The 115343-nt window shown below is 43.4% G+C and carries 87 protein-coding genes, 1 tRNA gene, 1 pseudogene and 1 riboswitch (2 of these 90 only partly in view); of the genes and pseudogenes, 42 read left to right on the top strand and 47 right to left on the bottom strand.

The features are described from left to right. The 3 genes from VYM24_RS25150 to VYM24_RS25140 all read right to left on the bottom strand — a co-directional run. Positions 1 to 1156 carry the 5' portion of a RagB/SusD family nutrient uptake outer membrane protein gene (locus VYM24_RS25150; protein WP_291553017.1) on the bottom strand. Its footprint begins 368 nt before the window's first position, so 1156 of the gene's 1524 nt are visible here — the first part of the coding sequence; it begins with the start codon at positions 1154 to 1156; its stop codon lies off the left edge, out of view. A 12-nt stretch (positions 1157 to 1168) separates the two neighbouring features. After that, entirely contained in the window at positions 1169 to 4375 is a 3207-nt protein-coding gene (locus VYM24_RS25145) for a SusC/RagA family TonB-linked outer membrane protein (protein WP_330941142.1), read from the bottom strand. 160 nt (positions 4376 to 4535) lie between these two features. Then, the gene (locus tag VYM24_RS25140) at positions 4536 to 6440 is read right to left on the bottom strand and encodes a hypothetical protein (RefSeq protein ID WP_330941141.1); all 1905 of its coding nucleotides are present in this window, start codon (positions 6438 to 6440) and stop codon (positions 4536 to 4538) included. 153 nt (positions 6441 to 6593) lie between these two features. Here VYM24_RS25140 and VYM24_RS25135 point away from each other — a divergent pair, with 153 nt between their 5' ends. Further along, on the top strand, positions 6594 to 7946 hold the full coding sequence (locus VYM24_RS25135; protein ID WP_330941140.1) for an MATE family efflux transporter: 1353 nt from the start codon (positions 6594 to 6596) through the stop codon (positions 7944 to 7946). 83 nt (positions 7947 to 8029) lie between these two features. Continuing rightward, positions 8030 to 8656 carry a cytidylate kinase-like family protein gene (locus VYM24_RS25130; RefSeq protein ID WP_007218950.1) on the top strand — a complete coding sequence of 209 codons (627 nt, stop codon included), beginning with the start codon at positions 8030 to 8032 and terminating at the stop codon, positions 8654 to 8656. A gap of 84 nt (positions 8657 to 8740) precedes the next feature. Here the strand turns inward: VYM24_RS25130 and VYM24_RS25125 are convergent, their stop codons facing one another. Next, positions 8741 to 10402 (bottom strand): putative transporter, encoded by a 1662-nt coding sequence (locus VYM24_RS25125; protein WP_291553030.1) that lies wholly within the window; start codon positions 10400 to 10402, stop codon positions 8741 to 8743. A 413-nt stretch (positions 10403 to 10815) separates the two neighbouring features. Here VYM24_RS25125 and mutA point away from each other — a divergent pair, with 413 nt between their 5' ends. The 3 genes from mutA (at position 10816) to VYM24_RS25110 (ending at position 18501) form a co-directional block, all read left to right on the top strand. Then, positions 10816 to 12678 (top strand): methylmalonyl-CoA mutase small subunit, encoded by a 1863-nt coding sequence (gene mutA / locus VYM24_RS25120; RefSeq protein WP_291553032.1) that lies wholly within the window; start codon positions 10816 to 10818, stop codon positions 12676 to 12678. An 86-nt stretch (positions 12679 to 12764) separates the two neighbouring features. Further along, positions 12765 to 14918 (top strand): methylmalonyl-CoA mutase, encoded by a 2154-nt coding sequence (scpA, locus tag VYM24_RS25115; RefSeq protein ID WP_330941139.1) that lies wholly within the window; start codon positions 12765 to 12767, stop codon positions 14916 to 14918. Positions 14919 to 15135: 217 nt separating this feature from the next. Continuing rightward, positions 15136 to 18501 (top strand): glycosyl hydrolase family 28-related protein, encoded by a 3366-nt coding sequence (locus VYM24_RS25110; protein ID WP_330941138.1) that lies wholly within the window; start codon positions 15136 to 15138, stop codon positions 18499 to 18501. Between the two features lie 328 nt (positions 18502 to 18829). On the opposite strand, the gene VYM24_RS25105 is transcribed toward VYM24_RS25110, so the two are convergent. Then, positions 18830 to 19267, bottom strand: coding sequence for a DUF6078 family protein (locus VYM24_RS25105; protein ID WP_291553038.1), 438 nt, complete (start codon positions 19265 to 19267; stop codon positions 18830 to 18832). A 127-nt stretch (positions 19268 to 19394) separates the two neighbouring features. Here VYM24_RS25105 and VYM24_RS25100 point away from each other — a divergent pair, with 127 nt between their 5' ends. Together VYM24_RS25100 and porE are read left to right on the top strand one after the other, a co-directional pair. Next, positions 19395 to 21608, top strand: a complete 2214-nt coding sequence (locus tag VYM24_RS25100; protein WP_291553051.1) for a DNA topoisomerase 3 — start codon at positions 19395 to 19397, stop codon at positions 21606 to 21608. Between the two features lie 136 nt (positions 21609 to 21744). Further along, positions 21745 to 23748, top strand: a complete 2004-nt coding sequence (porE, locus tag VYM24_RS25095) for a PorE family type IX secretion system protein (protein WP_291553053.1) — start codon at positions 21745 to 21747, stop codon at positions 23746 to 23748. A 4-nt stretch (positions 23749 to 23752) separates the two neighbouring features. Here the strand turns inward: porE and VYM24_RS25090 are convergent, their stop codons facing one another. Together VYM24_RS25090 and aroC are read right to left on the bottom strand one after the other, a co-directional pair. Continuing rightward, positions 23753 to 25114 (bottom strand): dipeptidase, encoded by a 1362-nt coding sequence (locus VYM24_RS25090; RefSeq protein WP_330941137.1) that lies wholly within the window; start codon positions 25112 to 25114, stop codon positions 23753 to 23755. A gap of 94 nt (positions 25115 to 25208) precedes the next feature. Next, positions 25209 to 26285, bottom strand: a complete 1077-nt coding sequence (gene aroC / locus VYM24_RS25085) for a chorismate synthase (RefSeq protein ID WP_291553057.1) — start codon at positions 26283 to 26285, stop codon at positions 25209 to 25211. Positions 26286 to 27048: 763 nt separating this feature from the next. Here aroC and VYM24_RS25080 point away from each other — a divergent pair. Continuing rightward, the gene (locus tag VYM24_RS25080) at positions 27049 to 28935 is read left to right on the top strand and encodes a PCMD domain-containing protein (RefSeq protein ID WP_299088751.1); all 1887 of its coding nucleotides are present in this window, start codon (positions 27049 to 27051) and stop codon (positions 28933 to 28935) included. Positions 28936 to 29214: 279 nt separating this feature from the next. Here the strand turns inward: VYM24_RS25080 and VYM24_RS25075 are convergent, their stop codons facing one another. After that, positions 29215 to 30000 carry a porin family protein gene (locus VYM24_RS25075; RefSeq protein ID WP_291553062.1) on the bottom strand — a complete coding sequence of 262 codons (786 nt, stop codon included), beginning with the start codon at positions 29998 to 30000 and terminating at the stop codon, positions 29215 to 29217. A gap of 11 nt (positions 30001 to 30011) precedes the next feature. Further along, the gene (locus tag VYM24_RS25070; protein WP_330941136.1) at positions 30012 to 31115 is read right to left on the bottom strand and encodes a PCMD domain-containing protein; all 1104 of its coding nucleotides are present in this window, start codon (positions 31113 to 31115) and stop codon (positions 30012 to 30014) included. Positions 31116 to 31247: 132 nt separating this feature from the next. Here VYM24_RS25070 and VYM24_RS25065 point away from each other — a divergent pair, with 132 nt between their 5' ends. Next, positions 31248 to 32534: an L-cysteine desulfidase family protein gene (locus tag VYM24_RS25065; RefSeq protein ID WP_291553066.1), complete on the top strand. Its 1287-nt coding sequence runs from the start codon at positions 31248 to 31250 to the stop codon at positions 32532 to 32534. Positions 32535 to 32609: 75 nt separating this feature from the next. On the opposite strand, the gene VYM24_RS25060 is transcribed toward VYM24_RS25065, so the two are convergent. After that, positions 32610 to 33203, bottom strand: coding sequence for an FKBP-type peptidyl-prolyl cis-trans isomerase (locus tag VYM24_RS25060; protein WP_330941135.1), 594 nt, complete (start codon positions 33201 to 33203; stop codon positions 32610 to 32612). Positions 33204 to 33697: 494 nt separating this feature from the next. On the opposite strand from VYM24_RS25060, the gene ilvD reads away from it, so the two are divergent. The 5 genes from ilvD (at position 33698) to ilvC (ending at position 39785) form a co-directional block, all read left to right on the top strand. Continuing rightward, the gene (gene ilvD / locus VYM24_RS25055; RefSeq protein ID WP_044153287.1) at positions 33698 to 35500 is read left to right on the top strand and encodes a dihydroxy-acid dehydratase; all 1803 of its coding nucleotides are present in this window, start codon (positions 33698 to 33700) and stop codon (positions 35498 to 35500) included. A gap of 45 nt (positions 35501 to 35545) precedes the next feature. After that, the gene (ilvB, locus tag VYM24_RS25050; RefSeq protein WP_291553072.1) at positions 35546 to 37240 is read left to right on the top strand and encodes a biosynthetic-type acetolactate synthase large subunit; all 1695 of its coding nucleotides are present in this window, start codon (positions 35546 to 35548) and stop codon (positions 37238 to 37240) included. 137 nt (positions 37241 to 37377) lie between these two features. Beyond that, a complete protein-coding gene (gene ilvN, locus VYM24_RS25045) occupies positions 37378 to 37947 on the top strand; it encodes an acetolactate synthase small subunit (protein WP_007210376.1) in 570 nt (189 codons plus the stop codon). Further along, complete coding sequence (locus VYM24_RS25040; RefSeq protein ID WP_291553074.1) at positions 37940 to 38689, top strand: acyl-[acyl-carrier-protein] thioesterase; 750 nt, start codon at positions 37940 to 37942, stop codon at positions 38687 to 38689. Before ilvN ends, VYM24_RS25040 begins: the two co-directional genes overlap by 8 nt. A 52-nt stretch (positions 38690 to 38741) precedes the next feature. Next, positions 38742 to 39785 (top strand): ketol-acid reductoisomerase, encoded by a 1044-nt coding sequence (ilvC, locus tag VYM24_RS25035; RefSeq protein WP_330941134.1) that lies wholly within the window; start codon positions 38742 to 38744, stop codon positions 39783 to 39785. A gap of 349 nt (positions 39786 to 40134) precedes the next feature. Here ilvC and VYM24_RS25030 read toward each other — a convergent pair whose 3' ends face one another. After that, on the bottom strand, positions 40135 to 42045 hold the full coding sequence (locus VYM24_RS25030) for an AAA domain-containing protein (protein ID WP_299088734.1): 1911 nt from the start codon (positions 42043 to 42045) through the stop codon (positions 40135 to 40137). A gap of 148 nt (positions 42046 to 42193) precedes the next feature. Here VYM24_RS25030 and VYM24_RS25025 point away from each other — a divergent pair, with 148 nt between their 5' ends. The 6 genes from VYM24_RS25025 (at position 42194) to VYM24_RS25000 (ending at position 50116) form a co-directional block, all read left to right on the top strand. Then, a complete protein-coding gene (locus VYM24_RS25025; protein ID WP_299088732.1) occupies positions 42194 to 44437 on the top strand; it encodes an aconitate hydratase in 2244 nt (747 codons plus the stop codon). 4 nt (positions 44438 to 44441) lie between these two features. Continuing rightward, positions 44442 to 45590, top strand: a complete 1149-nt coding sequence (gene icd / locus VYM24_RS25020) for an NADP-dependent isocitrate dehydrogenase (RefSeq protein ID WP_299088730.1) — start codon at positions 44442 to 44444, stop codon at positions 45588 to 45590. A gap of 25 nt (positions 45591 to 45615) precedes the next feature. Then, positions 45616 to 46959, top strand: coding sequence for a citrate/2-methylcitrate synthase (locus VYM24_RS25015; RefSeq protein ID WP_044271693.1), 1344 nt, complete (start codon positions 45616 to 45618; stop codon positions 46957 to 46959). Positions 46960 to 47249: 290 nt separating this feature from the next. Further along, positions 47250 to 48011 carry a methyltransferase gene (locus VYM24_RS25010; protein ID WP_291553081.1) on the top strand — a complete coding sequence of 254 codons (762 nt, stop codon included), beginning with the start codon at positions 47250 to 47252 and terminating at the stop codon, positions 48009 to 48011. Positions 48012 to 48050: 39 nt separating this feature from the next. Continuing rightward, positions 48051 to 49271 (top strand): NADH:flavin oxidoreductase, encoded by a 1221-nt coding sequence (locus VYM24_RS25005; protein WP_330941133.1) that lies wholly within the window; start codon positions 48051 to 48053, stop codon positions 49269 to 49271. Continuing rightward, complete coding sequence (locus VYM24_RS25000; RefSeq protein ID WP_291553085.1) at positions 49271 to 50116, top strand: SDR family oxidoreductase; 846 nt, start codon at positions 49271 to 49273, stop codon at positions 50114 to 50116. Before VYM24_RS25005 ends, VYM24_RS25000 begins: the two co-directional genes overlap by 1 nt. Before the next feature lie 55 nt (positions 50117 to 50171). Here VYM24_RS25000 and pfkA read toward each other — a convergent pair whose 3' ends face one another. The 4 genes from pfkA to porQ form a co-directional block, all read right to left on the bottom strand. Beyond that, entirely contained in the window at positions 50172 to 51152 is a 981-nt protein-coding gene (pfkA, locus tag VYM24_RS24995; protein WP_007210387.1) for a 6-phosphofructokinase, read from the bottom strand. A 174-nt stretch (positions 51153 to 51326) separates the two neighbouring features. Next, entirely contained in the window at positions 51327 to 52199 is an 873-nt protein-coding gene (locus VYM24_RS24990; RefSeq protein ID WP_044271710.1) for a 4-hydroxy-3-methylbut-2-enyl diphosphate reductase, read from the bottom strand. A 128-nt stretch (positions 52200 to 52327) separates the two neighbouring features. Then, positions 52328 to 53017 carry a (d)CMP kinase gene (gene cmk / locus VYM24_RS24985; protein ID WP_291553088.1) on the bottom strand — a complete coding sequence of 230 codons (690 nt, stop codon included), beginning with the start codon at positions 53015 to 53017 and terminating at the stop codon, positions 52328 to 52330. Positions 53018 to 53042: 25 nt separating this feature from the next. After that, positions 53043 to 54008, bottom strand: coding sequence for a type IX secretion system protein PorQ (gene porQ, locus VYM24_RS24980; protein WP_299088720.1), 966 nt, complete (start codon positions 54006 to 54008; stop codon positions 53043 to 53045). A gap of 206 nt (positions 54009 to 54214) precedes the next feature. Between porQ and VYM24_RS24975 the strand changes: the two genes are divergently transcribed. From VYM24_RS24975 to VYM24_RS24935, 9 genes are all read left to right on the top strand, one after another. Then, positions 54215 to 54901: an energy transducer TonB gene (locus tag VYM24_RS24975; RefSeq protein WP_291553092.1), complete on the top strand. Its 687-nt coding sequence runs from the start codon at positions 54215 to 54217 to the stop codon at positions 54899 to 54901. An 80-nt stretch (positions 54902 to 54981) separates the two neighbouring features. Then, positions 54982 to 55956 carry a polyprenyl synthetase family protein gene (locus VYM24_RS24970; protein WP_299088718.1) on the top strand — a complete coding sequence of 325 codons (975 nt, stop codon included), beginning with the start codon at positions 54982 to 54984 and terminating at the stop codon, positions 55954 to 55956. Positions 55957 to 55974: 18 nt separating this feature from the next. After that, on the top strand, positions 55975 to 56688 hold the full coding sequence (locus tag VYM24_RS24965) for a hypothetical protein (RefSeq protein ID WP_330941132.1): 714 nt from the start codon (positions 55975 to 55977) through the stop codon (positions 56686 to 56688). After that, positions 56685 to 57464 (top strand): TatD family hydrolase, encoded by a 780-nt coding sequence (locus VYM24_RS24960; RefSeq protein ID WP_330941131.1) that lies wholly within the window; start codon positions 56685 to 56687, stop codon positions 57462 to 57464. The genes VYM24_RS24965 and VYM24_RS24960 overlap by 4 nt, the downstream gene beginning before the upstream one ends. A gap of 162 nt (positions 57465 to 57626) precedes the next feature. Beyond that, positions 57627 to 57714, top strand: a tRNA-Ser gene (locus tag VYM24_RS24955). 79 nt (positions 57715 to 57793) lie between these two features. Beyond that, complete coding sequence (locus VYM24_RS24950; RefSeq protein WP_330941130.1) at positions 57794 to 58597, top strand: MotA/TolQ/ExbB proton channel family protein; 804 nt, start codon at positions 57794 to 57796, stop codon at positions 58595 to 58597. 5 nt (positions 58598 to 58602) lie between these two features. Then, positions 58603 to 59088, top strand: a complete 486-nt coding sequence (locus tag VYM24_RS24945; RefSeq protein WP_330941129.1) for a hypothetical protein — start codon at positions 58603 to 58605, stop codon at positions 59086 to 59088. 36 nt (positions 59089 to 59124) lie between these two features. Beyond that, positions 59125 to 59718 carry an ExbD/TolR family protein gene (locus VYM24_RS24940; protein WP_330941128.1) on the top strand — a complete coding sequence of 198 codons (594 nt, stop codon included), beginning with the start codon at positions 59125 to 59127 and terminating at the stop codon, positions 59716 to 59718. Next, positions 59718 to 60182: an ExbD/TolR family protein gene (locus VYM24_RS24935; RefSeq protein WP_007210400.1), complete on the top strand. Its 465-nt coding sequence runs from the start codon at positions 59718 to 59720 to the stop codon at positions 60180 to 60182. Before VYM24_RS24940 ends, VYM24_RS24935 begins: the two co-directional genes overlap by 1 nt. A 61-nt stretch (positions 60183 to 60243) precedes the next feature. Here the strand turns inward: VYM24_RS24935 and VYM24_RS24930 are convergent, their stop codons facing one another. Both VYM24_RS24930 and VYM24_RS24925 read right to left on the bottom strand, forming a co-directional pair. Continuing rightward, entirely contained in the window at positions 60244 to 60780 is a 537-nt protein-coding gene (locus tag VYM24_RS24930; protein WP_330941127.1) for a GNAT family N-acetyltransferase, read from the bottom strand. 31 nt (positions 60781 to 60811) lie between these two features. Then, positions 60812 to 62089 carry an IgA Peptidase M64 gene (locus tag VYM24_RS24925; protein WP_330941126.1) on the bottom strand — a complete coding sequence of 426 codons (1278 nt, stop codon included), beginning with the start codon at positions 62087 to 62089 and terminating at the stop codon, positions 60812 to 60814. A 253-nt stretch (positions 62090 to 62342) separates the two neighbouring features. Here VYM24_RS24925 and VYM24_RS24920 point away from each other — a divergent pair, with 253 nt between their 5' ends. Beyond that, positions 62343 to 62819, top strand: a complete 477-nt coding sequence (locus VYM24_RS24920; RefSeq protein ID WP_044271724.1) for an Lrp/AsnC family transcriptional regulator — start codon at positions 62343 to 62345, stop codon at positions 62817 to 62819. Positions 62820 to 62822: 3 nt separating this feature from the next. On the opposite strand, the gene VYM24_RS24915 is transcribed toward VYM24_RS24920, so the two are convergent. From VYM24_RS24915 to VYM24_RS24890, 6 genes are all read right to left on the bottom strand, one after another. After that, complete coding sequence (locus tag VYM24_RS24915; RefSeq protein ID WP_330941125.1) at positions 62823 to 63311, bottom strand: dihydrofolate reductase; 489 nt, start codon at positions 63309 to 63311, stop codon at positions 62823 to 62825. Positions 63312 to 63329: 18 nt separating this feature from the next. After that, entirely contained in the window at positions 63330 to 64124 is a 795-nt protein-coding gene (locus VYM24_RS24910) for a thymidylate synthase (RefSeq protein WP_291554624.1), read from the bottom strand. Positions 64125 to 64252: 128 nt separating this feature from the next. Next, positions 64253 to 65437, bottom strand: a complete 1185-nt coding sequence (cls, locus tag VYM24_RS24905; RefSeq protein WP_330942294.1) for a cardiolipin synthase — start codon at positions 65435 to 65437, stop codon at positions 64253 to 64255. 223 nt (positions 65438 to 65660) lie between these two features. Continuing rightward, complete coding sequence (locus VYM24_RS24900) at positions 65661 to 65990, bottom strand: DUF5056 domain-containing protein (RefSeq protein ID WP_291554626.1); 330 nt, start codon at positions 65988 to 65990, stop codon at positions 65661 to 65663. After that, positions 65974 to 66522 carry an RNA polymerase sigma factor gene (locus tag VYM24_RS24895; RefSeq protein ID WP_299088701.1) on the bottom strand — a complete coding sequence of 183 codons (549 nt, stop codon included), beginning with the start codon at positions 66520 to 66522 and terminating at the stop codon, positions 65974 to 65976. The genes VYM24_RS24900 and VYM24_RS24895 overlap by 17 nt, the downstream gene beginning before the upstream one ends. Beyond that, complete coding sequence (locus tag VYM24_RS24890) at positions 66519 to 67154, bottom strand: DUF6249 domain-containing protein (protein ID WP_330941124.1); 636 nt, start codon at positions 67152 to 67154, stop codon at positions 66519 to 66521. Before VYM24_RS24890 ends, VYM24_RS24895 begins: the two co-directional genes overlap by 4 nt. A 481-nt stretch (positions 67155 to 67635) precedes the next feature. Between VYM24_RS24890 and VYM24_RS24885 the strand changes: the two genes are divergently transcribed. The 3 genes from VYM24_RS24885 to VYM24_RS24875 all read left to right on the top strand — a co-directional run bounded on the left by VYM24_RS24885 (position 67636) and on the right by VYM24_RS24875 (position 72027). Next, complete coding sequence (locus VYM24_RS24885; RefSeq protein ID WP_044271733.1) at positions 67636 to 67971, top strand: hypothetical protein; 336 nt, start codon at positions 67636 to 67638, stop codon at positions 67969 to 67971. A gap of 50 nt (positions 67972 to 68021) precedes the next feature. Beyond that, positions 68022 to 70445, top strand: coding sequence for a TonB-dependent receptor (locus VYM24_RS24880; protein WP_330941123.1), 2424 nt, complete (start codon positions 68022 to 68024; stop codon positions 70443 to 70445). Between the two features lie 142 nt (positions 70446 to 70587). After that, the gene (locus tag VYM24_RS24875; protein WP_299088691.1) at positions 70588 to 72027 is read left to right on the top strand and encodes a methyltransferase RsmF C-terminal domain-like protein; all 1440 of its coding nucleotides are present in this window, start codon (positions 70588 to 70590) and stop codon (positions 72025 to 72027) included. 39 nt (positions 72028 to 72066) lie between these two features. On the opposite strand, the gene VYM24_RS24870 is transcribed toward VYM24_RS24875, so the two are convergent. Genes VYM24_RS24870 through VYM24_RS24830 form a run of 9 tightly spaced genes read right to left on the bottom strand, consistent with a single transcriptional unit; the run spans position 72067 to position 82067 of the window. Next, positions 72067 to 73203, bottom strand: coding sequence for a transglutaminase domain-containing protein (locus tag VYM24_RS24870; RefSeq protein ID WP_299088689.1), 1137 nt, complete (start codon positions 73201 to 73203; stop codon positions 72067 to 72069). 13 nt (positions 73204 to 73216) lie between these two features. Further along, a complete protein-coding gene (locus VYM24_RS24865; RefSeq protein WP_330941122.1) occupies positions 73217 to 74239 on the bottom strand; it encodes a hypothetical protein in 1023 nt (340 codons plus the stop codon). 12 nt (positions 74240 to 74251) lie between these two features. Then, positions 74252 to 75892: a fimbrillin family protein gene (locus VYM24_RS24860; protein ID WP_299088685.1), complete on the bottom strand. Its 1641-nt coding sequence runs from the start codon at positions 75890 to 75892 to the stop codon at positions 74252 to 74254. A gap of 21 nt (positions 75893 to 75913) precedes the next feature. Beyond that, positions 75914 to 77542 carry a fimbrillin family protein gene (locus VYM24_RS24855; RefSeq protein ID WP_299088683.1) on the bottom strand — a complete coding sequence of 543 codons (1629 nt, stop codon included), beginning with the start codon at positions 77540 to 77542 and terminating at the stop codon, positions 75914 to 75916. Between the two features lie 20 nt (positions 77543 to 77562). Further along, the gene (locus VYM24_RS24850; RefSeq protein ID WP_330941121.1) at positions 77563 to 78966 is read right to left on the bottom strand and encodes a hypothetical protein; all 1404 of its coding nucleotides are present in this window, start codon (positions 78964 to 78966) and stop codon (positions 77563 to 77565) included. A gap of 30 nt (positions 78967 to 78996) precedes the next feature. Further along, the gene (locus VYM24_RS24845; RefSeq protein ID WP_330941120.1) at positions 78997 to 79854 is read right to left on the bottom strand and encodes a hypothetical protein; all 858 of its coding nucleotides are present in this window, start codon (positions 79852 to 79854) and stop codon (positions 78997 to 78999) included. Between the two features lie 25 nt (positions 79855 to 79879). Further along, a complete protein-coding gene (locus tag VYM24_RS24840; protein ID WP_299088676.1) occupies positions 79880 to 80308 on the bottom strand; it encodes a L,D-transpeptidase Cds6 family protein in 429 nt (142 codons plus the stop codon). A 32-nt stretch (positions 80309 to 80340) separates the two neighbouring features. Then, positions 80341 to 80868 (bottom strand): hypothetical protein, encoded by a 528-nt coding sequence (locus tag VYM24_RS24835; RefSeq protein ID WP_299088674.1) that lies wholly within the window; start codon positions 80866 to 80868, stop codon positions 80341 to 80343. Between the two features lie 11 nt (positions 80869 to 80879). Then, positions 80880 to 82067, bottom strand: coding sequence for a hypothetical protein (locus tag VYM24_RS24830; protein WP_299088672.1), 1188 nt, complete (start codon positions 82065 to 82067; stop codon positions 80880 to 80882). A gap of 1326 nt (positions 82068 to 83393) precedes the next feature. On the opposite strand from VYM24_RS24830, the gene VYM24_RS24825 reads away from it, so the two are divergent. Next, positions 83394 to 83708, top strand: a complete 315-nt coding sequence (locus VYM24_RS24825) for a nucleotidyltransferase domain-containing protein (protein ID WP_025832117.1) — start codon at positions 83394 to 83396, stop codon at positions 83706 to 83708. Then, the gene (locus VYM24_RS24820) at positions 83705 to 84112 is read left to right on the top strand and encodes a HEPN domain-containing protein (protein ID WP_299088668.1); all 408 of its coding nucleotides are present in this window, start codon (positions 83705 to 83707) and stop codon (positions 84110 to 84112) included. The genes VYM24_RS24825 and VYM24_RS24820 overlap by 4 nt, the downstream gene beginning before the upstream one ends. A gap of 53 nt (positions 84113 to 84165) precedes the next feature. On the opposite strand, the gene VYM24_RS24815 is transcribed toward VYM24_RS24820, so the two are convergent. From VYM24_RS24815 to VYM24_RS24795, 5 genes are read right to left on the bottom strand one after another with little or no spacing between them, the layout of a single operon-like run. Further along, on the bottom strand, positions 84166 to 85167 hold the full coding sequence (locus tag VYM24_RS24815; protein WP_330941119.1) for an ABC transporter ATP-binding protein: 1002 nt from the start codon (positions 85165 to 85167) through the stop codon (positions 84166 to 84168). Beyond that, a complete protein-coding gene (locus VYM24_RS24810; protein ID WP_299088663.1) occupies positions 85167 to 86198 on the bottom strand; it encodes an iron ABC transporter permease in 1032 nt (343 codons plus the stop codon). Before VYM24_RS24810 ends, VYM24_RS24815 begins: the two co-directional genes overlap by 1 nt. Positions 86199 to 86209: 11 nt before the next feature. After that, entirely contained in the window at positions 86210 to 87346 is a 1137-nt protein-coding gene (locus VYM24_RS24805) for an ABC transporter substrate-binding protein (protein ID WP_291554640.1), read from the bottom strand. Between the two features lie 4 nt (positions 87347 to 87350). Continuing rightward, on the bottom strand, positions 87351 to 88424 hold the full coding sequence (locus VYM24_RS24800) for a YncE family protein (RefSeq protein ID WP_330941118.1): 1074 nt from the start codon (positions 88422 to 88424) through the stop codon (positions 87351 to 87353). A 23-nt stretch (positions 88425 to 88447) separates the two neighbouring features. Then, on the bottom strand, positions 88448 to 90460 hold the full coding sequence (locus VYM24_RS24795; protein ID WP_330941117.1) for a TonB-dependent receptor plug domain-containing protein: 2013 nt from the start codon (positions 90458 to 90460) through the stop codon (positions 88448 to 88450). Positions 90461 to 90510: 50 nt separating this feature from the next. Continuing rightward, positions 90511 to 90713, bottom strand: a riboswitch (cobalamin riboswitch). A 101-nt stretch (positions 90714 to 90814) separates the two neighbouring features. Here VYM24_RS24795 and VYM24_RS24790 point away from each other — a divergent pair. Then, positions 90815 to 92056, top strand: a complete 1242-nt coding sequence (locus VYM24_RS24790; RefSeq protein WP_299088658.1) for a serpin family protein — start codon at positions 90815 to 90817, stop codon at positions 92054 to 92056. 57 nt (positions 92057 to 92113) lie between these two features. Here the strand turns inward: VYM24_RS24790 and VYM24_RS24785 are convergent, their stop codons facing one another. The 6 genes from VYM24_RS24785 to VYM24_RS24760 form a co-directional block, all read right to left on the bottom strand. Continuing rightward, entirely contained in the window at positions 92114 to 93301 is a 1188-nt protein-coding gene (locus tag VYM24_RS24785) for a TolC family protein (RefSeq protein ID WP_425286619.1), read from the bottom strand. 30 nt (positions 93302 to 93331) lie between these two features. Continuing rightward, complete coding sequence (locus VYM24_RS24780; protein WP_330941116.1) at positions 93332 to 96436, bottom strand: efflux RND transporter permease subunit; 3105 nt, start codon at positions 96434 to 96436, stop codon at positions 93332 to 93334. Positions 96437 to 96580: 144 nt separating this feature from the next. After that, positions 96581 to 97819: an efflux RND transporter periplasmic adaptor subunit gene (locus VYM24_RS24775; RefSeq protein WP_299088881.1), complete on the bottom strand. Its 1239-nt coding sequence runs from the start codon at positions 97817 to 97819 to the stop codon at positions 96581 to 96583. A gap of 74 nt (positions 97820 to 97893) precedes the next feature. Beyond that, positions 97894 to 98307 (bottom strand): DUF6769 family protein, encoded by a 414-nt coding sequence (locus VYM24_RS24770; protein ID WP_074435160.1) that lies wholly within the window; start codon positions 98305 to 98307, stop codon positions 97894 to 97896. A gap of 61 nt (positions 98308 to 98368) precedes the next feature. Then, positions 98369 to 99754 (bottom strand): FAD-dependent oxidoreductase, encoded by a 1386-nt coding sequence (locus VYM24_RS24765; protein ID WP_291554653.1) that lies wholly within the window; start codon positions 99752 to 99754, stop codon positions 98369 to 98371. Positions 99755 to 99831: 77 nt separating this feature from the next. Continuing rightward, positions 99832 to 101466 carry an ABC-F family ATP-binding cassette domain-containing protein gene (locus VYM24_RS24760; protein WP_330941115.1) on the bottom strand — a complete coding sequence of 545 codons (1635 nt, stop codon included), beginning with the start codon at positions 101464 to 101466 and terminating at the stop codon, positions 99832 to 99834. Between the two features lie 243 nt (positions 101467 to 101709). On the opposite strand from VYM24_RS24760, the gene VYM24_RS24755 reads away from it, so the two are divergent. Beyond that, positions 101710 to 102111 (top strand): response regulator, encoded by a 402-nt coding sequence (locus VYM24_RS24755; RefSeq protein ID WP_007210435.1) that lies wholly within the window; start codon positions 101710 to 101712, stop codon positions 102109 to 102111. A gap of 85 nt (positions 102112 to 102196) precedes the next feature. Here VYM24_RS24755 and VYM24_RS24750 read toward each other — a convergent pair whose 3' ends face one another. The 3 genes and pseudogenes from VYM24_RS24750 to VYM24_RS24740 all read right to left on the bottom strand — a co-directional run bounded on the left by VYM24_RS24750 (position 102197) and on the right by VYM24_RS24740 (position 104438). Beyond that, a complete protein-coding gene (locus VYM24_RS24750) occupies positions 102197 to 103336 on the bottom strand; it encodes an AAA family ATPase (RefSeq protein ID WP_299088872.1) in 1140 nt (379 codons plus the stop codon). 287 nt (positions 103337 to 103623) lie between these two features. Then, positions 103624 to 103842: pseudogene (locus VYM24_RS24745) on the bottom strand (carboxypeptidase-like regulatory domain-containing protein); the annotation flags it as partial. A gap of 458 nt (positions 103843 to 104300) precedes the next feature. Next, on the bottom strand, positions 104301 to 104438 hold the full coding sequence (locus VYM24_RS24740; protein WP_483073348.1) for a DUF3874 domain-containing protein: 138 nt from the start codon (positions 104436 to 104438) through the stop codon (positions 104301 to 104303). Between the two features lie 674 nt (positions 104439 to 105112). On the opposite strand from VYM24_RS24740, the gene VYM24_RS24735 reads away from it, so the two are divergent. From VYM24_RS24735 to VYM24_RS24725, 3 genes are read left to right on the top strand one after another with little or no spacing between them, the layout of a single operon-like run. Beyond that, positions 105113 to 108166, top strand: coding sequence for a SusC/RagA family TonB-linked outer membrane protein (locus VYM24_RS24735; RefSeq protein WP_299088870.1), 3054 nt, complete (start codon positions 105113 to 105115; stop codon positions 108164 to 108166). Between the two features lie 22 nt (positions 108167 to 108188). After that, complete coding sequence (locus VYM24_RS24730) at positions 108189 to 109835, top strand: RagB/SusD family nutrient uptake outer membrane protein (protein WP_291554663.1); 1647 nt, start codon at positions 108189 to 108191, stop codon at positions 109833 to 109835. Positions 109836 to 109863: 28 nt separating this feature from the next. Continuing rightward, a complete protein-coding gene (locus VYM24_RS24725) occupies positions 109864 to 110643 on the top strand; it encodes a hypothetical protein (protein ID WP_291554665.1) in 780 nt (259 codons plus the stop codon). 164 nt (positions 110644 to 110807) lie between these two features. On the opposite strand, the gene VYM24_RS24720 is transcribed toward VYM24_RS24725, so the two are convergent. Continuing rightward, on the bottom strand, positions 110808 to 111647 hold the full coding sequence (locus tag VYM24_RS24720; RefSeq protein ID WP_291554667.1) for an outer membrane protein assembly factor BamD: 840 nt from the start codon (positions 111645 to 111647) through the stop codon (positions 110808 to 110810). 301 nt (positions 111648 to 111948) lie between these two features. Here VYM24_RS24720 and VYM24_RS24715 point away from each other — a divergent pair, with 301 nt between their 5' ends. Next, positions 111949 to 113379 (top strand): CCA tRNA nucleotidyltransferase, encoded by a 1431-nt coding sequence (locus tag VYM24_RS24715; RefSeq protein WP_291554668.1) that lies wholly within the window; start codon positions 111949 to 111951, stop codon positions 113377 to 113379. Positions 113380 to 113578: 199 nt separating this feature from the next. Continuing rightward, a protein-coding gene (locus tag VYM24_RS24710) for a WD40 repeat domain-containing protein (RefSeq protein ID WP_299088862.1) crosses the window boundary here: on the top strand, positions 113579 to 115343 show its 5' portion. 419 nt of this gene lie beyond the right edge of the window; only the first 1765 of its 2184 coding nucleotides appear in the window; the start codon lies at positions 113579 to 113581; the stop codon falls past the right edge of the window.

Here is a 115343-nt window from a genome sequence, read left to right as displayed (position 1 = left end):
TCAGAGCTTCGGCATACATCAGTTTGACATCCGTGTAACGCAGAATAGAGATGTTATTACCCCATTCGTCATAAGAACCGGGTTTCGTCTGCGTTGCTTTCAGGAACTTACGGGCTGTGTAAGTGTCAGCATGCTGGTAATCTTTATCGTAATAAAGGTTGTTCACCATGGTAGCGGCCCGGCGGATATCGCCTTCTTCATAAACACCTTCACCCCAGATGGACTCGGAAACCTGAGCGGTACCGGAAGGACCTTTGAACGTTACATTATGAAGGAACGGAGCATCCTTTTCAAGATTGATACTGGAAGCGAGCAACATACTGTTGAACGTTTGGCTGATACCCAAAGCTTTACCGGTGGAACCGCCCATGTATTGCACTTCCCAGACACGTTCGGATGTGTTGTCGAATTTATCATCGAAACAATCTTCATAGTTGTCGGCCATTTTATATAAAGCGGGTTCTTTGGCAATTATCAGCTCCAACCATTCTACTGCCTTTGCAGGATTATGCATATACAGGTAAGTACGTCCCAGCATACCGGCCATTGCATATTTGGTGATACGTCCCACTTCTGTGCCGCTTCTTTTTTCGGGAAGCAGGTCATAAGCCAGTTCGAAGTCCTTGATTGCTTGCTGGTAAGTCTCTTCCTGTGAAGAACGTTTCACTTTACGCAATTCAGCTAATGAAAGATCCGTAGTGATAAGTGGAGAACCTCCCCAACACCAGGCGAATTGCAGATAGGCTAGTCCGCGCATGGCATAAGCCTCGCCTTTGATATGATTTTTCTGATCTTCATCAGAGAAGACTACCCGGTCGATGTTGTCCAATATCTTATTGCTGCGTGATACCAGTACCCAGAGCGATTTCCATGCGGTTTCCCAGGTCTTTTCGGTAGAAGTATCTGTGAAGCGGGTAATGTTATTGTTCATGTTTTTAATAGCGTCTTCCCTCAATACGATTGCTTCCAGATAGTTACGATTATAGACAGTCTGTAGTTGTGAGTAAACTCCGGCAATGGAGGCTTCACAATCAGCAGGAGTCTTGTATAAGCTCTGGTCTGTGTAAATAGACGGTTGGTTGACGTCCAGATAGCTGTCGCAGGAGGATAGCCCCCACAAACAACATACGGCTACTATTTTAGTTATTATTTTCATGATCGTTACTGATTAAAAGGTTACGTTTACACCAAATATATATTTTCTTGACAGCGGATAAGTATTGTAATCTGCACCTCTGAGCATCGGATTGGTACTATAGCTATTGGTATCCGGGTTGCCGACATAATCGGTAAAGGTATGCAGGTTTTCTACTGTTCCGTAAATCTTGGCTGCTTTGATTCCCAGGGCATTTAGCCATTTCTTGGGCATATTGTAGGCCAGGCTGACATTCTGAATACGTAAGAAGGTTGCGTCAAAGATTTCCAAATCTGTTCTGTGTAATTGTCCGTCCTGCTCGGAGTTGTCACCCAAACCGTAAGGAGTCGGTGTTTTCCCATCCCATGACATATCTACACCCAGTTCAGTAGGAATGGGGTTGCCGTTCGGATAATCTTCTTTGTAGCAGTGCAACCATCTTCTCAGTGTGTTGTTGGCACCATATTTACCGCCGGTATCCAGGTTACGGGCACCAATCCAAAGTACATTACCGCCAATCTGTCCGCGCAGGAATATGCTCAACTCGAAGTCCTTATAAGTAAATCTGTTGGTGAAACCGAACATCACGTCAGGTTCATTTGAACCGTAAGCTACTCTGTCGTCATTGTCGATAGAACCACTTTCGTCAACGTCTACGTATTTCACGTTACCGGGTCTCTGCTTTTTACCTTTTACGGTAGGAACCAATGGTTTGTTGGGATTATAACGCCCGTCAGCGCCTACTTCGAAGTCAGCTTCCGTTAGCAGACCGTCTGTGAGGTAGGTATAGAATTGAGAAATAGGACCTCCTACTTTTGTGATGAACTGTGCGTTCCATGCATCGGTGATGATTTCATCGTTTCCACCTAAATCCAGTACCTTGTTCTTGTTTCCGGAAAGGTTTAGTGTGCTCGACCATTTGAATGATCTTGTATTGATATTGGTTGTTGTCAGGTCAATTTCCCAACCACGGTTCTCAATGGAAGCCAGATTTGTGCGCATACTGTTGAAGCCGGTAGCGGCGGGGAGCTGCAAATTATACAGCAAGTCGTCCGTGCGGTTAATGTAATAGTCTACGTTCAACTGTATGCGGTTTTTGAATAGGGAGAGGTCGAAACCGAAGTCAAATGCTTTGGTCGTTTCCCATTTCAAATCTGAGTTGGCATAGTTAGTCGGGTAGATGGCTATTTGTGAAGTATTTCCGTAAGCGACATTTCCGGTAGTGAAAGTAGAAACATAGTCACTGTAGCCGATACGGTCGTTACCGGACATACCCCAGGAAGCACGGAGCTTTAATAGAGAGATGAACTCTACATCTTTCATAAATTCTTCACTGTTGATTTTCCATCCGGCAGATACGGAGGGGAAAGTAGCCCAGCGATTGGAAGGACCGAAACGGGAAGAACCGTCACGACGCATGGATGCAGATACTAAGTATTTATCATCATAATTGTAGCTTAAACGACCGAAAAGAGAAGCTGTGCGAACGATGTTCTTCAGGGTACTGGCCTGACTTGGAGTGGCGCCTTGGTTCAAGGTCGGAACGTTATCCAACGGGAAGTCGGTAGCTTTCATATCGGCAGTATAGATGCTGCGGTTTTCTATACTCTGTCCTAACAATACATTCATCTGATGTTTTTTCCAGAGAGTAAAGTCATAGCTCAATGTATTCTGCCATCCGGTACGACTGCCGGAGATCACTTTACTTGAAGCAGTAGCGCTCTTGACAGACATTTTCTGCACGTCGAGCGGGAGGAAATATTCATCGATGCGGTTTTCAGAACTATAGTTGAACATAGACTTGAACGTCAGTCCTTTGATGATATTCGCCTCCACCCATGATGCAACATCGAAGTTCTTGATATTTCTGCTGTCGGTAACTTGTCTGAGGCGTTCGTATGGGTTAACGTCATCCTTTCTGAATTTGCTGAAGCCTAACGAGCGGGTACCTTCGTTGATACCGATAGTAGGAATCATGGTCAGGGCAGTCATGATGACTTTATCCTTACCTTCAGACTCACCTCTGTCTTGTGAGGAAATGGTAGGAGCAAAATTCACACCGGCTTTGATGTGCTTGTTAATGTTCATGGAAGCGTTGATACGGAAGTTGAAACGTTCGTATCCGGTATGTTTTACGATACCTTCCTGGTTCAGGTATCCGGCAGAGGCATAGATAGAATATTTGTCGCCTTTGCTGGAAACCGATACCTGGTGACTGTGGGTGAAAGCGGTCTGGAGAATGGCGTCAATCCAATCTGTCTGAGGAAGGTCGGAACGCAATGTCCAGTCGGCTGTGTCGGAATTAGGGTTCAACAACCAGTCCGGGTTTACGCGGTCACCGCTCGGACGGTCTTTATTGGGGGTATCCAGTGTATTGTTGCCGTCTTTTTGCAGCCACATCGCATTTTTCAGATACAGGTTGTATGCCATCCATTCTTTAGGAGACATCATTTCGGGCAGGCCCACGGCGTTCTGGAAACCTAAGTATGATTCCCATTTAACGACGGGAGCACCTTTCTGAGCCTGTTTGGTCTCAATCAGGATTACACCGGCAGAACCGCGTGCACCATAGATAGAAGTGGCTGCCGCATCTTTCAATACTTGGATAGATGCTACGTCGGAAGGGTTCACATTGCTCATATTTTCGGTGATGACTCCATCCACTACAATGAGGGGATTGGAAGAACCGTTGATAGAGCTGACACCACGTACGGTAATCTGCATTTCTTCACTCGGAATACCACTGCTGGTCTGAGTTTGCACACCGGCCAACTGACCGGAGAGGGCGTCACTCAGATTTGTGACCGGACGTCCTTCAATGGCTTCGGAGGTCATCTTGGATACGGAAGTCGTCAGATTACTTTTCTTTACGGAGCCGTATCCCACTACCACTACCTCGTCCAATGACTGAGAGTCTTCTTCTAATGTTACTTTCAAATTTGTACTCCCGTTGAGGGCTACTGTTTTGTCTTTGTAGCCAATGAAAGAGATGGTTACTGTGGCCTTGTTGCTTTTTACATTTAAGGTAAAGTTTCCGTCAATGTCGCTGATTGTACCGTTTCCTGGTACACCTTTTTCTACGATGTTGGCACCGATAATGGCTTCACCCGACGGGTCTGTTACAACACCGGTAACTTTTACTTGTGCCCAAGTAAAACTACAGAAGCATAGAAGGAGTAAAGTCACCCAAAGTCGGGATTTTCCTTCCACACGTTTTGAGAGTGTGATTCTGTTTTCCATAAATTAAATTTTTTAGATACTATTAATTTCTTTAAATATGCATAAAGCAAGTTTGTTTTTCATTCGCAAAAGTAGCCGATGGGCTAGGAAGGGATATGGAAAATTGTTTCAAAACCTATAAAAAAGGTCTCAAACGACCGTTTTTCCCAGCTTTGGTACGTTATTCCAATTCCCAGCTTTTTGTACCTTCCGGGGTGTGGAACAGGAGTACGTTACTATTGGCTTTTTGCTCCATATACTTGCTTTGAGATATGTATTCGGTATTCAGTTTTACAGGATTTCCATTCAGTTTATACTGTCCGTTATAGGCTGTTTCAGGGGAAAAGAATGTCAGTTCCAGTGTATGTCCCTGTAGGTTGGTATATGAAATTCCCGGAGTTTCACTCGTTTCATAGTCGCCGGAACAGTTAAACTTTACCTTTTCGCGGATATCATTGGCTAAATTTTCCAGTTCAGCTTTCATATCTCCCCGGGCATCTTTGTATTGTTCGGTGATTTCAGTCGTTTCCAGTACCCAGGAGCCTCTGCGACGCTTCTTGTCTTTAAGAATGAGAACATCGTGTGCTTTTATATCATACTTGCCGCCGGAAATTTCAAAAGCCCATTCTTCCGGAGTAGCGAAAGCGAACATCATGGAACCTGTGTGACACAATATCCATTGCAATCCGTTGATCTTCTTCACCATTCTCTTTTTTATGCCTTTGCGGCTGAATGGTACGTACATCTGATAGAAATGGGGGATATTCATATAGTTTTCTGCAACATTATATACGCCAATGGCACTTTTTTCGTATCCGAAGACACGGTGATAAGGATTCTCCCCATACCCCAGCTTGTTGGAATGTGTCTGATAAATCTGAGGGCGTTCGGGGTTATCGTGGCACACACTGAATACGGATGCTTCCGAATTATCCGATTGCCAGACAAGATGTATGTTCTTAGTCTCTTTAAATGCGTAGGTGTATTGGAAATCTTTCAGTTTATCAGGAAAAGCTTCCACTGTCTGGGTGGATAAACCGTAATTCGGACTTTGATAAGTGTAGCGGCAATAGTAATGCTTGCTGTCTATCCGTAAAGCTTTGAAATCGTAAGGATAGCTTTTCGAGTTATTCAGAGCTTGTAGGAAAGGGAGTGGTTTTACAGTACGTTCGTAGGCCAGCCAGAAGTTGAAACAGCCGAAATTGTCTCTGTTTGCAGCTTCACGGAGGATGATACGCTCATCAGGGCTACCGTAGAATAACCAGGTTAGCTGAACGATCTGTACGCCGGTGCTCAAATTACCCGTATATAAGTTCTTCCAACCTTTACAACGGGGAGGGTTGGCACAATACAGGCCTTGATTCCAGGGTAACAGCAATTGTGCCACAATATGGTGGTAAGCGGCTAAAGCACTTTTACGTATCTCCTCATTTTTAGAGAACTCGGCAAGCATCCTGATATATTGAAGATTGGTTCCTAGATAGGTAAAAGCATCTGCTTCAGGACAGTTATGAGTGATGAATTGCTTTAATGTATGTACGATTCTGTCATGCAGAAATTCTTTTAGCTGGACAGAGGTTTTGCCGTCGGCATCTGTAAAGTCAGGCCATTCTTCGGCGCAGAGCAATCCGCTGGTCTGATGCATGAGTTTCATATTCAGCGTACCGTTATCTCTGGTATATTTACCTATTTCCATAAAGGCTTTAATTTTTTCTCGCAGCGAATCCGGCATTTTTTCTTTGGTGAGCATGTAGCCGTGCATGGTGGCATGGGCAAAGAAATCCATATCGGAACCGGAGTTATAGAACGCTTTCACATGTTCCAACTGGTATTGATACATTTCGGTTAGTTTTTCTATGGCTTTTTCCTTTTCATAGTCACGCCATAAGCGGGCGAAGTAGAAAGGCGACACATATTTTATATTACCGTTGGCCACCGGTTGGGTCTGTAACATCTGGTCGATGAGTGAATGACCGCGTTCTTCATAAGTAGAACCGTGCATATAGGCTATCTGGGCATTTACGGCACTTGCAAAAAGAAGTCCAGCCAACAGAAAAATAAAGTGGTGATAAGATAGAGTTTTCATGTATTTCCGTATTTAGAGGACAAATGTAAATGCGAATTCTTTTTAGAGGTATGAAAATCGTCTTCTATTTTAGTAAAATCATCTCTTTCTCGTCTTCTTTTGTTTGCTTGCAGGAAAATCAGTACCTTTGCGCCCTGAAAAAAGGAAATAGGTATGACAGGACAAAAGGCACCCACAGCGTTGGGAACAGAAAAGATTGGAAAACTACTGATGCAATATGCAGTGCCGGCAATTATCGCTATGACGGCATCTTCCTTATATAATATGGTGGATAGCATTTTTATCGGTCACGGAGTGGGCACAATGGCTATTTCGGGATTGGCACTAACTTTCCCTCTAATGAATCTTGCGGCAGCATTCGGTTCGTTGGTGGGAGTGGGGGCCTCTACGTTGGTTTCCGTAAAGTTAGGGCAGAAAGACTACGATACGGCTCAACGGATATTAGGTAATGTGCTTGTCCTGAATATAGTTCTGGGATTAACATTTACGGTAGTGACGATGATATTTCTCGATCCTATCCTTTATTTCTTTGGTGGTAGTGATGAGACCGTGAAGTATGCCCGCGAATATATGCAGATCATTTTGCTTGGTAATGTGGTCACTCACCTTTATCTGGGTTTGAATGCCGTGCTCCGATCTTCCGGACATCCGCAAAAGGCGATGTATGCCACAATTGCTACGGTAATCATTAATACGATACTCGACCCTGTATTCATCTATGGTTTTGGCTGGGGTATCCGTGGAGCTGCTATTGCCACTATCATTGCACAAATCATTTCACTGATGTGGCAATTTAAGATATTCAGTAACAAAGATGAACTCTTGCACTTCCATCGCGGCATTTTCCGCTTGCGTCGTAAGATTGTAATGGATTCGCTTGCTATCGGTATGTCCCCTTTCCTGATGAACCTGGCGGCATGTTTTATTGTGATTGTTATCAATCAAGGGCTGAAGCGCTATGGAGGAGATTTATCCATTGGCGCATTCGGTATTGTCAATCGACTGGTATTTATATTTGTGATGATTGTGATGGGACTGAATCAGGGCATGCAGCCCATTGCTGGATATAACTTTGGTGCCCAGCAATACGCTCGTGTCTCCCGGGTGTTGAAACTGACAATTATCTTTGCTACAGTTGTTACAACTTCCGGTTTTCTGATGGGAATGCTTGTGCCTGATCTGGTGGTTTCTATATTTACTTCCGATGAAGAACTGATAGCAATTTCGGCACGTGGTTTGCGGATTGTAGTGATGTTTTTCCCCATTATAGGTTTCCAGATGGTGACATCCAACTTTTTCCAGAGTATCGGAATGGCGAGTAAGGCTATTTTCCTTTCTCTTACGCGCCAGATGCTTTTTCTGCTTCCGGCATTGATAATCCTACCCCATTTCTTTGGTGCGGCAGGTGTGTGGTATAGTATGCCATTCTCCGATTTACTTGCCAGCTTGGTAGCACTGGTAATGTTGGTAAGGCAGTTCCGTAAATTCAAGAGAGCGGAAGGATAAGGTGAAAAACGTGTGACTTTTTTTGTTTCTTTCCTATAAATCCTTACTTTTGCTATCAGTAAACCAATATTTAGATTGAAGCTATGAATAAGAAATTCGTTGTGAACATCGGTCGCCAATTGGGAAGCGGCGGAAAGGAGATAGGGGAGAAGTTGGCAGCCCGCTTGGGCATTGATTTCTATGATAAGGAGTTGATAACTCTGGCTTCCAAGGAGAGTGGCCTCTGTCGTGAATTTTTTGAGAAAGCTGATGAGCGTGCTTCGCAGGGAATCATCGGCGGACTTTTCGGTATGCGTTTCCCTTTTGTGGGAGATGGTGCCTTACCTACCCAGAATTGTCTTAGTAATGACGCGCTTTTCAAAGTGCAGAGTGATGTGATCCGTCAGCTGGCCTCTGAGAAGTCTTGTCTTTTTGTAGGTCGTTGTGCCGATTATATTCTTCGGGAGCATCCCCGTTGCGCCAATATCTTTATTTCTGCCTCGCATGAGGCGCGTGTTGCCCGTCTTTGCGCTATGCATCACATTTCGGAAGAAGAGGCGGAAAATATGATGAGTAAGGCAGATAAAAAACGTTCGGAGTATTACAATTATTATAGTTACAAGACATGGGGAGCTGCGGCAACTTATCATCTCTGCATTGATTCTTCGGTGCTGGGAATTGAGAAGACAATAGATTTTGTGGAGGAGTTTGTGAGACTCAAAATCAAGTGAAGCGGAATTATTATTTATAATCGATGAAATAAAAAAGAGAGGTCATGTTCGCATGACCTCTCTTTTGCTTAAATACAGCTTGCATTACATCATTGTCAACAATATCATTTGTCCCGCTAGAATACGCAGGAACATTGTCAGCGGATAAACCGTAGAATAGCCTACTGCCGGAGCGTCATTACCGGATGCCTGGTTGGCATACGCCAATGCTGGAGGGTCTGTATTACTACCTGCAATCAATCCCATTAAAGTGAAGTAGTTCACTTTACAATAGAAGCGGGCAATCATACCGATAATCAGTAAAGGAATTACGGTAATCAGGAAGCCATAACCTACGTATGATAATCCGGAGCCTTCTACTACGGTTTGTACAAAGTGCTCACCGGCCTCAATACCTACACTGGCAAGGAAAAGCACAATACCGATCTCGCGCAGCATCAGGTTGGCACTCATGGTTGTATAAGTCACTAGTTTCAACTTATGTCCGAATCGTCCGATAAGAATAGCAACCACCAACGGACCACCTGCCAAACCGAGTTTTACCGGAGTAGGTATACCCGGGAAAGCGATAGGAAGACTACCCAGCAGAATACCCAGGAAGATACCCACGAAGATAGTCACAATGTTCGGTGTATCCAGGCGTTTCAACTGGTTACCCAATACACCGGCAACCCGTTCTACAGCATCTTGCTGACCCACGACCATAACACGGTCACCTACTTGCAATATTAGGTTCGGATCGGCAAACAGGTCCATACCGGAACGGTTGATACGGGTTACATTCACTCCATACATACTACGGAAATGCAGGCTACCCAATTTCTTACCGTTGATTTCGGATTTAGTCACTAATATACGGCGTGAAACCATTGGCATATCTTGTTTTTCCCAGTCCACTTGAATTTCTTTACCGATGAAAGCGATTACCGCTTCGGCATCTTCCTCGGAACATACGATGAATACCTGGTCTCCGATATGAAATTCTGTATCTTGGTTGGGGATGCTGACATGTCCCTCGTGGCGTATGCGTGAACATACAAAAGGACGTCCCATAAACTCTTTGATCTGGAGGAGCTTCTTTCCGTCGATAGATTCATTACGAACTTCCAGATGCAACATGTGTGGCATGTGTTTCATATCAGAAGTCTGTGTAGAGAGTTCGTCTTCTTCCTTTTTCAGGTTCACCCGGCAGATGTAGCGGATAGCAATAATAGAACCGATGATACCGACAACACCGAGCGGATAAGCGCAGGCATATCCCAATGCGATGGGGTCACCTGTGTAGTTCAGTTGGTTCAATGCTTCCTGTGCGGCACCCAAACCCGGAGTATTGGTGACTGCACCGTAAAGGATACCTACCATCATGGGGAGGTCGATTCCTCCGTCGATGAAGTAAATGCCTAAAGCTACTGCAATATTCAGTACTACAATACCTACTGCAAGCATATTCAGTGTCATGCCTCCTTTCTTAAATGAAGAGAAGAACGACGGTCCTACTTGCAGACCGATGCAGAATACAAATAGAATTAATCCGAATTCGCGGATGAAATGCAGAATATGTGTCTCACCCGTAAAGCCGAAATGTCCCATCAGGATACCTGTAAAAAGCACAAATGTGACTCCAAGTGATATCCCGAAAATTTTGATCTTGCCCAAAAGCACGCCGACAGATATTACGAATGCATATAAGCATACGATATGGGCGACGGAGGCAGGGTCCCATAACAAACTCTCTAACCAATCCATAGTTACTTTTGTTTACCTTTTTTATTTACTCATTGAAATTTCGCGCAAAGGTAGGCATTAAAAGGGAGCTGGCAAAGGGTTTCCGGGAGTTTTTATTTTAGTTGCTTTGAGAGGGCTGACTATCTGTCTGCACCGTATCTGGAATGCGCTTGCCCCGTACCTGCTCCGTAGCTTCTTCGGTTAGAGTCACCTTTGACCGAAGAAGCTACGGAGCAGGTACGGCCCGGATACGTTTCGGGTACAGTCCGATTTCGGAGGAATTGAACACTATCCTTTCAGAATGTCAAACTCCATGCGAATTTTACTTAAAAATCCTTGTTATTATAACTTATTGAGTATATTTGCAAGTCCTATTTTTCGACAAATAGGTAAGTGAAGAGATTACTTAATTATCTTTTTAATTAAAATAAACTATGGCAGACAGTAAAGAAAAACTCTTCTCAGACTTTGCACCCGCCACTACCGAACAGTGGATGGACAAAGTTACAGCTGACCTGAAAGGCGCTGATTTTGAGAAGAAACTCGTTTGGAAAACAAACGAAGGATTCAAGGTGAAACCTTTCTACCGCATGGAAGACCTCGAAGGACTGAAAACGACGGATGCACTTCCCGGTGAATTTCCTTACCTCAGAGGCACCAAGAAAGACAACAACGAATGGCTGGTACGCCAGGAAATCAAGGTGGAATGCCCGAAGGAAGCTAACGCGAAAGCGCTGGATATTCTGAATAAAGGTGTAGATTCACTGGCGTTCCGTGTGAAGGCGAAAGAACTCGATGCCGAATACATCGAAACATTGCTCGAAGGTATCTGTGCCGAGTGTGTGGAACTGAACTTCTACACGTGCCAGGGACATGTGGTGGAACTTGCGGAAATCCTGGTGGCATATTTCCAAAAGAAAGGATATGACCTGACGAAATTGCAAGGTTCTATCGGCTACGACTTCTTCGACAAGATGCTGGCCAAAGGTAAAGAAAAGGGCGATATGCTGGCAACAGCCAAAGCCTTGATTGAAGCAACCGATGCTCTGCCGGAATACCGTGTACTGAATGTAACGGCTCTGACGCTGAATAATGCCGGTTCTTATATCTATCAGGAATTGGGTTATGCTCTTGCCTGGGGTAATGAATATCTGAATCAACTGACTGAAGCCGGAGTTCCTGCTGCTGTAGTTGCCAGGAAGATTAAATTTAATTTCGGTATCAGTTCCAACTATTTCCTTGAAATAGCTAAGTTCCGTGCCGCCCGTATGTTGTGGGCAAACATTGTGGCTTCATACGATGCGGAGGCTAAATGTGCTGCCAAGATGCGTGTTCACGCTGAGACTTCTACATTCAACCTTACTTTGTTCGATGCTCATGTGAACTTGCTGCGTACGCAGACAGAAGCCATGAGCGCTGCTTTGGGCGGTGTAGACTCAATGACTGTGAGCCCGTTCAACAAAACGTATGCAATTCCTGATGAATTCTCTGAACGTATGGCACGCAATCAGCAGCTGTTGCTGAAAGAAGAGTCTCACTTTGATAAGGTGATTGATCCTGCTGCCGGTTCTTATTATATTGAAAACCTGACTGTATCCATCGCTAAACAAGCATGGGAACTCTTCCTCGCGGTAGAAGAAGAAGGTGGTTTCTATGCAGCAATAAAAGCAGGTAAGGTACAGGCTGCCGTGAACGAAAGCAACAAGACCCGTCATAAAGCAGTTGCTCAGCGTCGCGAAGTATTGTTGGGTACCAATCAGTTCCCGAACTTCAATGAAAAGGCAGGTGAGAAGAAACCACTTGAAGCTGCTTGCTGCTGCGGTGGTCACGCCACTTGCGAAAAAGATGTTCCGGCATTGAATTTCGACCGTGCTGCCAGTGAATTTGAAGCTTTGCGTCTCGAAACGGAAGCTTCCGGCAAGCGTCCGAAAGCATTTATGTTGACTATCGGTAATCTGGCTATGCGTCAGGCACGTGCTCAGTTCTCTTGCAATTTCCTGGCTTGTGCCGGATATGAGGTGATTGACAACCTTGGTTTCCCCACCGTGGAAGCCGGTATAGAGGCCGCCATGGCTGCCAAGGCTGACATCGTGGTATTGTGTTCGAGTGATGATGAATATGCAGAGTATGCTGTTCCTGCCTTCAAGGCTTTGGATGGCCGTGCCATATTTATCGTAGCCGGCGCTCCTGCCAACATGGAAGAACTGAAGGCTGCCGGTATCGAGAACTTTATCCATGTTCGCGTTAACGTGTTGGAAACGCTGAGAGAATACAATAAGATATTAATGAAGAATTAAGAATTAAGAATGAAGAATTTGGCTGCGCTATAACGCCGCATGGTAATTCTTCATTCTTCATTCTTCATTCTTAATTTCATATAACGATGAGAAAAGATTTTAAGAACTTAGATATATATGCCGCATTTCAGCCTGCAAACGGTGCTGAATGGCAAAAGGCTAACGGCATCCATGCTGATTGGAAAACGCCGGAACACATTGAAGTGAAGCCTGTTTATACAAAGGAAGACCTGGAAGGCATGGAACATCTGGGCTATGCTGCCGGTTTGCCTCCTTACCTGCGTGGTCCGTACTCTGTGATGTACACGCTGCGGCCCTGGACGATCCGCCAGTATGCCGGATTCTCTACTGCTGAAGAGTCAAATGCATTCTATCGCCGTAACTTGGCTTCCGGGCAGAAAGGTTTGTCCGTTGCCTTCGATTTGGCTACACACCGCGGTTACGACCCTGACCACGAACGTGTGGTAGGTGACGTAGGTAAAGCCGGTGTATCTATTTGCTCACTGGAAAACATGAAGGTTCTTTTTGATGGTATTCCTTTGAACAAGATGTCTGTATCCATGACAATGAATGGTGCTGTTCTTCCGATTCTTGCGTTTTATATTAACGCCGGTCTGGAACAAGGGGCTAAGTTGGAAGAAATGGCCGGTACTATCCAGAATGATATTCTGAAAGAGTTCATGGTGCGTAATACCTATATTTACCCGCCTGCATTCTCCATGAAGATTATTTCCGATATATTCGAGTATACTTCTCAGAAGATGCCGAAGTTCAACTCTATCTCTATCTCCGGTTACCACATGCAGGAAGCGGGAGCTACGGCGGACATCGAGTTGGCTTATACATTGGCCGACGGTCTTGAATACCTCCGTGCAGGTGTTGCCGCTGGTATCGACATTGACGCTTTTGCTCCGCGCCTGTCTTTCTTCTGGGCTATCGGTACAAACCACTTCATGGAAATTGCCAAGATGCGTGCTGCACGTATGCTTTGGGCGAAGATTGTGAAACAGTTCAATCCGAAGAACCCGAAATCTCTGGCTCTGCGTACACACTCTCAGACTTCGGGCTGGTCACTGACCGAGCAAGATCCGTTTAACAATGTGGGTCGTACCTGTATCGAGGCTATGGCTGCCGCGCTGGGACATACTCAGTCTTTGCACACCAATGCGCTTGACGAGGCTATTGCGTTGCCGACGGACTTCTCTGCACGTATTGCGCGTAACACTCAGATTTATATTCAGGAAGAAACTTACATTTGCAAGAATGTTGACCCATGGGGTGGTTCTTACTATGTAGAGTCTCTGACAAACGAACTGGCCCATAAGGCTTGGGAACTTATCCAGGAAGTTGAAAAACTGGGTGGTATGGCGAAAGCTATCGAGACCGGTATTCCTAAGATGCGTATCGAAGAAGCTGCCGCACGTACGCAGGCCCGTATCGACTCCGGTTCTCAGACTATCGTGGGTGTGAACAAGTATCGCTTGGAGAAAGAAGCTCCGATTGATATCCTTGAGATCGACAATACGGCAGTTCGTCTGGAACAGATTGAGAACCTGAAGCGTCTGAAAGAAGGACGTAATGAAACTGAAGTGCAGAAAGCATTGGAGGCTATCACCAAATGCGTGGAAACCAAGGAAGGTAACTTGCTGGAATTGGCAGTGGAAGCTGCCCGTGTTCGCGCTACATTGGGAGAGATCTCTTATGCTTGCGAAAAGATTGTAGGACGTTATAAAGCAATAATCAGAACTATATCAGGCGTGTATTCATCAGAAAGTAAGAATGACAGTGACTTCAAGCGTGCTTGCGAGTTGACTGAAAAGTTTGCGAAGAAGGAGGGACGTCAGCCCCGTATTATGGTTGCCAAGATGGGTCAGGACGGTCACGACCGTGGTGCTAAGGTTGTAGCTACCGGATATGCCGACTGTGGTTTCGATGTGGATATGGGACCATTGTTCCAGACTCCTGCCGAAGCTGCCCGCGAGGCTGTTGAAAATGACGTTCACGTAGTGGGCGTGTCTTCTCTGGCTGCCGGGCATAAGACATTGGTTCCGCAGATCATCGAAGAGTTGAAGAAACTGGGCCGTGAGGATATCATCGTAATTGCCGGTGGTGTAATTCCTGCACAGGATTATGATTTCCTCTATAAGGCCGGTGTAGCTGCTATCTTTGGTCCCGGTACTCCGGTTGCCAAGGCTGCTTGCCAGATTCTGGAAATCCTGATGGATGAGGAAGAAGTTTAAGAAGTGAATAAGGCGCTGAGGCGCTAAAGTAATAGGCGGACTGCAGGTATTTTTATGCTTGCAGTCCGTTTTCTTTTGCTTTTATCTCTGATTTTAAGTATATGCGCGAATTTTAGTTCGTTTTTAATTCCATATTAATTCTTCCATTAACGATTCTCCCACATCTTTGTGCTGTTACAGTTCTATCTAAGAACCATAATCTAATAATTTATATGGCATGAAGAAATTACTACTTTTTTGTGTTTTGGCTTTGTTAGCCTCATGTGTACAGGCACAGTCTGACGACAAACCTGCTAACTGGCAATTGATTGCGTCGGATGATTATCCGGCGGAAGATGTGGGAGTGGCGACTTATACCGTGACTACCGATTTCGGTGCTGACCCTACCGGTGCGAAAGATTCGCAGAGTGCTTTTCAAACAGCTTTGAGTAAGCTGGGTGAAAACCGTCGGGGTGGTACGCTCTTTGTTCCGGCAGGACGTTACCGTATCTCCGGGAAATTATTCATTCCTACCGGAGTGACCATGCGTGGTGAGTGGAAACGTCCGGTGAAGGGAAAACCGGTTGAGGGAACGATACTGATGGTAGATATGAAAGGAGGTTCTGAAACAGAATCAAATGCGTTTATTACGATGGAACCCTCCACGGCATTAACCCATCTGAACATTTGGTATCCGCATCAGGACCCGGACAAGATAACCCCTTATCCACCCACAATACTGTACGGACGTGATGGTGTATGGGGAAATGATTATTGCAATGTACGGCATGTCACGCTGGTGAACTCTTATAGCGGTATCGTGCTGTCGAGGAAGAATGGAGGTGGCTGTCCCAATATTTATGATGTGTACGGTACCCCGTTATTCCGTGGTATCGAGATTGACAATATAGCTGACGTCGGTCGTTTCGAGTGGATACACTTCTCGCCCGACTATTGGGCCGGCTCCGGTCTGGAAGGAGCGCCGGGAGTGGGAGGCGCTTATGCTGACTGGATATACAGGAACGGAACAGGTATTGTGATGCGTCGTAATGACTGGTCGTATACCTGCTATGTAGATATCGAGGGGTACAATAAAGGGTTCCGTACCGGAGTTTCCTTAGCGGGAGACGGTGCGCCGAACGGACATAATTATGGATTTACTTTGCGGAACTGCAAGACGGGTATTTATGCGGACGGTACTTCGTCGGCAGGTATCATGTTCACTCGTGTTCATATTGAAGATTGCGAGAGAGGAGTAGTAGTCACTTCCTCCAGCACCGGACCTGTGCAGCTTTACGGATGTGAGATTTCAGCTTCTGATGAAGCTGTATTGATGGAGGAAGGAGTTTCCGCCAAGCTGATGATGCAACAATGCACAGTAAATAAAGGTGCTGTGAATAGTTTAGGTGGTGATTTAATGGCTTCGGATACGGACTTCAATAATGATGCTCCGCAGATTTACATCGGTTCCGATGCTCGTACAATACTGACGGGCAATCGTTTTGCAAAGACGGCAGAAGTGAAGAATCAGTCTTTATTTGAATGCCGCATTGACCACACGCCTGTCGAGACAAAACCTTTGCCGGATTTTCCTGAAATGAAAGTACCCGAAACCAAACCCGATCGTCTGGCTTTATATAATGTACTTGATTTTGGTGCCGAGCCGTTTGTTGTCACGTTTAATGCCAATTCAAGCAGTTCGTGGCTCCAGATAGATATCAGTTGGGGACTGCAAGAAGGCAAGGATAATACGGAGGCTATCCAGAAAGCGATGGACAAGGCGGCCAGTGAAGGAGGAGGTATTGTTTACTTGCCGGGCGGACGTTATAAGGTACTGGGTAACTTGACGGTTCCTACAGGTGTAGAATTACGGGGAGCCTCTGATTTTGCGACTGTTCCGCAAGGGCAAGGAAGCATCCTTGAAGCCTATGCAGGACGTGGGCAGGAACAAGGGCAGCCTTTCCTGAAACTTTCGGAAGGCAGTGGTTTGCGCGGCTTGACAGTTGACTATCCGGAACAGGTAACTTCCAGTTTGCCCACAGTGACTAAATATCCCTATTGCATTCAGGTGACGGGAAAAGATGCATATATCGTGAATGTAGGGTTGAGAGCCGCATACAACGGTGTGGACTTGTTTACTTATCAATGTGACAATCACTATGTGGATTATCTTGCCGGACACGTTTTCATGAATGCTGTCCGTATTGGTGGTGGCTCGGAAGGTGGTCGGGTTTGCAACCTGCAGTTCAATTCTATAGTATATGCTTGTGGTTCGGAAACTAAGTTCGGTTCATGGCCCAATAGTCTTGCTGCGGATCAAAGTAAGGCTTATCGGCAGAACCAGACAGAACTGCGTTTCATCATAGTGGGAGACTGCCGCAATCAGATTTTATACAACGACTTCCATTACGGAGGTTTCGAAGGCATTGTCTTTCAGGCTGATGAGGGAAAGGCTGCATCCGGCCGTTCTTTGGGATTGGGTGTAGACGGTTCTTGGAATTCTGTTGTCTATGAAGCTCTGGATCCGGCAGGCTTCGATATGATAAACACCCAGTTAGTAGCCCTTGAAGGAGACAAATCCGTTTATTCGGAAACTCGTTTCCTGGCTACCAAGGCGGATTTCACCGGTGAAGTTACGCTGTTTGGTGCTGATTTTTGGGGAAGCGCTAAACATGGTATAGTGGTTGAAAACGGAAAACTTAATCTGAATCTGGCTAACTTCAGCTCATCCGGGCAGACGTCTTTCATAAATTTGCCGGAGTCGACCGGCGCTGTCACGTTGCATAATGCAGTGGTCAATACGAGAGATGATCTTATTTTTGCCAGTAGCGGACACGAGAAACAGGCGGCTGTGACATCTACCGTAACTGATGTGGCTGCTGCGGTAGCTGATAAGTTGGGTGTATGGGAGAACAATTTGCCAATAGCTCCCGTTTTCACGGCAACGGATGTATTGCTTTCCCGTACGAAGTGGACCATCACTGCCAGTACAAATAATTCCAATGCTCCTAAAGCCATCGACGACGATGCGGCTACACGCTGGGATACGAACGCTCCGCAGGAATCGGGACAATGGGTGATAGTGGATATGCAGTCGGCACATAAACTGAACCGCATTATTTTGGATACATCAAAGAGTCCGGGTGATGGTCCTGCGGGTTGTGAGGTGTATTTGAATACTGGTATAGACGGTGCTTGGAAACGGGTTGCCTCAGGAAAGAATGCGGGAGCAGTACAAATTATCTCTTTTCCGGCAGAGGAAGCCTCGAAATTCCGGATCGTGCAGACGGGAAGCAAAGGGAATTACTGGTCGATTCATGAACTTTACGCAGCTTGCGTAGATGAAATCGAGACAGGAATCTCACCGGAAGTTGCTTCACCCGTCGGAGAATTATATTATTACAATCAACAGTTATCATGGAGCGGTTTGGACAGTAATGAGAATACGAAGATTGAAATTATTGATTTATCGGGACGGCGGGTGCTATTACAGCAAACAAACGATAATTATCTGAGATTACCCAGTATGCAGAATGGCTTTTATATTGTCATAGCTACCAATGGAGCGGATGTGCTGAGGAAGAAAATATTCTTCAAGGATTAAGGTTGCTGGTTTTATTGGTGAAAGGGCTTTTTGCTTAGTGTGCTAATTATTAGTGTGTTGCATTTACATCCTATTTGCATCCTGATGTAAAAGCCTTTACCGCTGGATGTAACGACCTTTACCACTTATTGTAACGCTCTTTACCTCGGTATGTAACGACCTTTACCTCGGTATGTAAATGGAGTTACCATTTGGGGTAAACCAAGTTACCATGAAAAGAAACAGCCGTGTCCTCGTAAGGTGAAATTCATTCACCTGCCGGGGCACGGCTGTTAGTTTGTAAGATGCTGCTTGCCTGTCCGTTGTATGCCGGACGACAGTCGCCTTGCTACCAGTTATATTCTTCTACATAGCTATCAAAATACTCTTCCTGTTGCAAGCCCAATTTCCTGGCCAGCGTCGTCACTCTTTGTTGTTCGGCAGGCGACAGTAAAGTTTCTCCTTTCCGTTTTTGATAATATCGTCTGATTCCCCAACTGCCTATCAGCCCGTAGCGGAACGTTCCTGATGCGCTGACAGCCAGTGCTTCCGTGGTGCGGACAAAACCTTTGGCATAGCGCACTTTTTGGTTGGAACGGTAATATTCGCACTTTCCTGCCATGGCTTCAATTGTTTTCGGGTTCAGTGTAGGTGGAAAAGTAACACTTGCCGGAGTATGGTTATACGCAATCCGGCGTAGGCAAGTGTCGGCATGAGGGCAATCTGCTGTCGCGCACAGACCAAAGTTATGGGGAACTCTTGAATAATCGAATGATTCTTTTTCCATTGTGTTTTCAATTTAATGATTGTGCGCAAAGGTACGATATATATATGAGGAATTTTTGACATCTTGCAAATAAATTTGTTTCTGTTTTCAGTTTGCATTACCTTTGCCAAACTAAAAAAAGAGATGAATGATAGTTTGTATTGCCGAAAAGCCCTCTGTGGCGCGTGACATAGCTGATGTATTAGGAGCGAAAGATAGGAGAGACGGATACATTGAAGGGAACGGATACCAGGTGACTTGGACATTCGGTCATCTCTGTACGCTTAAAGAGCCGCACGAATATACTCCGAACTGGAAATCATGGAGTCTGGGAAGCCTTCCCATGATACCGCCCCGCTTTGGAATTAAGCTCATCAGCAATCCCACTTACGAAAAACAATTCCATACGATAGAAGCCCTCATGCAGAAAGCCGATATGATCATCAACTGTGGTGATGCCGGGCAGGAGGGAGAATTGATTCAGCGTTGGGTGATGCAAAAAGCCGGGGCACGCTGTCCGGTGAAGCGGCTGTGGATTTCGTCATTGACGGAAGAGGCCATCCGTGAAGGTTTTGCCAAACTGAAAGATGCTTCTGACTTTCAGCCTTTGTATGAGGCCGGATTATCCCGTGCTATCGGTGACTGGTTGCTGGGAATGAATGCTACGCGACTTTATACCATGAAGTATGGGCAGAACAAACAAGTTCTCTCCATCGGACGTGTGCAGACCCCTACACTGGCACTCATCGTAAACCGCCAGTTGGAGATACAGAATTTCGTCCCCAAGCAATATTGGGAATTGAAGACGGTATATCGGGATACTACCTTCGCCGCCATAATCAGGAAGAGTGAAGAAGAACTGATTCTGGAAGCAGAGAAAAATAAGGAAGCTATTGCTGCCGGAAAGAAACCCAAGAAGGAAGAGGAAAACCGGGGAATAGACCCCATTGCCAGTCAGGAACAAGGTATGGCTCTGCTGGAACAAATCAGAAACTCTCCTTTTACAATTACGGATGTCTCCAAGAAAGAAGGGAAAGAAGCTCCACCCCGTCTTTTTGATTTGACTTCCCTACAAGTGGAATGTAATAAGAAGTTTGCTTATTCTGCTGATGAAACTCTGAAAATCATTCAGTCATTATATGAGAAGAAGGTGGCTACCTATCCGCGTGTAGATACCACTTACCTGAGTGATGATATTTACCCGAAATGTCCGGGCATTCTGAAAGGATTGCGTGACTACGCTGCATTTACGACACCTCTGGATGGTAATACTTTGCTGAAATCAAAAAAAGTTTTTGATAATTCAAAGGTAACGGATCACCATGCTATTATCCCTACAGGGCAATATCCGCAGAACCTGACGGATATGGAACGTCGCGTATTCGATCTGATAGCGCGTCGTTTTATTGCAGTGTTCTATCCGGATTGTAAGTTTGCCACTACTACGGTATTGGGTGCGGTTGAGGAGATTGAATTCAAGACTACCGGTAAGCAGATTCTGGAACCGGGATGGAGAGTTATATTCGGAACTCCGGGGACACAGTCGCAAGAAGAAAAAGACCCGGGAGAAGAAGAGAATGTATTACCTGCTTTTGTGAAAGGTGAAAGCGGACCCCATGTACCTGATTTATATGAGAAGTGGACGCAACCGCCTCGTCCTTATACAGAGGCTACCTTGTTGCGTGCCATGGAAACCGCAGGTAAACTGGTGGATAACGATGAATTGCGGGATGCCTTGAAAGAGAATGGCATCGGCAGGCCGTCTACGCGTGCGGCAATTATTGAGACTTTGTTCAAGCGCAATTATATCCGCAAGGAAAAGAAAAACCTGATTGCCACACCCACAGGTGTCGAACTTATTCAGATTATCCATGAAGAACTGTTGAAGTCTGCCGAACTGACAGGTATCTGGGAGAAGAAGCTCCGGGAGATTGAAAAGAAAACATATAATGCTGCACAATTTCTTGAGGAGCTGAAGCAGATGGTTTCCGAAGTTGTGATGAGTGTGCTTTCAGATAACAGTAACCGACATATTACGATTGTGCAGGCTGTGCAGGAAGCGACTGTCGGTGATAAGAACGGGAAAGCTGCTAAAGAAAAAGCTGCTTCCAAGCCTAAGCGTCAGAGTAAGCCGCGGAAAAAGGCTGCTGAAGCTAAACCGGTCACACCGGTTGCTGGTGCTTCGCAGACAGGGAATATTCAGGCAGATGTAGCTCAAACAAGTTCTGCTCAAACAGATTCTGTTGAGGGACAAGTTTGTCCGTTGTGCGGCAAAGGAACCATTATTAAAGGTAAAACCGCTTACGGTTGCTCCGAATGGAAGAACGGATGTACGTTTCGTCAGGCGTTTGATTCGGAATAAGGATACAGATAGTCTGAAAGGCTCTTAGAGCATCAGGCTATCTGAGCTTTCTGCAAATGTAACGAGAAGGGATGAAAGATACAATAATCTGCCGATTTTTCAGTTTATTAGAATGAGCAATGAAAAGTAATGGAGCATGAGATTATATAGGCGTTTTCTTTTCTTTTTCCTTTCTGTCGGTTTACTTCTCACTTCTTGTGGAGTGGGGCGGAGTTTGCGCCAGGCAGAGCAAAGCTATGCTCGTGGTGAATACTTTGATGCTGCCCGCCATTATAAAACCGCCTATACCCGTACTTCTCCGAAAGATCGTTCGCAACGGGGCGTATTGGCCTATAAACAAGGCGATTGTTACCGTCGCATCAATTATACATTGAAGGCTAAAGGCGCTTATATGAATGCTGTCCGTTATCGTTATCCGGATACTCTCTCTCATTTTTATCTGGCGGAAATGCTCCGTAAGAATGGTGAGTATGCGGCGGCTATACCTTATTATGAGAATTACCTTGCTTACGCACAGACCTTGCCTGCCGGGAAAGAACGTAAAGACTCTCTGACACAAATCGGACTCACTTCTTGTCGTCTGGCGCAGGAATGGAAAAAGAAGCCTACCCGGTATATTGTAAAACGGGTGCCTATTCTTGTTTCCCGCCGGAGCGATTATTCTCCTATGTATGCGGGAGATGATCCCGATATCTTGTATTTCACCTCTACCCGTAATGAAACGAAAGGTACTGACCTGAACGGTATTACCGGGATGAAAAGTGCTGATATATTTTATTCTAAACGGAATGAAAAGAAACAATGGCAGAAGCCTGAACCGCTTGCTTCGGAAGTGAATAGTGAGTTTGAAGAGGGGGCCTGCTCTTTTTCGTCGGATGGTAAAACAATGTATTTTACCCGCTGCCGGACCTTGCCCAATGCGCCTGCTTATGCCGAGATTTATGTTTCTCAGCGTGCCGGGGCAGAGTGGGGAGCTCCCCAGAAATGTGTAATTCTGAATGATACGCTTTCTTCTGTCGCTCATCCGGCGTTGTCTCCTGCGGGTGATTATCTTTATTTTGTATCTGATATGCCCGGTGGGCAGGGAGGGTTGGATTTGTGGCGTATTAACATAACCCGCGACGGTTTCGGCTATGTCGACAATCTGGGACCTGAAATAAACACCTCTGCTGATGAGATGTTTCCTGGCTTTTCACCGGATGGTACTTTGTATTTCTCTTCTACCGGACATCCCGGTATGGGGGGGCTGGATATCTTCCGTGCTATAACAGATAGCTTGACGGGGCGATGGCGTATTGAGAATATGCAGCCTCCGGTGAATTCACAGGGTGACGATTTCGGTATGACTTTTGAGCCCGGTGCTCCCAATCGGGGTTTCTTTTCTTCTAACCGTGGAGATGCCCGTGGCTGGGATCATATTTATAGTTTTGAGTTTCCTGAGGTACATCATGTCTTGAAAGGATTGGTATACGATAAGGAGGGAGATGCGCTCTCTGATGCGCTTGTCACTTTGGTGGGGGATGACGGTACTTATTTAAAGATAGACGTGAAGAAAGACGGTACTTTCACTCAAGAGCTCGAGCCGGGATGCCGTTATGCCCTGCTGGCCTCCTGCCGTGGCTATTTGAATGACAAAGAAGAAATGGCAACGGAAAATATTAATGAGGATCGTCTCTATGAACTTGAGTTTCCGTTATCTTCCATTACCCGCCCTGTACTGATAGAGAATATTTTTTATGAGTTTGATAAGGCTGATCTGACGTCAGAATCTACAGTGGCTCTGGATGAACTGATAGAGTTGCTGAATGACAATCCGAATGTTACTATCGAACTGTCTGCGCATTGCGATTATAAAGGAAATGATGATTATAATCTTCGTCTTTCGCAACGCCGTGCAGAGTCTGTTGTACGCTATCTTATTAAGGGAGGGATTGATCCGGAACGTCTTACACCGAAAGGATATGGTGAACAGCAACCTAAAACAGTGACCAAGTTTACGCTGAAATCAGCACCTTTCCTGAAAGAGGGGGATGTGTTGACAGAAGAGTTTATAAAAAATCTCCCGCCGGAACAGCAGGAGATTTGTAATGCGATTAACCGTCGTACAGAGTTCAAGGTGTTGAGGACAACTTTTAAATGAAGAATTAAGAATTAAGAATTAAATAAAACTCTACCACCGCTTCAATTCCTTTTCTGAAAATATCGAGCGGGAAGTTTTCGTTGGGTGAGTGAATGGCATTTGATTCTAATCCAAAGCCCATGAGCACTGTCTTAATGCCAAGTACCTGTTCGAACGTTGAAATGATAGGGATACTTCCTCCGCGCCGCACAGCCAGTGGCTTTTTCCCGAATGCTTTTTCAAAACCTTTCTCGGCGGCCTGATAGGCAGGCAGGCTGATAGGACATACATAACCTTGTCCTCCGTGCATCGGTGTCACCTTCACTTGTACCGTATCCGGAGCAATACTCCGAATATAATCGGCAAACATTTGCGAGATCTTGTGGTGGTCCTGATGCGGAACCAGACGGCAGGATACTTTTGCCGTAGCTTTGGATGGAAGTACCGTTTTAGAACCTTCACCGGTATATCCGCCCCAGATGCCGCAAACGTCGAATGAAGGACGACAACTGTTACGCTCCAGCGTACTGTAACCTTTTTCTCCGAACAGTTCTTTTACGCCAATAGCGGTTTTGTACTTTTCTTCATTAAACGGAATGTGTGCAATCATATCACGTTCTGCCTGCGGCACTTCTTCTACGTCATCGTAGAAACCGGGCACCGTGATGCGTCCATCCGCATCTACCACTTTGGCAATCATGCCGCATAGTACGTTGATGGGATTGGCAACAGCACCTCCAAAATGTCCTGAATGCAGGTCGCGATTAGGTCCGGTTACTTCTATTTCCCAATATGCCAGTCCGCGGAGTCCTGTAGTGAGTGAGGGTAAGTCCGCTCCTAGCATGCTGGTGTCGGATACCAGAATGACATCGGCTTTTAATAGTTCTTTATGATCTTCACAGAAAGATTCCAGACTGGGTGAGCCAATTTCTTCTTCACCCTCGAAAATGAACTTGACATTGTTCTTCAACATACCGTGCTTCACAAGGTATTCGAAAGCTTTCACTTGGATGAATGCTTGCCCTTTGTCATCATCCACACCGCGTGCCCAGATGTGTCCGTCACGTATTTCCGGTTCGAAAGGTTCACTTTTCCATAGTTCTAACGGCTCTGCGGGCATCACGTCGTAATGCGCATATATCAAAACTGTTTTTGCTGTAGGATCTACTGTCTTCTGTCCGAAAACAATCGGATTACCTTTGGAGGGCATCACCAATGCTTCGTCTGCACCGGCTTCAATCAGAAGTTGCGCCCAACGCTCTGCACAGGCCAGCATATCATCATGGTGTTCCGGTTTTGCACTGATACTTGGTATACGGATGAGGCTGAACAGGTCTTCCAGCATCTTGGGTTCATTCTCTGAAATGTATTTCTGTATTTCGTTCATAAATATATATAATAAAGTGATAGGAGGTGATAAGGTGGTAGAGTGATAGGGTGATGTCACTTTATCACCCTATTACTTTACCACTTTATCATTCTTATAATTGTGTAGTACGGTCAATAAGATAAAAGTCCAGTATGGTCATGGCGGCCATTGCCTCTACGATGGGTACTGCGCGTGGCAATACGCACGGATCATGGCGACCGCGGGCTTTCAGTGTGGTGTCTATTCCATCTATGTTGACCGTATGTTGCTCCATAAGTACGGTGGCTACAGGTTTGAATGCAACACGGAAGAAGATGTCCTGTCCGTTGCTGATGCCACCTTGAATACCACCGGAGTGATTGGTTTTCGTTTCAATACGTCCGCAGTTATTGAAGAATACATCGTTCTGTTCCGAACCTTTTTGCTTCAGGCCTTTAAATCCGTCACCGTATTCGAATGCTTTGGCAGCATTGATACTGAGCATGGCCGAGGCAAGCGAAGCGTGTAATTTGCCGAATACCGGTTGTCCCAGTCCGATAGGGCATCCTTTGATGACACACGTCACTACACCTCCGATGGTGTCACCTTCTCCCTTGATCTTGAAAATCAGCTCTTCCATTTCCTTCGCCTTTACAGGATCCGGACAACGTACGGGATTGGTATCTATAAGATCAAGGTCATAAGCGGTATAGTTTTCTTCCAGACGAATGGGGCCTACCTGCGAGGTATATGCCGTAATGTGTACCCCCAGCTGACGGAGTGCTTGTTTGGCAAGCGCACCTGCCACTACGCGTGAAATGGTTTCGCGTGCCGATGAACGTCCGCCACCGCGATAGTCGCGAATGCCGTATTTCACTTTATATGTATAATCCGCGTGCGAGGGGCGGTACACTTCCTTCATATTATCATAATCACTGGAATGTTGATTTTCGTTCCATACTATGAATCCGATGGGACATCCTGTCGATTTACCTTCGAAGATACCTGAAAGGAATTCTACTTTATCACCTTCCTTCCGTGCCGTTGTGATGAGGGATTGCCCGGGACGGCGACGATTCAGTTCCGCTTGCACGAAATCCATGTCAATGCGGATACCAGCGGGAAATCCATCAATGACGCCTCCGATGCCTTTACCATGTGACTCCCCAAAGCTGGTAAGGCGGAGAATGTTGCCGAATGAGTTGAACATAATCTTTTGCTTTAATGGTTTATGTATAAGGTTTATTCATGCCAAATCCTTTGAATAAAAGCTTTTGGATGCCTAAAGATAACAAATAGTTATGGATTTTTTCTCATGAGAAGGAAGAAATATTGTTTTTTTATGGAATGAGGTGTTTTTTATCCTGTGTTGAATTGTGCCAGGATCGTACCCGAACTGTATCTGAACCGTACTTGCTCCGTACATTTTTCGGTCAGAAGTACCTTTAGACGGAGAAACTACGGACTTGGTACGGAGCAAGTGCGTTCTGGGTGGGGTGAAAGTGGGGAAGAACTGGTATGAGAGGTTTATAATCCTATTCTCTATAAAATAAAGTATAGAAATGCCTATATAAATGGGGGATATTACAGAAAATATTAAAAAAAGGACAAAAATATTAATGTATTGACCTTGTTTGGTGTGGCAAAAAGCGGTTATTTTGCACCCCGAAAGTGATATGAAGAAAAGGCACGGCTATCCAGTGTTGGGAAGCTATTATTAACTGAACAACAAGGATTATAAAGAACAATTTGCTCTATTTATTTGTATATTGTTCTGGGTAAACGTTCTAATATACTTATATATCTATTGAAGATAAGTAAAGAGAAAATTAAAAATGGAACATTAAAATGTAGAACAGACCTTTTTTATGTGCATTATAAGCTGTTTCTTTGTGCCCGCGTAAACTTGTTTAATAAAAATAGAACATTGTTGCCTTCGTTGAGAAGGATTGTATTAACTAAACAACAGAATTATGAAGAAGAATTTATTTTATTTGTTTGCATTGATCTGCTCAATGAGTGTATTCACTGCTTGTAAAGATGACGAAGAGCCGGAAGTTCCTCCTACAGTAGAGGATGTAGTAGCTGAATATTCTGGAGAGAACCTCAAATTAGCAGTTGAAGGTGCGGGGGCTGTTGCACAAGATGCTAAAATTGAACTTGCTAAATCGGATGCTAGTGATAAAGTAACTATCGTTTTATTTAACGTGGTTCCTGGAGTTACTGAATTCAAAATACCTAATGCTGAATTTTCTGTAATAACGAAGAGCATCTATGCCAGTACCTTGAAAGGAGAGGTTTCAGATGATGTATCTGGGTACAATGTAAAAGTAGAAGGTACGGTTGATGAGAAGGTGTTGACAGCTAATGTGACATTGACGGAAATAGAAGGTGATACGGTAAACGTAACTTCTTTCTATAAAAAGGTATATAAAGGTGATATGGATATTAATGTATCTAATATTCCTAATCCGGTAACAATGGAACAGCGTGTTTACATCAGCAAACCTTATTCTTATAAAATGGAGCAAAGAGATACAGCTATGATAAAATTAGCTATTAAGAACTTTGCTTTTGAGGGAATTGAGCTGGGTGATATCACAGTAGATACTATTCCTGTAGTAAAAAGAGGTGAGGTCTATGCTTTTGGAGCAGAAGCCAGAATATTGAAGTTACAAGATCCTATCGGTGAAGTGACCGCTGATCTGAATGGTACGATTATCGGTGAAGATATGACTTTAAAACTTAATATTGATGCACTGGGATTGAAAGTAAAAGTTGATTTCCAAGGTGGAAGTGTAGTTGAGAGTCAGACTATAAATATGGAAGAAATGATCATCGAAAGTGATGCAGTTCTGGAACAGAAAAAGACGGGTACTACAGCTCTGACACTGAAGATTTGGGATAATACTCCGGATAAAGATTTGCTGATAACCCCTAGCTATAAAGTGACAGATAAAGGTTCGGTTGAGTACATTTTGGTACATGTAGCCGGTCAAGACGATGTGCGTCTGTCTCAGGACCAGATAGATGGTAAGCAGCCAATTGACTTTTCCGTATTGAAGGGCAGCGATGATTATATTAAATATCATATGGTAGCAGAAGATCCTAATACAACTAAAGATTTTCTTATTAAGATAGAGCGTTTTGTTACAACTATGGTGTTTGATATGAAAGAATGGGGAGAAAAGGATCCGGTAGGTCTGACTTCTTCTAATGATGCGGCTACTTTATTGCCCTTAATGGGAATTATTATGCCTGATGATCCGAAACTTCCTGTAGTGAAAGCTGCTGATGGTGCTGCCCGGGTAACTACTTTCAAAACATTAACAAAAGAAGGAAATAATCCTACTTTGGTACCTGCAATAACTGCCGGAACTTTATTCTCTGGTGTTTTTAGCATTAATATTACGAATACGTTGAAGAGTACTAAATTTGGTTTGCCTTATAACAAGAAGCCTAGTAAGTTTACTTTTACTTATAAATATACTCCGGGTTCACCTGTGTATCAAAGTGTAACAAAGGATGGTAGGAATCATGCTGTGCTTGTTGATGATAAGGAAGTAGATCAATGCTCTATAGCAGCTTATTTATTTGAGGTGAGCAGCTATGATGAAGCTTTGGATGGTACGAATGTCAATACGTCTGATAAGGTTATTCTGAAAGCTGAATTAACAGACGGAACAGCAAAGAGTGATTATCAAACATTAACTGTTGATTTCAAAGAAACTGGTAATGGTTCATATGATGCAACTAAGAAATATAAGTTGGCTATTGTATGTACTTCCAGTAAATGGGGCGACCAGTTTATGGGAGCTGATTTGAGTAGCTTGTACGTGAAATATTTAGCTGTGGAATAATTTCTTGTAACAATAGAAAATCTCATAAATAGAAATCTCCTGCCTTAAACTAGGCAGGAGATTTTTTATTAGGGGGTAATCTCAATGTGTACTATTGTAAAGTAAGTAGTAGTTCTATTTATGGAGATTGGTTTTGCTATATTAGTATTATCAAGAATATCATTTCTTGGAAGTATCTGCGATAGAGTGTAAAGGGAGAGGTGGAGAATATTCTAAAAATATAAGGCAATTAATTCATTAGGAACTAATTGCCTTATATTTTTCTATTACTGAATATCCTTAGAAAGCATATCCGAATCCAACGTTCAGATAAATAGGATACATATTGAAAGTGATTGTCTGGAAGTCTTTATTGAAGATATTATTTAATCCCCAAGTGATATCTCCATGTACCGTAAGACGTTTGAAAGCCCTCCAACTTGCGCCGGCTTGTACGCCCCATTGGAAAGAACGCAAATCATCAGAAAAGTCATAAGGAGCTGTGTTGTCTCCGGTAAATTCCACTTTAGTACCTGTAGGATCTTCTTTCCTTAAATATCCTTCAGAAACATATCCGTTAAAGTCTCCATTGGTTTTGAATGAGATATACGGACCAGCACTTAGTCTGACGCGATTACTAAGCTGATAAGTAGCTAGTACGGGAATAGAGAAGTATGCAGCTCGGAATTTAGTTTTTACATCACCAGTCCAGTTACCCGACAGACGTTCGCCTCCTCCTCCAATGATTTCCATACTATAATTTTTTACACGAGCATCAGCTTCCATACCTTTGTTCTCAATCTTTATACCTAATGTCATTCCCCAATTTTTCTTTTTGGTGAACCATTTTGTGATATTTCCTTCTATAGAAAGGTAGATATTAGGACTGTATCCTGTCAATGCTCTAATTTCTTGAGGCAGAGGGAGGGGAGTAGCTCCACCGATATTTATACCGGCTTTTATTTCATATTCTAATCCATGCAGTGAAGACCAGATAATACCGTGATTTCTTTCTTCTTGTGCATGAGCGATATTCACAGTGCTTACTAGTGTCAACAGGCAAATAAATACTATAATCTTTTTCATTTGTTCTGACTTTAATGCATATAACTTAATTCTACCTCATCAATATATAGAGTACTTCCTACTGCTCCTTCAAATAAATCACCTTTGATACTTGAAGCAAATACGATAGCAAGGTTGTAACCGTCATTTTGTAGTTTTTCCAAATCAACTTCTTTACCCGGTTTATTAACGAAGGTAAGATTGAATAAGGTCCAATCGTCTGTTTCTTTTGCATCGGAGATACGTGCAACAGATATAATGTGCGGATCGGTGAAGATATTTGTACCGTCTAGTGAATTCAGGTTTGCATCTGTTTCATAGAATACGCCGTAGATATCGCACATATCTTTTCTTCCACTGACCGGTTTCCCTGCTACAGTAAAGGTTTCTCCTGCTTTGTATTTATAATAACCTTTCAGAGATACAGGTACGTGGTTAAAGGGGACTCCAAATTTGGTTGCTTTCACCACTTCAGGAATTACAATTTTGAAGCTTCCCGTGAATAAATTCCCGGAAGCAATATACATTTCTAATTTGGCACCTAAGTCACCGGTGCTTTTAGTCGTTAGTTTTACACAACTTCCTACTTTTCCATTAGGAGAAGGACTGGTGGGGTAATCATCGGCAGCAGCTTGTACTCCAGTATAATTGAAACCTTCATTGGCATTTGCCCATTTCAACAAATTACCTATAGCATCAGTTTCCTGGAAATTGTAAAAGATAGGTTGCCCATTCTTATCATTTACGGGTATTGCTTCTTCAAAATGAAAACTAGTAGGAATACCAGAATACATGGCACTTACCTTGTACTGTTTTGTCCACTGTCTATCTTCTGATGTGACCGTATAGAATAGTGGCTTTTTATCTGTTCCTGTAAAGTCTCGCATAGTTCCACTGGCCGGTTCAATAGTTGCTCCCGGCGTAAGAGTGAATTCAGGAGCTAATTTTGTAATATCTGCTCCTTTTTTCAGTGGTAGGGTGATTTCGTCGTTACCAATGATCGGTTCTCGGTTTAATACACCTCCCGGAACAGAACATGTTTCGATATCTGCTTCTGCATTAAGCGCTTCGTCTTGTATACAAGAAGATATGGCAAATGCCAAAAAGAAACACGAGGTTAGCGTTTTAATCTTCATTTAATTCAGTTTTTGGTTATTAATAATGTAAAACTCGGGCGCAAAGTTAAGTTTCTTTTTTGAAATAGAAGACTTTGCGCACGTATTAAAAACATTTTTTCTAAATTTGTGTCCATTAAAATCAGTGAAATAATGATAACGGAAACGGAGAGAAAACGGATAATAGACCTGATACATCAGGAAGTGGTGCCGGCTATTGGGTGTACAGAGCCCATTGCTGTAGCATTGTGCGTAGCTAAAGCAACAGAAACACTGGGGACAAAGCCGGAAAAAATTAATGTGTTGCTAAGTGCTAATATTCTGAAAAACGCTATGGGAGTAGGCATTCCGGGTACCGGAATGATTGGCTTACCCATTGCTATTGCCTTGGGTGCGCTGATAGGAAAATCAGAATATCAGTTGGAAGTGTTAAAAGACAGCACGCCTGATGTAGTGGAAGAGGGGAAACGTTTCATTGAGGAAAAGCGTATTCATATTTCGTTGAAAGAGAATATTGAAGAGAAATTGTATATTGAAGTATGCTGTGAGGCCGGAGATGATAAAGCAACAGCTGTGATTGCCGGAGGACATACCACCTTTATATATATAGAACGTAACGGAGAAGTCCAATTTCAGAAACAACATACTGCAAGCTGTGAAAAAGAAGAGGAATGCCTGGAACTGACTTTACGTAAAGTTTATGATTTTGCGCTGAACACTCCACTGGATGAGATCAGTTTTATTCTTGAAACAGCCCGCTTGAATAAGGCGGCTGCCGAACGTTCTTTTGAAGGCAACTATGGTCATGGTCTGGGTAAGATGTTGCGTGGTACTTATGAACATAAAGTGATGGGAGATAGTGTCTTCTCACATATTTTGTCTTATACATCAGGTGCCTGTGATGCTCGTATGGCAGGGGCTATGATTCCGGTAATGAGCAATTCCGGTAGTGGAAATCAAGGTATCTCTGCCACTTTGCCTGTACTGGTTTACGCTGAAGAGAATGATAAATCCGAAGAAGAACTGATACGTGCTCTGATGTTGAGTCATCTGACGGTGATCTACATTAAACAAAGCTTGGGGCGTTTGTCCGCTTTATGTGGCTGTGTGGTTGCTGCTACAGGTTCCAGTTGCGGTATTACTTGGTTGATGGGAGGAACTTACGACCAGGTGGCTTATGCCGTTCAGAATATGATAGCCAACCTTACGGGTATGATTTGTGACGGTGCGAAGCCCAGCTGTGCGTTGAAAGTAACCACTGGTGTATCTACCGCTGTTCTTTCTGCCATCATGGCTATGGAAAACCGTTGTGTAACTTCTGTAGAAGGTATTATTGATGAAGATGTGGATCAGAGTATCCGTAATCTGACCAAGATAGGATCGAAAGGAATGAATGAGACGGATAAATTGGTGCTGGAGATAATGACAGGGAAGAATTGACAATTGACAGTTGACAATTGACAGTTACTGCGCTGTATGCTGCATAGTAATTGTCAATTGTCAACTGTCAATTGTTTAATGATTGCATCCGCATCCACATCCCTGGTGATCGTGATCGCCGCATCCGTCGCCGCAACCGTCACCACAGCTATCGCAACCGCAACTGCATCCACCGCCACTCATCATACGAGCGATTTCAGCTAATTCTTCATTGGTTGCCGGGCGGCTTTCTATTACTTCACCTACAAAGTTCAGGTCGCAACCTGCCAAGGGGTGATTTATATCCATTACCACTACGTCTGCTTTAATTTCTTGTACGGTTCCGTTGATACGTTGACCTTCAGAGGTCATCAAAGGCACTACGTTACCGGCTACAATACGTTCGCTATCGAACTTACCATCTACTTCAAAGATTTGCTTCGGAAGGTCGATTACATGTTCTTCGTCAAAGTCACCGTAAGCATCTGCACAAGCGATTGTGAAATCAAACTTGTCACCTGCTTTCAGGTCTTTCACCTGATCTTCGAAAGACTCTAAAGTCAGACCCAGACCGGAAATGAACTGGAACGGATGTTCTGCAGTGGCTTCTTCGGTGAAATCTTTTTCACCATCTTCTATAGCGTATAATTTATAAGCTACGGTAATGTACTTGTTTTCTACTGTTTCCATTAATATATTCCTACTGTTTTAAGTTAGTAATTCCTGTTTTTTCTTTTTGGAAGGGACAAAGATACGAATAATTTAGTTGGCGAATGAGTAAGCTCTTGTAATTTTCAGATTATTAAATGCTTCAAGCCCTCTTGAATAATTCCTGTTCATGGTAGCGAATTACTCAGATTTGCCTTGAATAAGTGATAAAATAAGATTTTAATGCGGGGTTTTCTTACGATTAATCATAATAATCTCATTTTTTTCTTCAAATTGTTTGGAGTTTATAAAAAAGCCCTTACCTTTGCAGCACGATTAACGAAAACAGTAAAGTAAATAAAGTTATGAACTTACATACATCTATTAACCTGGCAGTCCTGCATATTATTCGCGTCGTGGTCCTGGAATCAAGAGCGTGAGAAAGGTTGTGTATGTATTCGTACGTTAAGATATCAATTTAGGAGCCTTTCTCACCATATGTGAGGAAGGCTTTTTAATTAAAAGGAGATTTGAAGATGAAACACCAATTACGCAGTTCGTTCAGCACGCAAGGCCGCCGTATGGCAGGGGCTCGTGCGTTGTGGATGGCAAATGGCATGAAGAAGGAGCAATTAGGAAAACCTATTATCGCAATTGTCAACTCATTTACACAGTTTGTTCCGGGACATGTGCATCTGCACGAAATCGGACAACAGGTGAAAGCTGAGATTGAGAAGCTGGGATGCTTTGCTGCCGAATTCAACACGATTGCCATTGACGATGGTATTGCGATGGGACACGATGGAATGCTTTATTCGCTTCCTTCACGCGACATCATTGCCGACAGCGTAGAGTATATGGTGAACGCGCATAAAGCGGATGCGATGGTTTGCATCAGTAACTGTGACAAGATTACTCCGGGTATGTTGATGGCGGCGATGCGCCTTAATATCCCTACTGTATTCGTTTCAGGCGGACCGATGGAAGCCGGTGAATGGAACGGTCAGCATCTGGATTTGATCGATGCTATGATTAAGTCGGCTGATGAAAGTGTAAGTGATGCCGATGTGGCTCAGATAGAACAACATGCTTGTCCTTCTTGTGGTTGTTGTTCCGGTATGTTTACCGCTAACTCGATGAACTGTCTGAATGAAGCTATCGGACTGGCATTGCCGGGCAATGGTACGATTGTGGCTACTCATGCCAATCGTACACAACTGTTCAAGGATGCTGCCAAACTGATTGTTGAAAATGCTTATAAATATTATGAAGATGGGGATGACAGTGTGCTCCCCCGTAGCATCGCTACCCGTCAGGCTTTTCTGAATGCCATGACGCTGGATATTGCGATGGGGGGGTCTACCAACACAGTGCTTCACCTCCTGGCTGTAGCACACGAGGCAGAGGCAGATTTCAGTATGGATGACATCGATATGCTGTCACGTAAGACTCCCTGTCTGTGTAAGGTTGCTCCGAATACTCAGAAGTATCACATTCAAGATGTAAATCGTGCCGGAGGCATCATCGCTATCATGAGCGAGCTTGCCAAAGGCGGATTAGTCGATACGAACGTAAAGCGTGTAGACGGTATGACGCTGGCGGATGTAATCGACAAATACGGTATTACCAGCCCGAATGTTTGCGAAGAAGCTGTGAAGAAATATAAGAGCGCAGCTGCCGGAAAGTTCAATCTGGTACTGGGTTCGCAAGATGTCTATTATAAAGAATTGGATACTGACCGTGCCGGAGGTTGCATTCGCGATCTGGAACATGCTTATAGCAAAGACGGTGGTCTGGCAGTACTGAAAGGTAATATCGCTCAGGATGGCTGTGTAGTGAAAACGGCAGGTGTGGATGAAAGCATTTGGAAATTTACGGGTCCTGCTAAAGTGTTCGATTCACAGGACGCTGCTTGCGATGGTATCCTTGCTGGAAAAGTGGTCAGCGGTGATGTTGTGGTCATCACACACGAAGGTCCGAAAGGCGGTCCCGGTATGCAGGAAATGCTCTATCCGACTTCTTATATCAAATCGCGCCATCTGGGCAAGGAATGTGCACTGATTACGGACGGTCGTTTCAGTGGCGGTACGTCAGGATTGAGTATCGGACATATTTCTCCCGAAGCGGCTGCCGGAGGTAATATCGGTAAGATTCAGGATGGTGACATCATCGAGATTGATATTCCCGGACGTGCTATCAACGTCAAACTGACGGATGAGGAACTAGCTGCCCGCCCGATGACTCCCGTCACCCGTCAACGCGAAGTTTCAAAGAGCTTGAAGGCATATGCCAGTATGGTAAGTTCTGCCGATAAGGGTGCAGTGAGACTGATTGATTAACCGAGAATTGACAAATGAAATAGAATTCCATTATCCATTAATAGAATGAAAGATATAATAACAGGCGCTGAAGCATTGATGCGTTCCTTGGAATATCAGGGAGCAAAGACCATTTTCGGATATCCGGGTGGCTCCATCATGCCGGTATTTGACGCTTTATACGACCACCGGAAGACATTGAACCACATCTTGGTTCGACACGAACAGGGTGCTACTCATGCCGCGCAAGGTTTTGCCCGCGTATCAGGCGAAGTAGGTGTTTGTCTGGTGACGAGTGGTCCCGGAGCGACAAATACGATAACAGGTATCGCAGATGCTATGATAGACAGTACCCCTTTGGTAGTAATTGCCGGTCAGGTAGGTACAGGATTCCTTGGGACGGATGCTTTTCAGGAAGTTGACCTGGTAGGTATTACGCAGCCTATCACGAAGTGGAGCTATCAGATACGTAGTGCCGAAGATGTGCCTTGGGCTGTAGCCCGCGCTTTCTATGTTGCAAAAAGCGGTCGTCCCGGTCCTGTTGTATTGGACTTTGCCAAGAATGCACAAGTAGAGAAAAGTGAATATACTCCTGCCAAGTTGGATTACATCCGTAGTTACCAGCCTGTTCCCGAAATGGATGAAGAGGCTGTGTGCCAGGCTGCTGAATTGATCAATAGCGCTGAACGTCCGTTGGTATTGGTGGGACAGGGGGTTGAGTTAGGCGATGCACAACAGGAGCTACGCGCTTTCATTGAAAAAGCTGGAATGCCTGCCGGTTGTACGCTGTTGGGACTTTCTGCTTTGCCTACCGCACATCCTTTAAATAAAGGTATGCTGGGTATGCATGGCAACCTGGGACCGAACATCAATACGAATAAGTGCGATGTACTTATCGCCGTAGGTATGCGCTTTGACGACCGTGTAACCGGAAAGCTGGATACGTATGCCAAACAGGCGAAAATCATTCATTTCGATATAGACCCTGCTGAGATAGATAAGAATGTGAAGACAGATATTGCCGTGTTGGGTGACTGTAAGGAGACTCTTGCTGCCGTTACGGCACTTCTGAAACCTGCTACTCACCAGGAATGGTTGGATAGCTTCTTACCTTACGAGAAAGTGGAGGAAGAAAAGGTGATCCGTCCTGAATTGCATCCGGCAAGCAAATCTTTGAGTATGGGAGAAGTGATCCGTGCCGTAAGTGAGGCAACGAATCATGAAGCTGTATTGGTTACTGATGTTGGTCAGAATCAGATGATGTCTGCCCGTTACTTTAAGTATAGTAAGGAACGTAGCATTGTAACTTCCGGTGGATTGGGTACGATGGGCTTCGGACTTCCTGCAGCGATCGGTGCAACTTTCGGACGTCCCGACCGCACTGTATGTGTATTTATGGGTGATGGTGGTTTGCAAATGAACATTCAGGAGATGGGAACCATTATGGAACAGAAGGCTCCCGTTAAGATGATCTTGCTGAATAATAACTTCCTGGGGAATGTACGCCAGTGGCAAGCGATGTTCTTCAATCGTCGCTATTCGTTCACTCCGATGCTGAATCCGGATTATATGAAGATAGCTTCTGCCTACGACATCCCTTCACACCGTGTAATGACGCGTGAAGAACTGAAAGGTGCAATAGAGGAAATGCTTGCTACGGATGGGCCGTTCCTATTGGAAGCCTGCGTTATGGAAGAAGGCAATGTATTGCCGATGACACCTCCGGGTGGTTCGGTAAACCAGATGTTGCTGGAATGCTAACATAATGAAGAATTAAGAATGAAGAATTTCAAGAAAGAACTGAAAAATGAAAGATGCAGTTTCTGCACCGCAATTCTTCATTCATCATTCATCATTCTTAATTTTTCATTCTTAATTCTTAATTCTTAATTTGAAATATGGATAAGACATTATATACGATAATCGTTCATTCGGAGAACTTCGCCGGTTTGCTGAATCAGGTAACCGCAGTGTTTACCCGTCGCCAAATCAATATCGAGAGTCTGAATGTTTCGGCTTCGTCCATCAAGGGCGTACATAAGTACACCATTACCGCATGGACGGATAAAGATACCATTGAGAAAGTGACCAAGCAAATCACCAAGAAGATAGATGTGCTGCAAGCGCACTACTTTACGGATGATGAGATTTATCAGCACGAAATTGCATTGTATAAGATAACAACCCCGATACTGGAAGAAAAACCGGAGGTATCGAAAGTGATCCGTAAGTATAATGCACGTATCGTAGAGGTGAACGCTGTGTTTGCTATCGTAGAGAAGAATGGTATGGGTGAAGAAATCACTAATCTTTATGACGAGCTGCGTGCTCTTGATTGTGTACTTCAGTTTGTCCGTTCAGGACGTGTGGCTATCACCACAAGCTGCTTCGAACGTGTGAACGAATACCTTGCCGACCGTGAAACGAAATATCGCTTGAAAAAAGAGAAGGAGCAAAACAATGAGTGAGAATGATAAGATAGGAAAATACAAGTTCGTAGCGGAACCCTTTCACGTGGACTTCACCGGACGCCTCACCATGGGGGTGCTGGGCAATCACTTGCTGAACTGTGCCGGCTTCCATGCCAGCGACCGTGGATTTGGTATAGCTACGCTGAATGAAGATAACTACACATGGGTACTCTCCCGCCTTGCCATCGAACTGGATGAAATGCCTTTTCAGTATGAAGACTTTACCATCTGGACTTGGGTGGAGAATGTGTACCGCCTTTTCACAGATCGTAACTTTGCCCTGTTGGACAAAGACGGAAGGAAGATTGGTTATGCACGTTCCATATGGGCCATGATTAACCTCAATACCCGCAAGCCTGCCGATTTGCTGGCATTGCATGGAGGTAGCATTGTAGATTATGTGTGCGATGAACCTTGCCCTATTGAGAAACCTTCACGTATCAAAGTGACTTCTACCGAACCGGTAGCTACACTGAAAGCTAAATACAGTGATATCGACATCAACGGACATGTGAACAGCATCCGCTACATCGAACATATCATGGATTTGTTTCCGATAGAGATGTATAAAGAAAATCGTATCCGTCGTTTTGAAATGGCCTATGTAGCTGAGAGCTATTACGGTGACGAGCTTACGCTCTATAAAGATGAGTTGGGAGACGGAATTTTCGATATTGAAGTGAAAAAGAATGGCAGCGAAGTCGTTTGTCGTTCGAAAGTGATATTTACAGAGAAATAATTTTATTAATCATTAGCTGGCGCAAGCCACAAATAAAAAACTAAAAAAGAAAATGGCACAATTGAATTTTGGCGGTGTTACTGAGAATGTAATGACCCGCGAAGAATTTCCTTTGGAAAAAGCACGTGAAGTTTTGAAAGATGAAACAATTGCAGTGATCGGTTATGGTGTACAGGGACCGGGACAGGCATGTAACCTGCGCGATAACGGTTTCAACGTAATCGTTGGACAACGTCCGGGTAAGACTTATGAGAAAGCGATAGCTGACGGATGGGTACCGGGTGAAACACTGTTTGGCATTGAGGAGGTTTGTGAGAAAGGTACTATCATTATGTGCTTGTTGTCTGATGCAGCCGTAATGTCTGTATGGCCTACTATCAAACCTTATCTGACTCCGGGAAAAGCTCTTTACTTCTCTCATGGTTTTGCTATCACTTGGAGCGACCGTACAGGTGTAGTTCCTCAGAAAGATATCGACGTAATCATGGTAGCTCCTAAAGGTTCGGGTACTTCATTGCGTACTATGTTCCTCGAAGGCCGTGGCTTGAACTCTTCTTATGCTATTTATCAGGATGCTACAGGCAAGGCTATGGATCGTACCATCGCATTGGGTATCGGTGTAGGTTCAGGATATTTGTTTGAAACTACTTTCCAACGTGAGGCTACTTCTGACCTGACAGGTGAACGCGGTTCATTGATGGGAGCTATTCAGGGATTGCTGTTGGCTCAGTATGAAGTATTGCGTGAAAACGGTCATACTCCGTCAGAAGCATTCAATGAAACGGTAGAAGAATTGACTCAGTCATTGATGCCCCTATTCGCTAAGAATGGTATGGACTGGATGTATGCTAACTGTTCTACTACTGCACAACGCGGTGCTCTGGACTGGATGACTCCGTTCCACGATGCTATCAAGCCGGTAGTACAGAAATTGTATGCAAGCGTTAAGTCTGGTAATGAGGCTCAGATCTCTATCGACAGCAACTCTCAACCTGATTACCGTGAGAAACTGAACGAAGAACTTCGTCAGTTGCGCGAAAGCGAAATGTGGCAGACTGCTGTTACGGTTCGTCAGTTGCGTCCGGAAAATAACTAATCCTTCTTGGGGATAAGAATAAAAATGCCCGAATCCTTGATTTCGGTGTTTCAATGTAGTATATTTGTAACCGTAATCCTGATTTAAGTTCGGGAAGAAGACAATGGGAGGAGTAACGTAAGTTGCTCCTCTCTTTTTGTATAATAAGGTATGAAATTGTTGAAAACATATCTTCTTTTGAAGTAAAACATACGATGTAATTGCTCAAAACATACCATCTGTTGGGGTAAAACAGATAATGTAATGGAGGTAAACGCATCATCTGTTTCAGCGAAACAAGAACAGATGGTTTAAATTCCTTTTGTTCTGTTAATGCTCCGTAAATCTGCTCTTGACAAGAATGAGGAGATTAGTCCCGGTGAGGTGACTCATCTTGTGGTTTTACAGTTCCCGTATATTCCAGAAATTTGTGATAAAAAGTATGATGGGCTAAAGTGGCGGCTTCTCCTAATATCACCAGCTTCATGCGGGCACGGGTTATGGCGACATTCATTCTTCGCAGGTCGTTGAGGAAGCCTATCTGCCCATCTTCGTTGGCACGGACAAGGCTGATGAAAATGACATCACGTTCCTGTCCCTGAAAACCATCTACGGTGTTGACAGTGAGCAAGCTGCGATACGGTTTAAGTGAACCGCTTGCTTTAATCTTATTGCGAAGATATTGCACCTGGGCTTTGTATGGGGAAATTATACCGAAATCGATCCGCTCTTCTAACACGCGTTTTCCACCTATCCGGTTAATATAAACTTTTAATTCCTGAAGAAGTAAATCTGCTTCTGCTTTATTGATACGCCCGAATGTTTCTCCTATAAACTCTTCTTTAAAATCCATGTCAGAAGTATCTATCCAGCTGATAGGAGTGTCCCAGTCGAGAATACCGCGGTATCGTATCTCAGGAGCCGCTTGTAGTTCTCCATTATAAAACCACTGAGAAGGAAATTTCATGATATCCTCGTGCATACGATATTGTACCTTCAATAGGGAGACGGTGCTAGGTTTATTGGCAACCACTCTTTCCATTAATGTACATTCGAGGCCTCCACGGGCAGCTTCGTAACATTTTATAGTAGGTGGAAGCTGGCAATGATCGCCTGCCAGTACTACACGGTCGGCTTTGCGAATAGCTATCCAACAGGCGGCTTCCAGGGCTTGGGCAGCTTCATCAATAAAAAGTGTACCGAAGTGACGCCCGTTCAGTATACGGTGATTGCTGCTGACAAGGGTGGAGGCTATGACATGGGCATTGTCAAAAAGATCGGCATTGATTTGTATTTCCAATTGTGTGGCACGATCACGCAGGCGACTCATACGATTGCGGGCGCTTTCACGTTCCTCATAACTACCCCGATGTTTGCCGCCCATTTCACGCATAGCTTTACGGATACTCCATAGTTCAGAATAGGCCGGATGCCCTTCGAAGCGGCGCTCATAAGTGAATGAAAGCATTTTGTCGTTTACCCGGGTGGGATTGCCAATGCGCAGGACATTTACGCCACGATCTACGAGTTTTTCACAGATCCAGTCGACAGCAGTATTACTTTGGGCACAAACCAGTACTTGCGGTTCGCGGTGCAATGTTTCATAGATAGCTTCTACGAGAGTAGTTGTTTTTCCTGTTCCCGGAGGTCCGTGTACAATAGAAACATCGCGGGAGTTCAGTACTTTGTTCACTGCATTTTCCTGTGTAGAGTTCAGCCAAGGGAAACGGACGGGGTAGAGTTCACGGAATCCGGGTTTTAAAGTTCCCAACATGATATCTCTCAATTCTGCCAATCGATTGCCCTTAGCGCGAATTACATCGGAGAGTGCTTCGAACATAGTGCGGTAGGACGTTTCATCAAAATAAAGCTGCACTCCGAGGTTTTCGGCAGATTGCACTTCCAGTATAGCACCTGCACCGGGCATCGCAACAACCATACGTGTTTCGTTGGCATAACTGATAGTACCAATGGAATTGAAATATGTGATCTTTTCGTCGTATCCTTTACGGAAAAAACAGACGGGACGCCCGAATTCAAAATTATGTTCTATATCAGTATCTTCCGTATGTGTAATTTCTATTACTAATTGATTCAGTGAATTGTAGTAACTTCGTCCGGGAGTGGCAGGATACCAACAGAGTCCCCGTTTCACCTTGCGGGCGATACCCATGGTTTCAGTCTGTCTTTTGAATTCTTCTTTTTCGAATTCATATTCCATACGCAGGAGCAGTTCTTGTTGCTGAAGATGGTCTGTTGGAGAAAGGAGGTTATTGCTCATATTATTATTAAATCTCTTACAAAGGTAATCATTCTTCGCTTTTGCACGAAGAAAAGCTTTAATTTGTTAAACCTTTAACGATTTTAATTTGTTTATTATATTAATTTGTAATCTTTACAATATTGGAAAACTAAAAATAAATGTGATTATGGTGTATGACGTAACTATGTTAAAGGCCTTTTATGCTTCTTATAAGGGGAAAATGGAACACGTGCGGGCTATACTGCAACGTCCGCTGACATTAGCAGAAAAGATTTTGTATACTCATCTGTTTGATGAGAAGGGGGTAAAAGACTACAATCGGGGAGAAGATTATGTAAACTTCCGCCCTGACCGTGTAGCAATGCAGGATGCAACCGCTCAAATGGCATTGCTGCAATTTATGAATGCAGGTCGTGAACAAGTTGCTGTACCTTCAACGGTGCATTGCGACCATCTGATACAGGCCTATAGAGGAGCCCGGGAAGATATTGCCACTGCTACCAAGACAAACGAAGAAGTATACGATTTTTTGCGTGATGTTTCTTCCCGATACGGCATCGGCTTCTGGCAACCGGGTGCGGGTATTATTCATCAGGTGGTATTGGAAAATTATGCCTTTCCTGGTGGAATGATGGTAGGTACGGATTCGCATACGCCCAATGCAGGTGGTCTGGGTATGGTTGCCATCGGCGTCGGTGGTGCCGATGCAGTGGATGTGATGACCGGTATGGAATGGGAATTGAAAATGCCCCGTTTGATTGGTGTACATCTGAAAGGTGAATTAAATGGTTGGGCGGCTCCAAAAGATGTGATTCTGAAGTTGGCAGGTATCCTGACGGTTAAAGGCGGTACAAATGCAATCATTGAATATTTTGGACCGGGCACGGCTTCTTTGTCTGCTACCGGTAAGGCAACTATTTGTAATATGGGTGCCGAAGTCGGCGCCACTACGTCACTTTTCCCTTATGATGATCGTATGGCTACTTATCTGAAAGCCACAGGAAGGGAAGAAGTGGCAGAGATGGCTGATTCTGTGGCGGGTGATCTTCGTGCAGATGCCGACATCATGATTGCCCCGGAGAAGTATTACGACCGGGTAATTGAGATTGACCTTTCCAGGCTGGAACCTTATATTAATGGTCCTTTTACTCCCGATGCTGCTACGCCTATTTCTGAATTTGCAGAAAAAGTATTGGTTAACGGTTATCCGCGCAAGATGGAAGTCGGATTGATAGGTTCATGCACCAATTCATCCTATCAGGATTTAAGTCGTGCCGTTTCCTTGGCGCGCCAAGTTGAAGAGAAGCACCTGAAAGTAGCCGCTCCCCTGATTGTGAACCCCGGTTCCGAACGGATACGGGCTACAGCAGAGCGGGATGGTATGATAGGAACTTTTGAAAAAGTCGGTGCTACAATTATGGCAAATGCCTGCGGTCCCTGTATTGGTCAGTGGAAACGTGAGACAGATAACCCTACTCGCAAAAATTCTATCGTAACCTCTTTCAACCGTAATTTTGCTAAACGTGCAGACGGTAATCCGAATACGTATGCCTTTGTCGCTTCCCCCGAATTGACGATGGCACTGACGATTGCCGGAGATCTTTGTTTCAATCCGCTGACAGATGTATTGGTGAATCGTGAAGGTGAAAAGGTAAAACTCTCCGAGCCTGTGGGTGAAGAATTGCCACCGAAAGGATTTGCCGAAGGTAGCGAAGGGTATATAGCCCCCAGCAGTGAAAAGGTGGAAATCAATGTGAATCTCCATTCGCAACGGCTTCAATTGCTACAACCATTCCCTGCCTGGGAAGGAACCGATTTACTTAATATGCCGTTGCTGATTAAGGTACAGGGTAAATGTACTACAGACCATATTTCAATGGCGGGGCCGTGGCTTCGTTTCCGTGGGCATCTGGAGAATATCTCAGACAATATGCTGATGGGTGCTGTAAATGCTTTCAATGGAGAAACTAACAGTGTCTGGAATCGTTCGACTAATATGTACGGTCCGGTTTCCGGTACGGCAAAGATGTATAAGTCCGAAGGAATTTCTTCCATTGTAGTAGCCGAAGAGAATTATGGTGAAGGTTCCAGTCGTGAACATGCCGCTATGGAGCCCCGTTTCCTGAAGGTCCGTGTGATTCTGGCAAAGAGTTTTGCCCGTATCCATGAAACGAACCTAAAGAAACAAGGTATGCTGGCATTGACTTTTGTGGATAAAGCCGATTATGATAAGATTCAGGAACATGATTTAATTTCGGTAATCGGATTGATGGACTTTGCTCCCGGCCGTAATCTTAAGATTGTCCTTCACCACGAAGATGGTACGAAGGATAGCTTCGAAGCTCAACATACGTATAATGAACAGCAGATAGGCTGGTTTCGTGCCGGTTCTGCTCTTAATGCAAGATAGAAAGATGGATAAAATTACAGTACCTTTTATTACAGGTGATGGGGTAGGAGTTGAAATAACTCCTTCTATGCAAGCTATTGTGAATGCTGCCGTGCAGAAAGCATATAGTGGACAACGGCAAATTGAATGGATGGAAGTGTGGGCAGGCGAACGGGCTTTTGAAAAATGTGGCCTGTGGTTACCTGATGAAACAATGGAAGCTTTTCGTGATTACAAGGTGGGTATCAAAGGTCCGCTGACGACCCCTGTCGGTGGTGGTATCCGTTCACTGAACGTGGCATTGCGCCAGACATTGGATTTGTATGTATGCCTGCGGCCGGTTCGTTGGTATCAGGGCATTCACTCTCCGGTTCGTCATCCGGAGAAGGTGAACATGTGTGTATTCCGTGAAAATACGGAAGATATTTATGCGGGTATTGAGTGGGAAGCCGGTACACCGGAGGCTGAGAAGTTCTATAAGTTTCTGCATGATGAAATGGGGGTGAAGAAAGTACGGTTCCCCAAGACATCTTCTTTCGGTGTAAAACCTGTTTCAAAAGAAGGAACGGAACGGTTGGTGCGCGCTGCCTGCCGGTATGCACTTGAGAATAATCTGCCTTCCGTGACATTGGTACACAAGGGAAATATAATGAAGTTTACCGAAGGCGGTTTCAAAAAGTGGGGTTACGAACTAGCTGAACGTGAATTTGGAGAAGCATTGGCTGACGGAAAGCTGGTGATAAAAGATTGCATTGCGGATGCTTTCCTGCAAAATACCTTGTTGGTTCCTGAAGAATACTCTGTGATTGCTACCCTTAACCTGAATGGAGATTATGTTTCCGATCAGTTGGCTGCCATGGTGGGCGGTATCGGTATTGCTCCCGGAGCAAATATCAACTACCAGACCGGACATGCCATCTTTGAAGCCACTCATGGCACGGCACCGAATATTGCAGGTAAAAATATTGTGAACCCCTGTTCCATCATTCTGTCTGCTGTAATGATGCTCGAATACTTTGGTTGGAAAGAATCTGCTTCCCTGATAGAACATGCGCTGGAACGAAGTTTCCTTGATGCCCGTGCTACCGCCGACCTGGCGCGCTTCATGCCCGGCGGCGTCTCTTTGTCCACTTCTGCCTTTACCCGGGAGATAGTGGAAAGAATTGAAAAATAATACTAACGATTAAAACGATACGAAAATGAAGAAGGAATATTTAGTTTATAAGCTTTCCGAGGATATGAAGGAAGCGGTTCGGATTGATACCGAATTATTCTCCAAATTTGATGTGAAGCGCGGTTTGCGCAATGAAGACGGCACGGGTGTTTTGGTTGGACTCACCAGAATTGGTAATGTGGTGGGTTATGAACGTGTTCCGGGCGGCGGCTTGAAACCTATCCCGGGTAAGCTGTTCTACCGGGGATATGATGTGGAAGATATTGTCCACGCTTTTGTGAAAGAGAAACGTTTTGGATTCGAGGAAGTGGCTTATCTGTTACTGTCCGGTAATTTGCCTGATAAGGAAGAGTTGGCTTCTTTCCGTGAACTGATTAATGATAATATGCCGTTGGAACAGAAGACTAAGATGAATATTATCGAACTGGAAGGGAATAATATTATGAATATTTTGGCACGCAGTGTACTCGAGATGTATCGTTTTGACCCTGCTGCCGATGATACTTCCCGCGACAACCTGATGCGTCAGAGTATAGACCTCATCTCCAAATTTCCCACTATCATTGCCTATGCATACAATATGCTTCGACATGCCACCTTCGGTCGTTCCTTGCATATCCGTCATCCGCAGGAGAATCTTTCTATTGCCGAAAATTTCCTTTATATGCTGAAACGTAATTATACACAGCTGGATGCCCGCACCCTTGACCTCTTGCTGGTGCTTCAGGCTGAACATGGTGGCGGTAACAACTCAACTTTCACTGTTCGTGTCACTTCTTCTACCGGAACAGATACGTATTCGGCAATTGCTGCAGGTATCGGTTCGTTGAAAGGCCCGCTTCATGGTGGTGCAAATATTCAGGTGGCTGATATGTTCCATCACTTACAGGAGAATATTCAGGACTGGACAAGCGTGGATGAGATCGACACTTACTTTACCCGTATGCTGAATAAGGAAGTTTATAACAAGACCGGATTAATTTATGGTATCGGACATGCTGTTTATACGATTTCCGATCCACGTGCTATCTTACTGAAAGAACTGGCTCGTGATCTTGCCCGCGAAAAGGGTAAAGAGCGCGAGTTTGCTTTTCTTGAGCTCTTGGAGGAACGTGCTATCGAAACTTTCGGTCGCGTGAAGAATAATGGAAAGACGGTATCGAGCAACGTCGATTTCTATTCTGGCTTTGTTTATGAAATGATTGGATTACCGCAGGAAATCTTTACACCGTTGTTTGCTATGGCTCGTATCGTCGGTTGGTGTGCACACCGTAATGAAGAATTGAACTTTGAAGGTAAGCGTATCATTCGTCCCGCATACAAAAATGTGCTTGAAGATACGACCTATGTACCTATCAAGAAACGATAAAGACGAGTAAAACGGTATAGAAATGAGGTAAATGATTTTAGCCTATGTATTCAATCTCTTAGACGCAGATGACACGGATGACACAGATTTAAAGGCTGTGCTGTCACATCAATAAATAAAAAATCTGCGTCATCCGTGTCATCCGCGTCTAAAAAATAAATCATCACTTCATTCAAAACCTTACATTTTTGAAATAATTTGCTAACATATTTGTAAACTAATTAGGGCGAGGAAGTTTTCTTTTTCTCCCCTTTTTATATATCTTTGCCCATACTTAAATCGAAACAAGTATGGAACAAGGGACTTTTCAGCTATTTCTTGGTGCAATGAGCATCATCGCACTGTTTGTTTTTATCGCACTTTATTTTGTCAAAGCGGGATATGGAATGTTCCGAACTGCATCTTGGGGCATTTCTATCAATAATAAGTTGGCGTGGATGCTGATGGAGGCACCTGTGTTTATTGTGATGTTATTACTTTGGTGGAATTCAGCACGATATAATTCAATTGTTCCTTTAATTTTCTTTCTCTTATTTCAATTGCATTATTTCCAGCGCGCCTTTGTGTTTCCTTTCCTGCTGAAGGGGAAAAGCCGTATGCCGCTTGCTATTATGATGATGGGAATGTTGTTCAACCTCCTGAATGGCTTTATGCAAGGAGAGTGGCTCTTTTATCTGGCTCCTGAAACTATTTATATGCCGGACTGGCTGAAGACTCCACAGTTTATTCTTGGAGTATTGCTGTTCTTCACCGGAATGGGAATCAACTGGTATTCGGATTATGTAATCCGCCATCTTCGTAAACCGGGAGATACGCAGCATTATCTGCCATCGCAGGGGATGTATCGTTATGTCACCTCTGCCAATTACTTTGGTGAAATTATAGAATGGGCAGGATGGGCTATATTGACATGGTCGCTTTCCGGACTGGTTTTCCTATGGTGGACAGTGGCTAACCTGGTTCCTCGTGCTAATGCTATCTGGCATCGCTATAAAGAAGAATTTGGAGATGCGGTAGGAAACCGGAAACGTGTTTTTCCGTTCCTATATTGATTTCTCTCACTTATAAATCACAAATCATAAATAATACTCATGAGCAAGTTATTTACTCCTGTAACTTTGGGCCCGCTGACTTTGCGGAATCGTACCATCCGCTCAGCGGCATTTGAAAGTATGTGTCCGGGTAATGCCCCTTCGCAAATGTTGCTTGACTATCATCGTTCAGTTGCGGCTGGTGGTGTTGGAATGACTACTGTGGCTTATGCAGCTGTCACCCAAAGTGGTTTGTCGTTCGACCGCCAATTATGGATGCGGCCTGAAATTATCCCCGGATTAAAAAAACTGACCGATGCTGTACATGCCGAAGGTGCTGCTGCGGCTATCCAGTTGGGACATTGCGGCAATATGTCGCACAAAAGCATCTGTGGTGTTACTCCTGTCGGAGCTTCCAGCGGTTTCAATCTTTACTCACCTACTTTTGTTCGTGGCTTGAAGAAAGAAGAACTGCCTGAGATGGCACGTGCGTATGGTCGTGCTGTGAATCTGGCTCGTGAAGCTGGTTTTGATGCCGTTGAAATACACGCCGGACACGGATATTTGATTTCTCAGTTTCTTTCTCCTTATACCAATCGGCGTAAGGACTGCTTCGGTGGGTCCTTGGAGAATCGAATGCGTTTTATGGATATGGTAATGGAGGAGGTGATGAAAACTGCCGGAACTGACATGGCTGTATTGGTAAAAATGAATATGCGCGATGGTTTCCGTGGTGGGATGGAAATAGATGAGGCAATGCAGGTGGCAAAGCGCCTGGAACAATCAGGAGCTCATGCATTGGTACTGAGTGGAGGTTTTGTAAGTAAGGCTCCTATGTATGTGATGCGTGGTCAGATGCCTATCCGTTCTATGACTCATTATATGAATTGCTGGTGGCTGAAGTATGGAGTACGAATGGTAGGGAAGTGGATGATACCTACCGTTCCTTTCAAAGAGGCTTACTTTCTGGAAGATGCGCTGAAATTTCGAGCAGAAATAAAGATGCCATTGGTATATGTAGGTGGCTTAGTTTCGCGTGAGAAAATAGATGAGGTACTGAATGATGGTTTTGAAGCTGTACAGATGGCACGTGCCCTGCTTAATGAACCGGGCTTTGTCAACCGTATGCGTGAAGAGGAGAAAGCACTCTGTAATTGTAAACATAGTAATTACTGTATTGCACGGATGTATTCCATTGAAATGGCATGCCATCAGCATTTGAATGAAGAACTTCCGGCCGGCTTGAAGCGGGAAATTACAAAAATAGAAGCAAAAGGATAATGAAACAGAAACTTGCAGTTATAACCGGAGCAGATGGTGGCATGGGAATGGAGATTACACGCACTGTTGCTGCCGCCGGATATAAAGTCATTATGGCGTGTCGTGATCCTGAAATCGCAGAAGAGAAACGTCAGTTAATAATGCGGGAAGCAGGAAATGTAGCATTGGAAATAGTACCGGTCAATCTTGCTTCTTTATCTTCTACGGCTTCTTTTGCCAATGAACTTCTTCAGCGTGGAGAAGCTATCACCTTGTTAATGAACAATGCTGGTACTATGGAAACGAAACGTTGTATCACCGAAGATGGATTGGAACGTACAGTGAGTGTCAATTATGTAGCTCCCTATTTGTTGACCCGTAAATTGCTACCATTGATGGGAAAGGGAAGCCGGATTGTAAATATGGTGTCCTGTACTTATGCCATTGGTAAACTGGATTTTCCTGACTTCTTTTTGCGTGGAAAGAAAGGTGCTTTCTGGCGTATTCCAATTTATAGTAATACGAAGTTGGCATTGACTCTGTTTACAATAGCTCTATCGAAGAAGGTGAAAGAAAAAGGAATTATTGTCAATGCAGCTGATCCGGGTATTGTTTCCACCAAAATCATTACGATGCATATGTGGTTTGATCCGTTGACGGATATCTTTTTCCGCCCTTTCATACGTACACCTCGCCAAGGAGCAGCGACAGCCATCAGTTTGTTGCTGGATGAAGATGCGGGAAAACGTACCGGAACATTGAATGTAAGTTGCCATCCTAAACAGCTCTCAGAGAAATTCTTTCATCATGTACAGATGAAGGAATTATGGGATAAGACAGAAGAAATTGTAGCAAAATGGCTATAATGCAAAAGCGCGGATGAAATTCATCCGCGCTTTTGTATATTTCACTATATTCTAATTAAATAGAGAGTTCTCTCAATACATTTACCAAGTCTTTCTTGATTGGCTTATCATTCTTGATAGCTTTGGTGAAAGGAACGTATACCACTTCGTCATGTTCGATACCGACCATTACATTGCGTTGTCCATCCATGATGGCATCGATAGCTGCCGCACCGAGTCGGCTGGCAAGGATACGATCGTGGGCAGTAGGGCTTCCACCGCGTTGCAAGTGTCCAAGGATAGTAACACGTACGTCGTATTGAGGATATTCATTTTTCACACGCTCTGCAAAGTGCATGGCTCCACCTGTCAGTTCGCTTTCCGCAACAATTACAATACTACTGTTTTTGGATTTACGGAAACCGTTTTTGATGAATTCTTCCAGTTGATCGACTTCCGTACTGAACTCCGGAATGATAGCGGCCTCTGCACCTGAGGCAATAGCACCGTTCAAAGCTAGGAAGCCGGCATCACGTCCCATTACTTCCACAAAGAACAAACGTTCGTGAGAGGTTGCCGTATCGCGAATTTTATCCACAGCGTCCAGAATGGTGTTCAAAGCTGTATCATAGCCGATAGTCGTATCTGTTCCGTACAGGTCATTGTCAATAGTACCGGGTAATCCGATACAAGGTACATCAAACTCTTGTGCGAAAATACGTGCACCTGTTAATGAACCGTCACCACCAATGATAACCAAGGCGTCAATGCCTTCCTTTTTCATATTATCATACGCAATCTGGCGTCCTTCGGGAGTCGTGAACTCCTGGCAACGAGCTGTTTTCAGGATAGTACCACCTAATTGTATAATATTACTTACGTTCTGGCTTTTGAATTCTTTGATTTCACCGGTTACCAAACCTCTGTAACCTCTATATATACCTTTGACTTGTAATCCGTTGTAAATAGCAGCACGTGTTACCGCGCGAATAGCAGCGTTCATTCCCGGTGCATCGCCACCGGATGTTAAAATACCTATGCACTTAACTGTTCCCATAACAATCTTTTAGTTTGGTTTAAATAATCGATGCAAAAATAGTGCAAGTTGTGAGCAAAAGCAAAATGTTTTTTGATTTTGCCGAAACGCAGCCTATTTTCGCTTGGCAAAGATAGCAAAAAGCTGAGGGCGTGATTCATATTTAACGTTAATTTGTTGTTTCAAAACGGTGACTTATTGTCCTGTAAGTCGCGATTGAATGGTCTTAGAAATTTCTTCCATCAGCCATTTGGGAGTGGAGGTTGCTCCACATACTCCGATAGAGGAAGCTCCGGTAAGCAGAGAACTGTCTATCTCTTCAGCACTGTCTATCAAGTGGGAATTTGGGTTGACTTTTTTGCACTCGCTGAACAACATTTTTCCATTGGAACTTTTCTTGCCACTCACAAAGAATACCAGGTCGTGTGAAGCGGCAAATTTCCGTATGTTCGGAATTCGATTGGCTACTTGTCGGCAGATGGTATCATAATATTCGAATGTGACATCAGGCGAGATATGTTCTTTGATGTATTCTACGATTTTCTGGAATTCGTCCAATGACTTTGTTGTCTGCGAATATAAACGGATGCTTCTGGTAAAATCCAGTTTTTTAGCTTCTTCCAACTTTTCTATGACAATTGCTTCTCCGGTAGTTTGTCCTACTAAACCAAGGACTTCCGCATGGCCGGTTTTTCCATAGATAACGATTTGTTTGTCCTCGGTATCTTTTTGAGTATATTCTTGCTTGATTTTCTTTTGTAAGCGGAGTACTACCGGGCAAGTGGCATCAATGATTTCAATATTATTGCGACGGGCAATTTCATAAGTTTCGGGCGGTTCTCCATGGGCACGCAGCAAAACTTTGGCATCGTGCAAATGATTAAAGTCATCATGATTGATAGTGATGAGGCCCATCTCTTTCAGGCGCTCCACTTCACGGCTATTGTGTACGATATCTCCCAGGCAATATAAAGTGCCTCCATTGGCTAGCTCTTCTTCAGCTTTATTTATTGCAGTGACTACACCGAAGCAGAAGCCGGAGCCTTCATCTATTTCTACTTTTACCATAATATAATATGTTGATATAGAGATCGTAAACAGACCTTTGGAAGGGCTACACCCTTTACGGTCCAAGGCTACACCCTTTGTCTTGGATGGCTACACCTTTTACAGCATATGGCTACACCCTTTTTCCTTTATCTCTTAACGATCTTATTGAATTGCTCTTGTAACCATTTCTTTTGTTGAGGAATAGTCATGTCAGTATTGTCCAACAGCAATGCGTCATCTGCTTTGCGAAGCGGGCTTACTTCCCTATTCTGATCGATATAATCCCGTTGCTTTACGTTCTCAAGTATTTCATCAAAACTGGCTTCTTGTCCTTTGGCCTTTAATTCATCATAGCGGCGTTGCGCACGGATTTCGGGCGTGGCAGTTACAAATATTTTTAGTTCAGCATCTGGAAAAACCGTAGTTCCGATATCACGTCCATCCATGACAATACCTTTGGAATTGCCCATTGCTTGTTGCTGTGCTACCATTGCTTCGCGTACAAACCCTAAAGTTGCAATGGGACTAACATGGGAAGAAACTTCCATGCTGCGGATTTTATTTTCTACATTTACTCCGTTCAGATAAGTATCCGGACGCCCGGTTTCAGGGTTTAATTGAAAGGAGATATGGATATTATCTATTTCTTTTCGAAGTCTTTCCGTATCGATGTCATTTCCCTGAAAGATGTCGTTTTCTATACTGTATAAGGTGACTGCACGGTACATGGCACCACTATCGATGTAGATGTAGCCTATTTCACGGGCAAGGTCTTTTGCCATAGTACTTTTTCCGCAAGAGGAAAAGCCATCGATTGCAATAGTTATCTTTTTCATATTTGAGTTATACTATATATATATATTATAAGGTATATGATAAATTAAAAATGAGTGAGGATGAACTCACATGATATTTGGCGTATGCCATTCCCAGTTTCAACCGCTTTAATTGAATACCTGTACCACAGGTAAAACCTGCCCAATGACTGGAACCGTTTATTTTCATTTCTTCTCCGCGGCGGAAATTATATCCGGCTGCCAGATAAAAGTTGTTGGTTGGCAGGAAGTCAATACCAAGGACAATATGATTTAACAATTTCTTTCCGAAATTGTTTGCCGCCGTGGCTGAGGCGCTCCAGTGTGTCAGGTCATGTAGGGTAAGGGAAAGCCGGAACGGAGCATGTGACAATCGTTTGCTGAACCCCAATTGTACATCAACAGGTAATTTCTCATGCCGTTCCTCGAAGGCTTTAAGCTGTCCTCCCAGGTTGCGTGCAACGAGCGAGGCGGAAAAATCGGACTCCTGATGATAGTAGTTTAATCCCAGATCGACACCGATGGCAAATGAAGAATATTTATCATAGTGGGAGTAAATGAAATTGGTGCGTACGCCTCCACTCCAATAATCACTTAAATCATAGGTGTAAATACCCGATATAGAGATATCTTTGGCGGAGAAAGTTCCGGTTTCAATATTTTCTTCAGTCGTTTCTTTAAGTTCTCCATAGTCTACATATTGTGCGGTTATCGCCCAGGTGGAACGCTCACCGGCAGTACGTGCAAATGCGGCTCCACCAACGTTGACACCGTTCATGTAAAGCATGTAGTTCAGGTTGAGAGTCTTATCCGCTACGCAGGAAAGAAGGGCCGGATTCTGGACAGCCATAGTCAAATCATCCTCTATAATAGAAGTGTTTTCTCCACCCAATGCTGATGCATGGGCAGAAAAAGGGAGTTTCAGAAATTGAAAGGCGCTGGTTCCGTCTTGTGCACGTAAAACGGAGAAAATCAGGAGTAGTAGCGCCGTTATAAATGACTTTTTCAACATTTCATTTAAAATTATTGCCAAAGATACGGTATTTTTAAAATATCTCGTTACATTTGTGGCACAAAAGCACAGGTGTGCTTTCTGAAGGATAAAAAAAACAAAAATGGGTGCATATTGTCTTAAAAAAGATAGTACGGCTGAACGTTTTGCGGAAAAAGTGCTATATTTGCCCAAAATGAGAAACACGTTAAAATAATATTATAATTATGGAAATTAAGAAAACACCTAAAGCAGATTTGGAGAACAAGAAATCGACTTGGATGCTTATTGGTTATGTTATTGTGCTTGCCTTTATGTTTATTGCATTTGAATGGACAAAGCGCGATATCAAAATTGATACAAGCCAGGCCATTACTGATCTCTATTTTGAAGAAGAAATGGTTCCTATCACTGAACAGGAAGAAAAGGTTGCACCTCCTCCTCCAGAAGTAGCTCCGATTAACGAAACTTTGGAAATCGTAGCTGACGATGCTGATGTAGAAGAAACAGTCATTGCTTCTTCTGAGGAAACTGGTACAGCAGTAGAAGTGAAATACGTGCCTGTAACAGTTGTAGAAGAAGAGCCGGAAGAACAAACCATTTTTGAGGTTGTAGAACAAATGCCTGAATTCCCGAATGGTGGTATGGCTGGTTTGATGCAATTCTTGAGCAAGAATATCAAATATCCGACTATCGCACAGGAAAACGGTACTCAAGGTCGTGTAACAGTACAGTTCGTTGTTAACAAGGACGGTAGTATTGTAGACGCCAAAGTCATAAGAGGTGTTGACCCGTATCTGGATAAAGAAGCACTTCGTGTGATTGGTACCATGCCGAAATGGAAACCTGGTATGCAGCGCGGTAAACCGGTACGCGTTAAATATACGGTGCCTGTAATGTTTAGATTGCAGTAATACGTTATCTATATAAAAGAGGAGGCTGCTTTTGGGCAGCCTCTTTTTATTCCCACTATTCTCCTAAATTTACTATCATTATGTTTACAGCTTCCGAGCTTCTCGAAAAATTTAATTCTCATATTGCTGGCTTACAATTTACGCGTACTCCGAAAGGATTGTATGCTCCGGTAGAATATGTATTATCTATGGGTGGAAAAAGAATTCGCCCGGTGTTAATGTTGCTGGCTTACAATTTGTACGAGGAAGACGTGACCCGTATCTATGCTCTGGCCACAGGTATCGAAGTTTATCATAATTATACCCTTTTGCATGATGATTTGATGGATCGTGCGGATCGCCGTAGAGGAAAAGAAACTGTTCACAAAGTTTGGAATGATAATACTGCTATCCTTTCGGGAGATGCGATGTTGGTGCTTGCCTATCAGTTTATGGCAGAATGCCCTTCGGCTTTTCTGAAAGAGGTTATGGATCTTTTCAGTTTGACGGCACTTGAAATTTGTGAAGGCCAGCAAATGGATATGGAGTTTGAGCAGAGGAATGATGTAACTGCAGAAGAATATTTGGAGATGATTCGTCTGAAAACTGCTGTGTTATTGGCGGCGAGTCTGAAGATTGGAGCTCGTTTGGGGGGCGCTTCGGTAGAAGATGCTGATCGTTTATATGATTTTGGTATGCATATAGGTGTTGCCTTCCAGTTGAAAGATGATTTGCTAGATGTATATGGCAATGCTAAAGTGTTTGGAAAAAATATAGGTGGGGATATTCTCTGCAATAAAAAAACATATATGCTGATTAAAGCATTAGAGCATGCGAATGCGGATCAGTATAACCAGTTGAATAGCTGGATAAACGCAGAGACTTTCCAGCCGGCAGAGAAAATTGCAGCAGTGATGGAACTGTATGACCGGATCGGTGTAAAAGCAGTTTGCGAAAATAAGATATTGGAATATAGCAACCGGGCAATGGAAAGCCTTGCAGCTGTTAGTATTGCAGAAGAAAAAAAAGAAGAACTGAAAAAGATAATAGAAAACTTGATACACAGAGAAGTTTAACTGTGCTTTTTTGTAACTATGCCTTATAGAAGATTACCAAATACAGACCAGGCGAGAATACGGGCACTGAAAGCAGTGGTTGCAAAAACTGATACCCATAACCTCTATGATTTGGCAGTTTCTTTAAAGACGTTGACTGAAGCTCGGAATTTCTTGATGAGATTTGAAGCCGCCCAATCGTATTATGCCCAGTGCTTTGAACGTCAGTCGCAAGCAGGGCGTAAGCATCAGGCCAATGTAAAGATGGCTCGTCTGTATGTCTCTCATTTCATTCAGGTATTGAACTTGGCTGTTATTCGCTCGGAGGTGCGTGCGGTCCATAAATCTTATTATGGTTTACCGGCTGATAGTTCAAACGTACCGGATTTATCAACGGAGGCAGCCTTGGTGGAGTGGGGACGAAAAATTATTGATGGAGAAACCAAGCGGACTTCTCAAGGGGGAATTCCTATTTATAATCCTACTATTGCGAAGGTTAGAGTTCATTATGATATTTTTACAGATAGTTATGATCGACAGAAAAATTTGCAGGCTTTAACTGCCCGTAGTTTAGATTCTCTTTCTGCTATGCGAACTACTGCAGATGAATTGATCTTGGATATATGGAATCAGGTGGAAAAAAAGTTTGAAGATGTTTCTCCCAATGAAAAACGATTGGAATTATGTCGTGATTACGGGCTGATTTATTATTATCGTACTGGTGAGAAACGAATAGAAAAAATAAACGAATGAGATTGATAGATACACATTCCCATCTTTTTTTGGAGGAGTTTTCAGAGGATCTCCCACAGGTTATTGAACGTGCACGTGCTGCTGGAGTTACTCATATATTTATGCCCAATATTGATAGTACGACTATTGAAGCAATGTTGTCAGCCTGTAGCATTTATAAAGGATACTGTTTTCCTATGATCGGTTTGCATCCTACTTCTGTCAATGCCAATTATGAAAAAGAATTGGAAATAGTTGCTCGCGAATTGGAGTTTTCTAAGGAATATGTTGCTATAGGGGAGATAGGCATGGATCTTTATTGGGACAAAACTTACCTGAAAGAGCAGCAAATAGTACTGGACAAGCAAGTCAATTGGGCTTTGGAATATGATCTCCCTGTAGTAATCCATTGCCGGGATGCCTTTGATTATATATATAAGGTGCTGGAACCTTACAAAAAGGCTCCTTTAAGAGGAATATTTCATAGCTTTACAGGAACAGCAGAAGAAGCCACCCGCATATTGGAGTTTTCCGATTTCTTCATTGGAATTAACGGTGTGGTTACTTTTAAGAAGTCCCACCTTCCGGAAATTTTGGCAGGAATACCATTAGAAAAAATTGTTCTTGAAACAGATTCTCCTTATCTGACTCCAGTCCCGAATCGTGGTAGGAGAAATGAAAGCGCCTATGTGAAGGATACTTTGATGAAGGTTTCTGAAATTTACGGAATGTCTCCTGAGGCTGTTGGAGACGTTACTTCGGAAAACGCTTTAAAAGTGTTTGGAATGCTCAAATAACATCGGAAAGATTTTAAAGTTTATTAATTTTGAGATTTTATTAAAGATAAAACGGGGAGAATGAAGGGCAAGAACGAAAAAAAGAATACATTTGTAGCTGAAAACGCTTGTGGTTCGCATTTTTTTTGTAATTTGCAGCCGTTTTTGAAAGAGGCCTCTATTGGAGAGATGCTCGAGTGGTTGAAGAGGCACGCCTGGAAAGCGTGTATACCTCTAAAGGGTATCCGGGGTTCGAATCCCCGTCTCTCCGCAGGATGAAAGAAAAAACAAAAACAATAAATGAATATAATAAACAAATTAATTAATTAATCTTAAAAATTAGACACACAATGAAAAAGTTATTTGCAATTGTTGCTGTGATGGGAGTCTTAACATTTGGCTCAACTCAACTTGCTCAGGCTCAAGATGCTCCTGCAGCGGAACAAACAGAACAAGCTGCTCCTGCAGCTCAGGCGGCTTCTGCCGGTGATGCTACTGTAGAAGCTGAAGAAGGTGGTATTCACAAGGAAATTAAAACTAAGTTTATTGAAGGTACTGCATCTTTCATGAGTTTGGTTGCTATTGCTTTGGTTATCGGTCTTGCATTCTGTATTGAACGTATCATTTATTTGAGCTTGGCTGAAATCAACACAAAGAAATTCTTGGCTGCTATTGAAGCTGCTTTGGAAAAAGGCGACGTAGAAGCTGCTAAAGACATCGCACGTAATACAAGAGGTCCTATCGCTTCTATTTATTACCAAGGCTTATTGAGAATCGATCAAGGTCTTGACGTAGTTGAGAAGTCAGTAGTATCTTACGGTGGTGTACAAGCCGGTTACTTGGAAAAAGGTTGTTCTTGGATTACGCTGTTCATCGCAATGGCTCCGTCTTTAGGATTCTTGGGTACTGTAATCGGTATGGTGCAGGCATTTGATAAGATCCAACAAGTAGGTGATATCTCTCCGACGGTTGTAGCAGGTGGTATGAAAGTTGCCTTGATTACAACTATCTTCGGTTTGATCGTTGCTTTGATTCTGCAGGTATTCTATAACTATATCCTTTCTAAGATTGAGGCTTTGACCAGCGAAATGGAAGATTCTTCTATCACTTTGTTGGACATGGTTATCAAATATAACTTGAAATACAAAAAATAAGAGAAATGGCTAAATTATCATATAGAGTATCATATTATGTACTGTATGTTTTGTTCGCTGCTATTTTAGTAGTATTGGGTATATTCTACTTTGGTGGAGATGCTCAAGGCGATGCAGTACTGATGGGTGTTGACCCCGAAATGTGGCAGCCTGCACAGACAGATAGTATGCTGTATTTAATGTATGGTTTGTTTGTTTTGGCTGTTGTTGCAATGGTAGCTGGATTTATTTTACAGTTTGGTACAGCATTAAAAGATAATCCGGTAAAGGCTTTGAAGTCATTGCTTGGCGTCATCTTGTTGGCTGTTGTTATGATCGTTGCTTGGTCTATGGGTAGTGGGGAACAGATGAATATACCAGGTTATAGTGGAACTGATAATGTTCCGTTCTGGTTGAAGGTTACTGACATGTTCCTGTATACTATTTATTTCTTACTGGGAGCAACTGTTCTTGCAATGCTTTTCAGTAGTATTAAAAAGAAATTATCATAATCGATTGAGGGAACTCAATCTAATGGAGTAATTACAATGGCAAAAGGAAAAAGAAAAGTTCCTGATATAAACTCAAGTTCTACAGCGGATATCGCTTTCCTATTGTTAATCTTCTTCTTGATTACGACTTCTATGGATACGGACCGTGGTTTGGCAAGACGTTTGCCGCCACCACCCGAACAAGACCAAAAGAAGGACGATTCGGATAAGGTTAAGGAGCGTAACGTAATGACAGTCTTCCTGAACATGAACGACCAGTTGATGTGTAGTGGAGAATATGTTAGTATAGATCAGTTGAGAGATAAAGCAAAAGAATTCATTGCCAACCCGTATAATGATGAGTCTAAACCGGAAAAGCATGCGAAAGACATTCCTTTCTTCGGGACTATGCAGATTACGGAAAAGCATGTAGTTTCTTTGCGTTGTGACCGTGGTTCTTCCTATAAAGCATACTTAGCAGTTCAGAACGAATTGGTAGCTGCTTACAATGAGTTGAGAGATGAATTAGCTCAGGAAAAATTTGGAAAGAGCTATGCTGCTTTGGGCGAAGACGAGCAAAAAGCAATTCGTGATGTATATCCTCAGAAGATCTCTGAGGCAGAACCTAAAAAGTACGGAGAAAAGAAGTAATGGGAAAATTTAATAAGACTGGTAAACGCGAAATGCCTGCGTTGAATACTTCTTCTCTGCCTGACCTTATCTTTACTTTGTTGTTCTTCTTTATGATTGTAACAACAATGCGTGAGGTAACATTAAAGGTTGAGTTTAAGGTTCCGCAAGCTACTGAGTTGGAAAAACTGGAAAAGAAATCTTTGGTTACGTTTATCTATGTAGGAAAGCCTACAGCTGAGTTCCGTAAGAAACTGGGTAATGAAAGTCGTATCCAATTGAACGACAGCTATGCTGAAGTTGCTGAAATCCAAGATTATATTATTGGTGAACGTGCCAGTATGAAGGAAGAAGATCAACCACAGATGACTGTTTCTTTGAAAGTAGACCAAGATACGAAAATGGGTATCGTAACAGATATCAAAGAAGCTCTTCGTAAAGCTTATGCATTGAAACTTAACTATTCTGCGCAGCCGCGTCAGTAAGAAGTTAAATCAAACTATATAAATAAAGGGTGCTTATTTCGAATAGGCACCCTTTATTTTTTTATTCTTGTACGTTATATACTTCTCGATATATAGAGTTTTTTACTGTTTCAAAATCCCTTTCACACTCTAAATTTCCGTGTGCCATAAGTAGCATCGGTAAATAATCATCCCCGGGTCTGTATGGAGGCTGAAGATATGGTTTCTCCCAAAGAGCAAATCCTTGGCGCTTGTAGAAATTAATACGCCTTTGGGCCATTTCTTCTTCCGGCATTTCCACTTCCAGAACAATAGGATGTTGAAGTAACTCGCATAAATGATTTAAAACGTTCTTTCCATGTCCACCATTACGCTGGGCCGGATCAATAGCAAAGTGTTCTACGTAATAGAATTTGCCGAAAACCCAATAGGTAATGAATCCTACAGGAGTATCATGGTGGAAAATAATATTGTTATAGAAATGAGGTTTGCTATCAGTGTACAAGCGCAGTTCTTCTAACGGTCGGTATTCTTCAGGCGGGAAGGCGGAGGTTATTAACTGTTCCATGTACTCATACAAAAATCCATCAGCGGTGCTGATACGTTGAAGTCTGATCATAATGTTGGTCTTTAAAGTTTAGTTTCTCTTATTATTTGGTATAAAAATCAATGAGTCTTTGCAGTGATCGTTGGCATACCGGGCAGAATGTCGGATATTCATTGGTGCGCATACGGCAGTTATCAGCGGGGCGGAATATGCCTTTGGCTGAATATCCACCTCCTTCATATACTCCTACCGGATACTTTGCCCGTTCGTTGACAGGGGTAGGAATAGGAGTACCTCTAATGAGCATGTCTTCCCATTTAGAAGCGAAATCGATACGGGTACTTATGTTTTGTTCCCAAGGTTCTATATCCAATGGGTAGGTATCTGTCATGACATCATCGTCGTAGAAATATTCATCGGCCAATCCTCCGAAACTATGTCCGAACTCGTGTACAACTACCGGGCGGAACATTGGGTGGTGAGCTGTAGTCAGCGTATAAGCATTATAGATGCCACCACCTCCATACTCTTCAGTATTGGCAAGAATAATAATGTGTTCATATGGTATTCCGGCCAAAGCATCGTGTATGGATTTGACACGGCGGGTAGTCAGATAACGGTCAGAATAGAATGTACTGAAATGGGAATTAAAGGCTGTATGTTTCCATTCTCCCAAACGGGGAACACTCACCCCTGCGTCATCAGATGGGCTGGCAACAGCTATAATATTGAAGCGATTTTTCATACTCTTGAACGGTTCGTGTGAGAATAGGCTTTCACAGGCGATTTCCGCATCCTGATAGAATATGTTCATCTCTGCAGGAGTATATCCTTCGGCAAGAATGGCCACGTCGATGCACTTGTCAGTTTCACCATTCTTTAGCAGATATTTATGTGGAGTGATGTGGACAGTTCCTTTCTGATGAATAAGTATATCATCGGGGCGTACAGTGTGCGTCAGATGTGTACGCACTTCTTTTCTCGGGCTTAACAGGCTGATCTCTATTTCCACAGGACGGAGTGGGTAGGGCAGTAAGAAAGTATTTTCAAATCCTTTGGTGATAGCCTTGGCTTCGTCCGTTTCCAGCCACTCTTGAAAGAGGGAAGAAAAAGAAGTAGTATAGATTGTCTTTCCACTTTCCAAATCTTTCATGATGATTTGTCCATTACCTTGCAAAGGTAATTCAGCTAAATGATGACGCCTTCCGGCCCATGATGGAAGTACGGACAGTTCATCCAGACATACATTCTGACGGGCAGCATTTCCTGTAAAGATATAATCAATACGCAATGTTTTATCGGCAAAATACTCAGTGTAGTTTTGCGCATGGCTTGTTGTTATCATCAGTAAGCACAATGCAAGTACAAGATATTTTTTCATAACAATCTAATTTTGTAGTTATAGGCAAAGATAATGCAAATTGAGCGCAGAACTTTCATGCTCACATGAAAAAAATATGCCGAGATGCGGCTTATCTTCTTTTCACCCTGTTTATCGTAACTGTGGGTTTATTCATTTTTTAGCAAGAAAAGTAATAAATCGTATTTTTATTGGGAAAAATTTCGCTAACTTTGCACATTATCGTATGAGAATACGGTGAAGCAATCGTTATTTATTAATCATAAAATTAGAAATGGGACATCATCAATTGGATACTTTAGACGAGCAAATACTGAAATTGATTGCAGATAATGCCCGTATTCCTTTCCTGGAAGTGGCGAGAGCTTGCAATGTTTCCGGTGCAGCTATACATCAACGCATACAAAAATTGACGAATTTAGGTATCTTGAAAGGTTCGGAATACGTCATCGATCCGGAAAAAATCGGTTATGAGACTTGTGCCTATATTGGCATTTATCTGAAAGATCCGGAATCTTTTGACGCAGTGACAAAGGCACTTGAAGCTATTCCCGAAGTTGTGGAATGTCACTTTACGACGGGTAAATATGATATGTTTATTAAACTTTACGCACGCAATAATCATCATTTGCTGAGCATTATCCACGATAAATTACAGCCGTTGGGGTTAGCGCGCACAGAAACACTAATATCCTTCCATGAAGCCATAAAACGGCAGATGCCAATCATGGTGGAGGTGGATGAAGATTAGGAATTACTTACGGATATAATCCACAAATGCATAGGGGCAGGGATGTTTCTCGTCAACAAGATGAGATTCCCTGCTTTTTTCATGCCATATTGCGGACTCTACAGCAGGGAAGTAAGCATCTGCCTGAGATGCTTCTGCATCGATTTCCGTCAGGCAAAGCATGTCTGCCAATGGCATTGCCTGTTTATATACACTTGCTCCGCCGATAATATATACTTGTTCCTCAGGTTGACAGCTTTGCAAAGCTGCTTCGAGGGTAGGGAATACTTCTGCACCGGGGCATTGAGTCGCAAGATTGGATGAAAGCACCACATTCCTTCGGTTGGGTAGTGCGCCTTTAGGCAGGGACTCGAATGTTTTTCTTCCCATGATGATGGTGTTTCCTGTGGTCAATGCCTTGAAACGTTTTAAATCATTGGGAAGCCAGAATAATAATTTATTTTGGAAACCGATTCCTAAGTTGCGGTCTACGGCGGCAATGATACTAATCATGATTGGATGTATGATTTATTAAACAGAAACTTTACCTGCTATATGCGGATGCGGATCGTAATTTACCAATTCGAAATCTTCATATTGGAAGTCGAAGATACTCTTCACGTCCGGGTTTATCTTCATTTGCGGCAACGGACGTGGTTCGCGGGAAAGTTGCAGTTTGACCTGCTCCAGATGATTCAGATAAATGTGCGCATCACCGAGCGTATGAATGAAATCCCCTGCTTTCAGTCCGGTCACTTGTGCCATCATCTGCAACAGTAGGGCATAAGATGCAATGTTGAAAGGTACACCGAGGAAAATATCCGCACTTCGTTGATAGAGTTGGAGGCTCAACCGTCCGTTTGCCACATAGAATTGAAAGAAAGCATGACAGGGAGGAAGATTCATGTTGTTAATATCTCCCACATTCCAAGCGCTGACAATGATGCGGCGGGAATCCGGATTATGAAGAATTGTTTCTACAGCCTCACTGATCTGATCGATGGAACCACCTTTGTAGTCAGGCCAGGAACGCCATTGATAACCGTAAATATGTCCCAGATCTCCATTTTCATCCGCCCATTCGTTCCAAATGCGAACACCATGATCTTGCAGATACTTGGCATTGGTATCTCCATTCAGAAACCATAGCAATTCATATATAATTGATTTCAGATGCAGTTTTTTGGTAGTGAGGCAGGGAAAGCCATCATCCATATTGAAGCGCATTTGGTGTCCGAATACGCTGATTGTACCGGTTCCGGTACGGTCTTCCTTGTGTACGCCCTCGGTTAATACCCGATCGAGCAAGTCTAAATATTGTTTCATGATTGCAGATTACGAATTATAAACAACAAAAGGGACAATCTTTTTTTGCCTCGCCAAAGGTAACTAAACTTCGGCAAATAGCATAGAATAATTTTCAATTAAAAATTATTAGAGGAACGGCGGTATAATTAAAGGAACGGTGTCATTAAGTTACCCACCCAACCTACAAACTTCTTCCATCCTGAACGCTTTTTCCAAACTTCGGGAGTCAATAGCGTACTATTCTTTTTATCCCGTTCAAACATATCATTCAACTGGTGGGTGATTGTAGGATCGAAAATAAACGCATTCGTTTCAAAGTCATATCGCAGACTACGGCTATTCAGATTGGCCGTACCCACAGTACAGAAATTCCGGTCTACCATCATAATCTTGGAATGGTGGAAGCCTCCGTTAAAGAGATAAACTTTTGCCCCTTTCTTCATCAGCTTGTGTACGATATAGAAAGATGCTTCCGGGGTGAAAGGAATATCAGAAACGGCAGGTATCATGATTTCCACTTCAGTACCTTTTTTTAATGCATATTTAATGGCCTTCCGGATGGATTTGGTTGGTACAAAGTAGGGGTTCACAATCTGTATGCTGTGTTGCGCTGCTCCAATGGATGCTGCATAAGCGTGACTGATGGAGCGGGGAGTTTCCCTTGGTGTACGGTCTACTATGGCTATTTCTTCGGCTATACTTTCGGGGAGTTGCGGTATATCCGGAAAGTAAACGGGGCCGCCGATGTGCTGTTTAGTCTCCTGGTTCCACATAGTGAGGAAGATACCTTGCAGATAGCGCACTGCATCTCCTTCGATACGCATGTGCATGTCGTGCCACTGACCGATTTTGGGCAGTCCTGTGATGTAATAGTCGGCTATATTCATACCGCCGGTATATCCTATTTTGCCGTCAATCACTACGATTTTCCTATGATCGCGATGCATGGCATGATTGATCCATGGGAAGGTAATCGGGTCAAATTTCACTATTTCAATGCCCTGGCCACGGATTGCTTTCAGGTGATGTTTCTTTAATGGTTTGTTATTAGACCAGTTACCGAAAGCATCGAAGAGGGCACGGACTTCCACACCTTCCTGTACTTTTTCAGCCAGTAGGTCGAACAGGGCATTGGCTATGGAGTCATTGCGGAAATTGAAGTATTCCAGATGAATGTGATGTTTGGCGTGGCGTATTTCTTCGAAGAGATCCAGAAACTTCTCCCGTCCGCTCATCAGAAGCTTTACTTCATTGTTGGCGGTAACCGGAATGCCTTGTTGTTGTAGATAATGCATCACGAGCGAGTCACTGGTGGCGACTTGCGCGTGAATATTTCCTATAAAGAATAATGCAGATGATAATATGATGAATAATATTCTTCTCAAAACTTCTTACGCTTAGTTAGTTTTTCTAATTGAGTCGACAAAGATACAATTTATTGATGAGAAATGTTTGTTCAGTTAAAAAAAATTAGCCCTTGACCTGCAAAAAGCAGGCAAGGGCAAACTAATTTATTGTAAGGGCAAACGGATTTATTGCAAGAATAAATGAGCTTTATGCTAAAGAACAAATCTTGCGATATCCTAAGTAGACCAGTACTATTGCCACTATAATCAGTGATTTGGGATCGAGTTCCGTTGCACCGCTTTGTATGGCGCTGGTGAAAGTTTCGCGTAAGGCGCCCAGCACCAGCTGCAAGCCATCGAGAACAAAGAACAACACTACAGCAAGCGTAAAACAGAACAAGCTCCACAACTGCGAAATTCGGTAATACCGGTCGGGCAGGTGGTGCATCACACGACGGCTGAAGCCGTTATCTTCTATCTCTTTCCGATTGTCAGAGAAGAACTGCTGCAAAAGTTTATCATCAGTTGTTTTCGTCATAACCATTTTGTTTTAAGTAGGTAGCCATTTTTTCTTTCGCCCGCGAGAGGTGGCTTTTGACTGTTCCCGCCGGGCATCCCGTGATACCTGCAATCTTTTCTATGCTCTGATCTTCCATGTAGAACAAGGTGATACAGGTTCGTTCCATTTCTTTTAGTGTCGCCAGTGCCCGGTAAACGTCCATCTGTTGTCCTACGTCATCTTGGCTGGTGTTCCAGCGGGTATCCACTTCCCGGGTGTCGAGGTCAGCTGTCTCCTTCCGACTGCGAAGATAATCATAAAATACATTATATGCAATACGGTAGAGCCAGGTGGAGAAATTGGACAGGTTTTTGAATGAAGCTAGGTTGGTGTAGGCTTTGATAAACGTGTCCTGCGCCAGGTCGTCACTCAATTCGTTGTCGCCACAAGTCAGGTTGAGGAAGAACCGTCGCACGGGCGACTGGTACTTTTTCACCAACTGGTCGAAGGCCCTGGTGTTGCGAAACACCACGACCTGTGCGACTAACGATATATCGTTGAGTTGGCTCATCTCTCCCGGTTGTTCTTTTTATTAGAGTCTTGCGTATAATAGATAACTAATTGTCCGAATCCGGTGAACATGATCAGCAGTCCGACACAACCTACTCCAAAGTTCTCGGTAATGGCCCAGAGGAAGATGAACAATCCGATGCTGATGAAGATGTTTTTGATACCTTTGGTACGGATATCTTCTGTTTTCTCCGCATTCTTGAAGAAGTCTTCAGGCAGTTGTTGACCGCTCGAAAGAGCTTGTTCTGCAAGGCGGTATTTGGCTTTTCGATTTTTGTAATTGAAGAAGAATACCGTAAAGACGATGAGTAGCGGCAGACCGAAGATGAAGACGATGGCAGTAACTGAAATGATGGTTTCAGAGGTTTTGCCATCTAAATCGAAGTCCCAGTTCCAACCACTGCCGTTGTGGTGTTTCCATCCTTTATCGCTTTTGCTGTCTGAACCACTGCCTTCGTAGGTCATGATGCTGAGCGTATCGGTTACTGTCTTTCCGTCGATGGTAGTATCGCGCAGTTCAATCACGCGTTTTTTGTTCCCCAGACTGTCGTTTTCTGTAACCGTTCTGTTTTTTGCCTGTACCAGTGAACATAATGTCATGGCGGCGATGAGTGCTAAAATTATCCGTTTCATAATCATATTTTGTTTTATCTTTTATTGTTTCTTTGTGTGTTAGACGTATCATGTCAGTTAGAAAGTTGCAAAGAGACGATATTTTTTTGGAAAATCAGTATTATCTGAAAGTATTTGCAGATATTTATGATGTAAAAGGGGATGGTAGGATTGATTCTTATCGGAAAAGAAATGAGGTAAATGATTTTATCCTATGTATTCAATCTCTTAGACGCAGATGACACGGATGACACGGATTTAAAGGCTGCGCTGTCACATCAATAAATAAAAAATCTGCGTCATCCGCGTCTAAAAAATAAATCATCACTTCATTCAAAAACCGAACAAAAATGGATCAGTTTTATTTAATAATAATGTAATATCAGACTTCTTGTACTCATAAGATGTAGGTATTTTGCTCTATATCCGGTTAAAACAACTAAATCCGGTTGCTTCTTATTGTAATTAGTGTTACCTTCGCAAATCTATATTAAAACGCTTTTTGGAGAAGTTACGGAATATATTGAAATGGTTCCTTCCTTTATTATTTATCGCATATTTAGGAGGTATTACACTGTTTACTCACTCGCATGTGGTAAATGGGGTAATTATTGTACATTCCCACCCGTTCAAAGGTGAACATAGCCATACGGAAGCGCAGGTTGAAACGATATTCTTCCTTTCTTCTTTTGTAGCTTCTTCTCTACCTGCTATTCTTTTTGCCGCATCGGCTTTCCTTATTTTATTGCGTGTACTGAGTGTTCCGGCTGTAGAACATACCAAGTGCGTGCGAGTTCGTTGCGGCATCAGTCTGCGTGCACCGCCTGTAGTTCATTGACAATAGGAATCCCCCCCCCCTTGTTAAAATCCATTAAAAATTAGAACTACATGAAAAAATATATCTTTTTCGTGGTGGGAGTGATGTGTACATTGCTCTTCCACACCGCTTATGCAATTGATTTAAATGAATCTGACGCCAATATCATTGGCCACGTATTAGAGAAAAAAACAGGAGAACACCTTCCTTATATGACAGTAGCCCTGAAAGGGACCACTATCGGAACTATGACCGATGGTACCGGACATTATTTTCTGAAGAACCTTCCGGAAGGTGAGTTCATACTCTCCGTCAGTGCCGTAGGTTATAAACCACAAGAACGAAAAGTAACCCTTAAACGAGGTAAGACGCTGGAAGAAAACTTCGAACTGGAAGAAGATATGGTAGCCCTGGATGGCGTAGTTGTTACAGCCAATCGTAATGAAACCGCTCGCCGACTGGCACCTACCTTGGTAAAGGTCGTTACTCCGAAACTATTCGACATGACCAATTCGCATACCTTGTCGCAAGGTCTCGTCTTCCAGCCGGGCGTGCGTGTAGAAAACGATTGCCAGAATTGTGGCTACTCACAGGTACGTATCAATGGTATGGATGGGAAATATACACAGATACTGATTGATTCCCGTCCCATCTTTTCTGCACTGGCAGGCGTCTACGGCTTGGAGCAGATTCCCGCTAATATGATAGAGCGTGTGGAAGTGGTACGTGGAGGCGGTTCGGCTCTTTTCGGCTCTTCGGCCATTGCCGGAACAGTGAATATTATCACGAAAGAACCTCTCCACAACTCAGGTTCGTTTGCCCACTCTATCTCCAATTTCGATGGTTCCGGTTCGTTTGACAATAATACTACGCTTAACCTTTCCCTGGTATCTTCGGATAACAAAATGGGAGCTTACATCTACGGGCAGAACCGCCACCGTTCGGCATGGGATTCCAATGGTGACGGCTTCTCCGAATTACCCAAATTGAAGAACCAGACAGTAGGCGTGAACGCTTATTGCAGGCTGAGTCCCTATTCCAAGTTGAATCTGGAATATCATCACATGGAAGAGTTCCGTCGTGACGGTAACCGCTTTGATCTGCCGCCTCACATTGCCGAAGATGCCAATCTGAATGGTTCCGGCGAACCCGGGCTGGTGGAGCAGATCGAACATTCCATCAATACGGGCGGCTTGAAGTTCAGTGCCTTCTCCAAGGACCAGAAGCATGCGTTCAATGCATACGCCTCTGCCCAGCATATCGTGCGCGACAGTTATTACAGTGCCTATGGGCATACCACCGATTTCACCGGCGTATTGGGCGCCCAGTATATCTATCATTTTGATAAGCTCTTTTTCATGCCTTCCGACTTGACGGGTGGGGTAGAATTTAATCATGATAATCTGGACGACAAAGCAACGGATATGCAAAAATATCGGGATGCCGCTTTGGCGGAAGATCCCACTGCAATAGGAGACCGTCTGCAACAGTTGATTGATAAATATACACCCGATCCCTTGAAACAGATTGTGAACATTGCGAGTGCCTATGTGCAGAATGAATGGAAAAGCGAGCAGTGGAGTTTTCTGATAGGCGGACGTCTGGACAAGAATAGCATTATGAGTAAAGCCATTTTCAGTCCCCGTGCCAATATCCGCTACAACCCTACGCAGGACATAAATATCCGTTTCAGTTATGCTGAAGGTTTCCGTGCTCCGCAGGCTTTCGACGAAGACTTACATATTAGTAATGTGGGAGGCGAGTTGATTTCCATCGTTCGTGCTAAGGATTTGAAAGAAGAACGTTCGCGCAGCGTGAACGCTTCGATGGACTGGTATCATTACTTCGGTGATTTCCAAGCAAATTTGCTGATAGAAGGTTTTTTCACGAAACTCTCCGATCCGTTTGTACTGACAGCACCGGTAGAAGATCCGAACGGTAGTGGATATCTGATACAAACCCGTGTCAACGGTTCCGGTGCAAAGGTGTATGGTGGTACATTGGAAGGAAAGATCGCCTGGCGTGATAAAATCCAGTTGCAGGCGGGACTGACCGTGCAACGCAGTCTGTACGATTCTCCCGAGGAGTGGAGTGCAGACAAGGAACATTTGTCGGATGAAGAACGCCATAGCGACCGGATATTGCGTACCCCCGATGTTTATGGCTACTTTACTGCCACTTTCAATCCTACAAAAGCATTGTCGGTAGCCCTGAACGGTAATTATACCGGGCGAATGTATGTGCCTCATCTGATGTCCGAAGTGGATGGTACGGCAGACCTGTTGGTGAAAAGCCCGGATTTCTTCGAACTGGGTGCCAAGGTAGCTTATGATATAGATTTTTCCGGCATATGCCTGCAATTCAATGTGGGAGTACAGAATATCTTCAACTCCTATCAGAAAGATTTTGATAAAGGAGCCACCCGCGATTCTGGTTACATTTATGGTCCGGGAGCGCCTCGTTCCTACTTTGCGGGAGTCAAGCTTAGTTTTTAGTGCCCGGTGGGTTTGCCTTGTATTGCCTTTTTATGTTACCTTTGAGGAAGATAAGCTGCATCTCAGCAGAACTTTTTCATGCAAGCATGAAAGTTATGCATTCGATTTGCATTACCTTTGCGGACATAAAATAATTTGGCACATGGATTTACCCGTATCTTTTACAGACCGTACCCGTCTCCTCTTGGGAGATGAAGAATATAATAAACTGGCTGACGCCTTGAATGGCGAACAGCCAGTAAGCATACGACTGAATGAAGAAAAGCTACCCGATTCTTCATTCAGTCTTTTTCAGACCTCTTCCGGGCGTGTGCCCTGGTCTTCCACGGGATTTTATCTCGATCGTCGGCTGACGTTTACCTTCGATCCGTTGTTTCATGCCGGATGCTATTATGTACAGGAGGCATCTTCCATGTTTGTGGAGCAAGCATTAAAGCAATATATCGGTGAAACGCCTTCCGTGATGCTTGACCTTTGCGCCGCTCCCGGTGGAAAATCGACCCATGTCCGCAGTGTATTGCCTGCAGGCAGCCTGTTGGTAGCAAATGAAGTGATCCGTAACCGTTCGCAAATCCTGGCGGAGAATCTGACGAAGTGGGGGCATCCCGGTGTTGTGGTAACCAATAACGATCCGGCAGACTTCGCTGATCTGGAAGGCTTCTTCGATGTCATATTGACCGATGTTCCTTGTTCCGGTGAAGGTATGTTTCGTAAAGATCCTGTTGCCGTCAGCGAGTGGAGTCCGGAGAATGTGGAAATCTGCTGGCAACGTCAGCGACGTATCATCTCTGATATATGGCCCAGTCTGAAATCCGGTGGATTGCTTATCTATAGCACTTGCACGTATAATACGCAGGAAGATGAAGAAAATATCCGCTGGATGCGTGATGAATTCGGTGCAGAGATACTTCCGGTAGATGTTTTCGATAATTGGAATATCACCGGAAATTTGCTTGCCGGAGATGATTTTCCTGTTTATCGTTTCCTTCCCCATCGGACGAAAGGTGAGGGCTTTTTCCTTGCTGCGCTTCGCAAACCGGAGGTGGACAGTTTGCGAACCCGGTATAAATCAACTTCTGCACAAGGAAAGAAAAAGATGGCTTCCAGTGTTTCCAAAGAGCAACTGGCCGTTGCTCGGGGGTGGCTTCTTTCTCCGGATGATTATGAACTTTCAGTAAACGGAACGAATATCACGGCTTTTCCAAAAGAATATCTGCCGGAACTGTCGTCTTTGCAGCAATCTCTTCGTGTCATTCAGGCGGGTGTTGCCCTTGCCGAAGTGAAGGGGAAGGACTTGATTCCTAATCATGCCCTTGCCATGAGCCAAATACTGCGTGATGATACTTTTCCCCATGAAGAAGTGTCGTATGAACAGGCTATTGCTTATTTGCGTAAAGAGGCAATCGTGCTTTCCGCAGAAGCTCCACGTGGATATGTGTTGTTGACTTATAACTATATTCCTTTAGGTTTTGTGAAGAATATAGGCAACCGCGCTAATAATCTTTATCCGCAAGAGTGGAGGATACGTAGCGGATATTTGCCGGAAGAGATATTAATCTTATCAGGGAAGTACAACCTATAGGTAGTTGGGCGATTACCTATAGGTAAGTTTAAACAGTGTTTAAGAGCCTTTTGAATGCTCATCTATAAATACCTTTTGCCTGTTTATCTCTTCTATCAATTCACTGATGGAGGTTTGTAAATTCCGTACGGCCGAAGCATATTGTTGGGGAATATCACGTGCGGTATGGAGTAAACTGTCCGCTGCAATGGCTGTTTGTAGGGCTTTGTCCACTTTTCCACACATCTCCTTTGCACTCTTTCGGGGTTTCAATCCGTTTTTGCGATAAAGGATAAAGTCGCTGAGGAGATCACACCCTTGATTCTGAAGTTTTATTGTCTTATTATAAATGTCATATACTTCACGCTGGCGATATACGCCGATGTTTGCTTGTGTCAGTTGCAGGTAGTATTGGGTCAGACGGTTGGCCTGCCCATTTCTCAGCACACGGTCGCAGGCAGATATCAGCTGTTTCAAACGTGGTTGTCGCAGATACTTTTGTATAGAATCGTTAAAGTTACAGAACGGATTTTCCGGTTTTTGTTGAAAAGTTCCTTTGTCAAATTCCTGGTAGGGGTAAGGATAAGCCAGCAATTGCCATATAGGATCGTAGGGCATGTGTGTCTGAATTGATTCTTTGGCCGGTACGTGGCAATATTTCATGCTTTGCGCCCGTACAAATTGGTAATTATCTATATATCCCATGCCGAATGTCGGGTCGTACAGATACCATTGCGCGCCGATCTTGGCGGCACACCAATCATGCGGCTCGGGCATGACGACGCCGGCTTTGCTTCTGGTATAACCATTGATGACAAAAGCGGGAATCCCCATCTTTTCAACGATTCTCGTAAAAAGCAAAGCGAATTGGCGGCAGACACCTTCACGGGTGAGCAATGTATTCTTCAGTTCTTGTGTTTCACTATAAACTTCATTACGGGAAGTAAAGGTGGTATAGACATTGTAGCTCAAGTAAGAAGTAATCCAGGTGTAAACGGCCTGCACCTTACTTTTCTCTTCGTCATAATGACTGTCTATATACAACGCAAGCGAGTCGACAGAATAGGTATATTCTTCCGGAATCTCTCCGGGAGCAAGGGCGGACATTGCAGTGGACGATATCGTCCGGCCATATACTATACTTGTAGAGATGCACAGTAACAATATTCCTAAACATGAGTATAATCTTTCTTTCATGGCTTCCGGTTTTTTAGTTTTTGTCGAAGACTTGTATCCAAATGATGCCATAGCCGATATATTTACGAATAGACTCCTGCTTCAGGCTTTTCAGATTGGTACGTTCACCCGTCCCTTTGCTCAATACAGTTTCCACTTTCCCGTCTTTTATTATGAGCAGATAGGAGCGTTCAGGCATGATAACCTTTTTGAGTGAACCATACATTAACCTGCCGTCTTCTTTCATGGCGCTCAGATAGATCATGGCACTTTCGTAAGTTTCCATGGCAAGCAAATCGGTCAGTACTCTGCGGGTGCTTTCCGAAATGCCTGTCCAGGGGGCGGGGACTTCAAGCTGTGCGGTTTGTTCTTCTGTTGCTTTCTCCTCTGTCGCTGTCTGAGCTTGATCTGCCGATGATTGTGGCATATCGGGCTTTTCAGTGGAAGAATGTTTGGAATCGGCGATAGGGAGCATTTTGAGTATCAGTGCCGCGATATTTTCATCCACGTTGTAAACTTTTTCTTTTTGAACATGCGAGTCTTGCGGAGTGACGGGTTGTCCTGTTTGTTGCGCCACAATTTGGATAATGCTATCTGTTTCAGCTACTGAAGGCGCATCTGTCAAGGTGTCCTCAACAATTGGGGCAACGGCAAGTGCGGGTTGCGGGGGAGTGGACACTGCATGGGTCGTAACTTCTGTTTTTGGCTGCATCTCTATCAGGCTGTTTTTGGGCACATAGGCAAAGATCTTGAACAATGAGCCATTGTTGTATTCCATAAACAGTGCCTGTTTTTCCGCTTTTGCCCAAGTACTTTTCATTTCTTCTTTTCCTTTCTGGTGTTCGGCCATCAAGGTTATGGCGGCGGCATGCAATTTCCCGGAAGCAATCGATTGGGCTTCTGTAAAATCGGCCATGCTGTCGGCTTCGGCGTACACATACTTTTCGCTCAGCTTGATTTCACGGACTTTGCTCCTTATGGAATCGTTTGATGTATTCTGAGCGAAACCGGTAGTTGCCGCAAGGATAGTGATTAATGTGAATATTGTTTTCTTCATGATGTATAGTATTTATTTTGTTACGACTTCTTCATAGATAAAGGTTATAGAGCCGACTTCTCTGCCTATAACGTTTCCTGTTTCATCCGTCTCTATGCTGGTATCGGTTAGTTTGGTTATGTAACCGTCTTCGTCAGCTTCGATTGTGTAAGTGCATCGATATGTATGACGGGAGTTTGTATCATATTCTATCGTTTCAATAGGAATCCCGTTTGTCTTTGTTCCCAAATAAGATTCTGGAAGATATGCTAATGACATTAATTCGGTTTCAAAAAGGAGATATGCTGACATTGGATATTTGTAAGAATCAGAGTTTGCAGAATACTTTAGTGTGACATTCTCCATAGTTTCCATCGTTGTCTGGTCTAAAACCTCAGAAGTTGTTATTTTCCCGTCTTCCCAATGATTGTTTTGTATCCAATCATCCTGTGGGGCTTGGGGACACGACAATGTTATTTGAGTCAGATATCCGTTTGTATAAGAGCATTGAGTTGTGTGTATGTGGTCACCTTCATATTGGTCTATTATTTGGGTTATTCTGTTGTTTCCATCTATATTACAAGTTGTATGGCAGATATAATCTCCATTATTGTCTTCAACGACTTTAATATTTTGTTCTGAATACGTTAAGCTTTCGGTATAGGTGTTGGGTGAACCTTCTTCATTCATTGTATCCATAATCAATTTAGAGAGTCTTCCTTTTTCATCGTACTGGAACTCAATTTGATATGGAAGGCTAAAACCATATGCTGCATTATCTTGCACTTCGCTTTCCAATAACTCAAAGATATGCCTTTTTAGTCGTTTTGTTGTAGTGCCGGTGGGTGTTGTATGGATAGTTCCATCTTCATCTATATAGAGCGTGTAGTTGTATCGAATCCCCGACTTCCATTCGATAGTTTCCGGAAATTTATAAGACAAAGGCGTGGCATCTCCAACAATAATCTCAATGCCTGTATTTCCCGCATTCGTTGTTTGTGGAGGAAGAATCGCTTTATAGCTATTTGTTCCGTTGTAAGCGGCAATCACTGACTTGCTTGTCTCACCGTTTCCGGCAAAAGTGGCGGTTGCTAAATTTACGGCGGCGGTGGTAAGGACATTTGTGATCTTTACGCTGACATTTCCAGCCGGTGCTTTTGCGAAAGAAAGATTTACCACAATGCTCGACAGACAATGACTGAACATTAGGGTAGGAGATTGGTTGTCAGTAAGGTAAGTGGAGGCCATCATCAAGTCGGACTGGGTGTAATTGCTTCCTGGCGCTTGATCCTCTTTCACTTGAAAAGTGAATTTTGCATCAGCCGCTTCGCTATATGGATAGACCGCTACGTATGAGAGTTGGCTTCCATCTGTGGGTTGCTTAATTATATTTTGCTCGTCCGCAGTGAATTGTTGGTTCTGAAAGCTGTACTTTCTGTTATGGGCGTATTCTTCTCCACTGAATCCAGTCTCATTCTTGAAAGCAAAGATACTGATTGCATCGTTTGCTTCGAATGATTCTTCTGTGGCACGTGTGGGGCTCTGTCCGATGGAAGCGGTGAAACATACTCCGTTTGAGCTAATCAAGACGTTCTCTTCGCTTTGACTGCATGCGGTAAGGAGTGCTGCTATAACCGCCAGAGGGAAATATTTTGGTTTTAAAGATGTTTTCATGATGAAGCTGTTTTTATGTTATTACTCAATATTTTCATAGGTAAAAGTATAGGTAGTCCCATATTTTCCGGTTTCGTCTCCTGAAGTTTCTACTATTTTTGTAACATAGTCATCGGCATCAACTTCCCATGTATAGTCCAGTGTCCAGTTAGGATCTGCATCATCCACTATTTGGGTTGGTAGATATTTCATGTCTATTCCAAAAGAAATGTTCGGAAGATAGACAGGTACTAATTCTATATCACAGAAATATCCTGAAAATATTGGAATTGTTAAATTATTAATGGCGATTTTATGTGTATTTGCAGATGAATAATTAATGCTATAGTTCTCTGTTTCACTCATCCACATTTTTGTCATTTTGTCATCTTCCCATTTGAAATATTGTTTATGTTGTTTGGGCCATCCATAGTCATTATGTATCGCTTCTGTAATGTACCCATTTGTATAGGAAAAAGTGGATTCTCTATCTAAAATCCCATTATCAAAAGTGCTAATTTTAATAGCTTTCCCTTCGTCATCCAATGTAAATACAATATTGTCTATCCCACTATCTGATTTGGAAGGACCGTCTTTTATGAAATAATGATAATACTTATTTTCAATAGTAATTTTATGGTCTGAATAGGATACCCTGTTAGAATCTGTTCCAATCGCATCCCCATAATAAGCACCGCTGATATCTATGGGATATCCTTGCTCATTGTATTTATAATTATAGGTAATTCCTCCTTCTATTATATCCCCATCAAAATCTTCAAAAGTAGCCTGTTTCACTCGTTTCTTGACATCCTTTTCCTCCTGATTCCAAGGATTAATACTGCTTGAGAACACAATCTCCCCACCGGCAGAAACCTTCAGATTATACGTATATCGGCAACCGGAGGCCAACAGCAAGTCGCGTGGTACTTTCCATGTATATTCTTTTCCCGCAGTGGTGCGAACAACCATGAAGGAGGTTCCTGTTGCAATAGTCTGCGGAGGCAAGAGAATCTTGTAGCTTTCATCATCGTTGCGATAAGGTAAGAGACCGGATGTCGTCTCGCCTGTTCCTTCATACGTATTGCTGCTCAGATCAATGGAAACATTTTTCTGCACATTATTCACTGTAATGGAGCTAACTTTCTCTTCTGCCTCCTCAAACGAACATTTAAACTTTACGCAAGCAAGGCGATGATAAAAAGAAAGTGCCGGATTCTGTTCCGTAGTCAGGCTTGTGGAAGCTGTCATCAAGTCGCTGCTTCCATAGGCGGTTGCCGTGCTTTGGTCTTCCGCCACTTCGAAGTTGAAAGTCGAAGCAGCTTGCTCGCAATAGGGATAGATGCCCCAAAAAGCAAGTCCGCCGTCCGCGGGATAGGCAATGCCTTCTTCAGTCGCAGGGCGGAAAGCGCCGTCGGAATAACTATACTTCACGTTGTCGGCATAAGCGTTTACCGAAAAACCTTGGTCGTTCGTAAAAGCAAATACGCTGATGTTATCTCCCGGTTCAAAAGCTTGTTCTGTTACTCTGGTTGCCGGTGGGGCGATGCGGGCACTGAAGCGAATCTCATTTTCGTTGTGAAGTTGCACGTTCTCTTCTGTCTGAGAACAAGAGACGAATGCCAAGAAGCAGGCACATCCCGTAATCCATTTTATGATGTCTTTTTTCATTAATTTGTCCTCCTGATCATTTATTCCAATATTCCACCTTCTTCTCCTTTGTCTTCCCAGTCATTGATGTCACCATCCGGCTTAGGATCTTCCTGCGTCCTGACGGTGGTTGTATTGCTGTAGATTATTCCTTCTGACGTTTGCAGATAGGCTCTGATTGCATAGTCGGTAGCCGGAACTAGGTTATCGACTTTTGTGCTGAAAACTCCGTCTACGACATCATCCACCGGAACAGTAACCGTGTTATCATCGTTTACTACGGGGATTGTGACATCCGAATAGCAAAAGCCTTGTCCTTCTATGACGACATCTCCCCCCGCACCGGGCGAAAGTATAGAAGAAGACACCGAGAAAGAACGCGCGGTGCAACTCTCAATGACGATGTCCGATAAAGCCAACTCATACTCCCCATCCAAACGGACGCTGCAAACTTCTCCATATCCGGTCTGTCCGTTTACGTTAGTGGCATAAGCGCGCATATAGTATGTGGTGTTGGGTTTTAAGTCTATCAACGAGACAATCGGTTCATTTTCATCTTTGAAAGGAACGGATTTGTGCAGTTCCTGCACTGTGGGGGTGTCATTAATGTCCCAGCAGAATCCCATTTCTGCGATTGCGCTCTCACCGGCGGCAAGCAGCCACGCCTCCGCCTGTACGGTGGGAGTGTCGCCGTAAGGCAGGGCGTTGACGGTGGACATGACGGGTGTCATCGTTCCATCCATGGAAACGAGGAGAGAAGGTCCGTAACCTATATCCACGCTGTTGATGCCATACGGGCGTATCACGTACTCCCTGCCCGGTCTCAGGTTTGTGATGCGGGCTTTGATTTCCTGCGGATTTCCGGTTTCTATGATTTGAATGTCTTTGCTGTCTCTGTCCTCGTACGGCAGATCGTTTTCCGATGTGGCAAGCTTATAGCAGAAACCTTTGGAGAAAAGCCCTCCATCTGTACCTTTATCTATCATTGGTACGGAGAGGACAAGGCTTTTGCAATCCTGCTCTTCTATTCGAATTTTATCAAAGACCGGCGGACATTCCTTATAGGTTTGAAATTCATTCACTTTCTCGCTCGCCAAAAAGCTGAAGTCGTTGGCGGCAAATGTCTGATAATAGTAATGTGTGTCAGAATTCAGATTCTTTAGCCATAAGGTGAACTTATTTTCTGATTCTACTGCTCCTGATTCTATTGTATCTGCTTCTGCCATACTAGGGTAGAGTGAAAGTAAGATACCGCATCGCTTTACAGAACCGGCATCTGTGTCCGGTTTGATGAAAACACCGTCAACAGTGGCTCCATAACGATAAATGTTATACACTTCTCCATTTAGAACATTCGGCGCAAAGGTATGAGGACCGGGATATTCGCCGCATCCGATGAGGATGGAGCAAATGCCGACTATATATAATATGATGTTTCGTTTCATCTTTATTTTCCTTTAGTTGATTATCTGATTTTAGAACATGAATCCCACTCCCAAGGTGGCTTCCACATAGTTGAAACTATTGGTCTGCACACCTGCCATGAATGAGATGTTTTTCAGACGATAGATACCGCCTACTTCAGCCTCTATGCCACTACAAGAATGGTCGGTGTTTTTTACCCAATCGCCGTTTACCGTTTTCCAGCCCAGCTTGTTGTAGCCATATCCTAAACCGGCGTATGCATAGAAAGGGGACAACTTGCCCAAGCGCTGAATGACGCCGGCCGTTACAGACAGGCGACTCTGTTTTTTCTCTCCCGTGTACCACGGAGCGTCGGAAGCTCCTTTTATGATACCGTCATCTCCGCATTCCAGGTCGGATGAGAAACCGCTGAAGTCATATTTCACTTTCAGATAAGGTCCGGTGTTGCGTACAAATCCCAGCATGAACCCGTAAGACGGATGTCCCTTACCGATGCCGATGACAGGTATGACCAATGTGCGGACTTTTTTCTCCAAATTCTCCACAAGTTTTATTTGTACTTCGTAAGCTGTTTGTTTTTTCAACTTTTCAGGAAACTCATAGCGCAATACACCATATTTGTCATTCATAATGGTGATGTTCCGGCTGCCGGCGGGCATGTAGATCCAGATTTCACCTTCCTTGTACAGTATATCTCCTACAATATTTCCCTCAAACCTGAAATCTCCGGCGTGGGCAACCACAATTTTCAGGATAGAGCAAGGCTCATCATTCAAGTCCAGCCTTTCGGCCGTTCTTGGTGTAAGGTCACGTTCTAATTTCGAAAATGCCTCTACTTTTATTTCTTGTCCTTGCATAAGCAGGCAGCAACAGAACAAGAGCGAGAATGTAAGCAGGTCCTTTTTCATGTTTCTTTTTCTTTGGGGTTTAAATTCATTTAATGTCGAAATCGTTGCAAGTGAAGATTTCTTCTTCCGGTAGTTTAGTGGTCGCATTCAGCATCTCAGGTTGCCAGGTGCGGACGCGTATCTGCGGCGCGTCCGGATTGTTGAAATCCCAAAGCAGGAACAGGTACCCTATATCGCTGTAGTTGTCCGATGAGTATCCTTGTTTCAGTGTTACGCCGTAATATCCCTCTTTGGCGGGATGCTTCATTACCTTAAGGTCATCAAATACCACATGAATCCGTTTGTTGATTTTGAACACTCTGGCAAGGTTGGTAAGGTATTCCTTCTTGCTCTGTTTGTTGTAAACAACCTTTTCCTTCGACATGAAATTGTTCATCTCGGATGGTGCTGTCTTAATTACTTTACCGGTAATGATCAGTGCGTCATCGCTATATATTTGCTCAAGGAAAGGCATGTCTTTGGTGTTGTATGCGGTTCGGAATTGCTCTACATAATCCAGTATGATTTGCCGATAACGAAGATCGGTAACGTCAGAGCCTTTTTTATCACTTTGACATAAAGGTTGGAAGATATGGCCGTGTGGAAATCAGTGATAGTGCCTTTCTTGTTGAAATTGATCACAACTTCCTGATATTCCTCTTTTCCTTCATTATCTTTTATGAATACAGGTAGGTTGCGTACCTGAAAATTTCCATCATGAGTATGGAGGCAACGCTCTATGATTTCTGTTTCTCCGCAACGGAACGGAGAGTTTTGCCACATATCTTCTATTGTCTTTCGTGCGGCGGGTATGATGTCTATGCCCTCAAACTTTACTGCCGCACTGTCTGTATAGGCAATGTTGAATTGTGTCAGTAATTTACCGATGTTTTGTTGCGCTGCGGTTTTCACTGCATCATTATTCACATCGGTCAGATAGAGTTCGGTCATGTATTGTGCTTTGACCGTTATTGGCGATAGCATCAAGAGTATTATGCCCGCCACCTTCAAAAAAATCTTGTTAACATTTTCCATATCCTTTATTGTTAGTAGTTATTTATTTTTTCAGAAAACAGACTGTGTATGTTGTGTGTAGGTACATAAGCATACAACTGAATGTTCATTTTGTATTTTTCCGGATGTTCCAGTATGCGTAAGTCTGTGTTGAAGTGCATCACGTGGTTGTAGCCCGATGAGCGGTTCAATAAAATCAGCATACCTTTTATTTTCTTGTTGCCACATTCTTCGATACCGACAAATATTTCGCAGCCTTCCAGTTGGCAAAAATTGAGAAGCTGGACTAAAGGGATTTCAAAACAAAGACTTTCTCCTCCATATAACTTTTGATTGACGCTGGCTGTAATGGAACGATCGCATGGCAAAACAAATAAATTGCGGATAGACTCTTCCGGTTTCTTCGGGCTATATATGAGGGAGTAACCGCCATCCGGTAGTCGCTCATAGTATTGATTGGTATTTACATTGCCGATAGCATACCATTCTCCATTCCACACGAAACGATTGTCTCCTATGTTTTGTAAGTTTTCTGAAGAGACGGCAGGAAAAGATGCTTTTGGTTTGGTTACTGTGGAAGTGTAGAGTAGTAAATCCGGATAGAAATGTGCTTCTATCTCTTTTTTATTCATGCCCCACAATAATTCGTATTGTATAGGAAAGCGGAGATGGAGCAGAGGATGATCTTTTTTTGACCATAGCACTGAATAATGGCTGTTGTCCGTAGTAATACTTAATGATGCATTACCCTTAAGCTGAGGAAGTGTCTCTAAAAGTGATGCATACAAATTAGCCCTCTGTTCGCCTTTAAAGCGAATAACGACTTTGTCTTCATGAAGCTGTCGGCGAATAACAGCAACATCCTTCAGAAGAAACAGTTCTAAAAGATATCGTTCGATAAAACGATACGCCGGTGAAGGATTTTGTTCGATAAGTATTGTGGGGAAAAGTTGAAAACCAATGTGGCAGATTTCCAGAAAAGGATTTCGTACAACTGTAATCATATTGTTTTCAATGGAGTGTATCTGTAAAGTCATGCAATCTATTCGGTAACGTTCGTGCAGTTGCATACTGATACTTTCCAATCTGGCAGAATGGAATTTCTTGTTTACGTCTGCTTTTACTCCCGCTGTGAGGAAGATGAGTAATAGCAGATGGGCTATAATTACCTTAACCGTATATCCGGTTTTAGAACATACATGTTGTTTCTCGTTTTGCATGGTAACTTAAAGCTTATGCTTTTTTAGTTTTCCACCGAGCCCCGTATGTAAAGAAGTGGAAGTATATAAAAAAGGGAGCGTGGGACTGCTACTTATTCAACATTGAGGTATCGCCAAACACCCACCAAACAAATAAGTAACAGCCCACCCCCCCACTATTATATACGGTTCTGAAATGAAGAGTATATATATAATGTGGTGCAGGCGTTCTTGTTACTTATTACCCCGTTTGGTTAGAAAAATTTGGCGAAATTTCAATGTCAGGATAATATCTTTAACGCTTCCGTACTACTAAAAAAGATCATTTCCGGCTTTTGCGGAACGTCGCACCCGGCGTTCCACGGAAATGACCTTACAAAGGAAAGATAAATTGCTCTAAAAAACAAGTTATTAAATTGTTTTTTTTTATGATTTTTATGTCTCTTCTTTGCTTTCTTACAGGTGCATGAGCTGAATGATTGCCATTTCTTGTCAAGAGTTGATTTATATATTATTAACTATACCGCTTGTCTAACGGGGAATACACGCAACTTATCATCTGAAATGGCACACTTCACCATTTGGAATGCCACATCTCACCGTCTGGAATGCCACATCTCATCATTCGCAAAGCCACACCTCAATGATGTAAATGAATGGCATTGGGGAAGCTAAGGTGTGGCATCATGGACAGTGAAGTGTGGTGTTGCATTTGTACAAGTGAGAGCTGACGCTTGTACAAGTGATGAGTGACGCTCGTACCAGTGACGGCTGATGCAGATAGGTGCGTAAGGTGTTGCAGCTATAAGCGTGTCGTTTCATGCAATGAAGCGCAGGAGCAAAAAAACGGAGGGGCGAATGCCTCTCCGTTTATGCTAAGTTAAAAGTGAAATCTGTATAGATTATAACGTTGCAAATATACAATATCCAAAAGGCAATGTCAAGTGTTTGGCAGATTATTTTCTTCTTCTCATCTTTTTGTAAAAGAATAGAAAAACACTCCCTCTGCCTGTCTACAAGAAGTTAGGAGTCTGTCAACAGGAAATTAACTCCTTGTTGACAGGCTCCTAACTTCTTGTAGACAAAGAAATGATATCTTGTAATCTTTTGATAATCAGCAATGAAAATATTAGCTGAAATCAGTGAGTTTGTACTTAAATATCGTCAGTACAAAAATTCCTCTTCAGACTCAACTAAGTATATCGGGATTACTATATATGGGCGGATTACAAATCCTTATACTCAATCAATCGGATTACAGATCGATTGGACGAAGAAATAAGTCGTTGCATCTCTTACCTTTCCGTTTTTTTATATAACTTTGTTCGCAAATAAAAGGTAATGAATATGAAACGTCCACAAATTGTAGAACAGATACGCAAGGCTTTGGCTCAAGTGGCACCCGAAGCGCAAGCCATTTTGTATGGCAGTGAAGCGCGTGGAGATGCTCGTCCTGACAGCGATATTGATTTGCTGGTATTGGTTGACGGAAATAAATTGACCGTTAAAGAAGAAGACCGTATCATTACCCCGCTTTACGACATTGAAATTGAGACGGGAGTGCAAATAAACGCACGTGTCCTATTAAAAAAGATTTGGGAGAACCGTCCTTTTCAAACTCCTTTTTGTATGAATGTAATGAAAGAAGGAATTGTGTTATGAAAGAGCAATTAAATCGTGAAAACATCGAGGCATTGGCAAACTACCGATTTCAGCGCGCCGAAGAAACCTTAAAGGAAATACCCTATCTGAAACAACAGGGATATTATAATACGGCAGTTAACCGCCTTTATTATGCCTGCTATTATGCAGCAGTTGCGCTGCTTATCAAGCACGAGGTAAATCCCGGCACCCATTCAGGTGTCAAACAGATGATAGGATTGCATTTTGTAGCTACCGGTCGTTTGTCTCGCGAGTTGGGGCGTTGCTTCTCCCTGCTTTTCGAGCGTCGCCACAGTAGCGATTATGATGATTTTGCCTATTCGAATGAAGAAGAAATAGACGAGTTGATACCTAAAGCGACAGCTTTTATTGAAGCCGTCGGAGGTTTGCTAAAAGAACAATAAATAGAATTCCGATATTTTTTCTTCTGACTATCCAAAAAATATCATGGCCTTTGTCATACATTGGCAAGTAGCTGCTCGAAAGAACAGAATGTGTATTCCTTTTCCTTGTGCAGTCTGAAATCTTCGGCAGACAACACCTGTAATCGCGGTAAGCTACTTGTTTCTGTCACAGAATCAGAGCAACAAGCATATCCGTGACGGTTCAGTGCATTGGTTATCCAGTGCAATAATACTTCATCGTTTGCTTCTACGATGATATTGCGATGGCTGTTCACTTTCGGATAATACACTCCATGTGCATAATCAAACCGGATATCATTACGGGAAAATAAGCTATCCATCCGGTGACTCAGAATCATATCCTCTGTGACTCCGCATTGCAGTCCGTTCTCTTTGGAAAGCAGCCATAGTTTGTCTGCCAGCACTAATGCCTGTTCTATATCATGGGTGGAAAGTAAAATCGCTTTATTCTGTTCTACAGCCAGACGGTGAAGTAGAGTCATAATCTCAATGCGGCTCACTACATCCAGGAAAGCGGTAGGCTCATCCAATAGGATAAGAGGGCATTCCTGTACCAATGCTTTGGCAATCATTACTTTTTGCCGTTCGCCGTCCGACAATTCTGCGGTATAGCTTTGGGCTTTATGACTGATGCTCACTGCTTCCAATGCTTCTTCAATGATGGCGTGGTCCGATTTATTCAGTCTGCCGAAAAAACCCGTGTGAGGTTGGCGTCCCAGAGCTACGAGCTCGTATACCGTCAGTCCTCCTGCCTGTGTCTTGTCTGTCAGTACGACGCCGATGGTACGTGAACATTCTTTTTCCGAGTAATCGGAGAGTGGTTTATCCTGTATAAGCAATTCTCCTGATAAAGCCGGTTGCGAGGCGGAGAGGGTGCGAAGCAGAGTAGACTTACCTGTTCCGTTGGCTCCCAGCAGACAAGTAAGTTCTCCGGGGAAGAGCCGGAAAGAAAGATGCTCATGCACCCGTTTCTCTTGCTTCCCCGAACGGTAGCCGATACATAAATCATTCGCGGTGATAACAGCTTTCTCCATCAGTTGAAATATTGTATTTTACGTTGGTTTACGATTACATATATAATAACGGGTGCGCCCAGCACCGGGGTCACTGCATTCAGCGGAATGATGCCCGCTTCGCCCGGCAGGATACAGATAAGGTTGCAGAGTAGGGCAATGGCGGCTCCCGTCAGCAAAGTGACGGGGAGCAGTGAATTGTGATTGGACGTGCCCAGCATCAGGCGGGAGATATGTGGAACGGCCAGACCGATGAAAGCAACAGGTCCGCAGAAGGCGGTAGTGACGGCTGTCAGTAGTCCGGTGGCGATCAGTAACAGATTTCTTGTGCGACGGATGTTTACTCCTAAGTTTTCAGCATAGCGAGTACCCAACAGCAAGGCATTCAAGGGTTTGATAAGCAGGATGGAAAGTAACAAACCTGCCAGACAGAAAATGGAGAAATAGGGTAGTTGTTGCAATGAGACACCTCCGAAGTTCCCCATACCCCAAATCATATAAGAATGTACTCCTTCGGCTGTTGCGAAGAAGTTGAGCAATGAAATGGCGGAAGAAGTGATATAGCCGATCATGATACCTGTAATCAGCAACATGATATTGCTTTTTATCAGTGTAGAAAAGAAAAGGATAAGCCCCATTACCACCATCGATCCGATGAAAGCTCCCAGTATCACCGAGAAGAAACCGGACAAGGTGAATATACCCGTTGCAATGCTTCCACCACCAGCCAACATTACGAGTGCCACGCCAAGGCTTGCCCCTGAATTTATTCCTAAAATGGACGGACCTGCCAGCGGATTATTGAAAGCTGTTTGAAGCATCAACCCCGAAGCCGCCAATGCCGCACCACATAGCAGCGCTGTGACAGCCTGCGGTAGGCGCGACTCCCAGATAATAAAACTCCAACTGGCTTTCTCAACTTCATTGCCCGCTAGAATATCCCATACCGCTCCGGCAGGAATGCTGATCGAGCCAAACCAGAGATTAGCGGTCATCAATAGGAGAATGAGAACCGACAGTACTATGCCATATATAGATCCTTTGCCTTTCAAACCATTAAATTTTATTCTGCTAATTTACTATAATATTTCGATTCATATCCTTCCAGCATCGAAGGATGGAAGATTTTTATTAAATCTTTCAATAACCAGTCCGGCCGGAAAGGCGTTTCTTCATAAAAAGGAACCCGGTTGGTATTGCATCCGTAGATATTCCGTTCTTTGAAGGCGCGGAAACCGGCGTAAGGGGCAAACTCTTTTTCCAGTTCACTATAGGTCTTATCTGCAGGTTGGTTGTAGCGTATCAGCCAGAAATCCGCCTGTTGACCTTTCTCAAAGATAACTTCGAAAGGATAGGGGAGTGAGCCGCTATGTGTATCTTCTCTGAAAATATAGTTGGCACCTGCATCAGAGTATAGTTTGGCGATGGTACTGTTACCACCCGGAGTGTACCAGGTAGAGCTTGTTTTCAAATCACACATCACGGAGGGGGCAAAAGAGATAGGCTTTACTAATTCTTGTAAATCCTTATAGTTTCTTTCTATCGAAGTAAACATAGCATCTGCTTCTGTTTTCTTGCCAAATAATAAACCGTAGAAACGCATCCATTCGGCACGTCCCAATGAAGAGGTTTCCATATAGTCGGCACATTCAATGATGGGTACATCCAGTTTCTCTACACGTCCGTATCCACCGCTGTTTTCAAAAGGAGAAAGTAGGATGGCATCGGGGTGCAGGTCTATGATTTTTTCGATATTGGGGTTCATGCCATCACCTACATCGGTGATGGTGCCGTTTCGGCATCCTTCCTCGATTTCCGGTAGTTTGATGTACTTCAGGTCGCATACGCCACCGATACTATTTAAGGCACCGAGGTCTTTCAGCAAGCTGCAATGAACGGATGAGTAGATGACTGCTTTACTAAGTGGGGTGCGGACAAGAGTACCTTGAGGCAGTTCTTGGGGTAACGGCTGTTTTTTGTCTACTAATACATAGGTGTGTAGTATCTTTGCTGTATCCCAGGGATTGCGTAGCTGTGCAACGATGTAATTTTCGTAATCTATCAGAGAGAGATTAGAGGAGTAGTGTAGCGGGATGGTGTCTCCTTGTGCAGAGCCGGAAGCAGTGCTGCTCTTTCCGCCACAGGCGGAAAGAAGTAGCACTGTCACCCAAAGGGTTAGAAAAAAAGAAAATTGTTTCATGCTGTTATTCAGTTACAAAGTGCATATTAGTGGTATAGTAGCCGGTTTCCAATTTCTTTTTGAGTACGCCGTCACTACCATAAACATATATGTCGTTGAGAGCAGAAGAGGGTTGATCGATGATAATTACATCTCCTGTAGCCGGGTCGACTACAATATTACCAGGATTGGAGAAATCGCTGTAGTTGGCAAACTGCGTGGTTTGTTTGGTATTCATGTCATATACAGAAATGCTTTTAGGAGCGGCATCTTCGTAATATTCTGCATAAATAAGATAGATTTTATTGTTTTTTATTGCCATTTTGCTGGCTGGGCATATTTCCGTAACCTGATCTGTTTGCGGATCGATGCATTGTAATGTCTGCGCGGGATTCCCGCCAAAATCTCCGCATGAAATGAAGTACACCTTTCCGTCTTCTCCGGTTGTACAGACATCATAGGGGTTGAGAAGAACTTCTATGTCTTTGATTTTAGTAAAGTTGGCAAGATTGACAACAGCTACATATTTGCCTGTACCATCCATATCATAATTGGATAGATTAATATATAACTTTCCGTTAGCTGAGGTAAGGGCTTCCGGATGACTTCCTCCTACCTCTGTTTTTTGGGTTATTGAAAGGCTTGTAGTGTCTATTTGTGATACGGTGCCATCGTATGCGGTGAAATAAATATTTCCTTTGGCTGCTGTCATGTATCGCGGTTGAATAGGTTGCCCGCTCTCATTTGTTAAGTTCAAAGTTTTTATACGTTTGAAGTCTTTTCTATCTACGATTTCTATTTTAGCAGAGCTGCTGCATGTGATATAGATTTTAGAACCGTATATACATAAGTCCTGTGCATCGCCGATACCTGCTCCGTTGGCAGCTGCAAACAAATCTGCACTAACTGTCTTCAGATCCCTGTCATACCATTGTATGGTACCATTATTCTCATTCCAGTTTCCTGTATTAATAACATATGCTCCATTAACAGGTGCTATCGGTCCTTCCGGTCCTTTCGGTTCGTCATCATCATTACATGCGGTAAATGCTCCTAATGCCATAACCAACATGGTGGTTTTATACCAATACTTCTTCATTGTTTCTGTTTTTAGTTTATAATTTATAATTTATAGTTGATTGTTACTTTGTAATTGCGTCCGGGCATCGGGTAGAAGCGGACTATTTCGTAGTTCTTATCACTCAGGTTCAAGGCATCCAGCTGTATGCGTAGTGACTGCTTCTTCCATTTAAAGGTATGCGAGAGTGCTATACTGTGGTCAGTGTAAGATTTAATACGATTTTCCGGGATGTTTTGGGCAATCGAATAGCGTTCCGAAGCATACATTATGTTATAAGTCAGGTTGACATACGGATTCTCAAAAGTCAGACTTCCCGAACCTGAATGTTTCGGAGTATATATAATCTGATTCCGCCATATTTTAGAATTACGGTCGGTAATATCTTCTGCTTGCATGAAGTTGTAAGTTCCTGTGAGATATAACTTATAATGTTTTGCTAATTCTTTTTCAATTGCCAGGTTAATATCCGTACCAATAGTTTCGACTTTACCTAAATTCATCATCTTCCAGATAAACATAGTGGGTATTGCCACGATTTTATCTTTCACCCGATTATAATAAGCATCTACTGAAAGGCTTAGATAGTCGATAAATTCCAATGATGTAGAATTCCACGTTGTACCTACATTGAATTGCCGGGTAACTTCAGGCTTTAAATTATGGTTGCCAATTATCAGATAATACAAATCATTGAATGTCGGCGTACGGAAGATATCTTTGTATGAAGCCCTGAAACGTAGACCAAAATCAAAAGGTTTCCACGACAGGCTGACAGCGGGTGAAAGGCGTTTACGGTCTGCAGCAGCTTTTCCTGTCCGTACATTCTCTGTAATATAAGTATTTAGTAGGGAAGCGGTAGCAGAAAATCGGTTGCTTTTATAGTGTGTGGCTATTGCTGTTAAATAGGTGAAACGTTCCGGATATTGATTGTTCTGTAGAGTCGTTGACAAATAGTTATAGGCGAAATCCTGTGCTAATGAGAAAGATAACCCTTTCACCGGTTCGCTCCATAGGGTAGTGGATAAGTAAGTCTCAGTCTGGCGGAAACGATTGTCTGTAATACCGGAAGATTCATTATTATAGTCCCGGTTCCAGCTGAAGTTAAATTTTCCGCTTGCTTGTAATTTCCATTTTTCAGAGAATCGATTCTCATACTTCAATTGGCCGAAGTAATTACGGTCATATAGTCTTTCGGCAGCATACGAATTGTCATAAATCACTCCGCCGGGTAACCCTCTTTCCGAATCAAAGAGATAAACTTTGGTTTTCAAATCCTGTTTCTCATTCAGAGTTACAAACAAATTTAATTCTGCCCGATAAGTCTCTATATCACTATTGTTTCGTTTGGAGTCAATCAGTTTATTCCCATTCCACATTTTGAAAGGATAATTACCGTCTGCCCGTAAATAATCAGCATAGGCAGAAAGACTGAAACGGTTACTTAATTTCTGGGCATAAAATAAAGAAGGATTAGCAAGCCCGTAAGAACCGGTTTTCATATTTGCAAGCAATTGGAAAGGTCTGTCACTGAAATCCGGACGTGCGGTTTCGATACTTAAAGCACCGGCAGAGGCAAACATCTTCGCTGTCTGGTAAATATTATCGCTCTGACCAATGCTGAGTGCCAGTTCGGAAACATTGTCTAACGAGAAACGGGAGATATCTACCTGGCCTGACTGACAATCACTGACAGTCACTCCGTCATAGCTGACTGCTGTATGTTGCGCTCCCAGACTGCGTACAGAAACAGTCTTTAATCCACCAATTCCGCCATAATCCTTAACGCTGACTCCTGAGAAATGACGAACTGCATCGGCCACATCCGATACTCCCAAACGTTCCATATCAGTTTTCTTCATCTGTTGGAGTGGGGCGGTTGCTGAGAGAGCCGGTGGCACACGCCGACCTTTTATCCCCACTTCCGGAATGGCATGTACCTTTCCAGTAATGGAATCTCCTGCTTGTTGTGCTTGTAGATTGACCCAAAGCCAACATAAAAGGCAAAGCAAATTAAACCGTAGTCGGGTATACCGGCATAGATTATCTTTTATCATAAACAGAATGCTAAAAACAATATACATCTCATACCCTTTCCTCGAAAGCATAAGATTTGATAGGTTTTGCAGGTCTTCTGACTTACTCCGGATTTGCCGCCTTCCCACCATACGAATATTGGCAGTGGCACAGGTGATTGGCAAATCCTGCAATAGGAGATCACAGCAGCGGGACTGTTTGGGAGTCACACCCAATTCCCTTTTCATGGAGTATACCGAAAGGCATACTCCAACAAAACCGAGAGCAAAGATAGGAAAGATTTATGTTTTATTTGTGATGTAGTGCAGTATTTTATAAATTTATGCATTTATTCTAACAGAGTAACTTAATAGAAAACTAATACTATAATGCTTATGCTAAAGAAAACTATTGCTGCGCTAAGCCTACTCAGTATCCTTGCAGCCTGTCAGAATGATGAGAATCCTTCTCAACCGGAACCAAAACCACGTCAAGACATCAATCTCACTCGTGCGGAACAAGATTTTATGGACAAAGGTACAGACTTTGCTTTCCGTTTCTTCGATCAGGTGTGCAGTACCGAAAAAGAAAAACCGAATGTTTTTGTGTCTCCATTGAGTGCATCACTTTGCTTATCGATGATTACTAACGGAGCTTCGGGCAATACGCTTACTGAAATGCAGTATGTATTGGGATTTCCTGCCGCTTCTTTCTCTCTTGATGATCTGAATAACTATAATCAAAAATTAACTTCAGCTTTATTGGATTTAGATAATACCACTCAATTAGGAATCGCCAATTCTATTTGGGTGAAACAAGGTTTTAAAGTTTACGATTCTTTTGTGGATGTGAATAAGAAGATGTATGATGCCCAGGTACAGGAACTTGATTTTACATCTCCCACAGCGAAGGATGTGATTAACCGGTGGTGCGCTGAGCAGACGAATAATTGTATAAAAGAGGTTATACAGAGAATACCGGAAGATGCACGTATGTATTTGATTAATGCACTCTACTTCAAAGGTATCTGGAAGAGTCAATTCCAAAAATCGGATACTCGCCAGGAAAACTTTACTAATTCTGATGGTACTGAGCAGAAAGTGAACATGATGAATCAGACAGAAACGTTTAATTATGCTCAGAACTCAGCATTTTCCATCGCAGAATTGCCATATGGTAACGAAGCTTTCAGTATGGTGCTCTTATTGCCTGCCGGGGATAAGACTTTGGATGAGAGTTTGTCCGGGTTGACTTATGAAAACTGGAAGGAATGGAATGCAGCTTTGTCGAGCAGGCAATTGCAGGTTAAACTTCCCCGTTTCAAAGTGGAGTATGACAAGATGCTCATAGAGGATATGGTTGCTATGGGGATGAAGGATGCCTTTGATGGTCATAAGGCTGATTTCTCTAAAATGTCGGCTGCCGAGTTATATATTGGTCTTTTGCAGCAATTTACTTATGTAAATGTAGATGAGGAAGGTACTGAAGCAGCGGCTGTTACAGTTGGTGGAATGTTGGAAACATCCGCTGGACCATCTACTCCTATATCTTTCTATGTAGATCGTCCTTTTGCTTTCGTGATTAAGGAAAAGAGTACGGGAGCAATTCTTTTTATGGGGAAAATTACGAAACTATAATAAATGATAAAAGAGGGCCTGAACATTCAAGCCCTCTTTCGTTATAATATACTGTTTTTACAACTTACTCTTATAAATCTGTGCCATCACCTTCTGATACTGGTTCTCCAGTTGTAGCAGATTTTGTTTGCTTTGATAAATCACAGAAACTTCCACAAAGAATTCTATCACGCTGATTTGTCCACCTGTAAGGGCTTGTTTAAGCAATGCGAGATCTTGTTGTGAGCTGAAGGCTTCCTGATATTCCTGCATGGAAGCTTGCAAGGATTGAGCTTCGCGATAAAGCTGTGCTAATGAAGACTCTGCCTGCAAAGTCGCATTCTCTTTCTGAAAATCTATATTCATGGATTGTGCCTTGGCTATCTTCACCTTATTTCGGTTCTCGAAGATGGGGAAAGAAAAGCCCACCACAACACCATTGAACGGAGTGCCCGATTCGGTGTTACGACGATAACCTAACTCCAACTTAGGCAGCCAGCCTTGTTTACTGACAGAAATTTGTTTGCGGGCAGCAGCGCTTTCGTTGCTCAGTGACCACAAAGCAGCATCCGACGCGATAACCTCTTCACGCAGTTGTTCATAATCAGCCGGTAGTGGATGCAGCGGATATTCGCTGAGAGAAGAGATTTGCAATGGCTGGTTGCTGTTCAATGCAGTCAGTTCTTGCCATTTGTTTTCCAAGGTGGTGCGGTTGGTTCGTGCTTCTGTACGAACGTTCAGCAATTCCAGATTGATTTTATTGGTTTCCAAAACATTGGCATCTCCTGTTTCCAAACGTTTCTTGTAATAGGCGGAAAGTTCTTCTGCCTGTTTTAGACGTTCGTCCAGCAATCTTTGCTGTTGTTGCAACATGAGGATGTCGAGGCATATTTCCTTGGCTTGAAGCAACAGTTGCTGGCGGAAGGCGGTGGATTGTGCATCGAGTGCACCGGTTTTAAGACGATTCACTTGTCCACGCGTAGCGTAGAGCGTAGGGAAGTCGAAGCTTTGTGAAACAACGAGCTCGCCGATGGTTTCGTCCTTATCTTTTGCTCCCCACAGGTGAGAATAAGAAAGGGTTGGGTCGGGAAGATTATTCTCTGACTTGTTTTCCATTTTCTGCGAAGTGATGAGTTGGGCGTTGGCCTGCAACTCTTTATTATTCGCTTCAATGCGGCGCAGCACTTCGTCTATGTCGACCGATTGTGCGCGCATCCCCGCATATAGGAAAAAGGTGATAATACTAAATATCAGAATTCGTTTCATTATTTGATATTGTTAATGGTTATATGGATGTTAATTCGCTGGTTTCCGGTGCATCATCAGATAAACAATCGGAATGATGAAACCGTTCAGGAACGTGGAAGTTAAAAGACCGCCAAGGATAACTTTCGCCATCGGACTTTGAATTTCATTACCCGGCAAATCTCCTCCCAATGCCAATGGAATAAGAGCGAGAGCAGAAGACAATGCTGTCATCAGAATCGGATTCAAACGGTCCATTGAGCCACGGATTACACTGTCGTACACATTCAGTCCTTCTTCCTGTTGCAAATGGTTGTAGTGGCTGATCAGTAACATACCGTTTCGGGTGGCGATACCAAATAGTGAAATAAAACCGATAATAGCCGGAATACTCACCTCTCCCGTTGTCATCAACAAAGCAAACACACCACCGATCAATGCAAGCGGCAGGTTGATAAGTATGATTGCACTCTCTTTTACACTACGGAATTCATGATAAAGCAGTAAGAAGATCACCACAATACTCATCAATGATGTGAGTAACAAGGTGCGGCTTGCTGCCTGTTCACTCTCAAATTGGCCGCCATATTCCAGATGATACCCTTCGGGCAATTTAATATCCTTGTCCACACGGGCCTGAATATCATTCACCACACTGCGCAGGTCGCGGTCGGCAACATTGGCGGAGATCACGATTTTACGTTTCACATTCTCGCGGCTGATGGTATTCGGTCCCATGGCAGAACGCACTTCTGCGATGTAGTTCAAAGGTATTTTCTTTCCGTCACTTGTATCTATCATCAAGTTGCGTATCTTCTCCATTTCGTCGCGAAGATCATCACGTACACGTACGGTAAGGTCGAAACTTTTACCTTTCTCGTATACCTGTGATACGGTTTCACCAGCAAGACAGACATTCACGAACTCAGAGAATTCCGGTAATGAGATACCAAACTTAGCCAGCATTTCCCGCTTGGGTGAAATGATAAGCTGAGGACGTTCTATTTGTTGTTCTACATTCAGGTCGGCAATACCCGGAATATCCTGGATGGCACCTTTGATTTCATTACCCAAGGTAAACATACGGTTCAGGTCGTCACCAAACAGTTTAATTGCGATGTTGGCTTTTGTACCACTGAGCATAGCATCGATACGGTGGCTGATAGGCTGGCCGATTTCCACATTTGCCCCTACGATAGTACCTAACTTTTCGCGTACTTCGGCAACCAGCTCACTGCGTGAACGATCTTTCAATTCGAACGGAGCTTCTATTTCCGAAACATTCACACCAAGTGCATGCTCGTCCAGTTCAGCACGTCCGGTCTTACGGGCAACGGTTTGTATTTCGGGAATGCTGAGCAGTAATTCCTCCGCACGGTGTCCCATCTTGTCACTTTCTTCTAATGAGATGCCTGGTAAAGAAGATATGTTAATCGTAAACGAACCTTCGTTGAAAGGTGGCAGGAACGAACGTCCCAATGTGAAGAAACATACCAGGGCAACTACGAACAGACCGATTGTACCGCCCAGTACGATCTTCTTATGTCCCAGTACGAATGCCAATGCAGCACCATACCACTGTTTCATCTTGCGTGCTACGAACGAGTCGCTGCTCTCTTTCTGTTCCTTCTTCTTGTCTTTTCCTAAAAGATAGGAGCAAAGTACTGGTGTAACTGTCAATGCCACTACCGTAGAAGCTGCCAGTGCTACAATGAACGCAATACCCAGTGGAACCAGCATACGGCCTTCCATGCCGGTGAGGAAGAACAGCGGTACGAAACTGACTACGATAATCAGCGTAGAATTCAGAATAGGCATACGTACTTCTTTCGATGCGTTGAATACTACTTCCAGTATGGAAAGGCGTTCTTCCACAGGCTTTAACTTATTCTCGTGGAGTCGTTTATATACGTTCTCCACGTCCACAATGGCATCATCCACCAGCGAACCGATAGCGATGGCAAGACCACCGAGGCTCATTGTATTAATTGTGAAGCCCATATAATGCAGTGTTACCAGTGAAGTAATCAATGAAAGCGGTAGTGTAACCAATGAGATCACCGTTGTACGTACATTCGCAAGGAACAGGAATAGGACAATCACAACGAAGATACCTCCTTCAAACAAGGACTTCTGTACGTTTCCGATAGAGCTTTCGATAAAGCGGCTCTGGCGGAAGATGTCTGTGCTGACTTTTACATCCGGTGGCAGGTTCTTCTGCAAGTCTTTTAAAGATGCTTCTAATTTATCCGTTAATTCCAGTGTACTGGTGGCTGGTTGCTTGGTTACTGTTAACAGTACGGCGGATTTACCCCGTTCGGATGCTGTACCCAGTTTGGGTAGCTTTGCTCCGATATGTACATCTGCAATGTCTTCCAGTAAGATAGGAGCACTGCCCGAAGCTGTTCCACCACGTACTACGGCACGTGCCAGTTGATCTACACGGTCGGTAGAAAGTACTCCACGCACAATGTATTCGTTACCATATTCATATAGCACGCCACCGTTTGCGTTCAGATTCATTTCGCGGGTTACAGTCATGATTTCATTCAGCGTAACGCCATAATGCCGCATCCGTTCCGGATCTAATTGTATCTGATATTCCTTTATATCACCTCCAAGTACTGCTACCTGTGCTACACCGCCCGTAGAGAGCAGACGCGGACGGATGGTCCAGTCGGCTATTGTACGCAGGTCGAGCATGGAGGTAGAGTCGGCCGTCAATCCGATAATCAGCATTTCACCCAGAATGGATGATTGTGGACCCAACGTTGGTTTACCTACACCGGTAGGCAGGCTTTCACTTACGACGGCCAACTTTTCGCTGACAATCTGCCGGGCCAGATAAATATCCGTATCCCAATCGAATTCTACCCATACTACAGAGAAGCCGTTGGTAGATGAAGAACGTACGCGGCGCACACCTGTTGCACCGTTCACAGCTGTTTCTACAGGAAATGTAACGAGTTGTTCCACTTCTTCTGCCGCCATGCCGTTTGCCTCAGTCATGATGACAACCGTAGGTGCATTGAGATCTGGAAATACGTCCACTTCCGTATGCATGGCGGTGTAAGTTCCGCCTATCAGTAACAACACCGAGGCCACAAGCACCAGGATGCGGTTATGAAGTGAGAAATGTATGATCTTATTTAACACGATGATATATTAACTATTTTACTATTTATATTTACTATTTGATACACCTTGTCTTTTACCATTTGACATTTACTATTCTTATCATCAGCTTCACGCATTGCACAGCCAAATAGTAAATAGTAACTTGTCAAATAGTAAATAAGTTTAGTGTTCGTGACTGTGTGCCGGTATCGCATTCGTAGCGCTTGCCAGTTTCACTTGATAAGCCCCTTCGGTAACCACGCGGTCTCCAGCTTTTACACCTGAGAGAATCTGTACGCTTTCACCGTTATCGGCTCCGAGAGTTACGAGTTGTTTCTTATATCCTTCTTTATCCAGTTGCAGGTAGACAAAGAAACTGCCTTGCTCTTCAGTCAATGCTGAATGGGGCAGGGATATTACGTTTTCTATAGGGGAAGACAATAAGAAGATTTCTACAAACGAACCGGGGATAATATCACCTTTGTTGTCGAACTCAAAGGTTACAGGTACATAATATCCACCATCACTACCGGAAGCCTTGCCATAAGAGAGAAGACGCCCGTCTAAGTCTTTCAATGTATATACCTTATTATTATAAGGAGTGCAGAAATTAGCAGAACCAATAGTACGCAGATACTGGTAATATTTCTCAGACACATCAGCACGCAGGAACAATTTGCGGTTTTGCGTAATGCTGACTAACGGTTGCCCTACGGCTACATAGTCGCCTTCTTTCACTAACAGGCTTTTTACATATCCGCTGATAGGGGAAACTACAGCTTGTCCGCTTGCTGAACTATTTTTAGCTACGGCTTCGTAGCTGATACGTGCATTTTCGTATGCTTGTTCCGCCTGAGCGAAATCTTTTTCAGAAACAATCTTATTTCCTACGAGGGCTTTCATGCGCTCATATTCTTTCTTGGAAACTTCATAAGCGATACGTGCCCGTTCTACGGGGTCACCATCCGCCATGTTCTTGGAAGATAATGTCACCAGTGGCGTACCTTTACTGACACTCATACCTTCGATTATCTTTCCACGGAAAGATACTACACCAGCTACGGTTGCTACAGCCACGCTCTCATCTCCTTGTGCTGCCATTACTTGACCGCTGGTTTTTATAACCTGATGGAAAATCCCCGGTTCTACAACATTGGATTTTACTCCGGCAGCCTGTGCTTTGGCGGTAGGCAGAATGATTTCGTCACTATGTCCGGCTGCTTGTTCATCGTGGCTATGTCCATCGTGGTTATGTTCGTCACCTTCGTGATTGTGGTCTTCGCTTTCATGATCATGGTCACAACCTTCGTGCTCATGTTTTTCTGTTTCATGATTATGACCTTCGTGTCCATCGCCGGATTTACTATTGCAAGAGCCTAACAGGAATAATCCCATGACTCCCATAAAAAGAATTTTTTTCATGATGATATTTTTATGTTCTTACTTTTATCTGTGTGCAAAATTAGAGATAAAAGCCTGCAATAAAGTTGCAGACTTTACGATAAAGTAAGGACACACGGAGGTGCACGAAGTCCTGTGGCACGTGTGAGATACGTGCCATGAAGTGATTCCTGGTATATGCAATCCTGTCTTTGCCCGCTTTCTTCGGGGAGGACCAATAGTCTGAGAAGTGGTTCGGAGAATAATGTGATAACCAGCGGAAAATCCGGATGTGTCCATCCGTTGTCCGGGCTGGGAGTTTGCTGGAAAAAGTGGGTAGTAACACATCCCGTATCGCAACAGCAATGTTCGCTATCCGGGGTGTGTTGTTGTCCGCAACAATTGGGAGTTATGTCATTCTTCATACATATCAACCCATTATTGTGATGGTGGTGAGGAATAACCGGTACCACCAGCATGACCATGCTGATGAATATAAAAAAGAGTGTTATGTACCGTTTTCTCTGCATCCTTATTTTTTTATTGCGGACAAAGATAGAAGTTAACGGCTTAATTACCAAATGTTAGTTATTAAAAAGCCTTGAATAATCCATTTAAACCTTCACTCATACTGGGATGGGTGAATATGAAGTTACGTAAAGCCGAAGATTTCTGCCCGGTTTTCATGACAAACGCTACCAGATTGATGAGTTCCGGTGCATTCACACAAAAGAGTGAGCAGCCCAGTATTTTCTCAGTATCCGTATTTACAATAGCTTTTAGCATCCCATCCATATTCTGCAAAGTACGTGCACGAGGGATGGCGGAGGCGGGCAGACGTGAAATCTTGATGGGATATCCACGTTTCATGGCTTCTTCTTCCGTCAGACCGATATGTGCCATAGGCGGATCTGTGAAGATGGCGTAAGGTACAGGATTACGGTCGTCAACAGAACGTTCCTTATTACCGAAAAGATGATTTAAGATGATACGGGAATCGTCAATTGAAAGGTAATCATACATTTCCCCGCCTTTAGCGTCTCCCAAGGCCCAGACGTGTGGTGCAGTAGTGCGTAATTGCTCATTGACAATGATCCCTCCTTGTGCATTAACCTGTATTTTTGCTTTTTCCAGATTCAGATCATCTATCATAGGTTTACGTCCTGTTGCAATGAGTAGGGCATCGCCTTCAAGAAAGTAAGGTGTGCCGTCCGAGGCATCCGTATAGGTGGCGGTAATGCCGTCCACTGTATCATGTAATGATTGTACGCGTGCGTTCAGGCGTATCTCTATATTTTTTCTTTTCAGACTTTCCCGCATATATTCGGCAATCTCCCGATCAGCTTTCGGCAAGAAGCGTTTACCGGCTTCCAGAATAGTAACCTTGCTGCCGAATCCGGCATACATGGTGGCAAATTCCAGCCCGATAGCTCCGCTTCCTATAATCAGCAAGTGTTGGGGAAGAATCTCGGTATGCAGCAATGTCTCACTTGTATATACGTATCGGCTGTTTTTTAATCCATCAATATCGGGTAGGATAGGTGTAGAACCGGTATTGATAAAGATTTCTTTTCCTTCCAGTTCAAAGTAATCTTCACTTTCCGGTGAAGGGACTACCTTTACCGTGTCCGGACAGAGAAAAGATGCAGTTCCGTCATACAATGTTATATTAGGGTTATTCGTCAGATTTTCGACGTTCTTTTCTCGAAGGAAGGTGACCAGCTTATCCTTGCGCCTTAGGGCGAGGGAATATAACTTGGATTGTTTCTTATAATCGTCTTGATAGATACGTTCGGCGAATTCTGATTCGTTTATCATGGTTTTAGTAGGAATACATCCTACATTTATACAGGTTCCACCGTACATGTCCGGGGAACGTTCGATGACCGCCACTTTCCAGTTGCGGTTGGCTAATTCGACCGCCAGTAGCTTGCCACCTTTGCCGAAGCCTATTATTATAGCGTCATATCGTTTCATTGTTCTCGTAATTAGAGTTTTATAAAAATGAAACAATATGACGCAAGAAAAGTTGCGGAAGCCCTGTTAAGGAACGTTTACCTTTCCAGTTCGCGGAGTGACTCCATTTTCTTCTTTTCCAGGAATTCGTAGATGCCGCTTAAGTGTTCCTTTACTTGTTTATTACCGAATTCGTAGACCTTGGTAACCAGTCCGTCCAGGAAGTCACGGTCATGGCTTACTACAATCAGCGTACCATCGAAATCCAACAGCGCTTGCTTCAGAATGTCCTTGGTCTTCAGGTCGAGGTGGTTCGTCGGCTCATCCAGAATCAGTAGGTTTACCGGTTCCAACAACAGTTTAATCATGGCGAGTCGTGTGCGCTCTCCACCGGAAAGCACTTTTACTTTCTTCATGGATTGCTCTGGGCCACCGAACATGAAAGCACCCAGCAGGTCACGTATCTTATTACGTATTTCTCCCTTTGCCACATCGTCAATCGTTTGGAATACCGTTAGGTTTTCGTTCAGCAGAGAAGCTTGGTTTTGTGCGAAATAACCGATCTGTACATTATGTCCGAGTGTCAGCGTGCCATCGTGTTCAATCTCTTTCATGATACATTTCACCAAGGTGGACTTACCTTCGCCGTTTTTGCCGACAAATGCTAATTTGTCTCCCCGTTCCACGGTCAGTGTAGCGTTTTTGAATACCACATGGTCGCCATAGGTTTTACCTACGTTTTCCATGATTACAGGATAATTGCCGGAACGTGGAGATGGCGGAAATTTCAACCGTAGTGCCGAAGTATCTTCTTCATCTACTTCCAGAATTTCCAACTTTTCCAACATTTTTACGCGGCTTTGTACTTGCAGGGTTTTGGAGTAAGTGCCTTTGAAGCGTTCAATGAATTCTTTGGTTTCGGCAATGAACTTCTGTTGTTCGTCGTAAGCCTTTTGTTGTTGTTCACGACGTTCTTTGCGGAGTTCCAGATATTTGGAGTAATTTACTTTATAATCATAGATACGTCCCATTGTCACTTCAATGGTACGGGTAGTGATATTATCCACAAACTTGCGGTCGTGGCTGATGACAATAACAGCTTTACCATTATTGATAAGGAAATCTTCCAACCACTGAATACTTTCGATGTCGAGGTGGTTGGTAGGCTCATCCAGTAACAGTACATCCGGCTTTTGCAACAGTAGTTTGGCTAGCTCGATGCGCATACGCCATCCACCGCTGAAGTCACTGGTCTGGCGGTTGAAATCTTCGCGACTGAAGCCGAGTCCTAACAGAGCTTTTTCTACATCTTCCTCATAGTTGGTAGCATCGATAGAGTAGAATTTCTCACTCAGGGCGGAAACCGTTTCAATCAGTTCCATGTAGCTGTCACTTTCATAATCGGTACGTGTTTCCAGTTCTTTGTTGAGGCGCTCTATTTCTGCTTCCATCTCATGCAGGTGTGAGAAAGCCTGTGCGGTTTCCTGGAATACGGTACGTCCGTCTTCCGTCATCAGATGTTGCGGCAGGTAAGCGATAACACTGTCTTTAGGTGTCGAGATTTTGCCCCGGGTAGGTTGGCGTACTCCTGCCAGAATTTTCAGTAAGGTGCTTTTTCCCGCTCCGTTCTTTCCCATCAGGGCGATGCGGTCTTTTTCATTAATAACGAAGGAAACGTCACTGAATAAGGTGGTGCCGCCGAATTCTACGGCCAGTCCGTCTATTGAAATCATACTCTATTTTTAAATTGAGGCGCAAAGATAGTGCAAACTGAGTACAGAATAAAATGAACTCGTTCATTTTTTATGTTGAGGTGCAGCCTATCTTCGTTTTCAGGCAAAGATAGTGCAAATAGAGCGTAGAACTTTCATGCTTGCATGAAAAAGTTATGCCGAGATGCAGCATATCTTCTTCAAAGATAATATATTTATATTATTTTTTATATCTTTGCCTCATTAAACAAAAATACATTGGTAATGGAAACAGGGAATTTATCAGAAGATTACCGTCCGCTGATACTGGTAGCGGAAGACGATGATAGTAACTTTAAGTTGATAAAGGCTATTATTGGCAAAAAATGCGAGATATTGTGGGCAAAGAACGGTGAAGAGATGGTTAATCTGTTCAAAGAGAACCGTGGAAAGACAGCAGCTATTCTTATGGATATCAAAATGCCTATCATGAATGGTCTGGAAGCAACAAAGATTATCCGTGAAGAGGAGAAGGAACTTCCTATTATCATGCAGACTGCTTATGCTTTTACGGCTGACCGTGAAAATGCAATGGCTGCCGGTGCTTCGGAAGTATTGGTAAAGCCTATTACCTTGAGTGCATTACGTACTTGCTTGAGTAAGTTCTTGCCACGGTTGCAGTGGTAACAGAATTTTCATAGCATAAATTATATTATAACGAACGCGGGATGACTTCTTAATGTAGTTGTCCCGCGTTCGTTATTTTGCGCCTTCACCTTGTACGATAAATATATTTCAGCCAATATTCAAATACGGGGTCTTGCAGTTCTATCCGGTTGCCCGGTAGAATATCAATCAAATCTTTTTCAGTTGCTGCCTTTTTTAAATTTTTAATATTGGCAGATGTCCCCAATTGGTATTTCATGAGTACTTCTTTTGATGAGAAGTTTGTGATCCCATCGGCGACTGCCAACAGAAAATTGATTTGCCGTGGTGTCAACGTATCGATGATATTGGCAAAAAGCAGACTAAGCTGACCAATCATATCACTGAAGGCTTCGTCAACCACTTCGACTGAGACAGTGGTTCCGGTTCTGAACCATACCTGCTGACTTAGTTGTTGGGTATAATAGGGGTGGTTTTTCATCCGATCGGCAATCATGCCGCACAGTTCTTCTGAAATATCCTTTCCAGTTTCAGAAAACTTTCTTCCTATAAATTCTATCCAATCTTCCTTTGGTATTTTTTCCAGAAACAAGATATCTCCGAACTTATAAAAAGGCATGTTGTAATTATGGAAAATGTCCAACAACATGTGTCTCTTGCTGCCATACAGGCAATAGCATACATCCATGTGTTTCTGCCAGTGTGAGCGCAACTTCCGTTGAAAGGCCAAAGGGTCGTCATACTCGTTGATATTTTGAAATTCGTCAATGCAAACCACTATCTTTTTGCCGGAATCCCTACTAATAGTTTGTGGTAAATCCAAGATTTCATCAAACGTCATTTTATTGTCTTTGAAATCAAGCCCGAAAGACAATTCACAAGTTTGAGCCATATCTGAGAATGTGACGGAAGGCAACAACCGTCCTAGATATTTCCGGACGGAAGCTGCAAAATCATCCCATGTGGAATGGCTTATTTTCAGTACGGCAGTTGCGTAAGCCAGATAGAATTGCTCTTCCGTGCGACAATTGAAGATATCCACCTGGCATATCAGTATAGATTTATCTTCTTCTGCCAGTCGCTGGGCAACTCGGTTTACCAGTGATGTCTTCCCCCATCGGCGCGGAGAAATAATAATCGTATTCACAAGGCCGGAAAAATTACGCTTTAGTAATTCAACTTCCTTTTTCCTATTTGTAAAGTTGTTCTTATCGGCTATTCGTCCATATATAAAAGGTGTTCCCATAATGAATGACATTGATTTTCAGTACAAAGATAAGGATAAAGATTAAAAAACAAAGGATGTAATCAATCGATTTCAAACCATTTGATTTCAAATCGACTGATTACATCCTTTGCCTGTCCTTAGTTACCGCTGTAATGTTACATCGTTTGGTGCTTTGAGTTTTTATGTAACTACACTTCGAATACTTAAACGATGTGGGGCAGTTTCTACGAAGCTGCCCCACATCGTCTTGTATCGTATGTTAAGTTCAAAAAATAGATGATTTTGTATTAGATAAATGAAACTTACAAAGTCTTTGCGGAACTTGGTACATTAGGGATGCTAAATTTACCATCAATATCAGTAATGCTACCTAAAGAAGTGCCTTTCACTAATACGGATGCTCCAACAACAGGCTCGCCATCTTCTTCGGAATGTACTACTCCTGAAACGGTAGATGTCTGAGCCGTTACTAAACCTATACTCATGAGGAGACAGGTTAAAAACAACATTAATTTCCTTTTCATAAATTCTCTCTTAAAATTAACCAATTAAAACGAATTTTAATCTTGATGTTGGGGCAAAGGTATTTATATTATTTGAAATACAAAAGAAAACATGAATAAAAAATATTCATGATGTAATTTATAAATGCTTGAATATTGCTTGTTATCGAAGAGATATCTTCTATTCTTGATTCATTTTTGTTTATGCATGAGCTATTTCTTACTTTCCCTTTTTTATATAACAGGTAATGTTTAAAATAAGTAATATTCCGTTAATTATAGACGCCGTAGTATTCTTCTTTTCTCCCTTTTTCAAGATAATACATAGAATAGGATTTTCTGACTTCGTTCATTTCACCAGTCCTGCTGATCCCTTTACTACAAGGGGTATACGGGTAAAGGCACATTTCTGGAAAGGGGGGCTTGAGCTTCATATACTTTAACCTGTATGAGCCCGGTTCGCTCTTCTTGTTTTCTACCTACGTTACTACTAAGTATACATTTATATATCTTGTATATTTACGAATTATGCCAATTGTCGATAATATTTGTCCGAATGTATTCGGATTTCTTCCCCGCATGGCAGCCGCGTTATATTTCTTTAATACCTTATATATATTGGCAGCATAAAGCTGTTCAATTCCCGTTTGCCTATGGATACAAAGGGGGTATCGCGATTATCAGCCGGGCGGAATTGGATTTCTTCCGTTAGTTGGTTATAGCGGAAATCATAATTCGACAGTATGTGGAATTATTTGTTAAATAACATTTATCAATCTCCGGTGTTGGTAAACCGTCCTTTCGGCAGGGCTACACCTTTTCCCCCGGATAGCTACACCCTTTGGAGGTGATGGCTACACCATCCAAAGGAAAGGGTGTAGCCCTGCGAAAGTTGTGTCACAGCTATCTCCTGAGCGGGTTCAGACCGATTTTACGATATTCCGCCCCGATATCGTCATGTAATATTTTCATATTTTCGAAAGCTTTTTTTAAATCTTTCTTTAAATGACTGTTAGTTGGTACGGAATTAGAAAATATCACTGATTATTCTTATCTTTATATCATTATTTAAAGGCGGAAACAGTGACAGAACCTACTATGAATTTCTCTCTGGATGAATATGAACATTTGCGTAGAGAATATCCCCGTCTTCTTGCACAGATTGTCTGTGGAGAATATTTCCTGCTATCTTTGTGTGAAAGCGGTGAGACTCCGGTGACGAGACTTTTTTCATGCTGCATTCACCGGAAACACTTTCTGCCCGGTGGCTGGTGGAAAATGGGTGAAGTATATGAACGGAAGTTATTACAAATTAAGGGATTTACCAAGTTCCGCAAAGACTCTGCAGATTTCGTTCATTGGTATGCAAACGCAGGAAGCTGCTATCAAGCCGGGAACAATCAGTGTAGTGCTAAAAGCAGACACAGAAATGTTGGACGAAGTTATGGTGGTAGCTTACGGTACGGCAAAGAAATCGGCATTTACCGGTTCGGCTTCTACAATTAAGAGTGATAGACTGGAGGAACGTGTCGTATCTAATGTGACGAATGCCTTGGCAGGACAGGTTGCAGGGGTGCAGATTACCAGTTCCGATGGCGCGCCCGGCTCTACGGCATCCGTGCGCATTCGTGGTATTGGCTCTATGAGTGCAAGTAACGCCCCGTTGTATGTAGTGGATGGTGTGCCTTATGACGGTGAGATTTCCAGCATTAATCCTGCCGATATTGAATCGATGACCGTGCTGAAAGATGCTGCCGCCAACTCTATTTATGGAGCACGTGGTGCCAATGGAGTTATTTTGATTACCACCAAGACAGGGCAGAGCGGAGAGGCCAAGATTACCGTAGATGCCAAATGGGGAGCAAACAGGCGTGCCATCCCCAATTATGATGTAATCAGTAGTCCGGCAGAGTATTATGAGACGATGTACAAATCTCTCTATAACTCACAGGCCTATGGTGGTGCTTCTGCAGCTGCCTCGTATGCGTATGCTAACAAAAACCTGCTGGATGTGAAGAACGGTGGTCTGGGCTATCAGGTCTACACCGTGCCCGAAGGACAAAATCTGATCGGTACTAATTTTAAGTTGAATCCGAATGCCACTTTGGGCTATAGTGACGGTGAGTACTACTATACGCCGGATGATTGGTATGACGAGATTTTCGGTAATAGTAATCTGCGCCAGGAGTACAATATTACAGTTTCCGGTAAATCGGATAAACTGAATTACTATGCCAGTGTAGGTTATCTGGATGATTCGGGTATCATTAAAAATTCCAGTTTCAGTCGCTACACAGGTCGTGGCAAGGTAGATTATCAGGCTAAGAAATGGCTGAAGATAGGAACTAACATGAACTATTCGCAGGGAACTTCCCATCAGAATGGTTCTACTTCATGGGGATCGAGCGGTAACTTGTTCTACGTAACAAATCTGATGGCGCCGATTTATCCGATGTACGTACGTGATGCTAAAGGTAACATTATGCATAATGAAACTACTGGTTATGTGGTGTATGATAATGGCGGCACTTCCACTAATATGCAACGTGCCTTCATGAGCCCTGCCCGTCCGGCAGCCAGCATTGATAATGACCGCTACACCAATACTAATAGTACGTTTAATGGTAAATGGTATGCCGACATCACTCCGGTAGAAGGTCTGAAGTTATCTGCCAATATCTCCGCAACCGAATCGAACCAACGCATCAACGCGCTTTATAGCCGCTGGGGCGGAAGCAACGAAACGACGGACGGTTCGGCCTACGTAAGACATTACCGTCTTTCGGGCGTGAACACCCAGTATCTTGCAACTTACACGAAGACTTTTGCAGAAGTACATAATTTCGATATTCTGGCTGGTTACGAACAGTATAAAATGAAAATCCAGTCGATGACGGGACAGAACGATCACTTGTACGACCCGTTCATCGGTGAGTTGACCAACGCCGGAGGTACCAGCAACAAGGAACTTTATTCTTATACCGACAACTATATGACGGAAGGTATTCTGAGCCGTATCCAGTATAACTATGACGGCAAATACTTCCTGAGCGGTTCTTATCGCCGTGACGCTTCTTCACGTTTCCACAAGGAGCACCGCTGGGGAAACTTTGGCAGTGTGGGCGGTGCCTGGCTGATTTCCAAAGAAGACTTTATGAGCAACTTCTCCACTTGGATTGATATGTTGAAGGTGAAGGCCAGTTGGGGTATTCAGGGTAATGATAACATTCTGGACCCTGCCGGTTATCAGAACTATTATCCTTATATGGATCAGTTCTCAGTGACGTATAGCGAAAGTACGGGCGAATATTCAAAGACGCTGACTTATAAAGGCAATAAGGAACTGACTTGGGAAACCTCTTATGCATTCAATGCAGGTGTGGACTTTGAACTGTTCAAAGGCCGTCTGACCGGTACCATCGAATACTTCAGCCGTAAGACGAAAGATTTGTTGTACAACCAGCCCGTTCCTTTATCTTCCGGTATTTCTACAGGTTCTATTCCTACCAATGTGGGTTCTATCGTAAACAAAGGTGTTGAACTGGACCTGAACGCTGTTATCCTGAAAGGACGTGATTTTGAGTGGAGTGCAAACTTCAACCTGACCCATTACAAGAATAAGATTACTGATTTGGCTGACAATGTGAAAGAGAATGGCATCAGGACAGGTTCTTATATATATAAGATAGGTGGTTCACTTTATCAGTCTTATCTGAAAACTTATGCAGGGGTAGATGTAGAAACCGGACAAGCTTTGTATTATGTTGACCCGGAAAATGGTGATTACTCTACAACCACAGATTACGCTAAAGCTCAACAAGCCGATCAGGGCAGTACGTTGGCAAAGGTATATGGTGGTTTCGGTACATCATTGAATTATAAAGGTTTCGACTTGTCTCTCCAGTTATCTTATCAATTGGGTGGAAAGTTATATGACGGTACTTATCAGGCTATTATGCATACAGGTTATGCTTCAATGGCAGGTACTAACTGGTCTACTGACATCCGCAAAGCTTGGACTCCGGAAAATCGCTATACTGATGTACCTCGTTTGAGTGCAGCAGATGCCAGTTATCAGTTGGATTCCAGTCGATTCCTGACGAGTTCCGATTACCTGAGTATCAATAATGTTACTTTAGGATATACTTTGCCGAAGGTTTTATTGAAGAATATCGGTATCTCCAGCCTGCGTTTGTATGTAACCGGCGACAATCTCGGAGTTATCTCCGCTCGTAAAGGTCTTGATCCGCGTTCACGCCTCGGTACGGGTAGCTCGACTACGGCAGGTAACTATACATACTCCGCTATGCGTAACATTTCCGGTGGCCTCACCCTTACTTTTTAATAAACTAAATGAGTATTAAGTCATGAAATATATCAGTAAAATATCCTTTTTCGCTTTGGGATGCTTTGTGCTCGCATCCTGCTCCGATATGGATGATATGAAGCCCGAAGGCAATATCATCTCTGAAGAACAAGTGAACGAAACGACTACGGCTATACCGGAACGTGTAGCCGCTGATTTGGCAGGTGTATATTCCTATATGGGTAAACAGTACTGCGCATTTCCCAACGATACGCGTGATGATGATTTCGGGCTCCCCGCTGTATCTTTGTCACAAGATCTTAACGGACCGGATATGGTTTGTGATAATAGTGGTTTTAACTGGTTCTCTGTCAATAGTGAATACTCTGACCGTAATGCTAATTATGCTAACCCTTATGCACGTTATGCCAACTTCTACAATCAGTTGAAACTTGCCAATGACTTGCTGGCTTCTATTGATCCGGCAACGGAAAATCCTGAATTGAAGCAATACATGGGGCAGGCAAAGGCTGTGCGTGCATTCGATTATTTGGGATTGGCTCCCTATTATCAGTTCAATTATCAATCGAGCAAGGATAAACCTTGTGTGCCTATTGTGACGGAAGCGACTGCTGATTACAGCAATAATCCCCGTGCCACCGTAGAAGAAGTCTATACCCAGATTATGAATGATTTGAACGATGCTATTTCCCTGCTCGAAGGTTATGTGCGTCCGGATAAGACGAAGATTGACCAACAGGTGGCTTATGGCCTGCGTGCACGTGCCAATCTCTATATGGGCAACTGGGCGGCTGCCGCTGCTGATGCCGATAAAGCATTAACCGGATATAATCCTGCTTCCAGGGCCGATGTTTCTACTCCGACATTTTGCAGGCTGAGTGAGCCGAACTGGTTGTGGGGCTTGTTGATTGAAGCTGCCAATGTCACCGGTAATGGAGGTTATCCTACCTGGCCTTCTAAGTTAGGTTCTTTTTCCGGTTCCAGTTATGCGGCCGGTGTAGGCGTATACAAACGTATTAATCCCTTACTTTGGAACAAAATACCTGACACTGATGTCCGTAAAGGTTGGTGGGTAGACGAAAATTTACATTCTCCATTACTCTCTACCATCTCTTGGAATGGAGTGACCGGTGATGCTATTTCCACTCTAGAGATTCCTGATGTGAAAGTTGCGTTCCTGACGTATTCTAATGTCAAATTCGGTATGAAGAGTGGTATCGGTAGCACTACCAACGACAGTGACTGGTGTCTGATGCGTGCCGAAGAGCTGATTTTGATAAAAGCAGAAGGCCTTGCCATGAGCGGAGACGTAGCAGGCGGTAAAAAAGTACTTGAGGATTTTGTGAAAGGTTATCGTGATACTGAATATTCTTGTTCTGCAACTTCTGCCGAGGCTTTGCAGACTGAAATCTGGAAACAGCGTCGCATAGAACTTTGGGGTGAGGGTTTCTCGATTGCTGATATAATGCGCTTAAATAAACCTATCGTCCGTTTCCACGGCAGTGATATCGGTATCTGGCCGGATGCATTTGCATTCAACATTGAGCCTAATGACGGATACTTGCTGCTCCGCTTCCCGCAGAAGGAAACCAATAATAACCAGGGTATCCCTCCAACAGAGAACACGGACGGTACGCAGCCGGTGGCCGGACAGAATCCGGGGTTGAATGATGGTGTAACCGATTAAATTAGTAATGATTAAATTAGTAGAAGATATGAAATTATTCAATAAATACTTTCTGCTGGCTGTAGCCTCTTGCTGCTTGTTCACCGCTTGTAGCGATGATGATGACTACACGCCCGGATCTCCGGCAAATACAAGCGGAGACAATGTTTACTTTTCTGCCGAAAATAAGGCGGCTCCTGCACTGGGAGTTGATGAGTCGGAGTTTACTGTAACGATAGAACGTACTAATACAGGCAGTGCCCAGAGCATTCCTTTGAAAGTTGCCACTCCGCATGACAGTATCTTTACGGTGCCTGCCAGTGTCGATTTTGCATCGGGTGAAGGAGAAAAAACGATTACTATCAAGACCACCGACAAGATGAGAATGTTCAAAAGCTATGCTTTGTCTATTGTCATTTCTGAAGAATACACACAGCAATATGCAGAAACTACTGTATATCCCCGTATCGAGTTGAATGTCATCAAAGAGGATTATAAACCTTATGCGACGGGAATGTATAATGCAGGATTCTTTGAAGAATCGTGGGAGGCCACGCTGGAATACTCTGAGATATTGAACCAATACCGTTTTGCATCTTGCTGGATGGAGGGATATGATGTCTTGTTTGCCTGGGATGGTGCGAAAGTGGTAGTAAATGGTGGTCAGAAGTTTGCCTCCGGATATGTACATTCTTCTTACGGCATGGTCAGTGTAACTCCGGGTAGTTGTAGTTATGATGCAAGTAGCAAGATTTTCTCGTTTGTTTATGAGTGGACTGTTTCGGCCGGAACATTCGGTGAATCTCTTGATACATTTACTATTAAATAAAGTGTTTAAAAAGAAAACATGGCGGGAAAGTGTTCTGCCATGTCTTTTTCGGAGATTCTCTCCGGAAGTTTAACTTTAATGGTTTCTTTACTCTAACAACTAAAGAAACAAAATGGGGCGGCTTCGTGAGAAGGTGCCCCATTATTTTGCTATCATCTATGTGTTTATTTTCCTTGTTCCGTCTCTTTTTCTTCTCTTTCCTGCATCTTCCGCTTCACAAACTCTATTTTCAGATTTGCTTCTTCCATCTCTTCCTTAATTTCAGTGATAGATGAAAGTAACTGTGCCAGTTCATAAACACTGGCCACTGCCTGGCGGTCTGCCGGAGTCATCGTAGTGGAGTAGGGGCGTTCACCCTGATAGTTCACTTTGATATTCTTATCTTTATTTAGATAAAGGAAACCGATGACATTACCGTCTTCTCCTATTTTATAATCGGCCTTTTCTATTTTTTCTCCCAAATCGGTAGTTTCATAACTATCTTTGGAAGTAGGAGTCTCGGCAAAACTACCATCAGGAGCAACTACTTTTACACCTACATGGTGAATATTGCTGGGACCGCAATAAATGGAAGTCATGCTCATTTGCCCATTCTCATTCACCTGAAAGCGGAGATATGAACGATGCAGATTTTTTTCTATTACTTGTGAGGGGTGCAGATAGTTGCCTATTTTCTGATATTCGGCATCTTTTTCGAGGGTGAATTTCCCTTTTATGGCATCCAATTCGCTTTGTTTCTTTTGAAGCAGGCTATCCAGGTAAACAAGTGTTTTTTCCTGTTCTTTCAGTTCTACCTGCTGCATCAGACTGATGCCTTCACGACGAGTTTCAAAAGCTTTTGGGTATAATATCTTAATGCTGTCAATCTGCATTTTTGCTTCACTGAAGTCTCCCCGTTCAAAAGCTTCGCGGGCAGTTTGCAATTTTTCACCGGCTTTTTTCTCCACATTCTCGCAAGAGAAGAGCGTGCAACAGAGGCACGCAAGAAGTATCATTGTCTTCATAACTGTTGTTCTTCTGTTAGTGAGGACAAAATTATAAATAATATCCGTATCTTTGTAGCCTCAAATATAGATAAATGGTATTTTAGTTTTCTTAAGATATCGGATGTTTGGAACAATTATTTGTCCTCGCCGTACCCGGTCCGTATCAAAGCCGTACCTGGTCCGTACCAAGTCCAAGCGTATAGGTACGGAGCAAATACGAGGATGATACGGCTCGGATACATGGAAGGTGGAAAAATAGACCAAAAGACTTTCTGTTCTCCGGAATGAAAACTATATGATTATTTTTTAAAGGTGTATTATGGTTGAGTTGACAACAGAAGAATTGAAACAACATTTTAGTGACGACATATTTAAACGGATATCCGAGACGGCAGATGAATTGGGATTGGAATGCTATGTGGTCGGTGGATATGTACGCGATATTTTCTTGCAACGCCCTTCTAAGGATATTGATGTCGTAGTGGTTGGCAGTGGTATAGAAATGGCTGAAGCGTTGGGCAAATGTTTGGGGCGTGGAGCGCACGTGGCTGTATTCAAGAATTTTGGTACTGCACAGGTGAAATACCGTGGGACAGAAGTGGAGTTTGTAGGTGCGCGTAAGGAGTCATATCAACGTGATTCACGTAAACCCATTGTTGAAGATGGTACGTTGGAAGATGATCAGAACCGTCGTGATTTTACTATTAATGCACTGGCTGTCTGTTTGAACCAAAGCCGTTTCGGAGAATTAGTAGATCCTTTTGGCGGCATAGAAGATTTAAAAGAAAAGACTATCCGTACGCCGCTTGATCCGGATATCACATTCAGTGATGATCCGTTGCGTATGATGCGTTGCATCCGTTTTGCTACCCAATTGAATTTCTATATTGATGATGCTACGTTCGAGTCTTTGTGTCGCAATTGTGAACGTATTTCTATTATCTCTAAGGAACGTATTGCGGACGAACTAAATAAGATATTGCTCTCTCCTGTTCCTTCCAAAGGTTTTATTGACTTGGATCGTTCCGGACTGTTGCCGCTGATTTTTCCGGAACTTGCTGCATTGCAAGGTGTGGAAACCCGCAACGGACGGGCTCATAAGGACAACTTCTATCACACTTTGGAAGTACTTGATAATATCAGTCGCAAAACAGATAACCTTTGGTTGCGCTGGTCTGCCTTGTTGCATGACATAGCAAAACCTGTTACCAAACGTTGGGAACCTCGTGCAGGCTGGACATTCCACAATCATAATTTCATTGGTGAGAAGATGGTACCGGAGATTTTTCGGAGAATGAAATTGCCGATGAATGAAAAAATGAAGTATGTACAGAAGCTGGTAGGTTTACACATGCGTCCTATTGTCATTGCTGATGATGTGGTAACCGACTCTGCAGTACGTCGTCTTCTCTTTGAAGCCGGAGATGACATTGATGATCTGATGACATTGTGTGAAGCCGATATCACGTCCAAGAATATGGAGCGCAAACAGCGTTTTCTTAATAATTTCCAACTGGTGCGCCAGAAACTGAGGGATCTTGAAGAGCGCGACCGTGTTCGCAATTTCCAGCCGCCTATCAGTGGAGAAGAAATCATGAAAACTTTCAATCTGGAACCCTGCCAGCAAGTAGGAACTTTGAAAAGCGCCATTAAAGATGCTATTTTGGATGGAGTGATACCCAATGAATACGAGGCTGCGCGCACTTTTATGTTGCAGCGTGCTGAAAAGATGGGATTGAAACATTCTTAATATTTGTCACTGATTTCCGTGACAAATAAATATTCCGCATAGTTATCTTTTTGATCCTCTTAATCTTGTTTTTCACCTGTTTATCCTGTTAAAAGCCTCTTTAAACAAAAAAAACAGGAATTTGTTGACTGCTTGATAGGAATTTAATGTTTATATTTGCAAATAGTATGAAACATAAACTATTATAAACATTAAAGATATGGATGAAATGAAAATGTGGTTCCGCCCGGTCAAGGGCATTGCATTTTGTATTGTGGCTGCTTTTTTGGGTGGTCAGGCAATGGCTCAGGTGCAAGTGAAGAGAAGTTTTCCTTCAGCGAAACGTATTTCGGCATTTGACAATACAACGTTTTGTACAGCTTTCCTGTCGGATGGTTCTTTGCTTACGATTCGCGATATCCCTATTGTTGATCTGAGAGATGTTGATAAAATAGTCTTTAACCCTACGGGTAGCTCACTGGCTTTGATGCGGGGGAAGAAACCTGTTAGTATTTATTCTTTCCGCGACCGGAACAAAAAACTTTTTGAACTGAAAGAGCAGCGTAAGAGTAAGGAACTGAAGGGCAGGAAAAATCTGAATTTCTTTGTGCCCGGACCTGTAGGCGCCGAGTTGATGAAAGATGCATCAAAGGGAGACATTGTCCCTGTTGCCATGTGCTATGGTGCTGATGCACGCAATTTTTTGGTTTCCAATTCTTTAGGAGAAATCATAGTTTACGATACAAAAGCATATTTGCCTCAGGCTTATATTCAGGGAAAAGCTGTGGCAACGGCTATTACTATGAGTCCCAACAACTATTTTATTGCTGCCGGAACCGGTAAGAGTATCGATATCTGGAATTTCCAGACAAAAGAACTGCGTACTTCTCTTCCGATGCCTGCCGAAGTAACTGAATTGGTCTTTTCCGCCGATGCTTCTCAAATGGCTGTTGTGACGGCAGACAAGCGTCTGACTATTTTTGACACAAAGACATGGGATAAGGTGGATATCTTTGATAAGATAGGTGGAACACTGACTTCTCCGTCCTTTCATCCGGATGGCAAATATATCAGTGTGGTTAAAGATGGTAACGCCATTGTCATCATGAACTTGAAAAATAGTGTGCCTGAACAGACATTGGATGAAAATCCGGGTGGTGTGACGGGGAGTCGCTTCTTTGTGAACAAGCAAACGAGCGATGTATTCATGCTTTCCAATCGCGCCAAAGGACTTGTGTTCTGGGATGCTAATGGTTTGAATCCTTTCTTTGGTAAATTGATGAGTAAGGAAGTGGATGCTAAGATGAACGAGTGGGTGAAGATGATGCAGGGTGAGTCCATGGAAGATTATGCTATCCGTGTGAATGACGAGACTCGCCTGAAGCAACAACAATTGTTTGCTCAGGAAGTGGCAACGGAGTTGGCAGGCGACCGCATTTCTATTGATAATCCTTTCGTGGGAGAATATGACGCTTCCAAGAATATGCTGAACATCGGATTTAATGCATTGCCCGCGATTGCTTTGGAAGTGCCTTCAAATGAAGTAGGCGATTTCAAGGATGGTAAGAACCTGAAATTTGATAATGCGGTTTATGTATTGAATGATAAGGACGAATTTGAGTTGGCTTATGTAGAAGTGCGTAATGAGACTACAAATAAGGTCTATATTTATGATAATATCGGTCGCACCAAGTTGACTGCTCTGGAAGCAGATGAAAACTTTGTTCCGCTGGAAATTATGCAGCAGGCAAGTCGTGAAGAAATTCAGCTGAAAGAGATCAAGGAAGCTGTAATCGAAGAAAAGAAGCAGGATAAGCTGATTACGGAAAATACACAGATTGATGTGAGGACAGAAGTGATTCCGGGTGTGGATGCTAATGGTAATAAGATTCTGAACTACAAAGTGGGCTACCAGTATGAGGTGATCAATAAAGAGTTTTCTGCAAAGGAGGACTTCCCGTCAGGTGGTTATGACATTGAACGTT

This window comes from Bacteroides sp. MSB163 (assembly GCF_036416795.1).
In the GTDB taxonomy this organism is placed as follows: Bacteria; Bacteroidota; Bacteroidia; order Bacteroidales; family Bacteroidaceae; genus Bacteroides; species Bacteroides maternus.
This window is presented reverse-complemented; position numbering and strand designations above follow the sequence as displayed.

Bases quoted from the DNA above. Each gene is read 5' to 3' on its own strand.
- VYM24_RS25145 (WP_330941142.1), bottom strand. From the start codon at position 4,375: ATGGAAAACAGAATCACACTCTCAAAACGTGTGGAAGGAAAATCCCGA.
- VYM24_RS25140 (WP_330941141.1), bottom strand. From the start codon at position 6,440: ATGAAAACTCTATCTTATCACCACTTTATTTTTCTGTTGGCTGGACTT.
- VYM24_RS25135 (WP_330941140.1), top strand. From the start codon at position 6,594: ATGACAGGACAAAAGGCACCCACAGCGTTGGGAACAGAAAAGATTGGA.
- VYM24_RS25130 (WP_007218950.1), top strand. From the start codon at position 8,030: ATGAATAAGAAATTCGTTGTGAACATCGGTCGCCAATTGGGAAGCGGC.
- VYM24_RS25125 (WP_291553030.1), bottom strand. From the start codon at position 10,402: ATGGATTGGTTAGAGAGTTTGTTATGGGACCCTGCCTCCGTCGCCCAT.
- mutA (WP_291553032.1), top strand. From the start codon at position 10,816: ATGGCAGACAGTAAAGAAAAACTCTTCTCAGACTTTGCACCCGCCACT.
- scpA (WP_330941139.1), top strand. From the start codon at position 12,765: ATGAGAAAAGATTTTAAGAACTTAGATATATATGCCGCATTTCAGCCT.
- VYM24_RS25110 (WP_330941138.1), top strand. From the start codon at position 15,136: ATGAAGAAATTACTACTTTTTTGTGTTTTGGCTTTGTTAGCCTCATGT.
- VYM24_RS25105 (WP_291553038.1), bottom strand. From the start codon at position 19,267: ATGGAAAAAGAATCATTCGATTATTCAAGAGTTCCCCATAACTTTGGT.
- VYM24_RS25100 (WP_291553051.1), top strand. From the start codon at position 19,395: ATGATAGTTTGTATTGCCGAAAAGCCCTCTGTGGCGCGTGACATAGCT.
- porE (WP_291553053.1), top strand. From the start codon at position 21,745: ATGAGATTATATAGGCGTTTTCTTTTCTTTTTCCTTTCTGTCGGTTTA.
- VYM24_RS25090 (WP_330941137.1), bottom strand. From the start codon at position 25,114: ATGAACGAAATACAGAAATACATTTCAGAGAATGAACCCAAGATGCTG.
- aroC (WP_291553057.1), bottom strand. From the start codon at position 26,285: ATGTTCAACTCATTCGGCAACATTCTCCGCCTTACCAGCTTTGGGGAG.
- VYM24_RS25080 (WP_299088751.1), top strand. From the start codon at position 27,049: ATGAAGAAGAATTTATTTTATTTGTTTGCATTGATCTGCTCAATGAGT.
- VYM24_RS25075 (WP_291553062.1), bottom strand. From the start codon at position 30,000: ATGAAAAAGATTATAGTATTTATTTGCCTGTTGACACTAGTAAGCACT.
- VYM24_RS25070 (WP_330941136.1), bottom strand. From the start codon at position 31,115: ATGAAGATTAAAACGCTAACCTCGTGTTTCTTTTTGGCATTTGCCATA.
- VYM24_RS25065 (WP_291553066.1), top strand. From the start codon at position 31,248: ATGATAACGGAAACGGAGAGAAAACGGATAATAGACCTGATACATCAG.
- VYM24_RS25060 (WP_330941135.1), bottom strand. From the start codon at position 33,203: ATGGAAACAGTAGAAAACAAGTACATTACCGTAGCTTATAAATTATAC.
- ilvD (WP_044153287.1), top strand. From the start codon at position 33,698: ATGAAACACCAATTACGCAGTTCGTTCAGCACGCAAGGCCGCCGTATG.
- ilvB (WP_291553072.1), top strand. From the start codon at position 35,546: ATGAAAGATATAATAACAGGCGCTGAAGCATTGATGCGTTCCTTGGAA.
- ilvN (WP_007210376.1), top strand. From the start codon at position 37,378: ATGGATAAGACATTATATACGATAATCGTTCATTCGGAGAACTTCGCC.
- VYM24_RS25040 (WP_291553074.1), top strand. From the start codon at position 37,940: ATGAGTGAGAATGATAAGATAGGAAAATACAAGTTCGTAGCGGAACCC.
- ilvC (WP_330941134.1), top strand. From the start codon at position 38,742: ATGGCACAATTGAATTTTGGCGGTGTTACTGAGAATGTAATGACCCGC.
- VYM24_RS25030 (WP_299088734.1), bottom strand. From the start codon at position 42,045: ATGAGCAATAACCTCCTTTCTCCAACAGACCATCTTCAGCAACAAGAA.
- VYM24_RS25025 (WP_299088732.1), top strand. From the start codon at position 42,194: ATGGTGTATGACGTAACTATGTTAAAGGCCTTTTATGCTTCTTATAAG.
- icd (WP_299088730.1), top strand. From the start codon at position 44,442: ATGGATAAAATTACAGTACCTTTTATTACAGGTGATGGGGTAGGAGTT.
- VYM24_RS25015 (WP_044271693.1), top strand. From the start codon at position 45,616: ATGAAGAAGGAATATTTAGTTTATAAGCTTTCCGAGGATATGAAGGAA.
- VYM24_RS25010 (WP_291553081.1), top strand. From the start codon at position 47,250: ATGGAACAAGGGACTTTTCAGCTATTTCTTGGTGCAATGAGCATCATC.
- VYM24_RS25005 (WP_330941133.1), top strand. From the start codon at position 48,051: ATGAGCAAGTTATTTACTCCTGTAACTTTGGGCCCGCTGACTTTGCGG.
- VYM24_RS25000 (WP_291553085.1), top strand. From the start codon at position 49,271: ATGAAACAGAAACTTGCAGTTATAACCGGAGCAGATGGTGGCATGGGA.
- pfkA (WP_007210387.1), bottom strand. From the start codon at position 51,152: ATGGGAACAGTTAAGTGCATAGGTATTTTAACATCCGGTGGCGATGCA.
- VYM24_RS24990 (WP_044271710.1), bottom strand. From the start codon at position 52,199: ATGGTAAAAGTAGAAATAGATGAAGGCTCCGGCTTCTGCTTCGGTGTA.
- cmk (WP_291553088.1), bottom strand. From the start codon at position 53,017: ATGAAAAAGATAACTATTGCAATCGATGGCTTTTCCTCTTGCGGAAAA.
- porQ (WP_299088720.1), bottom strand. From the start codon at position 54,008: ATGTTGAAAAAGTCATTTATAACGGCGCTACTACTCCTGATTTTCTCC.
- VYM24_RS24975 (WP_291553092.1), top strand. From the start codon at position 54,215: ATGGAAATTAAGAAAACACCTAAAGCAGATTTGGAGAACAAGAAATCG.
- VYM24_RS24970 (WP_299088718.1), top strand. From the start codon at position 54,982: ATGTTTACAGCTTCCGAGCTTCTCGAAAAATTTAATTCTCATATTGCT.
- VYM24_RS24965 (WP_330941132.1), top strand. From the start codon at position 55,975: ATGCCTTATAGAAGATTACCAAATACAGACCAGGCGAGAATACGGGCA.
- VYM24_RS24960 (WP_330941131.1), top strand. From the start codon at position 56,685: ATGAGATTGATAGATACACATTCCCATCTTTTTTTGGAGGAGTTTTCA.
- VYM24_RS24950 (WP_330941130.1), top strand. From the start codon at position 57,794: ATGAAAAAGTTATTTGCAATTGTTGCTGTGATGGGAGTCTTAACATTT.
- VYM24_RS24945 (WP_330941129.1), top strand. From the start codon at position 58,603: ATGGCTAAATTATCATATAGAGTATCATATTATGTACTGTATGTTTTG.
- VYM24_RS24940 (WP_330941128.1), top strand. From the start codon at position 59,125: ATGGCAAAAGGAAAAAGAAAAGTTCCTGATATAAACTCAAGTTCTACA.
- VYM24_RS24935 (WP_007210400.1), top strand. From the start codon at position 59,718: ATGGGAAAATTTAATAAGACTGGTAAACGCGAAATGCCTGCGTTGAAT.
- VYM24_RS24930 (WP_330941127.1), bottom strand. From the start codon at position 60,780: ATGATCAGACTTCAACGTATCAGCACCGCTGATGGATTTTTGTATGAG.
- VYM24_RS24925 (WP_330941126.1), bottom strand. From the start codon at position 62,089: ATGAAAAAATATCTTGTACTTGCATTGTGCTTACTGATGATAACAACA.
- VYM24_RS24920 (WP_044271724.1), top strand. From the start codon at position 62,343: ATGGGACATCATCAATTGGATACTTTAGACGAGCAAATACTGAAATTG.
- VYM24_RS24915 (WP_330941125.1), bottom strand. From the start codon at position 63,311: ATGATTAGTATCATTGCCGCCGTAGACCGCAACTTAGGAATCGGTTTC.
- VYM24_RS24910 (WP_291554624.1), bottom strand. From the start codon at position 64,124: ATGAAACAATATTTAGACTTGCTCGATCGGGTATTAACCGAGGGCGTA.
- VYM24_RS24900 (WP_291554626.1), bottom strand. From the start codon at position 65,990: ATGACGAAAACAACTGATGATAAACTTTTGCAGCAGTTCTTCTCTGAC.
- VYM24_RS24895 (WP_299088701.1), bottom strand. From the start codon at position 66,522: ATGAGCCAACTCAACGATATATCGTTAGTCGCACAGGTCGTGGTGTTT.
- VYM24_RS24890 (WP_330941124.1), bottom strand. From the start codon at position 67,154: ATGAAACGGATAATTTTAGCACTCATCGCCGCCATGACATTATGTTCA.
- VYM24_RS24880 (WP_330941123.1), top strand. From the start codon at position 68,022: ATGAAAAAATATATCTTTTTCGTGGTGGGAGTGATGTGTACATTGCTC.
- VYM24_RS24875 (WP_299088691.1), top strand. From the start codon at position 70,588: ATGGATTTACCCGTATCTTTTACAGACCGTACCCGTCTCCTCTTGGGA.
- VYM24_RS24870 (WP_299088689.1), bottom strand. From the start codon at position 73,203: ATGAAAGAAAGATTATACTCATGTTTAGGAATATTGTTACTGTGCATC.
- VYM24_RS24865 (WP_330941122.1), bottom strand. From the start codon at position 74,239: ATGAAGAAAACAATATTCACATTAATCACTATCCTTGCGGCAACTACC.
- VYM24_RS24860 (WP_299088685.1), bottom strand. From the start codon at position 75,892: ATGAAAACATCTTTAAAACCAAAATATTTCCCTCTGGCGGTTATAGCA.
- VYM24_RS24855 (WP_299088683.1), bottom strand. From the start codon at position 77,542: ATGAAAAAAGACATCATAAAATGGATTACGGGATGTGCCTGCTTCTTG.
- VYM24_RS24850 (WP_330941121.1), bottom strand. From the start codon at position 78,966: ATGAAACGAAACATCATATTATATATAGTCGGCATTTGCTCCATCCTC.
- VYM24_RS24845 (WP_330941120.1), bottom strand. From the start codon at position 79,854: ATGAAAAAGGACCTGCTTACATTCTCGCTCTTGTTCTGTTGCTGCCTG.
- VYM24_RS24840 (WP_299088676.1), bottom strand. From the start codon at position 80,308: ATGCCTTTCCTTGAGCAAATATATAGCGATGACGCACTGATCATTACC.
- VYM24_RS24835 (WP_299088674.1), bottom strand. From the start codon at position 80,868: ATGGAAAATGTTAACAAGATTTTTTTGAAGGTGGCGGGCATAATACTC.
- VYM24_RS24830 (WP_299088672.1), bottom strand. From the start codon at position 82,067: ATGCAAAACGAGAAACAACATGTATGTTCTAAAACCGGATATACGGTT.
- VYM24_RS24825 (WP_025832117.1), top strand. From the start codon at position 83,394: ATGAAACGTCCACAAATTGTAGAACAGATACGCAAGGCTTTGGCTCAA.
- VYM24_RS24820 (WP_299088668.1), top strand. From the start codon at position 83,705: ATGAAAGAGCAATTAAATCGTGAAAACATCGAGGCATTGGCAAACTAC.
- VYM24_RS24815 (WP_330941119.1), bottom strand. From the start codon at position 85,167: ATGGAGAAAGCTGTTATCACCGCGAATGATTTATGTATCGGCTACCGT.
- VYM24_RS24805 (WP_291554640.1), bottom strand. From the start codon at position 87,346: ATGAAACAATTTTCTTTTTTTCTAACCCTTTGGGTGACAGTGCTACTT.
- VYM24_RS24800 (WP_330941118.1), bottom strand. From the start codon at position 88,424: ATGAAGAAGTATTGGTATAAAACCACCATGTTGGTTATGGCATTAGGA.
- VYM24_RS24795 (WP_330941117.1), bottom strand. From the start codon at position 90,460: ATGATAAAAGATAATCTATGCCGGTATACCCGACTACGGTTTAATTTG.
- VYM24_RS24790 (WP_299088658.1), top strand. From the start codon at position 90,815: ATGCTAAAGAAAACTATTGCTGCGCTAAGCCTACTCAGTATCCTTGCA.
- VYM24_RS24785 (WP_425286619.1), bottom strand. From the start codon at position 93,301: ATGAAACGAATTCTGATATTTAGTATTATCACCTTTTTCCTATATGCG.
- VYM24_RS24775 (WP_299088881.1), bottom strand. From the start codon at position 97,819: ATGAAAAAAATTCTTTTTATGGGAGTCATGGGATTATTCCTGTTAGGC.
- VYM24_RS24770 (WP_074435160.1), bottom strand. From the start codon at position 98,307: ATGCAGAGAAAACGGTACATAACACTCTTTTTTATATTCATCAGCATG.
- VYM24_RS24765 (WP_291554653.1), bottom strand. From the start codon at position 99,754: ATGAAACGATATGACGCTATAATAATAGGCTTCGGCAAAGGTGGCAAG.
- VYM24_RS24760 (WP_330941115.1), bottom strand. From the start codon at position 101,466: ATGATTTCAATAGACGGACTGGCCGTAGAATTCGGCGGCACCACCTTA.
- VYM24_RS24755 (WP_007210435.1), top strand. From the start codon at position 101,710: ATGGAAACAGGGAATTTATCAGAAGATTACCGTCCGCTGATACTGGTA.
- VYM24_RS24750 (WP_299088872.1), bottom strand. From the start codon at position 103,336: ATGGGAACACCTTTTATATATGGACGAATAGCCGATAAGAACAACTTT.
- VYM24_RS24735 (WP_299088870.1), top strand. From the start codon at position 105,113: ATGAACGGAAGTTATTACAAATTAAGGGATTTACCAAGTTCCGCAAAG.
- VYM24_RS24730 (WP_291554663.1), top strand. From the start codon at position 108,189: ATGAAATATATCAGTAAAATATCCTTTTTCGCTTTGGGATGCTTTGTG.
- VYM24_RS24725 (WP_291554665.1), top strand. From the start codon at position 109,864: ATGAAATTATTCAATAAATACTTTCTGCTGGCTGTAGCCTCTTGCTGC.
- VYM24_RS24720 (WP_291554667.1), bottom strand. From the start codon at position 111,647: ATGAAGACAATGATACTTCTTGCGTGCCTCTGTTGCACGCTCTTCTCT.
- VYM24_RS24715 (WP_291554668.1), top strand. From the start codon at position 111,949: ATGGTTGAGTTGACAACAGAAGAATTGAAACAACATTTTAGTGACGAC.